Origin of the sequence: Nocardia sp. NPDC058705 (assembly GCF_042749305.1) — a bacterium.
Taxonomy (GTDB): domain Bacteria; phylum Actinomycetota; class Actinomycetes; order Mycobacteriales; family Mycobacteriaceae; genus Nocardia.
This window is the reverse complement of record NZ_JBHYRN010000016.1, coordinates 1-115,343: the sequence shown is the minus strand read 5'-3', so window position 1 is coordinate 115,343 and position 115,343 is coordinate 1. Positions and strand designations below refer to the sequence as shown.

At 67.4% G+C, this 115,343-nt stretch carries 103 protein-coding genes and 4 tRNA genes (1 of these 107 running past the window's edge); 86 read left to right on the top strand and 21 right to left on the bottom strand.

Translation table 11 applies throughout. The annotated features are described in order from the left end of the window. Positions 1–752, top strand: partial view of a LysR family transcriptional regulator gene (locus ACFW6D_RS19585; RefSeq protein WP_379330007.1) — the 3' portion only. Its footprint begins 193 nt before the window's first position; 752 of the gene's 945 nt are visible here — the last part of the coding sequence; its start codon lies off the left edge, out of view; the stop codon is at positions 750–752. Between the two features lie 86 nt (positions 753–838). Here the strand turns inward: ACFW6D_RS19585 and ACFW6D_RS19580 are convergent, their stop codons facing one another. Continuing rightward, on the bottom strand, positions 839–2,839 hold the full coding sequence (locus ACFW6D_RS19580) for a hypothetical protein (RefSeq protein WP_379330005.1): 2,001 nt from the start codon (positions 2,837–2,839) through the stop codon (positions 839–841). A gap of 375 nt (positions 2,840–3,214) precedes the next feature. Here ACFW6D_RS19580 and ACFW6D_RS19575 point away from each other — a divergent pair, with 375 nt between their 5' ends. After that, positions 3,215–4,168, top strand: a complete 954-nt coding sequence (locus ACFW6D_RS19575; RefSeq protein WP_379330003.1) for a hypothetical protein — start codon at positions 3,215–3,217, stop codon at positions 4,166–4,168. Here ACFW6D_RS19575 and ACFW6D_RS19570 read toward each other — a convergent pair. The 5 genes from ACFW6D_RS19570 to ACFW6D_RS19550 all read right to left on the bottom strand — a co-directional run bounded on the left by ACFW6D_RS19570 (position 4,134) and on the right by ACFW6D_RS19550 (position 6,897). Further along, positions 4,134–5,321 carry a hypothetical protein gene (locus ACFW6D_RS19570; protein WP_379330001.1) on the bottom strand — a complete coding sequence of 396 codons (1,188 nt, stop codon included), beginning with the start codon at positions 5,319–5,321 and terminating at the stop codon, positions 4,134–4,136. The genes ACFW6D_RS19575 and ACFW6D_RS19570 overlap by 35 nt on opposite strands. A gap of 64 nt (positions 5,322–5,385) precedes the next feature. After that, positions 5,386–6,459, bottom strand: a complete 1,074-nt coding sequence (gene mraY, locus ACFW6D_RS19565; protein ID WP_379329999.1) for a phospho-N-acetylmuramoyl-pentapeptide-transferase — start codon at positions 6,457–6,459, stop codon at positions 5,386–5,388. 179 nt (positions 6,460–6,638) lie between these two features. Further along, positions 6,639–6,713, bottom strand: a tRNA-Val gene (locus tag ACFW6D_RS19560). A 1-nt stretch (position 6,714) separates the two neighbouring features. Beyond that, positions 6,715–6,785, bottom strand: a tRNA-Cys gene (locus tag ACFW6D_RS19555). Positions 6,786–6,825: 40 nt separating this feature from the next. After that, a tRNA-Gly gene (locus tag ACFW6D_RS19550) sits at positions 6,826–6,897 on the bottom strand. 259 nt (positions 6,898–7,156) lie between these two features. Here ACFW6D_RS19550 and ACFW6D_RS19545 point away from each other — a divergent pair. Then, the gene (locus ACFW6D_RS19545; protein ID WP_379329998.1) at positions 7,157–8,707 is read left to right on the top strand and encodes an ArnT family glycosyltransferase; all 1,551 of its coding nucleotides are present in this window, start codon (positions 7,157–7,159) and stop codon (positions 8,705–8,707) included. A 120-nt stretch (positions 8,708–8,827) separates the two neighbouring features. Next, positions 8,828–8,899: transfer RNA gene (locus tag ACFW6D_RS19540), tRNA-Val, on the top strand. A 162-nt stretch (positions 8,900–9,061) separates the two neighbouring features. On the opposite strand, the gene ACFW6D_RS19535 is transcribed toward ACFW6D_RS19540, so the two are convergent. Beyond that, positions 9,062–9,454, bottom strand: coding sequence for a DoxX family protein (locus tag ACFW6D_RS19535; protein ID WP_379329996.1), 393 nt, complete (start codon positions 9,452–9,454; stop codon positions 9,062–9,064). Positions 9,455–9,827: 373 nt separating this feature from the next. Between ACFW6D_RS19535 and ACFW6D_RS19530 the strand changes: the two genes are divergently transcribed. Continuing rightward, a complete protein-coding gene (locus ACFW6D_RS19530; protein WP_379329994.1) occupies positions 9,828–10,904 on the top strand; it encodes an NADP-dependent oxidoreductase in 1,077 nt (358 codons plus the stop codon). Positions 10,905–10,983: 79 nt separating this feature from the next. Continuing rightward, positions 10,984–11,880, top strand: coding sequence for an RNA polymerase sigma-70 factor (locus ACFW6D_RS19525; RefSeq protein ID WP_379329992.1), 897 nt, complete (start codon positions 10,984–10,986; stop codon positions 11,878–11,880). 129 nt (positions 11,881–12,009) lie between these two features. Here the strand turns inward: ACFW6D_RS19525 and ACFW6D_RS19520 are convergent, their stop codons facing one another. Then, entirely contained in the window at positions 12,010–12,423 is a 414-nt protein-coding gene (locus ACFW6D_RS19520) for a MerR family transcriptional regulator (protein WP_379329990.1), read from the bottom strand. A gap of 195 nt (positions 12,424–12,618) precedes the next feature. On the opposite strand from ACFW6D_RS19520, the gene ACFW6D_RS19515 reads away from it, so the two are divergent. From ACFW6D_RS19515 to ACFW6D_RS19475, 9 genes are all read left to right on the top strand, one after another. Continuing rightward, positions 12,619–13,182, top strand: a complete 564-nt coding sequence (locus tag ACFW6D_RS19515; protein ID WP_379329988.1) for a class I SAM-dependent methyltransferase — start codon at positions 12,619–12,621, stop codon at positions 13,180–13,182. Positions 13,183–13,643: 461 nt separating this feature from the next. Further along, positions 13,644–16,373, top strand: a complete 2,730-nt coding sequence (locus ACFW6D_RS19510) for a phosphoenolpyruvate synthase (RefSeq protein ID WP_379329986.1) — start codon at positions 13,644–13,646, stop codon at positions 16,371–16,373. After that, positions 16,360–19,716: an AMP-binding protein gene (locus tag ACFW6D_RS19505; protein ID WP_379329984.1), complete on the top strand. Its 3,357-nt coding sequence runs from the start codon at positions 16,360–16,362 to the stop codon at positions 19,714–19,716. Before ACFW6D_RS19510 ends, ACFW6D_RS19505 begins: the two co-directional genes overlap by 14 nt. After that, positions 19,713–19,958: an acyl carrier protein gene (locus tag ACFW6D_RS19500; RefSeq protein ID WP_379329982.1), complete on the top strand. Its 246-nt coding sequence runs from the start codon at positions 19,713–19,715 to the stop codon at positions 19,956–19,958. The genes ACFW6D_RS19505 and ACFW6D_RS19500 overlap by 4 nt, the downstream gene beginning before the upstream one ends. Then, on the top strand, positions 19,955–21,043 hold the full coding sequence (locus tag ACFW6D_RS19495) for an SDR family oxidoreductase (protein WP_379329980.1): 1,089 nt from the start codon (positions 19,955–19,957) through the stop codon (positions 21,041–21,043). The genes ACFW6D_RS19500 and ACFW6D_RS19495 overlap by 4 nt, the downstream gene beginning before the upstream one ends. Beyond that, positions 21,040–21,939, top strand: coding sequence for a nucleoside-diphosphate kinase (locus ACFW6D_RS19490; RefSeq protein ID WP_379329978.1), 900 nt, complete (start codon positions 21,040–21,042; stop codon positions 21,937–21,939). The genes ACFW6D_RS19495 and ACFW6D_RS19490 overlap by 4 nt, the downstream gene beginning before the upstream one ends. Then, on the top strand, positions 21,936–22,907 hold the full coding sequence (locus ACFW6D_RS19485; protein WP_379329976.1) for a ScbA/BarX family gamma-butyrolactone biosynthesis protein: 972 nt from the start codon (positions 21,936–21,938) through the stop codon (positions 22,905–22,907). The genes ACFW6D_RS19490 and ACFW6D_RS19485 overlap by 4 nt, the downstream gene beginning before the upstream one ends. Next, complete coding sequence (locus tag ACFW6D_RS19480; protein ID WP_379329974.1) at positions 22,907–23,542, top strand: nitroreductase family protein; 636 nt, start codon at positions 22,907–22,909, stop codon at positions 23,540–23,542. Before ACFW6D_RS19485 ends, ACFW6D_RS19480 begins: the two co-directional genes overlap by 1 nt. Further along, the gene (locus ACFW6D_RS19475) at positions 23,539–24,474 is read left to right on the top strand and encodes a hypothetical protein (RefSeq protein WP_379329972.1); all 936 of its coding nucleotides are present in this window, start codon (positions 23,539–23,541) and stop codon (positions 24,472–24,474) included. Before ACFW6D_RS19480 ends, ACFW6D_RS19475 begins: the two co-directional genes overlap by 4 nt. Here ACFW6D_RS19475 and ACFW6D_RS19470 read toward each other — a convergent pair whose 3' ends face one another. Together ACFW6D_RS19470 and ACFW6D_RS19465 are read right to left on the bottom strand one after the other, a co-directional pair. Then, positions 24,475–25,236 (bottom strand): ABC transporter permease, encoded by a 762-nt coding sequence (locus ACFW6D_RS19470; protein WP_379329970.1) that lies wholly within the window; start codon positions 25,234–25,236, stop codon positions 24,475–24,477. Further along, positions 25,233–26,510, bottom strand: a complete 1,278-nt coding sequence (locus ACFW6D_RS19465) for a glycosyltransferase (protein WP_379329968.1) — start codon at positions 26,508–26,510, stop codon at positions 25,233–25,235. The genes ACFW6D_RS19470 and ACFW6D_RS19465 overlap by 4 nt, the downstream gene beginning before the upstream one ends. 118 nt (positions 26,511–26,628) lie before the next feature. Between ACFW6D_RS19465 and ACFW6D_RS19460 the strand changes: the two genes are divergently transcribed. The 28 genes from ACFW6D_RS19460 (at position 26,629) to ACFW6D_RS19325 (ending at position 61,726) form a co-directional block, all read left to right on the top strand. After that, positions 26,629–29,211, top strand: coding sequence for a cytochrome P450 (locus ACFW6D_RS19460; protein WP_379329966.1), 2,583 nt, complete (start codon positions 26,629–26,631; stop codon positions 29,209–29,211). 199 nt (positions 29,212–29,410) lie between these two features. Continuing rightward, a complete protein-coding gene (locus tag ACFW6D_RS19455) occupies positions 29,411–30,568 on the top strand; it encodes a ThiF family adenylyltransferase (protein WP_379329964.1) in 1,158 nt (385 codons plus the stop codon). Beyond that, positions 30,565–31,197, top strand: a complete 633-nt coding sequence (locus ACFW6D_RS19450; RefSeq protein WP_379329962.1) for a GNAT family N-acetyltransferase — start codon at positions 30,565–30,567, stop codon at positions 31,195–31,197. The genes ACFW6D_RS19455 and ACFW6D_RS19450 overlap by 4 nt, the downstream gene beginning before the upstream one ends. A gap of 147 nt (positions 31,198–31,344) precedes the next feature. After that, positions 31,345–32,310 carry a helix-turn-helix domain-containing protein gene (locus ACFW6D_RS19445; RefSeq protein ID WP_379329960.1) on the top strand — a complete coding sequence of 322 codons (966 nt, stop codon included), beginning with the start codon at positions 31,345–31,347 and terminating at the stop codon, positions 32,308–32,310. A gap of 186 nt (positions 32,311–32,496) precedes the next feature. After that, positions 32,497–32,712 carry a helix-turn-helix domain-containing protein gene (locus tag ACFW6D_RS19440; RefSeq protein WP_379329958.1) on the top strand — a complete coding sequence of 72 codons (216 nt, stop codon included), beginning with the start codon at positions 32,497–32,499 and terminating at the stop codon, positions 32,710–32,712. Between the two features lie 68 nt (positions 32,713–32,780). After that, a complete protein-coding gene (locus ACFW6D_RS19435) occupies positions 32,781–33,224 on the top strand; it encodes a DUF5990 family protein (RefSeq protein ID WP_379329956.1) in 444 nt (147 codons plus the stop codon). Positions 33,225–33,659: 435 nt separating this feature from the next. Then, positions 33,660–35,078 carry a glyceraldehyde-3-phosphate dehydrogenase gene (locus ACFW6D_RS19430; protein WP_379330078.1) on the top strand — a complete coding sequence of 473 codons (1,419 nt, stop codon included), beginning with the start codon at positions 33,660–33,662 and terminating at the stop codon, positions 35,076–35,078. Between the two features lie 515 nt (positions 35,079–35,593). Continuing rightward, entirely contained in the window at positions 35,594–37,012 is a 1,419-nt protein-coding gene (locus ACFW6D_RS19425) for a family 2B encapsulin nanocompartment shell protein (RefSeq protein WP_379329954.1), read from the top strand. A 5-nt stretch (positions 37,013–37,017) separates the two neighbouring features. Next, complete coding sequence (locus ACFW6D_RS19420; protein WP_379329952.1) at positions 37,018–39,273, top strand: germacradienol/geosmin synthase; 2,256 nt, start codon at positions 37,018–37,020, stop codon at positions 39,271–39,273. Continuing rightward, positions 39,270–40,643 (top strand): family 2B encapsulin nanocompartment shell protein, encoded by a 1,374-nt coding sequence (locus tag ACFW6D_RS19415; protein WP_379329950.1) that lies wholly within the window; start codon positions 39,270–39,272, stop codon positions 40,641–40,643. The genes ACFW6D_RS19420 and ACFW6D_RS19415 overlap by 4 nt, the downstream gene beginning before the upstream one ends. 29 nt (positions 40,644–40,672) lie before the next feature. Next, complete coding sequence (locus ACFW6D_RS19410) at positions 40,673–41,707, top strand: polyprenyl synthetase family protein (protein WP_379329948.1); 1,035 nt, start codon at positions 40,673–40,675, stop codon at positions 41,705–41,707. Positions 41,708–41,965: 258 nt separating this feature from the next. Further along, entirely contained in the window at positions 41,966–43,270 is a 1,305-nt protein-coding gene (locus ACFW6D_RS19405; RefSeq protein ID WP_379329946.1) for a hypothetical protein, read from the top strand. A gap of 294 nt (positions 43,271–43,564) precedes the next feature. Continuing rightward, positions 43,565–44,800: an AAA family ATPase gene (locus ACFW6D_RS19400; RefSeq protein ID WP_379329944.1), complete on the top strand. Its 1,236-nt coding sequence runs from the start codon at positions 43,565–43,567 to the stop codon at positions 44,798–44,800. Further along, a complete protein-coding gene (locus tag ACFW6D_RS19395; protein WP_379329942.1) occupies positions 44,797–46,020 on the top strand; it encodes a VWA-like domain-containing protein in 1,224 nt (407 codons plus the stop codon). Before ACFW6D_RS19400 ends, ACFW6D_RS19395 begins: the two co-directional genes overlap by 4 nt. 171 nt (positions 46,021–46,191) lie before the next feature. Then, positions 46,192–46,938 carry a tyrosine-protein phosphatase gene (locus tag ACFW6D_RS19390; RefSeq protein WP_379329940.1) on the top strand — a complete coding sequence of 249 codons (747 nt, stop codon included), beginning with the start codon at positions 46,192–46,194 and terminating at the stop codon, positions 46,936–46,938. A gap of 183 nt (positions 46,939–47,121) precedes the next feature. After that, on the top strand, positions 47,122–49,317 hold the full coding sequence (locus ACFW6D_RS19385; RefSeq protein ID WP_379329938.1) for a SulP family inorganic anion transporter: 2,196 nt from the start codon (positions 47,122–47,124) through the stop codon (positions 49,315–49,317). Positions 49,318–49,553: 236 nt separating this feature from the next. Then, positions 49,554–51,773 (top strand): SulP family inorganic anion transporter, encoded by a 2,220-nt coding sequence (locus ACFW6D_RS19380; protein WP_379329936.1) that lies wholly within the window; start codon positions 49,554–49,556, stop codon positions 51,771–51,773. Between the two features lie 42 nt (positions 51,774–51,815). After that, positions 51,816–52,304, top strand: coding sequence for a TIGR02611 family protein (locus ACFW6D_RS19375; RefSeq protein WP_379329934.1), 489 nt, complete (start codon positions 51,816–51,818; stop codon positions 52,302–52,304). Further along, positions 52,301–52,972, top strand: coding sequence for a (2Fe-2S)-binding protein (locus ACFW6D_RS19370; protein ID WP_379329932.1), 672 nt, complete (start codon positions 52,301–52,303; stop codon positions 52,970–52,972). The genes ACFW6D_RS19375 and ACFW6D_RS19370 overlap by 4 nt, the downstream gene beginning before the upstream one ends. Before the next feature lie 163 nt (positions 52,973–53,135). Next, complete coding sequence (gene thrS, locus ACFW6D_RS19365) at positions 53,136–55,193, top strand: threonine--tRNA ligase (RefSeq protein WP_379329930.1); 2,058 nt, start codon at positions 53,136–53,138, stop codon at positions 55,191–55,193. Continuing rightward, on the top strand, positions 55,190–55,744 hold the full coding sequence (locus tag ACFW6D_RS19360) for an HIT family protein (RefSeq protein WP_379329928.1): 555 nt from the start codon (positions 55,190–55,192) through the stop codon (positions 55,742–55,744). Before thrS ends, ACFW6D_RS19360 begins: the two co-directional genes overlap by 4 nt. Positions 55,745–55,749: 5 nt before the next feature. After that, positions 55,750–56,412 carry a phosphatidylinositol phosphate synthase gene (gene pgsA / locus ACFW6D_RS19355; RefSeq protein WP_379330076.1) on the top strand — a complete coding sequence of 221 codons (663 nt, stop codon included), beginning with the start codon at positions 55,750–55,752 and terminating at the stop codon, positions 56,410–56,412. Then, positions 56,409–57,326, top strand: a complete 918-nt coding sequence (locus ACFW6D_RS19350) for a phosphatidylinositol mannoside acyltransferase (RefSeq protein WP_379329926.1) — start codon at positions 56,409–56,411, stop codon at positions 57,324–57,326. The genes pgsA and ACFW6D_RS19350 overlap by 4 nt, the downstream gene beginning before the upstream one ends. Next, on the top strand, positions 57,323–58,447 hold the full coding sequence (locus ACFW6D_RS19345; protein WP_379329924.1) for a glycosyltransferase family 4 protein: 1,125 nt from the start codon (positions 57,323–57,325) through the stop codon (positions 58,445–58,447). Before ACFW6D_RS19350 ends, ACFW6D_RS19345 begins: the two co-directional genes overlap by 4 nt. Continuing rightward, entirely contained in the window at positions 58,447–59,493 is a 1,047-nt protein-coding gene (locus ACFW6D_RS19340) for an NUDIX domain-containing protein (protein WP_379330074.1), read from the top strand. The genes ACFW6D_RS19345 and ACFW6D_RS19340 overlap by 1 nt, the downstream gene beginning before the upstream one ends. Before the next feature lie 142 nt (positions 59,494–59,635). Further along, positions 59,636–60,556, top strand: coding sequence for a pyridoxal 5'-phosphate synthase lyase subunit PdxS (gene pdxS, locus ACFW6D_RS19335; protein WP_379329922.1), 921 nt, complete (start codon positions 59,636–59,638; stop codon positions 60,554–60,556). Between the two features lie 297 nt (positions 60,557–60,853). Continuing rightward, complete coding sequence (locus tag ACFW6D_RS19330) at positions 60,854–61,234, top strand: hypothetical protein (RefSeq protein WP_379329920.1); 381 nt, start codon at positions 60,854–60,856, stop codon at positions 61,232–61,234. Positions 61,235–61,384: 150 nt separating this feature from the next. After that, entirely contained in the window at positions 61,385–61,726 is a 342-nt protein-coding gene (locus ACFW6D_RS19325) for a hypothetical protein (RefSeq protein ID WP_379329918.1), read from the top strand. 286 nt (positions 61,727–62,012) lie between these two features. On the opposite strand, the gene ACFW6D_RS19320 is transcribed toward ACFW6D_RS19325, so the two are convergent. After that, positions 62,013–62,669 (bottom strand): response regulator, encoded by a 657-nt coding sequence (locus ACFW6D_RS19320; RefSeq protein WP_379329916.1) that lies wholly within the window; start codon positions 62,667–62,669, stop codon positions 62,013–62,015. After that, entirely contained in the window at positions 62,666–63,871 is a 1,206-nt protein-coding gene (locus ACFW6D_RS19315) for a sensor histidine kinase (protein ID WP_379329914.1), read from the bottom strand. Before ACFW6D_RS19315 ends, ACFW6D_RS19320 begins: the two co-directional genes overlap by 4 nt. 138 nt (positions 63,872–64,009) lie before the next feature. Between ACFW6D_RS19315 and ACFW6D_RS19310 the strand changes: the two genes are divergently transcribed. After that, entirely contained in the window at positions 64,010–64,618 is a 609-nt protein-coding gene (locus tag ACFW6D_RS19310; protein WP_379329912.1) for a hypothetical protein, read from the top strand. A gap of 60 nt (positions 64,619–64,678) precedes the next feature. Here the strand turns inward: ACFW6D_RS19310 and ACFW6D_RS19305 are convergent, their stop codons facing one another. After that, positions 64,679–65,464: a hypothetical protein gene (locus ACFW6D_RS19305; protein WP_379329910.1), complete on the bottom strand. Its 786-nt coding sequence runs from the start codon at positions 65,462–65,464 to the stop codon at positions 64,679–64,681. Between the two features lie 116 nt (positions 65,465–65,580). On the opposite strand from ACFW6D_RS19305, the gene ACFW6D_RS19300 reads away from it, so the two are divergent. The 3 genes from ACFW6D_RS19300 (at position 65,581) to ACFW6D_RS19290 (ending at position 67,851) form a co-directional block, all read left to right on the top strand. Beyond that, positions 65,581–66,315: a sulfite exporter TauE/SafE family protein gene (locus ACFW6D_RS19300; RefSeq protein WP_379329908.1), complete on the top strand. Its 735-nt coding sequence runs from the start codon at positions 65,581–65,583 to the stop codon at positions 66,313–66,315. A gap of 50 nt (positions 66,316–66,365) precedes the next feature. After that, complete coding sequence (locus tag ACFW6D_RS19295) at positions 66,366–67,160, top strand: inositol monophosphatase family protein (protein WP_379329906.1); 795 nt, start codon at positions 66,366–66,368, stop codon at positions 67,158–67,160. 190 nt (positions 67,161–67,350) lie between these two features. Further along, positions 67,351–67,851 carry a hypothetical protein gene (locus tag ACFW6D_RS19290; RefSeq protein ID WP_379329904.1) on the top strand — a complete coding sequence of 167 codons (501 nt, stop codon included), beginning with the start codon at positions 67,351–67,353 and terminating at the stop codon, positions 67,849–67,851. An 80-nt stretch (positions 67,852–67,931) separates the two neighbouring features. Here ACFW6D_RS19290 and ACFW6D_RS19285 read toward each other — a convergent pair whose 3' ends face one another. Continuing rightward, positions 67,932–68,540, bottom strand: a complete 609-nt coding sequence (locus ACFW6D_RS19285; protein WP_379329902.1) for a hypothetical protein — start codon at positions 68,538–68,540, stop codon at positions 67,932–67,934. Between the two features lie 80 nt (positions 68,541–68,620). Between ACFW6D_RS19285 and ACFW6D_RS19280 the strand changes: the two genes are divergently transcribed. The 3 genes from ACFW6D_RS19280 (at position 68,621) to ACFW6D_RS19270 (ending at position 70,998) form a co-directional block, all read left to right on the top strand. Beyond that, the gene (locus tag ACFW6D_RS19280) at positions 68,621–69,442 is read left to right on the top strand and encodes an acyl-CoA thioesterase (RefSeq protein WP_379329900.1); all 822 of its coding nucleotides are present in this window, start codon (positions 68,621–68,623) and stop codon (positions 69,440–69,442) included. 85 nt (positions 69,443–69,527) lie between these two features. Next, positions 69,528–70,148: a pyridoxal 5'-phosphate synthase glutaminase subunit PdxT gene (gene pdxT, locus ACFW6D_RS19275; protein WP_379329898.1), complete on the top strand. Its 621-nt coding sequence runs from the start codon at positions 69,528–69,530 to the stop codon at positions 70,146–70,148. A 94-nt stretch (positions 70,149–70,242) separates the two neighbouring features. Further along, a complete protein-coding gene (locus tag ACFW6D_RS19270) occupies positions 70,243–70,998 on the top strand; it encodes a YebC/PmpR family DNA-binding transcriptional regulator (RefSeq protein ID WP_379329896.1) in 756 nt (251 codons plus the stop codon). Between the two features lie 55 nt (positions 70,999–71,053). On the opposite strand, the gene ACFW6D_RS19265 is transcribed toward ACFW6D_RS19270, so the two are convergent. Beyond that, complete coding sequence (locus tag ACFW6D_RS19265; protein ID WP_379329894.1) at positions 71,054–71,554, bottom strand: SRPBCC domain-containing protein; 501 nt, start codon at positions 71,552–71,554, stop codon at positions 71,054–71,056. Between the two features lie 91 nt (positions 71,555–71,645). On the opposite strand from ACFW6D_RS19265, the gene ACFW6D_RS19260 reads away from it, so the two are divergent. From ACFW6D_RS19260 to ACFW6D_RS19235, 6 genes are all read left to right on the top strand, one after another. Continuing rightward, complete coding sequence (locus ACFW6D_RS19260; RefSeq protein ID WP_379329892.1) at positions 71,646–72,155, top strand: O-acetyl-ADP-ribose deacetylase; 510 nt, start codon at positions 71,646–71,648, stop codon at positions 72,153–72,155. 42 nt (positions 72,156–72,197) lie between these two features. Further along, the gene (locus ACFW6D_RS19255) at positions 72,198–72,644 is read left to right on the top strand and encodes an acyl-CoA thioesterase (RefSeq protein WP_379329890.1); all 447 of its coding nucleotides are present in this window, start codon (positions 72,198–72,200) and stop codon (positions 72,642–72,644) included. A gap of 78 nt (positions 72,645–72,722) precedes the next feature. After that, positions 72,723–73,292 carry a crossover junction endodeoxyribonuclease RuvC gene (ruvC, locus tag ACFW6D_RS19250; protein ID WP_379329888.1) on the top strand — a complete coding sequence of 190 codons (570 nt, stop codon included), beginning with the start codon at positions 72,723–72,725 and terminating at the stop codon, positions 73,290–73,292. Beyond that, the gene (gene ruvA, locus ACFW6D_RS19245) at positions 73,289–73,888 is read left to right on the top strand and encodes a Holliday junction branch migration protein RuvA (protein ID WP_379329886.1); all 600 of its coding nucleotides are present in this window, start codon (positions 73,289–73,291) and stop codon (positions 73,886–73,888) included. The genes ruvC and ruvA overlap by 4 nt, the downstream gene beginning before the upstream one ends. A 3-nt stretch (positions 73,889–73,891) precedes the next feature. Continuing rightward, positions 73,892–74,986, top strand: coding sequence for a Holliday junction branch migration DNA helicase RuvB (ruvB, locus tag ACFW6D_RS19240; protein WP_379232205.1), 1,095 nt, complete (start codon positions 73,892–73,894; stop codon positions 74,984–74,986). Between the two features lie 52 nt (positions 74,987–75,038). Further along, positions 75,039–75,551, top strand: a complete 513-nt coding sequence (locus ACFW6D_RS19235; RefSeq protein ID WP_379232206.1) for a GtrA family protein — start codon at positions 75,039–75,041, stop codon at positions 75,549–75,551. A gap of 30 nt (positions 75,552–75,581) precedes the next feature. Here the strand turns inward: ACFW6D_RS19235 and ACFW6D_RS19230 are convergent, their stop codons facing one another. Continuing rightward, positions 75,582–76,157 carry a DivIVA domain-containing protein gene (locus ACFW6D_RS19230; protein WP_379329884.1) on the bottom strand — a complete coding sequence of 192 codons (576 nt, stop codon included), beginning with the start codon at positions 76,155–76,157 and terminating at the stop codon, positions 75,582–75,584. 36 nt (positions 76,158–76,193) lie between these two features. After that, positions 76,194–76,823: a TetR/AcrR family transcriptional regulator gene (locus ACFW6D_RS19225; RefSeq protein WP_379232210.1), complete on the bottom strand. Its 630-nt coding sequence runs from the start codon at positions 76,821–76,823 to the stop codon at positions 76,194–76,196. Positions 76,824–76,906: 83 nt separating this feature from the next. On the opposite strand from ACFW6D_RS19225, the gene ACFW6D_RS19220 reads away from it, so the two are divergent. The 6 genes from ACFW6D_RS19220 (at position 76,907) to ACFW6D_RS19195 (ending at position 84,191) form a co-directional block, all read left to right on the top strand. Next, positions 76,907–78,397 carry a flavin-containing monooxygenase gene (locus ACFW6D_RS19220; protein ID WP_379329882.1) on the top strand — a complete coding sequence of 497 codons (1,491 nt, stop codon included), beginning with the start codon at positions 76,907–76,909 and terminating at the stop codon, positions 78,395–78,397. A 110-nt stretch (positions 78,398–78,507) separates the two neighbouring features. Continuing rightward, on the top strand, positions 78,508–78,867 hold the full coding sequence (gene yajC, locus ACFW6D_RS19215) for a preprotein translocase subunit YajC (RefSeq protein ID WP_379329880.1): 360 nt from the start codon (positions 78,508–78,510) through the stop codon (positions 78,865–78,867). A gap of 97 nt (positions 78,868–78,964) precedes the next feature. Continuing rightward, positions 78,965–80,695, top strand: a complete 1,731-nt coding sequence (gene secD, locus ACFW6D_RS19210) for a protein translocase subunit SecD (protein WP_379329878.1) — start codon at positions 78,965–78,967, stop codon at positions 80,693–80,695. Beyond that, positions 80,692–81,864 carry a protein translocase subunit SecF gene (gene secF / locus ACFW6D_RS19205; protein WP_379329876.1) on the top strand — a complete coding sequence of 391 codons (1,173 nt, stop codon included), beginning with the start codon at positions 80,692–80,694 and terminating at the stop codon, positions 81,862–81,864. Before secD ends, secF begins: the two co-directional genes overlap by 4 nt. A gap of 21 nt (positions 81,865–81,885) precedes the next feature. After that, positions 81,886–83,598 carry an ABC transporter substrate-binding protein gene (locus tag ACFW6D_RS19200; RefSeq protein ID WP_379329874.1) on the top strand — a complete coding sequence of 571 codons (1,713 nt, stop codon included), beginning with the start codon at positions 81,886–81,888 and terminating at the stop codon, positions 83,596–83,598. Positions 83,599–83,618: 20 nt separating this feature from the next. Then, entirely contained in the window at positions 83,619–84,191 is a 573-nt protein-coding gene (locus ACFW6D_RS19195; RefSeq protein WP_379329872.1) for an adenine phosphoribosyltransferase, read from the top strand. A gap of 1 nt (position 84,192) precedes the next feature. Here the strand turns inward: ACFW6D_RS19195 and ACFW6D_RS19190 are convergent, their stop codons facing one another. Then, positions 84,193–84,801 (bottom strand): GNAT family N-acetyltransferase, encoded by a 609-nt coding sequence (locus tag ACFW6D_RS19190; RefSeq protein WP_379329870.1) that lies wholly within the window; start codon positions 84,799–84,801, stop codon positions 84,193–84,195. Positions 84,802–85,026: 225 nt separating this feature from the next. Between ACFW6D_RS19190 and ACFW6D_RS19185 the strand changes: the two genes are divergently transcribed. Continuing rightward, positions 85,027–86,604: an ABC-F family ATP-binding cassette domain-containing protein gene (locus ACFW6D_RS19185; RefSeq protein WP_379329868.1), complete on the top strand. Its 1,578-nt coding sequence runs from the start codon at positions 85,027–85,029 to the stop codon at positions 86,602–86,604. Positions 86,605–86,623: 19 nt separating this feature from the next. Here ACFW6D_RS19185 and ACFW6D_RS19180 read toward each other — a convergent pair whose 3' ends face one another. After that, positions 86,624–87,067 carry a nuclear transport factor 2 family protein gene (locus tag ACFW6D_RS19180; protein WP_379329866.1) on the bottom strand — a complete coding sequence of 148 codons (444 nt, stop codon included), beginning with the start codon at positions 87,065–87,067 and terminating at the stop codon, positions 86,624–86,626. 92 nt (positions 87,068–87,159) lie between these two features. On the opposite strand from ACFW6D_RS19180, the gene ACFW6D_RS19175 reads away from it, so the two are divergent. The 22 genes from ACFW6D_RS19175 (at position 87,160) to ACFW6D_RS19070 (ending at position 111,855) form a co-directional block, all read left to right on the top strand. Continuing rightward, complete coding sequence (locus ACFW6D_RS19175) at positions 87,160–87,681, top strand: winged helix-turn-helix transcriptional regulator (protein ID WP_379329864.1); 522 nt, start codon at positions 87,160–87,162, stop codon at positions 87,679–87,681. 85 nt (positions 87,682–87,766) lie between these two features. Further along, positions 87,767–88,714 (top strand): hypothetical protein, encoded by a 948-nt coding sequence (locus tag ACFW6D_RS19170; RefSeq protein WP_379329862.1) that lies wholly within the window; start codon positions 87,767–87,769, stop codon positions 88,712–88,714. A gap of 25 nt (positions 88,715–88,739) precedes the next feature. Beyond that, the gene (locus ACFW6D_RS19165) at positions 88,740–90,053 is read left to right on the top strand and encodes an adenylosuccinate synthetase (protein WP_379329860.1); all 1,314 of its coding nucleotides are present in this window, start codon (positions 88,740–88,742) and stop codon (positions 90,051–90,053) included. A gap of 106 nt (positions 90,054–90,159) precedes the next feature. Beyond that, positions 90,160–90,789, top strand: coding sequence for an NUDIX hydrolase (locus tag ACFW6D_RS19160; RefSeq protein ID WP_379330072.1), 630 nt, complete (start codon positions 90,160–90,162; stop codon positions 90,787–90,789). 315 nt (positions 90,790–91,104) lie between these two features. Next, complete coding sequence (locus ACFW6D_RS19155) at positions 91,105–92,118, top strand: alkaline phosphatase family protein (RefSeq protein WP_379329858.1); 1,014 nt, start codon at positions 91,105–91,107, stop codon at positions 92,116–92,118. A gap of 308 nt (positions 92,119–92,426) precedes the next feature. Then, positions 92,427–94,802: a RelA/SpoT family protein gene (locus tag ACFW6D_RS19150; protein ID WP_379329856.1), complete on the top strand. Its 2,376-nt coding sequence runs from the start codon at positions 92,427–92,429 to the stop codon at positions 94,800–94,802. Positions 94,803–95,001: 199 nt separating this feature from the next. After that, the gene (locus ACFW6D_RS19145; protein ID WP_379329854.1) at positions 95,002–96,651 is read left to right on the top strand and encodes a cutinase family protein; all 1,650 of its coding nucleotides are present in this window, start codon (positions 95,002–95,004) and stop codon (positions 96,649–96,651) included. 52 nt (positions 96,652–96,703) lie between these two features. Further along, the gene (locus ACFW6D_RS19140; RefSeq protein ID WP_379329852.1) at positions 96,704–97,957 is read left to right on the top strand and encodes a hypothetical protein; all 1,254 of its coding nucleotides are present in this window, start codon (positions 96,704–96,706) and stop codon (positions 97,955–97,957) included. Between the two features lie 9 nt (positions 97,958–97,966). Continuing rightward, on the top strand, positions 97,967–98,821 hold the full coding sequence (locus ACFW6D_RS19135) for a MinD/ParA family protein (RefSeq protein WP_379329850.1): 855 nt from the start codon (positions 97,967–97,969) through the stop codon (positions 98,819–98,821). Further along, positions 98,818–99,459, top strand: coding sequence for a hypothetical protein (locus tag ACFW6D_RS19130; RefSeq protein WP_379329848.1), 642 nt, complete (start codon positions 98,818–98,820; stop codon positions 99,457–99,459). Before ACFW6D_RS19135 ends, ACFW6D_RS19130 begins: the two co-directional genes overlap by 4 nt. A 94-nt stretch (positions 99,460–99,553) precedes the next feature. Next, the gene (locus ACFW6D_RS19125) at positions 99,554–99,847 is read left to right on the top strand and encodes a hypothetical protein (RefSeq protein ID WP_056815437.1); all 294 of its coding nucleotides are present in this window, start codon (positions 99,554–99,556) and stop codon (positions 99,845–99,847) included. Continuing rightward, entirely contained in the window at positions 99,847–100,101 is a 255-nt protein-coding gene (locus ACFW6D_RS19120) for a hypothetical protein (RefSeq protein WP_056810720.1), read from the top strand. Before ACFW6D_RS19125 ends, ACFW6D_RS19120 begins: the two co-directional genes overlap by 1 nt. Next, positions 100,098–100,706, top strand: coding sequence for a hypothetical protein (locus ACFW6D_RS19115; RefSeq protein ID WP_379329846.1), 609 nt, complete (start codon positions 100,098–100,100; stop codon positions 100,704–100,706). Before ACFW6D_RS19120 ends, ACFW6D_RS19115 begins: the two co-directional genes overlap by 4 nt. Further along, positions 100,703–101,518 (top strand): hypothetical protein, encoded by an 816-nt coding sequence (locus ACFW6D_RS19110; RefSeq protein ID WP_379329844.1) that lies wholly within the window; start codon positions 100,703–100,705, stop codon positions 101,516–101,518. The genes ACFW6D_RS19115 and ACFW6D_RS19110 overlap by 4 nt, the downstream gene beginning before the upstream one ends. Continuing rightward, on the top strand, positions 101,512–103,029 hold the full coding sequence (locus ACFW6D_RS19105) for a hypothetical protein (RefSeq protein WP_379329842.1): 1,518 nt from the start codon (positions 101,512–101,514) through the stop codon (positions 103,027–103,029). Before ACFW6D_RS19110 ends, ACFW6D_RS19105 begins: the two co-directional genes overlap by 7 nt. Further along, a complete protein-coding gene (locus ACFW6D_RS19100) occupies positions 103,026–104,522 on the top strand; it encodes an SCO6880 family protein (protein ID WP_266290614.1) in 1,497 nt (498 codons plus the stop codon). Before ACFW6D_RS19105 ends, ACFW6D_RS19100 begins: the two co-directional genes overlap by 4 nt. A gap of 7 nt (positions 104,523–104,529) precedes the next feature. Further along, positions 104,530–106,980: a hypothetical protein gene (locus tag ACFW6D_RS19095; RefSeq protein ID WP_379329840.1), complete on the top strand. Its 2,451-nt coding sequence runs from the start codon at positions 104,530–104,532 to the stop codon at positions 106,978–106,980. 4 nt (positions 106,981–106,984) lie between these two features. After that, entirely contained in the window at positions 106,985–107,293 is a 309-nt protein-coding gene (locus ACFW6D_RS19090) for a transposase (RefSeq protein WP_062982964.1), read from the top strand. A 61-nt stretch (positions 107,294–107,354) separates the two neighbouring features. After that, positions 107,355–109,010, top strand: coding sequence for a peptidoglycan DD-metalloendopeptidase family protein (locus tag ACFW6D_RS19085; RefSeq protein WP_379329839.1), 1,656 nt, complete (start codon positions 107,355–107,357; stop codon positions 109,008–109,010). Then, on the top strand, positions 109,007–109,573 hold the full coding sequence (locus ACFW6D_RS19080) for a hypothetical protein (RefSeq protein WP_379329837.1): 567 nt from the start codon (positions 109,007–109,009) through the stop codon (positions 109,571–109,573). The genes ACFW6D_RS19085 and ACFW6D_RS19080 overlap by 4 nt, the downstream gene beginning before the upstream one ends. 27 nt (positions 109,574–109,600) lie before the next feature. After that, positions 109,601–111,433: a type IV secretory system conjugative DNA transfer family protein gene (locus tag ACFW6D_RS19075; RefSeq protein WP_379329835.1), complete on the top strand. Its 1,833-nt coding sequence runs from the start codon at positions 109,601–109,603 to the stop codon at positions 111,431–111,433. Then, positions 111,430–111,855, top strand: coding sequence for a DUF4913 domain-containing protein (locus ACFW6D_RS19070; protein ID WP_379329833.1), 426 nt, complete (start codon positions 111,430–111,432; stop codon positions 111,853–111,855). Before ACFW6D_RS19075 ends, ACFW6D_RS19070 begins: the two co-directional genes overlap by 4 nt. A gap of 53 nt (positions 111,856–111,908) precedes the next feature. Here the strand turns inward: ACFW6D_RS19070 and ACFW6D_RS19065 are convergent, their stop codons facing one another. Continuing rightward, a complete protein-coding gene (locus ACFW6D_RS19065; protein WP_379329831.1) occupies positions 111,909–112,484 on the bottom strand; it encodes a hypothetical protein in 576 nt (191 codons plus the stop codon). Between the two features lie 241 nt (positions 112,485–112,725). Beyond that, complete coding sequence (locus tag ACFW6D_RS19060; RefSeq protein ID WP_379329829.1) at positions 112,726–113,625, bottom strand: peptidylprolyl isomerase; 900 nt, start codon at positions 113,623–113,625, stop codon at positions 112,726–112,728. Positions 113,626–113,710: 85 nt separating this feature from the next. Here ACFW6D_RS19060 and hisS point away from each other — a divergent pair, with 85 nt between their 5' ends. Then, positions 113,711–114,985 (top strand): histidine--tRNA ligase, encoded by a 1,275-nt coding sequence (hisS, locus tag ACFW6D_RS19055; RefSeq protein ID WP_379329827.1) that lies wholly within the window; start codon positions 113,711–113,713, stop codon positions 114,983–114,985. Positions 114,986–115,343 lie beyond the last annotated feature (358 nt).

Genomic DNA, 115,343 nt, shown 5'->3' with positions numbered 1-115,343 from the left:
TCGAATTGCGCCACGACGTGGCGAGCCTGGTCGATCAGGCCCGAACGCTGCTCACCGCCCGCGACGGGCACGGGCCCGGCAGGCATCGCGATTTCGTTGTCCGCGTGGGTGATTCGGTGGGAGCGAGCCTGTCCGGTCCGCTGCTGGCCGCGGTACACGCACAGCTGCCAGGGGTGACGGTGCGGTTGCTGGCCGCCGATGCCGCCGACGGCGCGGTAGCCCTGCGCGACGGCCGCGTCGACGTCGAGGTCGGCATGATCGGGCACACCGACCCCGAAACGGTGGTCAAGCGCCTGTTCGCCGACCGCTGGATCGGCGTCGCCGCCCCCGACCACCCGTTCGCCGCCGACCGCCCCTCGGTCGCCGCCTACGCCTCGGCCCGGCATCTCGAGGTTTCCCCGACCGGGCGCACACACGGACCGATCGACGACCGCCTTGCCCTGCACGGCCGCACCCGCCGCGTGGTCGCCACCGTCCCCGACCTGCCCACCGCACTGCTCACCCTCGCGTCGACCGAATTGGTCTGTCCCGCACCGGAACTGCTGTCGCGCTCGGCACGCACCGCGCTCGGTTTGGCGATGTTCGAGATCCCGCTGCCGCTGCCCGCGCCCGTCGTCGCGATGGCATGGCATCCACGCAACACCGCCGACGCGGGCCACCGCGCCCTGCGCGACCTCATCGACGCCGTCCTGCACGAACCCCCGAAGCCGGAGGCGAACCCCGGCCTGGTCCCGCTGGCCACCCCGGCCTGACGGCGCAACCCTTCACGGTGGGTACGCCCGAGTTGTGTGGGCACAATGGCGTTCCCCAGGTGCGCATGGCCGGAGCGGAAGTACGCCTAACCGAGGTCAGGGGTCGGTGGGCCGAACACGTCGCGGCGGCCGGGCGGGAGGCCTGCCGAGCGCTTCAGCTCGTCGAGCATGGCCTGCAGCTTGTCCACGTGGGCGCGTTCGATGTCGAAGGCGCGGTAGGTGCCGGTGACGGTGATCCCGGCCGAGTCGGTGGCGGTGGGCGGAACCGGGTCGGCGACAGGGCGTTCGAGGGGATCGGGGGTGCTGGACGAGTTGTCCCGTCCGGTCGGCAAGCCGAGGGTCGGTGGATCGTAATCCATAGCCGGGCGCTCGTGATTCGTGAGCGGCGCTTGGCTGGGCAGGCTACCGGTGCTCGTCGGCCGATCGGTGCTCGGCAGGCTCGGGCGGGCAGTACCGGCACTCGAGCCGTTAACGGGCGATGAGCCGCCTGTGCGCGTCGAATCCACCGGGGCAGGATTCGGCTGGGTGGTGAGTTCTGCCGGCGGGGTGAGTCGCGCGGGCGGGGCGGAGACGGGCGGCGGCTCGGGAGTTTCGCCGGTGGACATGCGGTCGCGGGGGGTGAAGTCCTCGAACAGGGAATCGTTGCGGCGCGCGGAGTCGGTGGTGAAACCGTTGCGGGCGTGGCCGTTTCGATCCGGGGTCGGTGATGCGGGCGCTGGATCGTCCGAGAACGACCAGTGGATGCCGTTGGTTGTGGTTCCCGCGTGCGCATCGGGCCGGGGGGCTTCGGGGGTGTGCGGGTCGAATCCGTTGACCGGCTTACCGTTCGGGGCTGCGGCGGGCCGGTTGCCCGTCGTGAACCCCGAAGAGAGGTGGTCGTTCTCGGCGCGGGTGGGGCTCGCCGCGACACCGTTTCCCTTGCCGGACAGCTCATCCGGCGACGGAATGCCTAGTCTGTCCACTCCGGCGGCCGAACTCTCCGACGGCTTCTTGATCGGGCGCGCCCGCTCGACCACGGCATCGGGACTGATGCCCGTCGTCAGCGGATCGCCGACGGTCACCTCGGTCCGCGCCGACGGCGCGTCGACCGGAACGTGCTTCGCCGCGCCGGAACCGACCCCGTTGACGCCGTTGGTCCGCATGTCACCGTCGCGCACGACAGTGCTCGAGTCCGCACCCCGCGCCACGGTCGCACTGTCAGCCGCCGCCTTGCTCTCGAGACCGGACTCGGTCGCGTGATCCTCGGACGGTGCCGCTGTGGCGGTCTTCGTCATCGTCGACGCACTCGTTGTGGGCGCATCGCCCGTCACCACCGTCCCGATCACCGCGGGCACCGGCGTGCCGTTCCGTGACGACGCGATATCGCCGGCCACACCATGCGTGACGCCGCCGGTCCCGTTGGTCGACGTCGCATGGCCGACCGAGACCCGCTCACCGGACCCGGCGCCGCCGGTCGACGCGGCCCCGCCGAGCCGGGCGGGCGCGGGCCGTCGACTCGGAGCCGACGGTTCGGCGCCGTCGTCACCGACAGCGGCGAACATATCGGTATCGAGGGCGATCGGTTGTCCGAAAGGCGCCTCACTCGGCGCGGTGCGCGGGATCGGCGTCGCGGTCAAGGCGGTGGGGTCGCCGAGGTGATCGGTGCTCGGGCGGGCGGGGGAGTTGCGGCGTTCGAGCGGAGGACGGGCACCGTCCGGCTCGCGGTTCTGGTGCGGCGGTAAGGGATCGGCGACCGCTTGCTGGTCGTCGGGTCCGTCGGTGGCCCGTTCGGCGGCCTCCGCGGCTTCACGGACCTCGCGGCGACTGGGTGTGTTGCGCACCGGACGCCCCGGCTCGGGCTCACCGTCGTTGTCGAGGGCATCGAGCCGGGAACTCAGGCGTGAAATGTCCTGTGACGCACGGAAGGCCCAGGATTCGAGCCGCCTGATCCGGATGTGGTCGGGCACATCCTCGTCGACCGGGAAGGTCGGCACGTCGAGCTGAACCCGCGCGGCGACGATATCGAGCTTGTCGCTGACTTCACGCAGCGCCGTGGCGATGCTCGCCAGCATCGACCCGATGGATTCGTCGTGCTCAGCGTGGTTCATGCACACCCTACTTCCCGTGGTCGCCCGAGCGTGCCCGCCTCGGCCGCAGCGATCATATCCACCGGGGCAAGAGGAAGTGGTGTCGCGACCGGTTGCGCGACGCGCCGAACTGATTCGCAATCAGGATGAAACGGACATGCAACAGGCCGGGTCTGTGTATCGAAATGATCAAGATATACGCGTCATCGTGCGACGTTGGCACAATGAAATGGCTTGATATACAAGCAGAGTCGCGTTTGTGATCTCAATCACCGGTAGGTGACGCACCCGAACGCGGGTCAAGGGGGCTGGCGCCTTATCGGCGGCTGCGGGAACCTGTTGTCGGAGGACGTGCGCGTGAGCCTACGACGGGTCCCGAGGTGAGGGAGTGATGGTGTGAGGACGAAGCGGCTGAGCGAGACCCAGGTGGTGTGTGGACGTCGAGCGCTGCTCGATGAACTGGGGATTTCCGAGGGCAGCCGTCGCGCCGTCACCGAACGCTCCGGCTACGGCTGTGGCTGCCCCGAATGCAGTGCGACGCAATGGAACACGCAACGTCTCGAACACTGGATCTGCGGCAGGCTCACGGCGGCCGGCGCCGACGAAGCCGAGGTCGACGCGCGAATCGACGATATTCCCGTCGACATCTACTGGCGCCGCGGTGACCGGCGCTGCGTGGTCGAGGTGCACAGCGGCCCCCTCGACATCACCGCGGCCCGCGCCCACCGGAAACGCTTGCAGGCGGCCGGCATCGACGATGTGCTGTGGGTGTGCCCGCAGGGTTTCTGGGTGCCCCTGGTTCCCGCGGTCGGCATCGCCGATTTCGAGCCAGCGGGGGCCGACTACCGCATCGACCAGGGCATGCTCGCCGCGGGCGAGACCGGTTTCGCGGCTCCGGCGCGCGGCAGCACCGAATTGCGCGATTTTCTCGAAGGCTGGGTGTCCGGCGAAACCCATTGGGGGCACGCGGATCTCACGACAGGAGGGTGGGCCGACGTGGGCACCTGGGAACGACACACCGGGGCGCAGGCCGCGATGATCGAGCGCCAGCGCACCGAGCTGCGCGATCAGCGGGTGGAGCTGGCGGTCTCGCGCCAGACCGTGCGCGACAAGCAGCGCCTGGTCGGGCGCCTGCACAATCGGATCGAACGGGCGGGAGTGAACGCCGACGCCGAAGCCATCACCATGGCCGGGTTGCGCAGCGAACTCGTCGCCCAGCAGCGCGTCGCGGCGAGCCTGCGCGCGAGCATCGGGCGGATGGATCGCACCCTGAATCAGTACCAGTGGCTCACCTGCTGCGCGATGCTGTTGGTTCTCACGGTGATGGCCGGTGCGATGGTGATGCGCTGAGCCGCATCGGCATCCGGTCCCACTGCCAGTCGTTGCGCAGGACCAGACCGGCCAGATCGAGCAGATCCAGGCCGGTCTCCGCGCACACCCCGGCCAGCGCGGGCCGGTCGTAGGCGCCCTGTGCCAAATCGGTGACCAGACGCTCCTCGATCGTCGGGTCGATCGGGCGCGCGGTGAGCTGGTCGGGGCCGAGCGCACTGCCGGTCCACGCGAGCCAGCCCCAGCCGTGTTCGTGTGCGTAGGCGCGGCCGAGTCCGGTCTGGATCCGATTGTGGTGAAAGGCGACTCGGCCCAGCGGGACCACATCGACGAGCACTGTCCGTCCGTCGGTGAGCTGCGCGGCGACGGCCGGATAGTGCACCTGGCCCTCGCCGCCGAACCGGTAGGTCAGCGCGGTCGGTTCCTCCTGGAACGCCGCCACCGCCGGGTCGGCGTCGAGGGTCCGCAGCAGCCGGGCCACCATGGCCGAGTCGTAGGCGACATCGCGGCCGACCTTCGCCAAGTAGAACCGTCCGCGTCCGTCGTCGTCACCGTCGGCAACGCGCGCCGATTCGATGGGCAGCGGGGCGGCGGACCCGGTCGACCACTCGACGTCGTCGAGCAGCAGCTCGTCGGTGCCGTCCTCTGGCACATGCAACTTGGCCAGGATGCTGGCAGTCTTCTTCTGCCAGCCCAGGATTCGCTGCATCACATAGCCCGCCACCCGCTTGGCGTCGCCCGGTTCGTGGCCTGCCAGCCGCAGCTTCAGATACGACCACTCCATGGCCACCAGGTCGGTGTCGGTCGCGTAGGTCTCGGCCAGCAGCATGCGCACCAGGCGCAGGTCGCCCGTCTCGACCGGATAGCGGTGGGCGAACACCTGCGCCGACCGATGGCCCGAGCGGGCGGCTTCGCGCACGATCCGCCCGACCGCCTTGGTGTAGAGCTGGCGAACCCGGTCGCGGGCCAGGTCGTAGCGTGCGCCGATGCGGGTGAGGGTTTCCGGGCGAACTCCGCCGATCCCGAGGCGTAACGCGACGATCCGCGCGTCGCGGGCCGCGCGTTCGGCATGGTCGGTGAGGAGTTCGCCGACCAGCTCGTCGAGCTCCTCGAGCTCGAACGAGATGTCGGCGGCGATATCGTGACCCGGTGGCACGACGACCTCGGCACTCACAGCGACCTCCCTCGCTCGGTCGGGTCAGCGTAGCCGCAGGCTCCGACAACTAGAGCGAGGACAACTAGAGAGAGGTCATGTACTCGCCGTAGAACAGGCACAGCCCGGTCGCCGCCGCGATCCCGGCCAGCACCCAGAACCGGATGATCACCGCAGTCTCTGGCCAGTTGTTGAGTTCGAAGTGATGATGGAACGGCGCCATCCGGAACAGCCGCGTATGCGTCGTGCGGAACACCACGATCTGCAGCACCACCGACATGATCTCGGCGACGAACAGCGCCCCGATCACCACCGCGAGCAGTTCGGTGCGGCTGGTGATCGACAGCCCGGCCAGCAGGCCACCCAGCCCGAGCGAACCGGTATCGCCCATGAAGATCTTGGCCGGTGCCGCGTTCCACCACAGGAATCCGATGCACGCCGCCGCGCCCGCGGCACTGACCATCGCCAGATCGAGCGGATCACGCACCGTGTAGCAGCCTCGTCCCGGCGTGATCTCGCACGAGTTGTCGTACTGCCACAGCGTGATCACCACGTACGCGCCGAGGACCAGGCTCATCGACCCCGCCGCCAGCCCGTCGAGCCCGTCGGTGATGTTCACCGCGTTCGACCACGCCACCACCAGCAACACGATGAACGCGATGAAGAACAGCGACGCGAAGGTGATGGTGCTGATGTCACGGACATAGGACAGGTTGGGCCCGGCGGGGGTGAGCCCCGTGGCGCCGGGGAACCGCAGCGCCAGCACGGCGAACACCACCGCGGCCCCGATCTGCCCGATGTACTTGCCCGCCGCGGTCAACCCGAGATTGCGGTGCTTGCGCAGTTTGATCGAGTCGTCGAGGAATCCCACCATGCCCAGCGCCGACGCCAGCAACAGCACCAGCACGCCCGAGGCGCTCGGTCCCGGCGCATCCCACAGCAGCCCGATCAGATGCGACCCCAGATACCCGGCCCACACCCCGGCCCCGATCGCCAACCCGCCCATCGTCGGCGTCCCACGCTTGGCCTGATGACTGGCGGGCCCGTCGATCCGGATCTCCTGTCCGAACCCCCGTCGCGCGAATACCCGGATCAACCCCGGCGTGAGGGTGATGGTGACGACGAGGGCGATCCCCGCCGACAACAGGATCTGCCTCACTCGATTGCCCCTTCATACCGCCGGCCCCGCACCGGACCGCCCGGCGATGGGAGTGTGCCGATACTAGGGGAGCCCACCGGAAATCCGTGCTCGGAGTGATCCGGGTTACAAACTCCGCCCACCTGATGGGTAACGCAAACAAGTCAGGCCCCCTCGAAAGGGGGCCTGACTCGGTACGGTGGTGCGCGATACTGGGATTGAACCAGTGACCTCTTCCGTGTCAGGGAAGCGCTCTCCCGCTGAGCTAATCGCGCGAGGTGGAGACGGGAATCGAACCCGTGTGCACGGCTTTGCAGGCCGTTGCCTCACCACTCGGCCACTCCACCGTACAAAGGAGGATGGGGCTAGTGCCTTACCTACCTCTCGAGCGGATGACGAGATTCGAACTCGCGACCCTCACCTTGGCAAGGTGATGCGCTACCACTGCGCCACATCCGCATTTACTTCACACTTAGGGGAGCGGCTCGGCCTCTCGGCTTTGCTGCTCTCTGCGGTGCGAAGAGAACATTAGCCGACGTTCGACACAGACTACAAATCGCCTGGTAAACGACCCTAAATGTGAATCACACGTATGTCGTCCACCGGACCCTGCGGCACATCCCTATGGCTCCCGTTCGCTGCATCCTGCAACGTAGATATGCGCATCAGTCGCAGTTCGGTACCCGGTTCCGGCCATGCACGACGGCAGAGAAGTTTCTTGACCCCCACCTACGCAACCACTTCCGAGACGACGGCCACGCAGGAGCCCTTCGCCTGGCGAGGTGTCCTGCTCGTGTCCGGCCTGGCGGCGCTCGTCTTGTCTGTCTCGGCGTCGCGGCTGCATATCGCCGGCGACGAGCTGTACTACCTCGCGTGTGGTCGGCGACTGGCGGTCAGCTTTGTCGACAACGGACCGATGGTGCCGCTGATCGCACGACTGGGTGAGCTGATCGCGCCCGGCTCGCTGATCCCGCTGCGCATCCCCGGATTGCTCCTACTGATCGCTGTCTCGATTCTCGCGGCCGCAGTGGCCTACGAGTGCGGCGCTCGTCCGCGCTACCAAATACTCGCCGCCGCGGCCTTCCCCACGTCCCCGATGGTCCTCGGCTTCACCGTGCTGACCAGTGTCTCCTTCGATGTGACCGGTCAAGCGTTGATCATCTGGCTGTTGGTTCGGTGGGTGCGCACTCGCCGAGACCGCCTGCTCGTGGCGCTCGGGGCGGTCGCGGCGATCGACGTGCAGAACAAATGGCTGGTGCTGATGGTCGCGGCCGCCCTCGGTATCGGCATCCTCGTCATCGGTCCCCGCGAGATACTGCGCCGCCCCGCACTATGGGTCGGTCTGCTGATTTTCGCGGTCGCCATGATGCCCGCACTGCTGTGGCAGGCATCCCACGATTGGCCGCAGTTGGCGACCAGCGAGGCCATCGCCCACGAAACCGCGCAGACCATGGGCGGGCAGTGGGGGACCGTCGGGGCGATCATCATCAGTCCCGGATTCATCGGTGGTGGGTTGGCGCTGCTGGGTATGTACGGCTTGGCTCGTGCACCGCATCTACGGCAATACCGGTTCCTGCTGGTCGCAGCGGTGCTGATGGTGATCATGGTGATCGCCGGGCACGGCCGGTCCTATTACGTCGTCGGGGTCTTTCCCATGCTCTTCGGGTTCGGCGCTTCGATGCTGTCCACGCTGTTCGAAGCCGCCGATCCGCGAAACGCGTTGCGCCGGGTATGCACCGGTGCGGTCGTCTGTTCCGCGGCACTGTTGGCCTTCTTCGCGTCCCTGCCCTACCCGAGCAACTGGATCGTCGACCCGAAAAGTCCCTGGTTGCCCCTCCAGCATTACGGCAACGACACCTGGCAGACGCTCGCCGACGCCGTGCACCAGGTGGCGATCGCCCTGCCGCCCGCCGAACAAGCCGAGGCGGTGGTCGTCGCCGCCGCGTACAACCAGGCAGGCGCACTCGACCACTACGGGCGATCCGCATGGATCCCGCCGGTCTACAGTCCCCACCGCGGCTTCGCCGCCTTCGGCGCCCCACCGGACACAGCCGACACCATCTTGTACGTCGGCTTCGATCACGGCACCGAACAGCGCGACTTCCTGGCAGGGTTCGCCCACACCACGGTCGCGCGGCAACTCAACGACCCCCTCGGCCTCGGCGGCCAGAATCTCGGCATCACCATCTGGATCTGCCGCGACCCCCTGACCCCCATGTCCGCAGCGTGGCCGAACCTGAAGTACCAGGTCGCCCCGCCGACCCCGTGAACCAGCCCCCTCCAGCGACTCCGAACTACCCGCTCACAAGGCGATTTGGTGTCATCCCGGTCCTCCATGCTAATGTTCCATCTCGTTCGAGCGGCTCGAAACCCGCCCGACACACTGTTCGGTCCCATAGCTCAGCGGGAGAGCGTCCGCCTCACACGCGGAAGGTCGCTGGTTCGAAACCAGCTGGGACCACCTCAAAACGGCAGGTCAGAGCCTTAACGGCGATGGCTTGCCGTTTTTCGTTTGGGCCGCCAGCCCGCTCGGCCGGATTTCGGTGGGTACGAACACGACGTGATGACTGTGATGCTCGTCATGGATTGCCGGGCTAGTTTATCCGCTGACGACTTGTCCGGCTCAGCCGGTGAACGACTCCGGGCCGAAGCGGCCCCAAGCCACGAAGGCGGCCGCAGCGAGGTAGACGAAGTTCAGCGCGACGTATTTGTACTGGCTGTAGCGGGCGTGGGTGATCATCGCGCCGATCATCAACAGGATCCAGCAGACGGCGGTCACCGGAACCATCACCGGTGCGATGTCGAGCACGGCGGGCAGGATCAGACCTGCCGCGGCCAGTATCTCGAGGCCGCCGAGGGTTCTGACGAAGCCAGTGCCGGCGTGCTCGGTCCATCCCCCACCGGATTTTCTGCCCAGTTCGTCCAGCTTGTCTTTGGGCATGAAGGCTTTGGTGGCGCCGCCGAACAGGGACAGGGCGGCAAGCAGTCCGGCGACGATCCATAGGGCGAGGTTCATGAGTTTCTCCTTCAGATGGGGGCGACCCTGGCTCGCCCTTGAACTGGCCGAGCCGTTCGTCCCCGACGGGCTGCCGGACGATGCCATTCGTGGGGCATCCTTTTCGGCGTCCCGACGGTGTAACTGGTCGGTCATCAGACACCGCCGGCCTGGGGTCTGTGACACCACCTCGGCGTGACGTGCGCCACCGCACGCGCTGTACTCGCGGCGACGTCGGCCGAACGCGAACACCGTTCCTTGCCGGGGGAGGGTGTGGCGAGCATCGACGTGCCAGAGGTCTCATCACCGGTGGAGTGATCTGCCTCACCTCCTGTCACCGTGAACGATCACGCGGTGTCTGGTGTGCGAGCCCTGGGAACCGAAGGAGAATTCGATGACCGAAGCACGTAGGAAAGAAGAGTCCATGAAGGCAGTGCGGTACCACTCCTACGGCGGAAGTGATGTTCTGGTCTACGAGGAAGCTGACCGTCCGATCCCGGATGTGGGTCAGGTGGTGGTGCAGGTGGCCGGCACCTCGTACAACGACGCGGACGCCGGGCTCCGCGCGGGTTTTCGACAAGACATTGTCCCGGTGGCCCTCCCGCATATTCCGAACGTCGACATGGCCGGTGTCATCACTGAGGTCGGCGAGGGGGTGACCGGCTGGAGCGTCGGGGACGCGGTCATCGCCGTCTTGCCGGTAACCGCGCCCGGTGCGGCCGCCGAGTACGTTGCCGCGCCCGCCGAGATACTGGCTTCCGCGCCCCGCACCGTCGAGCTCGCGGACGCCGCAGCCCTTCCTTTGGTTGGGCTCACGGCGTGGCAATCATTGTTCGAACACGCCGGTCTCGAGCCCGGGCAGGATGTCCTGATCAACGGTGCGGGCAGCGCAGTGGGCGGGTACGCCGTCCAGCTCGCCGTGCAAGCCGGTGCCACGGTGACCGCGACTGCCAGCCCGCGCAGCCGTGATCGCATTCGCGCATACGGCGCGCAGCGGATCATCGACTACACCGAAACCTCCGTCGTGCAGGCGGTGGCCGGACAGCAGTTCGGCGTGGTGCTGAACCTGGCGCCCAACAGCCCGGAGGAGAACATGGAGTTGGCGAACCTGGTCGCCGACGGTGGGGCGTACGTCAGCACGACCCCTCCTGTCCCGCAGGATGTCGGGCGCGGGGTGCGGGCAGTTCGGCCCTTCGCATACAGCGACGCCGCTCAGCTCGCCGCGCTGGTCGCGCGCGTAGACGCCGGAGATTTGGAGATCGCGGTGACCGAACGGCTGCCTTTGTCCGAACTGCCCACTGTCCATGCTCGTGCCACCGAACGGATCGCTCATGTGGCCGAGCTGGCCGCCCGCGTCGAGGGCCGAGAGCTGGGTTTCGAAGTGGCCGCACAGTTGCGGGCAGAGGCGGACACTGTAGACGTTCGCGCCGCCGGCGGAGAGATAGTCGGCAAGGTGATTCTGACCCCGTGACCCGGACCTTGCAGTGAACACATCACCGAGTGAAGGCCACCAGCTACCAGAGCCGCCCGCGAAGGAGAGAGGCCGGGATGTGAGCGACCACGCCACCGACCCAGCGACCGAGGCATTCCTCACCCATCGCAATCTGCTGTTCACCGTCGCCTACGAAATGCTCGGATCGGCAGCCGACTCCGAAGACGTCCTGCAGGAGACGTGGCTGAGGTGGAGCAGGGTCGGTCTGGCACAGGTCAGCGATGAGCGCGCCTACCTGGTTCGGATCACAACCCGGCAGGCGCTCAACCGGTTGCGCACCATGAAGCGCCGCAAGGAGTCCTATGTCGGCTCCTGGCTGCCCGAGCCGCTGGTCACCGCGCCGGATGTGGCCGAGAATGTCGAGCTCGCGGAGAGTATGTCGATCGCGCTGATGCTCGTGCTCGAGACGCTGTCACCGACCGAGCGTGTCGTATTCGTGCTGCGTGAGGTCTTCGATATCTGCTATGACGAGATCGCGGCGGCCCTCGGCAAGACTCCGACGGCCGTTCGCCAAATCGCGCACCGCGCCCGCCGGCATGTCGATGCCCGCCGCCCCCGCGCGTCGGTCTCCGCGAGTCAGACCCGCGCGGCGCTGGAGTCGTTCCAGCGTGCGCTGCGAACCGGGGACCCGCAGGGTCTGCTCGATGTGCTCGCCCCGGAGGTCGTCCTGATCGGCGATGGTGGCGGCATCAAGCAGGCCGTGCCGCAGCCGATCACCGGTTCTGACAAGGTGACTCGCTTCATGCTCGGCGGTATCCGCAAGCATCAGGTCGCGTTCACCACGGAACCCACCATGGTCAACGGCAGTCCGGCGCTGATTTTCCGGATCGACGGCGAGATCGACGGCATCATGGCGGTCCGGCTCGAGGACACGCGAATTACCGGCCTCTACTTCGTCCGCAATCCCGAAAAACTGACCCGCGTCGAATCCGAGACCCCACTGAGCCTGCGCTGAATGTCGGTGGAGGACTAGTTGTTGCTGGCCAGGAGATCGTTGACGGGAGCCTGAGACGGTCGACGCAGCGAGCGCGGTCCCACCGGAGCCATCCCGAGCGGTGGCCCCTGGTCGTGGCGGGACTGAGTGTCAGTGTGCTCGCGCGTGGCTTTCCTGGACCGAGAATCCGTGCTGGTGTCCCTCGATGATCGACCGGAGCCGGGGACACTTCATCTGGTCATCAGCCGGACACACCCGACCGTGCTCGAGCGCGTCGAGGGCAACCTGGATCCGGTGTTGCTGCGCGACCAACTCCTTCAGCTTGCGGTCGACCAACTCGCGACGGGATTGCCTTGCGCCTGAGACGAAATGCTTGATCTCAGCCAACGTAAACCCCACATCGCGGAAGTACACGATCAAGCCGATGTCTGTGACCGACGAGATGGTGTAGCGACGCTGTCCGGCAACCCGGGCCGCTGGTAAAACCAATCCGAGGTCGTCGTAGTAGCGCAACGTGCTCGCGGGAACGCCCGTCCGGTCCGACAGCTCGCCGATGGACAACATCTGTGGCACCTGCGGCGGGGTCCGCGCATGTTCTCCGGCAGTCATTGACTTCGAGTGTACTTTAAGTGATGTCCTCGTCTCATGGATATCAAAGAGCGTGCATTGAGGCGCATCACCGAATGGTGGGGTCCCCGCGGCGGCATTACGCAGTTTCATCATCCGAGCGGAGCCGGTGGGCACGTCGCAGGGTGGATCATGAGCTCACGGCCCTCGAACGTCGCGCGGAGCCGTCGGGCGGTGGAGCTTCTCGACGTCCAACCGACCGATCGCGTCATCGAACTGGGCTGCGGGCCTGGTGTCGCAATTGCCGCGCTCGCCGCCCGAGCAGCCCAGGGTTTCGTGGTCGGCGTCGACCATTCAGCAGTCATGGTCGAACATGCCCGCCGCCGCAACAAGGCCGCAGTCAAGACCCACCGGGTGCGCTTGGTCCAGGGGCCTGTTGAGACTCTGTCCATCGACGGGGGGCCGTTCGACGCGGCAATCGCTATCAACACGATCGGCATGTGGCCCGACCCGCCCGCCAGACTCCGCGATATCGCCCGGCTGCTACGACCTGGCGGGCGCATCGCACTTGTCGGGCAGCCGCGCCGTCCCGGTGCGACCGCCGCAGACTCCGAGACCGTTGGACGTGATCTCGTGGGCCTGCTGTCCGAGGCCGGAATCGAGCACGTCCGAACCGAGATGCTCGACCTCAACCCGCCGGCTGCCTGGGTCCTCGGACGGACCCCTCGTGCCGCGCTTGACGACCAGCGCGACTGAATTGAGCTCAGAACTCTCTTCACCCATGGCCAGAGGAAGGACTCATCACAACAGCCCGCGGATACCCGCCTCGGCGACACCGCCCGGGTCAACAACCTTCTGGCCGCGTGCAACTAATCACCCGGGGACGAGAGGAAGGCGGCCTCTACTGCGAAAGGTTCCGTTAGCCGATCGATTAACGGAACAACGAGCAGGCCAACTACCTTTTTGGTGATGACCTGCCCTTTTTGTGCCATTTCGTGACAAACGATCACGGGATGGTCGACGATGTCACTGACTCGCAGGTCGGGCCGCGTTCCGCTGCCGAACACGATGGCTGAATCGGCGCAAACCCAAGAACTGTGGGCTGGCGCACCTCTGAAATATGCGCTATCCAGAGAGGGTCCTTTGATCTTGTTCGGCTCCCGGTTGAACCCTCGCGGCGTGCGTGGTCGATGCCCGGGGGTGATGGGAGAGCCATAGTGCAGGTGTTGGGTCCGTGGTCCGATGCGGAAGTGATCGATGAGCTCGCGGGCGGGAAGGCACGCGGGCTTTTCGGGTTACACAGCAGCGGGGTGCGGGTGCCGCCGTGGGTGGCGCTCGGTAGTGACGCGTTCGCTGCCTTTGTCGACGCGGCAGGGTTGGGCGGTGCGATAGCGAAGTTCGCCGGGATCACCGAGCTGGAGCAGGCGGTGGTCATCGGGGCCGAGCTGCGTGCCGCGCTGGTGGCCGCGCCGCTGCCCGACGCGGTGCGGGAGCTGGTCGGGCAGGCGAGCGAGCGGCTCGGCACCGGCCCGATCGCGGTGCGGTCGTCGGTGCTGGCCGAGGACGGTGCGGACAATTCGTATGCGGGACAGTTCGACACCTTCCTGAATGTGCGCGGGGTCGAGGCGATCGCCGCGCGCGTGCGGGATTGCTGGGCATCGGCCTTCTCCGAGCGGGCGATTCGCTATGCCTTCGCGCGTGAGCTGCCCCGCGCCGGCGCGCCCGCGGTGGTGTTGCAGCAATTGATCACCGCGCGGGCGAGCGGGGTGGTGTTCACCGCGAACCCCACCACGGGCGCACGGGACGAAGTGGTGATCAGTGCGGTGTACGGGCTGGGGGAGGGCCTGGTGTCGGGTGCGGTGGACGCCGATTCGGTGACCGTCGACAAGGTCGACGGTGCGATGCTCGACAGTGTGCTGGGGGACAAGGACCGCCGCTTCGAACCCGGGGGCGAACAGGGCTGCGAGATTGTCGAGGTGGACGCCGAACAACGCGGTGTCGCCGTACTCGACGACGCCGAGGTCGCCGAACTGACCGAGGTCGGCCGCAAGCTCGAAACCCACTGGGGTGCACCGCAAGACATCGAATGGGCCATCGACGATACCGGCATCTGGGTCCTGCAGTCCCGTCCGATCACCACCCTCGCGGCGCCGCCCGCTCCGGGGCGCACGGTGGAACTGCGTGGTGCGGGCGAGACGATTCCGGCCGGTGAGCTGCGAATCTGGGACAACTCCAACATTATCGAGAGTTTCAACGGCGTCACTTCACCGCTCACCTACACCACCGCGGCCGATATCTACGGCCGCGTGTACCGGGGTTACGCGCAATCGCTGGGGGTGCCCGAAGAACAATTGCGTCAGACCGATGCGTGGACTTCGGTGCTGCTGGGCACTTTTCACGGCCACGTCTACTACAACCTGCTGCACTGGTACCGCATGGTCGGCATCGCACCCGGCTATCCGCTCAACCGCAAGGTCCTCGAAGCCGCACTCGGCGTGGACGAGCCACTCGAAGACGACATCGCGAAAACGCTGCGCCCGTTCGTATTCCGCACTACCATCGGCCGGTTGCGCTCGCGCGCGCTGACCACGGTGACCTACGTTCGGCGGCTCTTCGGCATCGATGACATGGTCGAACAGTTCAGCGCCGAGTTCTACCGCGTCTACGACGAATACGACGCCCTGGACTACACCACCCTGACCGGCCCGCAGGCGTACGAGGCCTACCGCAAGGTCGACAAGGACCTGGTCGAGCGCTGGGGCCCGCTCATGGTCCTGGACGCGATTCTGCTCACCCTCACCGGCTTCACCTATCTGCTCACCAAGCTGTTCCTGCCCAAGGCGCCGGAGTGGTTCCTCTACGCCGTGGTCGGCCCGGGAGCCGATGTCGAATCGGCCGAGCCCGCCCGCGCCATGACCGAGCTGGCACGGCTGGTGCGCGCGGACGCGGATCTGACCGAACTCGTCAATTCCACTGCGCCGGAAGATATTTACGCCGAGCTGCAACAGTCCGGTCGCGAAGGCTTCCTCGCTCAGGTGGACAGCTATATCGAGCGCTACGGCTACCGCAGCCTCGATGAGCTGAAGCTGGAGACCCCGGATCTGCGCGAGGATCCGGCGAGCCTGTTCGTCATGCTGCGCAGCGCCTCGGGTCGCGTCGGTGATGCCGCCACCGCGAGCCGCTCGGTGGAGGCCGATGCCTACCTGGACGCGAACCTGCGCGGGCTGCGCCGCCGCGTCTATGAGCGCCTGCGTACCAAGGCTTCTCGCTGCGCCGCGCACCGCGAACGGCTGCGCTTCTGCCGTACCCGCGCCTTCGGCATGATCAAGCGGATGATCCGCGTCATGGGCCGGGACCTGGTTGCGCGCGGGGTGCTCGACGAATTCGCCGACGTGTTCTACCTGACCAACGAGGAACTGCGCGGCTCCTACGAGGGCCAGGACACCACGGGCCTTCGCGAACTGGTGGCTGGCCGAAAAGCGCTGCGGGCGAGGGACTCCGCGCTTGTGGCCCCCGCTCGATTCCGCACCGTGGGACCGCGACTGGGCCGTGCGGAGCTGGCGGGACAGGGCTGGGTGCCCATCACCACCACCGCTGCCGCGACAGTGGGTACGGTGCTCGCCGGAACGCCCTCTGCCGCAGGCGTAGTCGAGGGTCTGGCGGTGGTCGTGGACGAACCGCGCGATGTGGCGGGTGGCATTCTGGTCGCCTATCGCACCGATCCGGGCTGGGTGGCGGCTCTGCCGTCGGCCACCGCGCTGGTCATCGAGCGGGGCAGCCCGCTGACCCATGTGGCTATTGTGGCGCGTGAACTGGGCGTGCCGACCGTGGTCCAGGTCAAGGACGCTGCCACGCGATTGCGTACGGGTATGCGCATTCGCGTGGATGGGGTCAATGGCACGGTCACGGTACTCGCCGAAGGAGTTCAGCTCGATGAAGCTCTCTGAAGATTGTGCGGCCGTACGGGATTGGCTCGCCCACCCGTCGGAGACCGCCGGTATCCACCTGGCTGACGAGGACGACGGCTGGGAGTACCGCAGCTACCGCGAACTAGCCGATCAAACGTGGTCGATCGCCGCGCTCATGCGTGTGCACGGACTCGGCGACGGCGACGGCGCCTGCGTCATCATGCCGACCGGATTCCCCTGTGTCGCCGCCTTTTACGCGGTGTGGGCGTGCGGTGGCGTGTTCACGCCGGTGGCCCCGCCCATGTTCGGCGACCTCGAACAGATCATCGCCCATATCGCGGCCATTCTGGAGCAGGCCACTCCACGCCTGGTGGTGACCTCGCCGGAGTTCGAAACCTTCGTGCGTCAGGCCGCCGAACGCGCGGGCTACGGCGAGGCCGTGCTGGTGATCGATACCGCGACCCTCGAACCTGCTGGTGAGGCACGGGAATTCGGTGCGCCAGACGAAGTAGCGCTGCTGCAGTTCACCTCCGGTTCGACCGGGACGCCCCGTGGCGTGCAGGTGAGCTGGCCGAACCTGACGAACAATATCGCCATGATCACCCGACTGTTGGAATGGCAGCCGGGTGAAGTGATGGTGTCGTGGCTGCCGCTCTACCACGATATGGGTCTGGTCGGCGCGCTCCTCGCCACGGTGACCAACCAGGGCGGGCTCTACCTCATGCGCCCCGACCAGTTCGTGCGCGAGCCTGCCCGCTGGCTGCGGACCATGACGCACGCCCAACACTCACTCTCGCCGTCGTTCGCGCTCGGCTATGTGGCGCACCGGGTTCGGCCCGAGGAGATCGCGGACCTGGACCTGTCCGGCTGGCGGACCCTGGCGATCGGTTCCGAACCGGTCGAGGTATCGGACCTGATGTCGTTCGCGAATCTCACCGGGCCGCAAGGCTTTTCCATGGGCTCTTACACGCTGGCCTACGGCCTCGCCGAGGCGACGCTCATGGTGACCTCCTCACCCACCCGTCGGCCGATCACCGCTTTGCGCATCGACAACCCGAATCTGCGTTTCGGACAGCGGGTTCCGGTGCTGGAGGAGGCGCTCATCGATGACGCCCGCCGGGTCGAGGGCGCGGGCTGGATCACCGGCCTCGGCTACTCCACCCCCGAATCGACGGTGACCGTTGTCGACGACGAGGGCCACGAACTCCCCGACGGCGTACTCGGTGAGATGGTGGTGACCGGCGGTTCGGTGGCACTCGGCTACGCCGGTTCCGCCGGTGCGGGCTCGTCGACGCATATCAGCGACGGCAAGCTGTACTCGGGCGACGCCGGATTCCGCTATCGCGATGAGGTTTTCGTACTCGGCCGGATGGGTTCGAGCCTGAAGGTGCGCGGACGCCCGGTGTTCATGGAGGACATCGAATCCCGGATCGCACAGGACACCGGCATCACCAAGGGAAAACTCGCCGCCGTCGGCATCACCGACGCGGGGGAGCGGGGTATCGCCCTGTTCGCCGAGACCACCGCCGGTGACTGGATCACCGAGGCGCGCAAGATCATTCGTGGTCATCTCGGACCCGCGCACACCATCAGCATCGTCACAGGCCCGCGCGGGCTCATCAGGCGCACGTCCAGCGGCAAGCCGCGTCGCCGCCACATGTGGCAGCTGCTGCGCGACGGCGCGCTCGACGGGGCGGTGGTGCACGATGCCGAGACTGCCCAGCCGGGTCTGCCCGAGCAGCGGGTCCGGCGGTTGCTCGACGCCGCGCTGGAAGCCGTCGCGGTGCCCGCCGATGCGGCCGTGCTCTTCGAAGGCTCACTGGCCGAGGGGTTCGGCAACGAGGGCTCTGATGTCGACTTCCTCGTCGTCGCCGAGGGCTCCGAAGAGCTGCCCACCCTGCCGACCGTGCTGTTCCTCGACGGCAGGCGGGTAGAAGTGCGCACCCGATCAGTGGCGCAACTGCGACGCCAGCTCGAGCAGGTCGCGGCCGCACCGAGCGAGGATCTGCTCAATCGCTGCCAGCGCTTCCTGCGGGCCACGGTGCTGCGCGCGGGGACGGTCGATCTCGACGCATTGCGCTCGATCATCACCTACCCCGACTTCAGTGCGGTGACAGCCGACTGGTGGGCCGCACGCGCCACCCAGGCCCTGCGTTTCGCTGTCGCCCTGCGCGCCTTCGGTGCTCGAGCCGAGGCCGACGAATGGGCCGCCGACGGTCTGCTCCAAGCTGTGAAGAGCTGGGCAGCCCGCCGCGGTGAGACCTATGTCGAAACCAAATGGCTGCCCACGCAGCTCGATCGCCTCGGTTCGCACGCGCTGATCGACCGGTATCGGGCACTGACCGATCCGGCGGCCGATCGTGGCGAGCGAACTCACTGGGAACAGCTGCTGACTCTGGCAACCGAACTCGGCATCACCGACATCGCCGACGACCCGCACCGCATCATCTTCGCGCGCAGACCGCAGGTCACGACCTGGTCCATCGGCTCCCGCGTGCACGTGCTGCGCGCGGACAACGAGGTCTTCGCCCTCGCCGATGACGCCGCGATCGCCTGGCGTTCGGTGGTGTTCCGGCATTCGGTGCGCGATGTACTGGCCCGTGCACGCCATGACATCGGCGGGTCACTGGCCGAGTTCGTCCGGCTGGGTCTGGTCGGATTGCAGTGGCGCGGAGGTGACGTCATCGAACCCGCGCTGGCGATGTGTAAACCGGTGCAGCCCTATACCCCGGTGCCGAGTACGGCCGCGCCCGCGTTGGGGTTGTCCGGAGCCGCATCCGCGAGCGAAATCGCTTCCCTCGTACCGCTTTCCGCCGCCAAGTTCACCGAATGTGGACTGAACCTGGTGTTCTCCAATGTGGTGCTGGAAAATGCCCGTGAAGACCTCGTCGGAGCCATCAAGAGCGCGCAGGGTGCGGTCGCCGACATCTCGGGACATCGACTCACCGCCATGGGTGTGCGGGTGATGCTGTCCGCGTTCGGAATCCAGCCTCTGCCCGCCGATGTCGCCCCCGTCGACACCGTGCGCCGATTGGTTCCTCCGCACGCACCACAGCGCGAGGAGTTGCTCGCCAAGCTGGAAGCGGCACGGCAGGTGCGGTTCTCGACAATCATCGCGACCGGCGGTGACCCCCTCGAAGGCCTCGCGGTCCTCGACGACTTCGTCTCCCTGGCGCGTCGCGTCGCCGGAGAACCCGACTCCGTTAACGGTTTCCCTGCCTCGTTCGATTCTCGCGAGCAATGGCAGCGCACCCTCGCCATCGGATACGACTGGTTGCGGATAGCGGGTTACCTGAAGACCGAACTGCCCCTGGACGAAATGCGCGACCTCCTCGCCAGCGGCGGGCAGCAGCCGCACCTGCGTGAAAGCGAGCACTCATGAGCACCGATCCCGCCGCCCGCGTTCGCGACATCGTCGGCGCCATGGCGCCGCAGCCGCCCGTGGAACTGGCCGACACCCACAGGCTCATAGAGGATCTCGGCTACGACTCCCTGCGTCTTATGGAGCTCACGCTGGTGCTGGAACGCACCTTCGGGCTGCCTCGATACCGCCCTGAGGACCTCATCGGCGTGTTGCGGGTGGATCAGGTCATCGAGCTGGTGGCCCGAACGGTGGCCGCATGAGTGCGCGGGACCTGGTGCTGGTCACCGGCGCCAGCGGCCTGGTCGGTGCCGAGGTGGTGGCGCGATTCAATGCCGCCGGTCTGCCGGTAGCCGCTGTGCTGCACAGCAATTCGTCGATCATCCGCAATGACGGCTCAACCGCCGAGGCTCAGCTTCGGGTCGCGGGTGATATCCGCACGCCGGGGTTCGGGTTCCTGCCGAAGGACAAAGCCGAACTCGCCGGACGCGTGGGCATGATCGTGCACTCCGCGGCGACCACCGCCTTCGACGCCACCGACGTCGCCTACGAAGAACTGAATGTGCGCGGCACGGCCAACGCGATCGAATTGGCTCTCGAATGGGGCGTGCCGCTCGTGCACGTGAGCACCGCCTACGTCTGTGGCATGCGCGGCGGCACTGTTCCCGAGGAGGAACTGCCCGCCGGGCACGCCTTCGGAAATGGCTACGAGGAGAGCAAGTTCCGCGCCGAAGCACTGGTCCGCGCGGCGGGCGAGCGCGGCCTGCGCTGGGCCATCGTGCGGCCGGGCATCGTCACCGGTGACAGCACGACGGGGGTGATTCGCGAGTACAAGAACCTCTACACCGTCGTCAAGCTCATGGTCGAAGGCAAGCTGCGCACCCTGCCTGGCCGCTACGACGCGACGCTGTCCCTCGCGCCGGTCGATCACGTGGCCGATGTGATCGCCGCCGCTGCACTGGAGTTCGACGCCGCCGAAGGGCGCACCCTGCACGCACTCGGTCGCGACACACTGTCCCTTCGCGAGGTCTCCGACGTACTCGCGGAGTACCCGTCCTTCGAGGTGGCCACTTTCGTCCCCGAAACCACCTTCCGCGCCGACGATCTCGATGCCATCGAACGCGAGTACTACCTGCGCATCGGCTCGCTCTACACCAGCTATTTCAAACGCCGCATGGTGTTCGACACCGCCGCGGCCGATGCGGTTCTCGGCCGGTCCGCACCGGCCACCGGAAAGGACTATCTACGTATGCTCCTGGACTACTGCTTGGAGTCGGGCTACCTGGGCACGCCGCTGGTGTCTGTCGCGGAGATGCTGGCGCGCATCGAGATCGGCGGTCGAGCATGACTGTGGAACCCCTCCGCGAACTCCTCGCGGAACTGACACCGTCCGAGCCGAAAGTCGACGCCTACGTCGGAGACACCTATGTGCTCGAGACCGTCGAGCAACTCGAGCGAATGGGGATCGATGCGGCGACCTTCGCCAGGGAGCATTCGCTGCTGCTGCTCAAACCCGACGCGATAGTCGCGCGTGCCGTCGAGCCCACCCTGCAATGGTTGGGCGAGAACGGTTTTCGCGTGGTCGGCGCGCAGCGCGTAGCGGTGGACCGGAATCTGGCGCGCGCCCTGTGGTACTTCGCCTGGAATATCGCCTCACCGCAACGCCGCCGTCTGGCCGATCTGCTGGTGGGCATTTCCGATGTGCTGCTGCTGGTCATCCAGGGCCCGGATACCGAGCCTCCGGTTTCGGTCCGCCTCACCGCGGCCAAGGGGGCGACCGATCCACGCAAGCGGCAACCGGGCGAGCTGCGGTACCTGCTCGGCAGGCACAGCTATCTGCTCAATCTCGTGCATTCGCCGGATGATCCCGCCGATGTCCTGCGCGAACTCGCCATCTACTTCGATGAGCGGACCAGATCCAGGGTGCTCACCCAAGCGCTCACGGGCACAGACCAGACGGCGACGGCGACGGCGCTCGCACACGAGCTCTATGCCGAAGCCCCAGCCCGCAGTTTCGACCGCGCGGAGGCGCTCACCCGGGTGTGCGCTGAGCTCGAGCGGCCGGAGCCGGAGTCCGAGGCGGACTGCGCCGAGCTGCTGGAGGCGGCGTGGGCCGCAGGCCGGGACCTGGATCCCTGGTCGGTCATCGTGCTCGGGTCCTACGTTCTTCCCATGCGCGTCGGGTCGCAGCCCCAAACCTTGCTGCCGGTCAGCGTCGACGATTGGCTGGAGGCACGACCGTGACCCATACCCGAGCCGTGACGGCCGCCCATATCCGCACCGTGCCCCGGGCGCTCGCACACCGGCAAGCTGTCGCCGAAGTGTTCGTGACCTCCCTGGACGCGGTCGCACCCGACACCTTCGTGGTCGGCGCCCAATTGCCGCGTATGCACGCCCATTACGGCGATCACGTCGGTGCGCTGAGCCTGCGCCATGATCTGGTAATGGTCATGGAGGCGGCCCGACAGGCCTCCATCGCGGTGACCCACGAGTTCTACGACATCCCCACCGATCGGGCGTTCCTGGTCCGCACTTTCAACGGCACCGGGCCCGACACCACCGCCTGGGATATCGGCACCGCACCGGCGGATCTGGTCATGCAGGTGCGGGCATTGCGCACGCACTATCGGGGCGATGACCTCGAGGGCTTGGACCTGGTGCTCGACATCAGCTGCGCGGGTGTGCCCATGACGACCGTGGACGGATCGTTCTCCTGGGTTTCGCCGAGCCGATGGGCGGGAATTCGGTCGGGCTTCCGGAAACAGCTGGGGCTCGGTGTGTTTCAGAGCGCCGCACCGGTGGGTGAGCGCGCGCCCGCGGCCCTCGTCGGCCGGGAGAACTCGCGCAATGTGGTGATCGGACCGCCGACGTCGAGTGACGGCATCACCCGCGCGGCACTGGTCGCCGATACCTCGCATCCGATTCTGTTCGACCACGAGCTCGACCACGTTCCCGGCAATCTGCTCATCGAAGCGTGCAGGCAGATCGCACTGGCCGCGCTGCAACCCGAACTGCGCAGATTGATCAGTGTGACAAGCACTTTCAGCTCGTTCGTCGAGCTGGATCTGCCTGCGGAATGTGTCGCCGAAATCGTCGACGTCGGCGTCGACTCCACGGTGGTGCGCTGTGAGATCAAACAGCAGGGCGCGGTGGCGGCTCGCATCGATCTCGAATTCGCCGGGGGCGCGGACGTGTCAGGGGCCGACCGTTGATGGGCGTGGAGCTGCTGACCACCACGCGAGCGTTCCGGCGCCGATTGGATCTGCACCGCGAGGTCACCCGAGAGGATCTGCTGGCCTGCCTCGACATCGCGGTGCACGCCCCCAGCGGCACCAATCGGCAGCCGTGGCGCTTCGTGGTGGTGCAGGATCCGGAGCTGAAACGACAGGTAGCCGAGTACTACCGAAAAGGCTTCGCCGCCTATCTGTCGGCGCGCACGCCGCGACCGGATCAGCTCGCCGACCTGGCTTCCGGCAGATATCTGGCCGAGCATCTGCACGAGGTCCCCGCGCTGGTGGTGGTCTGTGCCCTCGGTCGCCCGCCCGCAGAGCCCTCCGCGCTGCGGTTGGCCAGCTTCTACGGGTCGATCTATCCAGCGGTGTGGAACTTCATGCTGGCCCTGCGCGAACGCGGTCTCGGATCCACCATGACCACCGCGCATCTGGTCTATGAGCGTGAAGTCGCCGAGCTGCTCGGCATTCCCGATGACGTCACCCAGGTGTCGCTGCTGCCGGTGGCGCACCTGCTGCCAGGCACGGACAAACCCGCGCCGCGTCGCACGCCAGCGGTCGAGGTCACCGGGTGGGATGGCTGGGACGGGCCGATGCCGGGAGAGCGGCGGACGTGACCGCCGAAACCTCGGCCCGCCCGAACGTTGTCGTATCCATCGGGCGGATCGTGCGATTCACCCGGGTGATGTACAAACCGCACTACCTGCTCTACGGGGTGCTGTGGGTACTCGCACTGGAGGGCACGGCGGCCCTTGTCTCACAACCGGATAAGGCGTGGAACCCGACCGGTGCGACAGCGGCGCGCATTGCGATAGTGGCCGTCGTACTGCTCTATCTCCGCATGGTCGACGAACAGAAGGACCTGGAGTACGACCGCATTCACAATCCCGATCGTCCCTTGGTCACCGGGGCGGTCAGCGCGGTCGAATTACGCTGCGCCATGGGCGTTATCGCGTTCGTTTCGATCGTCGGCAGCCTGGCGCTGTCGGTGACCTCAGCGGTCATGATCGCCGCCGTGCTCGTGTACGGGCTGCTGCTGTGGGGGTTGGAGCGGCTGTCGGAGACCGTACGCACGAACATTCTGCTGAATCTCGTTGTGACGTACCCGGTGCAGCTGATCGTGACCGGGTACGTGGTGCTGTCGGCCGTGGACACCGGGGAGGTCGGGTCGAGTGGGCACGTAGCGGTCATCGCGGTCGTATTCGCGGGTGCGTTCTTGCAGTTCGAGTTCGCCCGTAAGACCTCACGGATCAACAGGCCAGGGGAACTGCTGTACTCGAACGCGTTGGGCACATCCGGCAGCGTGGTGCTCTCGCTGCTGCTCGCACTGGTGGCGGTGGTGTGCGAAATCGCGGTAGTGCGGCCTTGGGACCACAGGGGTCCCGCCGTCCTGATCGGCTGGATCCCCGTGGCGCTACTGCTGATTCCCGCCGCCGGAGCCTGGAAATTCCATCGATCGGACGAGCCGGACTACCCGGCGGTGCCCGCGGTCCTTTTCATCCTGGCCCTGTACCTCACGCTCATCGTCCAAGCGTTCGTCCTGACCTGATCAGCGGTGCGCCAGCCGCCCGTAAACGGTTGCGGCACCGGCGAATCCCATCCCCGCGAGCACCACGCACCACACCACCGCCACACCCCACTGCCCAGCACCTGTCGCGTCCAACTGCCCACGCACCGTGTCCACGATCGGCGTCGCGGGCTGGTGTTCGGCGAAGCCCTGCATCCAGCTCGGCATGGTGGTGGTTCGCACGAACGCGCTGCTGACATAAGGAATGAAGGTGATCGCGTAGGTGAGCCCGCCCGCCGCCTCCGGGTTGTCCACGGCCATCCCGAGTGCGACGGCAATCCAGGTAACGGCCACCACGAACAGCGTGATGAGCGCGAGTGCCCCGAGCCAGCCGAGTGGACCCGCGGCCGGGCGATACCCGAGCGCCACCGCCACACCGACCGCGATACCGATGGCCGCCACGGTCCGAACCACGCCCTCGACGACATGTCCGGCGATCAGGGCATGCCGGAACATGGGCAGGGTCCGGAAGCGATCGATACTGCCCTTCGTCATGTCGGCGCACACCGCGGTGGCGGTGATCGACGCGCCGAATCCGGTGCAGAGCAGCATGATTCCCGGCACCACGTAATCCAGATACGGCCCACCTACATCGATGGCACCGCCGAACACGTAGGTGAACAACAGCATGACCAGAATCGGCATGGTCAGCGAGATGATCAGCGTGTCCGTGCTGCGCAGCGTCCGTCGCGCACAGCGCCGGAACATGACGAACGTATCGGCGAGGACCACAGGCGTCGTCACTTCGCGGCAGCCTCGACGAGGTCGGCGGCATACTCGGTCGTGCCCTCGGTGCGCAGCGTGCGCGCGAATTCCGCCACCCGAGCGCGCCGCTCGGCGGTGAGCAGCGGGGCCAGCTTCTGCTCCAGCCGCGCCGCCGTGAGTTTCGTGAACGGTAGATGCGCGCCGAGCCCGAGCCGTTCGACCTGCCCGCCCCACAGGGGCTGCTCGAACGATACCGAGCACACCAGCGTCGGCAATCCGGCGCGCAGGCTCTCGAACAGGGTGCCGATACCGCCGTGATGTACCGCGGCGGCGCAGCGCGGGAACACGGCGTCGTGGGCGAACTCGCCGACGATCTTGACCTGTGCGCCGTGGCGAGCCGCCCCGGTGTCCAGATCACTCCAGCCCGCACTCACCAGCGCGCGCACGCCCAGCCGGGCGGAGACCTCGTCGACCATGGCCAGCACGGCGCCCGCATCGCGAATCGGCATGCTGCCGAAGCCGAAGAAGACCGGCGGATCACCCTCGTCGATCCAGGAGAGAATGCCGTCGTGATCGCCCGCCAGATCGCCGACCGCCACCCGGGTGTCGTGATCGAGGGTCAGAAAGCCCGTGAAGGGCCTGCGCTCGTCCCACTGCTCGGGCAGGCCCGGCACCAAGGCGGGATCGTAGATCTGGATTTCGGTGACATCGGCGCGAGCAAGGGTGGCGGCCGGGCCCGCGAACGACTTCTTCAGGCCCAGCATGTCCCGCAGATCATTGAGGTAGCGCGCGAACACCACGCGGCGCAGGTTCTCCGCGAGCGTCCACGTGGCCCGATTGATCGCGGCCGGTGGATTCCACTGCGGAGGCAGTGCGCCGGGGAACGGGTAGGCGCTGTTGGCTCTGATCGGGAAGTAGTGCACGACGACCAACGGCACACCCATGGCCTCGGCCACCGAACTCGCGCGATCCTCGGTCACCGTGCTCGCGACGATCAGGTCGGCGCCCGCGCACACGTCGATGACCTCGCGATTCATCTGCTGGGCGTACCCCGACATCTGTTTCGCGACCAACTGCATCAACCGCAGGGTGTTGCCCGCCGCCAGCGCTCGCTGACCCTCGTCGGAGCTGTAGAGCTGCTGAACATCGGGCCCGCACGCGCGGGCCTCGAGCCCGGCAGCGGTGACGAACTCGACCAGGTTCGGCGGGGCTCCGATCAGCACATCATGACCACGCCGTCGCAGCTCCACTCCCAGCGCCACAATGGGGTGCACGTCGCCACGGGTTCCGGTGAGCGGTATCGCTATGCGCAAGGTGCTTCTTTCGGCGTCGGAGTGGGGCCCATCGACAGTGTGTGCTGCTCGGTACACCGTCCAGACCAAGGAAATATGGGCATTTCAGACAGCGTCCGACATCCGTACAATGGCATCGGTGCATATCGCGATGTTCGTGGATTATCACCCGGCCACCCTCGGTGGTGTCCAGACCGCGGTCGACGCCCTGCGTCGCGGGCTCGAGCGGGCCGGTCACCGCGTCACGCTGTTCGTCGCGCCATCGCCCGGGCTGACGTCCGACGACCCGAATGTCGTGGAGTTGCAGCCACTTTCGGGCCTGGCGATGAACGGCTTCGCGGTGGTGGCGCCCACCGGGCGTAACGACACGCTGATCGACTCGGTGTTCGCCGCGCGCGGACCGGTCGATGTCGTGCACACCCACACAACATACGGCGTTTCGATCGCGGGCATGAAAGCCGCCCGGCGGCACCGGATTCCGCTGGTCCACTCCGCACAGAGCCGCGACGACGCGTTCATCGAGCACAATTCGCCCGCTCCGTATCCGGCGGCATTGGTCCTGCGCGCGCTGCACGGGCGTTTCGTACCGCACAGCCATCACATGCCCCGACGGTCGGAGAGCCGGGCCGCCCGCCACGCGTGGTGGACCATCGTGGCACAGGGCCAAGCGGCCGATCAGGTGATAACCCCGACCCGCCACTTCGCCGACCTCCTGGTCGAGCACGGGCTCACCCGGCCGATTCGAGTGATCTCCAATGGTGTCGACGACACACTGCTCGACAGCATTTCCGTGCCGGAGCCCGCGACGGACGGTCCGCTGCGACTGGTCTGGTGCGGGCGGCTCTCCGCCGAGAAACGCCTCCTCGAATCGATCGAGGCGGTGCGCCACACCAGCAACTGCACGCTCGACATCTACGGGGAGGGCGATCTGCGCGGCCCTGCGGAGCGCCTCATCGCAACGTATCGCCTGGCAGATCGAATCCGACTGCACGGAAGAGCGACTCAGGGCCGATGCCTGGAGGCGATGGCCGCGGCCGACGCACTGCTGTTTCCGTCCCATGGTTTCGACACCCAGGGCATGGTGTTGCTCGAAGCACTGGCGGTTGGCCTGCCGATCGTCTACTGCGATCCCGCACTGGACGAGACGGTTCCCGAGGGCGGCGGCGTTCGTTCGGCGAACCCGTCCCGCGAAGCGCTCACCGAGACCCTGGTGAAGCTGGCCGCCGATCGATCGGTGCTCGCGGAGATGCGAAAGATCGTGGGGGAGCTGACCGATTCGGTGCGCCAGTCCCGCCAGATCGAATCGGTTCTCGAGATCTACCGCCGCGCCGGCGAAACACATGCCGAGCACGCGGAACAGCCACTGCCGCGCACCCTCGCCGAGGTCCCCACCGCTCCTGGCGAGCTGCCGGTGCTGGGACACAGTCTGCGCGCCCTCACCGACGCCCCCGGCTTCGTGACCTCACTCTCCACCCTGGGCCCCATCGTCCGAATCCGCTTCGGCAACAAGACCGGCTACCTCCTCACCACTGCGGAACTGGTCCGCGAAGTAGCCCTGAGCACAACCGAATTCGACCGAGAAGACCTCCGTGAGGCCATCGAGGACGTAGCAGGCGGCTCGGTCAATGTCCTGCGCGGTGAAGAGCACAAACTCCGCCGCAGAATGATCTCGCCCGCGCTGCGACAAACGCGCCTGGCCGAATACGCCCACACCGCGGCCGATATCGCCAACACCTGGGCCGCCGGACTCCCCGCGGGCACACGCGTGAACCTCATGGACGAAGCCCACGGCCTCGTCCTCGACACCGTCTCGGCCACCTTGTTCACTGCGGACTTCGGCGCCACCGCCCGCCGCGAAATCCGCGACAATGTCCCCTGGCTGCTGAGCCAGGTGATCATGCGCACCGCCCTGCCCCCGCAGCTGCGCCGCCTGCGCGTCATCGCCAACTACCGCTGGCGAACCAAGGCCCGCCACCTGCGCACCGCCGTCGGCGCGATCATCACCGAATACCGCCGCCGCGACGAAGATTTCAACGACGTGGTCTCCGCGCTCATCCGCCACACCGACAGCGAAACCGGCGCGACCCTGTCCGACGACCACATCATCGACGAGGCGATCCTCATGCTCGCCGGTGGCGTGGGTTCGATGGCCTCCCTGGCGGGCTGGCTCTGGCACGAGGTCATGCGTCATCCCGACGTAGCCGACCGCCTCTACGCCGAACTCGACACGGTGATCGGTTCCGACCCGGTGACTCCCGAACACCTTCCCGACCTGCCCTACCTCAAACAGGTGGTAGCGGAAACCATCCGCTTCTGGGGCCCGTGGATCAGCGCCGCCAACGCCACCGAAGACATCCACCTGGGCACCCTGACGATCCCTGCGGGTTCCCCGATCATGTTCAGCCCCTACATGGTTCAGCACGACCCCCGCTACTTCCCGAACCCGGAATCCTTCGATCCCGCACGCTGGGACCCCGACCGCTCCGATGACGCCGCCAAGGTGGCCAGCCTCTCCTTCGGCGTAGGCCGTCGGCGCTGTCTGGGCGATCACTTCGCCATGCTCGAAATCGCCCTGGCCACCGCGGCCCTCCTGACTCGCTGGCGGCCTACCCCCACTCCCAAGCCCGGAGTCCGAGCATCGAACCGGGACTTCGTCCTCTCACCCTCCGCCCTGCCGGTGGTCCTGCATCCTCGAAAGCTTGCGGGATCATTGCGAGGCTGAGACATGGCGATCGAATAGGTCACGTTTCGTACACGATCGATTGCTAACAGCCCCAGTTGGATTGGGGAATTGCCGCGCCATGCCGGTGGACCGAAGGTCGGTTAGCTGAAGGTGTGCTGAGTGTATTCTTTGCGCGTCCTGGTCGACAGAGACGAGCGGATGTCCGTTCGCCTCATGAGCGTCGGAGGTTTGCGCACACATGGTTCGGCATCGCTCGGATCCGCGTCCGGCGGTACTCACGCCCGACGCGGCAACATCGCATTTCCGCCCAGTGCTGCTCGATGCATCGAGTCCGGACGGATTGCGTGACCTGGAGGCGCTGGCAGCGTCGAGTTCTGTGACTGCAGTGCACGACACGATCGACGATCAGCTCGACGAATTGATCCGCTGCGAAGACCCTGCTGTCGAGCATTCGGCGGACTCGCTGGCGGCGTCGCGTCGTCGGATCTGTGGTGAGACACCGCTGTGGCGGTGGGGAACATGGGTGTTCTATCCGTGGAACGGCCGGTTGGTACATGTGTTGGGGCGCAACGATTTTCAGCGGTTGCGCACCGATCGCAATCGCAGCAAGATCGACCGGGCGCAGCAGCGCGACCTGCGTGCGCGGCGGATCGGTGTGGTCGGGCTGTCGGTGGGCAACAGTGCGGCGGTGACGCTGGCGATGGAAGGGGTCGGCGGATCGTTCCGATTGGCCGACTTCGACACCCTCGGGCTGTCGAACCTGAACCGGCTGCGGGCCGGGCTGGGTGATCTCGGGGTTTCCAAGGCGGTGCTGGCGGCGCGTCAGATGTTCGAGATCGACCCCTACCTCGACATCGAGGTGTTCACCGACGGGCTGACCGAGGAGTCGATCGGGGAGTTCTTCGATGGATCCGGCGGCGCGCTGGATTTGCTGGTGGAGGAATGCGACACCGTCTGGGCGAAAGTCGCTGCCCGTGAGTACGCGCGGCGCCGCGGGATCCCGGTCCTGATGGACGCCAACGATCGCGGCCTCCTGGATGTGGAGCGTTTCGATCTCGAACCCCATCGCCCGCTGTTCCACGGCCGCACCGGCGAGGCGACCTCGTCCGATGTCGCGAGGATGAACCGGGACGAACTGCTGTCGTTCCTGCTGACGGTGGTCGATGAGTCGCGGCTCAGTCCGGCGATGCGTGGGGCTGTCGGAGAGATCGGCCGGAGCCTGTCCAGTTGGCCGCAACTCGCCTCCGGGGTGATGCTCGGCGGCGCCCTGGTGGCGGACACGGCCCGCCGGATCCTGCTCGGCGAGCTGATCGAGTCGGGGCGAACCTATATCGACCTCGACGAACTCATCCCCGCTGTCGACGAATTCGCGCGGGTACTGGAGGAAGTCCGTTGACGATCGACCTGGGCAACGTGGAACTGGTCGGCGCGCGGCTGCGGTTGCGTGAGCTGCGCGCCGGTGATCTGGGCGTCTACCAGCGGATCTTCACCGACCCGCAGTTGACCCGATACATGGGCACCGACAGCCTGGGCGTCCAGGCGGCCGCGTCGTCGTTCGAAGCCGCCGTGGGCTCCCGCGCTGAGAGTCCGCGGCGCAAGTACACGCTGGCGATCACGGCCTCGGATGCCGACACCATGGTCGGGACCATCGGCCTGCTGGTCGAGGATTTCGGCAGCAACGCGATGATCGGCGGTCTGGTCGTGGTTCCGGAAGGAACGCTGCGCGCGGGTGGTATCGAGGCGGGGCGACTCATCGCGGCATTCGCCTTCGGGCCGCTCGGGATTCACCGGGTATGGGCGGGGCACCGGCAGGATCATCCGGTGATGGACACGGTGATGTCGGGAGTGGGCTTGACGCCGGAGGCACGGTTGCGGCAGCTGTACCGAACCCAGGGCCGGTGGCGCGATGTGTGCACCTACGCGGCTGTGCGACCGGAATGGGCTGCGACGGCGACACCGGCCGAACGTCGAATCCTGGCGATGCGGCCCAGCGCGGCAAAGGAACACGCCACCGCGGGTCGGTGAAGTCGGTACGCGAACCCTGCCGAATCGGGCTCAGGACGTCCCCCAGCGCGATAACATCGCCGACTACAGGCCGATGCAGTCACCTTTGCCCGGCGATGGGGGACTCCACCGCCGCGAGAATCCGAAGTAGAGATCACAATGGCAGTGTTGATCGACTCCGATTACTTCACACCGGCGGACCGGCCCGAGGCGGTCACCGCGATCCTGCAGGAAGCCGATATCGGGGCGAACCTGCGGATGTGGGATTCGCCGGCCGAAGTGGTCAGCCGACACCAGGCCTGGATGCTTGGCCCGATCGCGCTCACCCGCTCGGAGGTATCCGGTCACCAGGTCTGCCGAACCAGTCGGCACGAGCGATCGACGCCGAGCGACACCCTGACGGTCACCGTGCAGACCGGACAGGTACGCAGGCACGAACAGTTCGGCGCGCAAACGCTGATCGAACCCGGCTCCTGCGAAGTGATCGACTTGGCCCCCACCTTCGCTTCCGGCTGGCACGGTCTCGGCGGAACGCTGTGCCTGCAGTTGTCGAGGGAGCGTCTCGGCATCTCCGCCGAAACAGTCGTCGCAGCGCACGGGCACCTGGCGGCCTCGCCGCTGTACCCGATGGTCACGGCGCAGATCCAGCATCTCGTCGCGATCGCCGACCAGCTCGAAGCCGATCCGGCCTCCGCCTCGGTGGGTGAGTCGTGCCTGGAAATGGTTCGGGCGCTCCTGATTTCGGCGGCCGGTCGCGGACCGGGTGACGGCGGCGCGATTCCGGATCAGCTGCTGATCGAGCAGATCCTCGGGTATGTGCGCACACACCTGTCCGATTCGACCTTGAAGATCCCGAAAATCGCCGCCGCCAACAACATCTCCATTCGGCACCTGTACAAGGTATGCGCGCAGTCGGGTATCAGCCTCGAGCAGTGGATCATCGAACAACGCCTGGTCAGGGCCCGTGACATGCTGATCGACATCGGCTACGCGCACCGGTCCATCGCGTCGGTGGCCGGTGCCGTGGGTTTCCGCGACGCCGCCCACTTCGCCCGCCGGTTCCGCGAAGCATTCGGCATGACACCACGTGACTGGCGCCGCAGCAACACTGATGCGGACAGCACACCGAAGTAGCGATGAGTGCACGCACGTTTGTGCGTGCACAGTCAGTTGCCGTGCAGTCACAGCCTCCATCGCGGGCCGATTCACCGATATCTTTCGAATGTGGCTGCGCGAGACCGCATCACGAGTACGAGTGTTCGCCGATGGGCACCCGCACTGATGCAGTCCGCGCCGAGGCGTCGAGAGAGAGGGGAGACCATGTCCACGAGGATCGGCAAAGCTATTCGTGCGGCGAGGATGGCCTCCGGATTCACCCAGGCGGAGTTGGCCGACTGGATCGGAATCGCGGACGGAAACCAGATCAGCCGTTGGGAACGCGATGTGGTGAGACCCAGCGCCGACAGTGTCGGCGAGTTGTCGAGAGTCCTGGGGGTGCGTCTCGACAACTCGGTAGGAGACGCGGTGTCGTGCTGATCTGAATGTCGTGGCGTCGGCTCGATCCAGTGCGAGCCGGCGTCACCCAGGTGCCGCAGAATGGACGGATGTTCATCCGAATCGTGGGGACGCAGCTGCCCGGGTCGTCGTGTCGGCCGGCGGGGATCGACATGGCGTATCCGAACATCCACGTCGGTGTGCAGCGGAGGAGTCGTCCGCAAGAATTGCTCGACCTTCAGCGCGGCGACGCGGAAACCGTCACGTGGACGGTGGAGTGCACTGTTGTCGACGCGGATGTTCGTGGGCCTTATATCCAGGGTCGTCCGGGAGAGCGGTTCCTCTACCTCAGTTGGGTCGCCGTGGATGATGCCGGAACGGCCACCATGTTTCGACGGGCCAAACTGATGCTCGCCGACGTCTCCACCGAGACCCTGGCCGCCGCGGCGGAATCAGGTGTACTGGAAGCTCGACTCGGCCTGACCGATGCAACCGGAAACCCGTTGTGCGCCAGGGTGAAACCACCCATGATCCGCTGGACTGCCACCAGCTGACCGCGTGCCGGCCTCGGCCGAGACCAGTGCTCGTCGATCGAATCCGGCGAGGGCGCGGCCACCTGTAGCTCCTGTGCCACGTCGAGCCCGATCGTCACCTGGCAATGGTGCGACGATCTCGCCCTCGGCGCCCTCGCCTTCGACTTCTGGGGCTGGCCGCCACTCGCCGACGAATTCGTCGCCCAGTTCACCGCCGAACTGGGCCACCGAACCGAGCACCTCACCGGCAAGTTCTGAATCGGCGGGAGTCCGTCAGGGGAGATGTCGGGGCGGGTGTCGGTGCGACGCCGATCTCACCGGTGGGGAGTGGCCCACGGTGAAAAATTCCGTGCTCACTAGCATCGATGCAGCGGAAATATCGTTGAAACCAGAGGACGTGTGTTGACTACCGAACAACTTGATCGCTGGAACGCTCAGGAAGCTGCGGCGGAGGCGATGATTCCGATCATCGGGACGTTGTATCGCAGCAAGGGTGTGACGATTCTGCTGCACAGCCGGTCGCTGGTGAACAAGTCGGTGATCAGCATTCTGCGCACGCACCGGTTCGCGCGCCAGATCGGCGGCGAAGAGCTGTCGGTGGACGAGACCCTGCCGTTTCTGCAGGTGATCAGCCGGTTGGATCTGGGGCCGTGCAAGATCGATCTGGGTCAGCTCGTGATGGCCTATCACGCCGACGCGCGTGGGCTGTCGGTCGAGGAATACACCTCCTCGGTGCTGGCCGAGGTGAGCGACGGCAACAAAGCGGTGTCGCAGGGGCCGCGTGATGTGGTGCTCTACGGGTTCGGGCGGATCGGGCGGCTGGTCACCCGGCTGCTGATCGAGAAGGCCGGGTCGGGCAACGGGCTGAGCCTGCGCGCGGTGGTCGTGCGCCGGGGTGGCGACGACGATCTGGCGAAGCGGGCCTCGCTGCTGCGCCGGGATTCGGTGCATGGGCACTTCAACGGCACGATCAAGGTCGACGTCGAGAACGAGACGATCACCGCGAACGGCAACGTCATCAAGTTCATCTACAGCGATGACCCGACGACGATCGACTACACCGCCTACGGCATCGACAACGCGATCCTGATCGACAACACCGGCCGCTGGCGTGACCGCGAGGGCCTGGAGCAGCACCTGCGCCCCGGCATCGCCAAGGTCGTGCTCACCGCGCCGGGCAAGGGCGACGTGCCCAACATCGTGCACGGCGTCAACCACCGCGACCTCGACCTGTCGCAGCAGATCTTCTCCTGCGCCTCCTGCACCACCAACGCGATCGTGCCGCCGCTCAAGGCCATCGACGACGAATTCGGCATCGTGCGTGGACATGTCGAGACGGTGCACTCGTTCACCAACGACCAGAACCTCCTGGACAACTACCACAAGGCCGACCGTCGCGGCCGCTCCGCGCCGTTCAACCTGGTGCTCACCGAAACCGGTGCGGCGGAGGCCGTCGCGAAGGCGATGCCGGACTTCAAGGCCAAGATCACCGGCAACTCGATCCGCGTGCCAACCCCGGACGTCTCCGTCGCGATCCTGAACCTGCAGCTGACGCAGGACACGACCAAGGAAGACGTGCTCGCCTACCTGCGTCAGGTCTCCCTCGCGGGCCCGCTGAGCCGCAACCTCGACTACACCGCCGCCACCGACGCGGTGTCGAGCGACTTCATCGGCTCGCGCGCGGCCTCGATCATCGACGCCAACGCCACCATCGTCGAGGGCGACACCGCGATTCTCTACGTCTGGTACGACAACGAGTTCGGCTACTCGTGCCAGGTGGTGCGGACCGTGCAGTACATCTCGGGCATCGAGTACCCGACGTATCCGCAGTTGGGTGCGCAGGCCGACACGCGCGAACTGACCGACGCTCGGTAGCTCGCCCGCCTCGTGTGCGCGAAGGTCCTCTGCCCCGACGGGTAGGGGACCTTCGTCGTATCGACCGGGAAACATCGCGTGTGGGCGGTGGCTGCAAATCTGGACGACTGACTGAGATGTGTTGTCGGACAGTGAGTTCCCGTCGGCGCCGACGATGGTAGATCGCCGGATCGCTCGCGCGCAACGTATTCGTTTTCGCGCATGGGACCGGCATGTCGGCATGCCGGAAGGGATTGCCAGACAGTCGCTCTCGTGGTTTCCTTGTAGGGGGAGAGCGGCGTTCGTGGCTCGAGTCTGATGAGCCCGAAGTGGTTGTGTCACAGTTCAATCCACCCCTCTCCCTTCTGTCGATGACGACAACCCGTGCTGAAATATCCGTTTGTCATGTCATCGACAATCTGAAATAGCTTGTGCTACCAGGCGATTGCTTCGAATCGCCGCCGCTTCGCTGCTCGTGATCTTCACCCCGTATGGCTCGTGCTCGTCCACATGCACTGCGACAAAAGGGATTTCACATGACAGAGTTGGCCGAACCCTTCGCCCCCGCTGCGTCCACACAGCAAAGTCTCAGCACCGCCGCCGCGCGCAATCTGGCCACCACCACCAAGTCGGTGCCCCAGATGCAGGGCAAGACCTCGCGCTGGCTGCTGAAACTGCTGCCGTGGGTGCAGGCCGACGGCGGCGTCTACCGCGTCAACCGGCGACTGACCTACACCGTCGGCGACGGCCGGATCACCTTCGTCACCACCGGTGCGAACGTGCGGGTGATCCCCGCGGAGCTGCGCGAGTTGGGCTATCTGCGCGATTACCCCGACGACGGCGCACTGGACACCCTCGCCGGCCGCTTCGTGCAGCGTGAGTACGCCGCCGGGGAAAACCTCGTGACTCTCGGCAGCCCGGCCGAGGAGCTGGTGTTGATCGCGCACGGCAAGACGAACAAGGTCGGCGCCGGCGAATACGGGGAGAGCACTGTCCTCGCCACCCTGGCCGACGGCGCGTTCTTCGGCGAAGAGGCGCTCACCGGCCAGGATTCGACCTGGGGCTACAGCGTCAAAGCCCTCACCCCGGTGACCGCGCTCGTCCTGGACCGGACGGCGCTGGACGAACTCGACCGCACGATCCCCTCGTTGCGCGCCCATCTCGACGCGGTCGCCGCCGATGCCGAACGGCTCGCCCAGCAAGCCAACGATCACGGCGAGGCGCGCATCGAACTGGCCTCCGGCCATGTCGGCGAACCGGTGCTGCCCGGCACCTTCGTCGACTACGAAACCTCCCCGCGCGAATACGAATTGAGCATCGCCCAGGCCGTGCTGCGCGTGCACAGCCGCGTCGCCGATCTCTACAACAAGCCGATGGACCAGACCGAGCAGCAGTTGCGGCTCACCATCGAAGCCCTGCGCGAGCGCCAGGAAGACGAACTGGTCAACAACCCCGACTTCGGTCTGCTGCACAACGCCGACCTCGACCAGCGCATCTCCACCCAGTCCGGCCCGCCGACGCCCGACGACCTGGACAACCTGCTGGCGCTGGTCTGGAAGGACCCGTCGTTCTTCCTGGCGCACCCGCGCGCGATCGCCGCGTTCGGCGCCGAATGCAACCGCCGCGGCCTCTACCCGACCAGCATCGACTTCGGCGGCCACAAGGTGCCTGCCTGGCGCGGCATTCCGATCCTGCCGTGCAACAAGATCGGCGTCTCGGCCACCAACACCACCGCGATCATGCTGATGCGCACCGGCGAGGAAGACCAGGGCGTGATCGGCCTGCGTCAGACCGGCATCCCCGACGAATACGAGCCCGGCCTGAACGTGCGATTCATGAACATCGACGAGAAGGCCATCATCTCCTACCTGGTCAGCGCGTACTACTCGGCGGCGGTGCTCGTGCCCGACGCACTGGCGATCCTGGAGAACGTCGAAATCGGTCGCGAAGGCTGACGGCGGTGCAGCCCTTCCAACTGCCCGAGTTCTACATCGCCCATCCACCGAGACTCAACCCGAACGTCGAAACCGCTCGCGCGCATACGAAGTCGTGGGCTCACGACATGGGCATGCTCGGACCGACGGTCGGTGGTGACGTGGTCTGGGACGAGCCGACCTTCGACGGGATGGACTACGCGGGCCTGTGCGCCTACACCCATCCCGACGCCGACGCCGAGGTCCTCAACACCGTCACCGACTGGTACACCTGGGTCTTCTACTTCGACGATCACTTCCTCGACGCCTTCAAGCGCACCGGCGATCTCGACGGCGCGCGCGAATACCTCGACCGCCTGGCCACTTTCATGCCGGTCGACCCGGCCGCGATGCCGGAACCGACCAATCCCGACGAGGCCGGGCTGGGGGATCTGTGGGCGCGCACCGTACCGGTGATGTCGTCGGCCTGGCGGGAGCGGTTCGCCGAGAGCACCCGCAATCTGCTGCTGGACTGCGTGTGGGAGATCCGCAACATCAACGGCGCGCGCGTGCCGAATCCGATCGACTACATCGAGATGCGGCGCAAGGTCGGCGGCGCGCCCTGGTCGGCGGACCTGGTCGAATACGCGCGCGGGATCGAAGTGCCGGAGGCGCTGGTCGGATCGCGACCGCTGCGGGTGCTGAAGGACACCTTCTCCGACGCGGTGCACCTGCGCAACGACATCTTCTCGTATCAGCGCGAAACCGAACAGGAGGGTGAGGTCAACAACGGCGTGCTGGTGGTCGAGCACTTTCTCGGCTGCTCGCCGCAGGAGGCGGCGGATCGGGTCAACGATCAGCTCACCTCGCGCATGCATCAATTCGAGAACACCGTGCTCACCGAGCTGGGACCGCTGTTCGACGAGCACGCGATCGACCCGGCCGGGCGGGCGTCGACGTTGTCGTATGTGCAGGGCCTGCAGGATTGGCAGTCCGGTGGGCACGAATGGCATCTGCGGTCCAACCGATACATGAACGAGTCGGCCGGGGCGCGTCAGGTGCCGGTGCTCGGTGGACCGAAAGGTCTTGGAACATCGGGGCTTTCCGGGTTGGCTCGTGGGTTGGCGGCCCCCGGTGGGTTGCGTAATCACAGTCGGGGCCTGAGCGCACCGGTCGGCCAGTTGCCGTTGCCCGAGTTCGACTTACCTTTCGAGGTGAGTGTGTGCGCGCACCTGCCGACGGCCCGCCGCGAGAGCCTCGACTGGTCCGACCGGGTCGGTTTTCACGATCCGGTGCCCGAACTGGGCGGGCGTCAGCTGTGGACCAGACAGGACAACGCGGGATTCGACTTCGCTTTGTGCTCAGCGGGTTTGGATCCTGACGCCACCGCGGAGGCGCTCACCCTGTCGGCCTGCTGGCTGACCTGGGGCACCTGGGCCGACGACTACTACCCGGCCCTGTTCAACCCGACCGGTGCGATGGCCGCGGCCAAAGCGGCCAACGCGCGCCTGTCGATGTTCATGCCGGTGGACCTCGGTGCGGTACCGGAACCACTGAATCCGCTCGAGCGCGGCCTGGCCGATCTGTGGCCGCGCACCGTCGCCACGATGGCGCCGGGCGCGCGGGAGACGTTCAAGTCCTCGGTCGAGCGGATGGTCGAGAGCTGGCTGTGGGAACTGGCCAACCACATCCAGCACCGGGTGCCCGATCCGGTGGACTACCTCGAAATGCGCAGGCTCACTTTCGGTTCCGACCTCACCATCGGTCTGTCCAAGATCGGCCGCGGTGGCCTCGTGCCCGACGCGGTGTTCCAGACCAGCACCATGCGGGGCATCGAACAGTCCGCGATGGACTACGCCGCCCTGATCAACGACCTGTTCTCGTATCAGAAGGAAATCGACTACGAGGGCGAGCTGCACAACATGGTGCTCGTGGTCGAGACCTTCCTCGCCTGCGATCGGGACCGTGCCGTCGCGATCGTGGCCGATCTCATGCGGGCCAGGATGCGGCAGTTCCAGCGACTCGTGCTCGAAGAGCTGCCGGTGCTGTTCGAACACCACCGGCTCGACACCGCCGCGCGCCGAGCGCTGACCGACTACGTGGGCGAACTGCAGGACTGGATCGCGGGCGTGCTGCTCTGGCACCGCGACACCAGCCGGTACGTGCCCGAAAACCTACGCTACCCACCGGCACTCGGTGTCGTCACGGCGGTGCCGAGGTTCGCTCCGCACGGGCTCGGTACCTCGGCCGCTCGACACTTTGTGCGCACCCCTTCCCCTCGAACGGTCAGGAGTAGCTCGTGACTTCAGCAGAACTCACCGCCCTCGGCGTCCCCGCGGCGCGGGCGCTGTCCACCACCACGAAATCCGTTCCACAGAACCAAGAACGCACCCCGCTGTGGTTGCTGCGCGAACTGCCATGGGTGGAGGTCGACGGCGGCACCTATCGGGTCAACCGGCGGCTCACCTACACCGTCGGCGACGGCTACATCACCTGCACACTGTCGGGCGGGAACTACCAGGTCATCGCGCCGGAACTGCGGGAACTGCGCGCCTTGAGCGGTGTCGACGACGAGGACGTCCTGCGCGAACTCGCCTCGGCGTTCGTCCAGGAGGAGTTCGGCCCGGGGGAGACCCTGTGCGAATTCGGCAGCCCGATCGATCGGCTCTTCGTGATCGCGCACGGGCAGGCGGTCACCAATCGCACGGGCGAGTACGGGGACCGGGTGGTGCTCGATGTCGTCGGCGACGGCGGCGAACTGGGCAGCGAGGTGCTCCTCGACGAGTCGGCCATCTGGGAATTCACCGCCACCGCCGAGACCAGCTGCACGGTGCTCAGCCTGGCCAGGAACGACCTCGAGCGCATCCTCGACCGCAGTCCCGCACTGGCGCAGCATCTTTCGGCCGTCCGCGAGGCCGACCGGCAGGCCAGGGGCAAATACAACAAGCGCGGCGAGGCGTCGATCGACCTGGCGTCGGGGCACGTCGGTGAGCCGGTGTTGCCGGGCACGTTCGTCGACTACGACGCGAGCCCGCGCGAATACGAACTGAGTGTGGCGCAGACCGTGCTGCGGGTCCACACCCGCGTCACCGACCTGTACAACAAGCCGATGAATCAGCTCGACCAGCAGGTGCGGTTGGCGGTCGAGGCCCTGCGGGAGCGCCAGGAATCCGACCTGCTCACCAATCCCGACTACGGGCTGCTCAACAATGTCGACCCGACGCAGCGGTTGCGTTCGGTGAGCGGCAAGCCCACCCCGGACGATCTGGATCGGCTGCTCGCCCGCCGCCGCAAAACCGCGTTCTTCCTGGCCCACCCGCGCACGATCGCGCGCTTCGGGCACGAATGCAGTGCGCGCGGTATCTATCCGAGCACGACCGAACTGCACGGCAAGCCGGTGCGGGCCTGGCGGGACGTGCCCCTGCTGCCGTCGAACAAGATCCCGATCAGTGACTCGGGGGCCAGCACCATCCTCGCGATGCGTGTCGGTGCCGACGACGAAGGGGTGGTCGGGCTGCGCAGCACCGACCTGCCTGACGAGTACGCGCCGGGAATCACCGTGCGGTTCAACGGAATCGACGATCAGGCGGTCGCTTCCTATCTGATCAGCGCCTACCACAGTGCGGCTGTGCTCGTCCCGGATGCGCTCGGGGCGCTGACCACCGCTGTGTAGGCGATCGGCTCCATGGAAAGGAACTGCGCATGACGATCAGTACCACTGGCATCGCGGTAGAGCAGGCCCCTGCTGTCGACGGTCGCGAGCCGTTCCGGACGGCGCTGCGAACCGCGGTCGAATCGCTGCCCGAATCGATCCGCCACATTGCCGGTTACCACTTCGGCTGGTGGGATCCCGACGGCAACCCCGAACACGCCGACGGCGGAAAGTCGTTGCGGCCCAATCTCGTTCTGCTGGCCGGTAGAGCGGTCGGGGCCGACCTCTCGCAGGCGATGCCCGCGGCGCTCGCGGTCGAGCTCGTCCACAATTTCTCCTTGCTGCACGACGACGTGATGGACCGCGACACCACCCGCAGACACCGCGCGACCGCCTGGCACGTCTTCGGGATCGGGCCCGCCATCCTCGCCGGCGACGCACTGGTCACCCTGGCCTTCGACGGACTGGCCCGCACCGGCGCGCGCACTGCCGAGTCGGCGACCCGGGTGCTCAGCGCGGCGGTGCTGAACCTGGTGGAAGGTCAGACCGCCGACATGGCTTTCGAGCGACGGTCCGACGTGAGCGTGCCCGAATGCGTCGCCATGGTCGACCGCAAAACCGGGGCCCTGTTCGGGTGTTCCGGTGCGCTGGGTGCGCTGGCGGGTGACGCCGGACCCGGCGCCATCGCCGGCTTGCAGGGATTCGGCAACGCGCTGGGCCGCGCGTTCCAGCATGCCGACGACCTGCTCGGCATCTGGGGAGACCCCGCTGTCACGGGCAAGCCCGCGCACTCGGACCTGCGCAATCGCAAGAAGTCGCTGCCGGTGGTGTGGGCGCTGAACTCGGCGACACCGGAGGCGCGGGCGCTGGCGGAGCTGTACGGCCGCGATGCCGAACTCGACGACGACGATCTGGTGCGCGCGGCCGAGTTGGTCGAGTCGGCGGGTGGGCGGGACTGGAGCCGCAGCCAGATCGACCAGCTCTTCTCCAGCGCCATGCTGGCCCTGTCGGGCGTGCGGGGTGAGGAAGGCGCGGTCGCCGAGCTGCGGAATCTGGCTGCGTCGGCGGCCCGACGCGACAGCTGATCACAGCGGGCGGGCACCCGGCCGGTGCCCGCCCGCGCTTGTCGGGTCGTGGGTTGTTGTGCATACTGGGCTCATGACATCCAGTCGAAAGGGCGTCCTGCGCCCGGGCCGTTGAGCCCCTCGCCGGTCATCGCACCGGCTCCACTCCCGCTCGATCGCGGGGTAATCACCGAAAATCCGCCGGGCTTCCGTGCGTCCTATGACGATGCGCGCCTTGGTCTTTGGGTTCGGGTTCGCGAACTCGCCGTGCCGCCCGCGATGATCGAGGTCACCACTGCCCGGCGGCTCGTCGGCGACTGGTCCGGGGCATGCGCCGCGGCACATGTCGATGTCGAGGTGGATCTGCGGGCGTTGGCACGGACACACGGGCGGGGACTCGCCGCCCGCGTGCGGGCCGACCTGCGATACCTGGCGCCGGATCTGCTGCGCTGGCATCTACCCAGAATCGCGCCGGACGGATTGGTGCGGCCCGGGTTGACGATGGTGCTGGCTCGCTACGACACCGAGGACATCGGAATACGTTGGCCCAGTGCAGGTTCCGTGCATCTGGTGGTGCGGACGCCGCCCGCCTGGGCGGCCGCCGGTCAGCGGTTCAGCCTCGCGCTGTGGGACTCGGACAGTCCGGCAACCGCCGCGCGCCTGCACCCACACCCCCGCCCCAACAGCCGCTACCGGCTCGACCTGCACCGCCACCTCTGGGATTCGCGCCGAGCCGCAGAACTGGGAACCCGCGCTGGAGCAAGCCCGATCACGCAGGTCGACCGGGACTATGCCGGGCGGACCGGATCGGTGCCGCAAGGTTGTGCTGTCGATCGTTGGGCGGACGAAGCGGGAGTTCTGCTGAGAGCCGAGGGGCTTCGGTCCGGGCTCGTGCTGGTGCGGTGTGGTGCGCGAAAACGAGTAGTGCTGGATGTGGACGCGAATAACCCGGCAGCCATGCGGATTTCGGGGGAATGCCCCCGTGGCGGAATCTCCGCCCTTCCGGTCCTGCCGGACGCGGCCACCTGGGTGCTTCCGGATCTGGAATTGCTCGGTGCCGGCGTGATCTCCGTCGATCGACTGCATCCGCTCGTCGCGTCGGCACTCGGCTACGACGGCGCGCAGACCGATGCCTCCGGGGTCAGTGCTGGTCATCGGATCGTGGAGTGTCGAGGCGAACGCCACCGGATCGGACTGGTGGACGGGGTGCTCGCCGCCCTGGACCATGATCCCGCCGAAATCCGCCGCGAAGAACTCCTCGCAGCCCTGACCGGCACCCCGATGCCCTGTCTGCAAGCCATCGATCGGTCACTGCGCCAACCGGATTGGCTCATCGGCGTCTGCGATCGCCTGGACCATGGCGATATCGACGGTGCCCTCACCATCGTCGAAGCCCGGATCGGTGCAGACGCGGTGCTCCGCGACGGACCACTCCGCGACGCATTGGAAATGGCTGTGCGGCAACGGATTACCTACGGCCTGTTCCGAGCCGGTCTGCCTGCGCCAGGTCGCGGCAACGCACCTCCCTGCCGGAAAGACCGCAAGGGGCGTCGCGCGCGTCCGAGGCACGCCGTCTTGTACTGAGTCGCCGACAGGGTCACGCCCTGTCGCATCGACCTCGTGTGTTGGTCGCCCGGCCCAGCGCCAGTCGACTGATCGGTGCCTGGCCGCAATGGACCGGTAGAGGCCCGCGCCGTAGGCCTCGGCGACGGCGGCCTGATCGGTGCCTGGCCGCAATGGTCGGCCGATCTGCGTGTCGCGGAACCTCGCATCAACCGGCCGACTCGTGCGTTCGCGCCGGGTGCCACTCACAATCCTCGGCCGCGCCCGACCCTTACTGATCCATCCAATTCTTCTGAACCCAAAGGTGATTCACACATGACTGTGCACACTCTCTGCCCGCCTCCCGCCGACACCCAGCTCGACGTCGCAGGCGAACTGCTTTCCTTGCTCGGCGAGGTGAAGACAGAGCCGCGTCGCAATACCCAACTCGAAGCGCTGACCTTGGCGGTGGCCGCCGACCTGCCGGTGCTCCTGTGGGGTGAGCCGGGTATCGGCAAGACCGCTGCTCTGACCCAGCTCGCGGAATCGCTGGACCTGCCGCTGACCACGGTGATCGCGAGTGTCCATGAACCATCGGACTTCTCGGGCCTGCCCATCGTGGGCGACGACCCCGCGACCCAGGGTGTGCCGATGGCGCCGCCGGATTGGGCCGTGCGGCTCGTGCGCGCCGGTCGCGGCTTGCTGTTCCTCGACGAACTGTCCACCGCACCGCCCGCCGTACAGGCCGCGCTGTTGCGGGTCGTTCTCGAAAGACGCGTCGGCGCACTGGAACTGCCGCCGGGTGTGCGCATCGTCGCCGCCGCCAATCCTCGCTCGTCGGCCGCCGACGGCTGGGAGCTGAGCCCGCCGCTGGCGAACCGTTTCGTGCACCTGCAGTGGACCCACGAGCACGACGTGGTCGTCCGCGGCCTCGGCGGAACATGGCCGCGCGCGACCCTGCCTCGGCTCGCGCCCGAAAGATTCGCGGAGGCTGTGGGTTTCGCTCGTCGCGCGGTGTGCACGCTGCTCGCGGCAAGGCCGAAACTCGTGCATCAGATGCCGACCACCGAAACCCGGCGGGGCGGTCCGTGGCCGTCACCGCGCAGCTGGGAGATGACCCTGCGGCTGATCGCCTTCGCGACCGCGGCCGATGCGAGTCGCGATGTGCTGTCGCAGTTGATCCGCGGCACGGTCGGCGACGGCGCCGGTTTCGAATTGCTGACCAGCATCGATCGGATGGATCTCCCGGACCCGGAGATGCTCCTGGCCGACCCGGACGCGGCCGAGCTGCCGACGCGGGGCGACCTGCGCCAGGCCGCCCTCGACGGCGTCGTGGCCGCGGTCCGCAAACGACCGGAGCAGGCGCGCTGGGACGCGGCATGGGCACTGCTGGTCAAGGCCGTGGAAACCGGGGCACCCGACCTGGTGGTTGTTCCGGCGACCACCCTCGCCACGCTGCGCCGCGACAACTGGGAGGTGCCCGCGGCCATCGAACAGCTCACCGCGGTGGTGTCGGTGTCGCAGAGTGCCGCGCGCGCCGCGGATCGCGTGGCTGTCAAGGCGGGCCGATGAGGGTGGATATCGCCGGGCTGGATTTCGACAAGCTGTATGCCGCACGGCTGCACGCGGTTTCGGCCTGTCCCTATCTGGCGACCGCGCTGTACGCACTGCACATCGTCGAGTCGCCGACCGCGCCGACAATGGCTGTGGACAAATACTGGCGGTGTTATGTGTCGCCCAGGTTTGTCGACTGCACGCCCGTGGAAGACCTGGCTTCGATCCTGGTGCACGAGGTGTCGCACCTGCTGCGCGAACACCACGCGCGCAGCGACCGCTACGCCCACGTCCACGACCTGACGGGCCCGGGGGAACGATTGCGCATGAACATCGCCGCGGATGCCGAGATCAACGACGACGCGTTCGGTGACGGCTTGGTCCAGCCCGAGGGCGCCGTGCTGCCCAGCACACTGGGGCTCGATCCAGGCCAACTCATGGAGGACTACCTGGGCCGATTCCGCCTCGGACGCCTGACCGAAGACATGGCGTGGCTCGACTGCGGTAGCGGCGCGGACGGATCGGACCGCGAGTGGGAGTGGGGCCCCGACGGTGCGGACGGCCTCAGTGAACAGCAGCGCGCCGGCGTCCGATTCCTCGTGGCGCAGGGCATCGTCGGCCGCCCCGGCGACGCACCACAGGGCTGGCGACGCTGGGCCAACGAGGCCTTGCACCCGTCACAACCCTGGCGCGACCTGCTCGGCGCGGCCCTGCGCGCGGCCGCCTCGGCCCCCGGCGTCGGTGAGGACTACACCTACCGACGCCCGGCCAGACGCTCGACAGCTCTCCCGGGGATCGTGCTGCCCAGCCTGCGCCGCACCCCACCCAAGGTCAGCGTGGTCATCGACACCTCGGGCTCGGTCAGCGACGACGAACTCGGCAGCGCCCTCCTCGAAGTCGCCGCCATCACCCGCGCCGTCGGCGGCCGCCGCGACCTGGTCACCGTCTTCTCCTGCGACGCCGCCGCCCGCATCGCCCACCCCCTGTGCCAGGCCGAGGGCATGACACTCGTCGGCGGTGGCGGCACCGACCTGCGAACCGGCTTCACCAAGGCCCTGCGCACCCGCCCCGACGTACTCGTGGCCCTGACCGACGGCCAAACACCGTGGCCCTCCCGACAACCCGCCTGCCGAACCGTCGTCGGCCTGTTCCACCGCGACCGCCAATGGCGACACGACGACCCGGACTACATCCCCGACAGACCACCCGAGTGGGCGCGCGTGGTCGAGATCGGCTGATGCCGACCTACCGGCTACGCCGCGCCCCGCACCAGCCGCGCGGGATTTCGGCCCGCTGCTGCGATGCCTACCGCATCGTACGAACGGATCCGTCGATCGCAGTTGCTGATCGGCGACGTCGTGCGCGCTCGAAGGGAGGAGTATCGACCCAACTGACGAGATCGGATTGCGATGACCAACGGTGAGACTTCCTCGGTGGAACGGAAATTGCCGCTGCGCGGTGCGGTGAACGCGCGGGATCTGGGTGGGTTGCGCACCCTGGACGGGCGGCAGGTGCGCCGGTTGCGGGTGTTGCGGTCGGATCTGCTCACCGGGCTCGATGCCGGCGATGTGTCGTTCCTGCTGGGCGAGTGTGGCCTTCGCACCATCGTCGACCTGCGTGCACCGGGCGAAACCGTCACGGACGGAACGGGTTCCGTCGTCGAGGCGGTCGCGACCTACCGGAACCTGCACGTCTACGGCGCGAGCCGGGTGCGGCTCGACCTCACCGAAGTCGCACCCGACGGCAGCATGTTCGATCGGTACTGCGAATACCTCGAGCACAGCAGCGAGAACATCGCCGCCGTGCTGCGCCTGCTCGCCACCCCGGGGCAGATGCCCGCGCTGATCCACTGCGCCGCGGGCAAGGATCGCACCGGCGTGGTGATCGCCCTGCTGCTCGCGGTCGCCGGGGTGCGCGCGGACGACATCATCGCCGACTACGCCGCCACCACCCCGAACCTCGCGGCGCTGCGGGCCCGCGGTCCGCGGCCGGATGACCGGGTCCCCGCCTGGGTTTTCGCCGCCGACGCGGCCACCATGCGCCAGTTCCTGACTTACCTGGATATCGAGCACGGCGGCCCCGCGGCCTGGGCGATGAGCGCCGGTCTCGACCAGGCGATGCAACGGCAGCTGGCGGAGAACCTGCTATGTGACTGATGTCACAAATCGGCCGCGATTGATCACAATCTCGCCGAAAGGCTTTCCTAGCGCTTGAGGAGTTCTTTACTATTGTCGCGGTCTTCGCGTTTTGAGTCCGAGCTCCACGAAGCCGTTCGCCTCTCTTGCCAGTGCATGTTCGACCGATGAACCGCCGAGCCCCGCTCGCGGCGAAGGAGAATGATGGCTACCGACAACGATCAGGGCCCCAGATGGAAAGCTGTTCTGCGACACGATCTTCCCGCGTCCGTGGTGGTGTTCCTGGTGGCGCTACCGCTCTCGATCGGTATTGCCGTGGCCTCGGGCGCGCCGGTGGCCGCCGGGCTGATCGCCGCGGTCGTCGGTGGTGTGGTGGCCGGGTTGCTCGGCGGATCCCCGCTGCAGGTGAGCGGGCCCGCGGCGGGGCTGACCGTGGTGGTCGCCGAGACCATCGCGCAGTTCGGTTGGCGAGCAACCTGTTTCATCGTCGCCGCGGCGGGCGTATTGCAGATCCTGTTCGGGCTGAGCAGGATCGCCCGCGCGGCGCTGGCCGTGGCGCCGGTGGTGGTGCACGCGATGCTCGCCGGTATCGGCATCACCATTGCGCTACAACAACTTCTGGTCCTGCTCGGTGGCGTATCGGGTAGTTCGAGCCTGGCCAACCTGAGCGCGCTGCCCGCCCAGCTGCGTGCCGCGCGCTGGGGTGATGTGGTCGTCGGCACCGCGGTCATGGCGATCCTGCTCGGCTGGAAGTACCTACCGACCAAGGTCCGCCTGGTCCCCGCGCCGCTGGTCGCGATCCTCGCCGGTGCCGGGCTGGCGATGGTGTTGCCCACCGAGATCGAGCGAATCATGTTGAACGCCTCACTGTTCGACTCGATGACGCTGCCGCAGGTTCCGACGGGGGAGTGGTGGCATGTGGCGTTCACAGTGCTCACCATCGCGCTCATCGCCAGCGTCGAGAGCCTGCTCTCGGCGGTGGCGGTCGGCCGGATGCGCGACGGGCAGCGCGCCGACTTCGATCGCGAGTTGCTCGGCCAGGGCTCGGCCAATCTGCTGTCGGGCCTGATCGGCGGGCTGCCGGTCACCGGCGTGATCGTACGCAGCGCCACCAACGTTCGGGCCGGGGCGCGTAGCCGGGCTTCGGCTGTGCTGCACGGCATCTGGATCCTGGTGTTCTCGGTGGCGCTGGTCGGGGTGGTGGAACAGATCCCGAAGGCCGCGCTGGCCGGGCTGCTCATCGTGATCGGGATGCAGCTGGTGAAACTCGCGCACATCAAACGGGCGCTGCGCACCGGCGATCTGCTGGTCTATGTCGTCACCGTCGCCGGGGTCGTCTTCGCGAATCTCCTCGAGGGCGTCGTGATGGGGCTCGCGCTGGCCTTCATGGTCTTGCTGTGGCGGGTGGTCAAGGTGACGATCACCGCCGCCCCGGTGTCGGGATCGCCACGCTGGCTGGTCACCATCGACGGTTCCTGCACCTTCCTCGCGCTTCCGAAGCTCTCGGCGAAACTGTCCGAGGTGCCCGCCGGGGTCGACGTGACGGTGGAGATGACCGTCGATTTTCTCGACCACGCGGCCAGCGAGGCCATCGCCGAATGGGCTGATCAGCGTGAATTCGCCGGTGACACTGTCGATTTCGTCGAGATGGGCACCGCGCGGATGGCGCGCGCCGACGCCGCACCACCCGAACGCGGGCAATCACGCAAGGTGATCGACGAGGCGATCGGACCCTGGCGCCGCACCGGCGGCTCGGGCGACGCCATCACCGCGGGCATCGCCGCCTACCACCGCGGCCCCGCGCACCTGCTGCGCCCACACCTGCACGGCCTGCGTGACCGCCCCGACGCCGACACCTTCTTCCTCACCTGCGCCGACGCCAGGATCGTGCCCAACGTCATCACCAACAGCGGCCCCGGCGACCTGTTCACCGTCCGCAATGTCGGCAATCTGGTCCCGGTGGGCGGCAGTGATGTCTCGGTCGAGGCCGCGCTGATCTACGCGCTCGACAAGCTCGACGTGCGCTCGGTGGTGGTCTGCGGGCACAGCGGCTGCGGTGCGATGGAGGCCCTCTACGGGCAGGTCCAGGCCGGGCCGGGTCTCGACGACTGGCTCGCGCACGCCCAACCGACCCTGGCCGCGTTCCACGCAGGTCATCCCGTCGCGGCGGCGGCCGCCCTCGCGGGCTTCGGCCCGGTCGACCAACTCGGCATGGTCAATGTCGCCCGCCAGGTGCAGACCCTCGTCGACTACCCGGCGATCCGCGCCGGGATGGCCGAACGCGGTGTCGCGGTGACCGGGTTGTTCTTCGACCTGGCGACCGCGCGGGTGATCGAGATCAACGCCGACGGGATCTCGGGGTTCGACGAGGCACGCAGGATCGCCGCCGAACCGGTGTAAACCCAAGTCGTTGTGGGTCACACCACATGCTGCCTGCTGTTATGGCGAGACCCACTGTTTCTGCGGCACACTGGCTTTGCCAATTCTTTACCAATAGGTTGGATCCATCAGCAGCCGGTTCGCCGTCGCACCGGCCTCTTTGCTCGAGCTCCCTTTGCTTCACCACCGTCCTCGTGATGATCGGCCTCGGTCCTGGATTTCTCGAAACCAGTGCCGGGAGTCGGCGAAGGAGATTCATGTCTGTCGAAAACGACCTCGCTCCGCCGTGCGCGGACAACCCGTCGAACACTCCGCCGCGCACCGCGTGGCGACAGACGCTGCTGCGTCACGACCTTCCCGCCTCCATCGTGGTTTTCCTGGTGGCACTGCCCCTGTCGCTCGGGATCGCGGTCGCCTCCGGTGCGCCGATCGCCGCGGGCCTGATCGCCGCCGTGATCGGTGGTGTGGTCGCGGGCCTGCTCGGCGGGTCGGTCCTGCAGGTCAGCGGTCCCGCCGCCGGTCTGACCGTGGTCGTCGCCGAGTCCATCGCCCAATTCGGTTGGCGTGTCACATGTTTCATCGTGGTCGCCGCCGGTGTGCTGCAGATCCTGTTCGGCCTCAGCCGGATCGCCCGGGCAGCACTGGCCGTCGCGCCCGTGGTGGTCCACGCCATGCTCGCCGGAATCGGCATCACCATCGCCCTGCAGCAGATCCACGTGCTGCTCGGCGGTTCCTCGCACAGCACCGCGCTGCGCAATCTGATCGAACTGCCCGGACAGCTGCTGTCGCTGCACGGTGACGACGCGCTCGTCGGGGCCGTGGTGATCGCGGTGATGCTCGGCTGGAAGTACGTCCCACCGAAGCTGCGCGCGGTGCCGGGCCCGCTGGTCGCGGTGCTCGTGGGCACCGTACTCTCGCTCGGCCTGTCCGATGTCGAGCGAATCGCGTTGAGCGGGTCGGTCTTCGACGCGATCGGCCTGCCCGCACTGCCGTCGGGCAACTGGACCGCCGTCGCCATGATGGTGCTGACCATCGCGTTGATCGCCAGCGTGGAGAGCCTGCTCTCGGCCGTGGCCGTCGACAAGATGCACACCGGTCCACGCACCGGTTTCGATCGGGAACTGATCGGCCAGGGCACGGCGAACGTGGTGTCCGGCCTGGTCGGTGGGCTGCCGATCACCGGCGTGATCGTGCGCAGCGCCACCAATGTGCAAGCGGGCGCGCGGACGCGGGCATCGACTGTCCTGCACGGACTCTGGATTCTGTTGTTCTCGGTGGCGCTGGTCGGGCTGGTCGAACAGATTCCCAAGGCCGCGCTGGCGGGCCTGCTGATCGTGATCGGCACGCAGCTGGTGAAACTGGCCCACATCCGGCTCGCGCGACGCACCGGCGACCTGCTGGTCTACGTGGTGACCGTGCTCGGCGTGGTGTTCACCAATCTCCTGGAAGGCGTGGTCATCGGGTTGGCGCTGGCGTTCGGTCTGCTGCTGTGGCGGGTTGTGCGCGTGCGGGTGGAGGCGGCACCGCTGCCCGACGGCAACTGGCAGGTCCACATCGACGGCTCGTGCACCTTCCTCGCACTGCCGAAACTGTCGGGCGAACTGGCGAAGGTGCCCTCGGGTGTCGATGTGCGGGTCGAGATGACCGTCGACTTCCTCGACCATGCCGCGTTCGAGGCGATCGAGGATTGGCAACGTCAGCACGAAAGTACCGGCGGCCACATCGATTTCGTCGAAATCGGGCACGCCAAGATGGCAGGCACCCCGGCCGCGCCACCCACCCGTGGGTTCGCTCGCGCCGCCATCGACGACACGCTCCGCCCGTGGCGGCACCAGAAATCCGGTGGCGCGGCGGTGACCGCGGGCATCGCGGCCTTCCATCGCGGCCACGCCCACGTGGTGCGCCCGCACCTGGACGGGATGCACCAGGATCCGGATTCGTTCTTCCTCACCTGCTCGGATTCGCGGATCGTGCCCAACGTGATCACCAACAGCGGCCCCGGCGACCTGTTCACCGTCCGCAATGTCGGCAATCTGGTGCCCGTCAGCGGTGACGATTCGGTCGAAGCGGCGCTGACGTTCGCGTTGGACTCCCTAGCTGTCCGTTCGGTGGTGGTGTGCGGGCACTCCTCGTGTGGCGCCATGAAAGCGGTTCACTCCGCTGCCGACGCCGACGGTGGGCTGGGTTCCTGGCTGCGCCACGCCGAACCGACGCTGCAGCGATTCCGCGCGGGCCACCCGGTGGCCGCCGCGGCAAGGGCGGCCGGATACAGCGAGGTGGATCAGCTGAGCATGGTCAATGTCGCCGTGCAGCTCGAGACGTTGGGCCGCAATCCCGCAGTGCGGCGTGCCGTCGCCGAGCGCGGGCTGGAGCTGTCGGGGCTGTTCTTCGATATCGCGGGTGCGCGGGTTCTGGCGGTCACCGTCGACGGGGTCGCGGCCATCGACGATCATGCCGCGCTGGCCGTCACCGGATAGCAGCATCGCGCCTGTCGGCGGCCGAACTCGTAGGCTGGAACGATGACCAGCGATCCCACCGCCGCCGACAGCGTCACCGACCGCCCCGATTCCGCGGACTCCGATACCGCCGGATCGGGGCGGTTCGACGCTTTCAAGGAGCGCTGGCGCGCCTTCCGGGAAGGCATCGCGCATCGCCCTACTCTCAACCTCGGCTACCGCATCGCCGTCGGCGTGGTCGGTGGGCTGGTGCTGATCATCGGGATCGTCACGATCCCGTACCCGGGACCCGGCTGGGCGTTGGTGTTCGCGGGATTCGGCATCCTGGCCACCGAGTTCGTCTGGGCGCATCACGCCTTGACCTGGGTGCGCGGCAAATACCGGATCGTCATGGACTGGTACACCTCGCGCGGCTGGTTCATCAAGATACTCGGCGCGGTGGGCACCTTCGCCCTCGTCATGGTGACGTTGTGGCTGCTCGGTACGTTTTCGATGGTCGCAGGGTGGATCGGAGTCGATTGGTCATGGTTACACAGTCCCCTGATGTCGTGAGCACCGCTCCCGGCCACCTACTCTCCGACCCGGACTGGGTCGCCGCCAAGATCGACGCGATGAGCCACACCTGGGGCACCGATGTGCCCCGGGTCGCGGGCACCCTGTGGTGGTGCATGGTCGCCTCGACGTTGGTCGAGCAGATCGCCGTCGCCTACGCGGCGGGCACCCCGGCGCCGGTCGCCGCGCTCGGCGAATTCGACTGTGTGGTCCGCCCGGACGGTGGCGTCGAGCACGCCCGGTTCCACAGGGTGCCGGTCGACGCCAACGGGCGATCGGTGCGCTCGGACGTGGGCGGCGAGACCGGCGCGGCAGCGGCCGAAGAGGTCGCGACCGCCCTGCGTGACACCTTGACCACCGTGATCTCCCAGGTCGCGGCGGTTTCCGGGGCCGGAGCTCCCTCGTTGTGGGCGGTCGTCGCCGACGCCATCGGCAACCGAGCCTTGGACGCGGGCTCCCAGGAAGCGGCGACCCGGCTGGTGGCGGATGTGGGCTCACGCCTGCCGACCCCGCGATTCGTCACCGTCGATGGCCGCACCTTCGTTCGTCGCGCTTCGTGTTGCCTGGTCTACGAGGCGCCCGGTCGGGAGATGTGCACGAGCTGCCCGAAGCGCGCGCCCGCCGATCGCGCCGAACGGCTGGCCGCCGCAGCGCGTTCCCAGCGCTGACGCCGTCCGGTTGATCGACATGCGGGCGTAGGTCCATCGACACGGCCTGTCGGCGCTCCCGATAGCATGGGCGACGCAGGGCAGACCCTGCGCGGATCGGCGGTGCGGGACGAACCCTGCGCCGTGAGCCCGGACGGACCCGGACAACAAGGAGAACAATTCCGTGACCACCTCTGCACCCATCAGTCCAGTCGCTCTCGTTCGGGTGCAGGCGGGGACTACCGCGGGCGCAGCGGTGCGGGAAGCGGGCCTGCCCACCAAGGGTCCCGACACGATCGTGGTCGTGCGCGATGTCGACGGTGCGCTCAAGGATCTGTCCTGGACCCCGGAAGAAGACGTCGACGTCGAACCGGTCGCCGCGAACACCGAGGACGGGCGAAGCGTGATCCGGCACTCGGCCGCACACGTGCTGGCCCAGGCCGTGCAGCAGGAGTTCCCCGACGCGAAGCTGGGCATCGGCCCGCCGATCAAGGACGGCTTCTACTACGACTTCCAGGTCGACAAGCCCTTCACCCCCGAGGATCTGGCCAAGCTGGAATCCCGGATGAAGAAGATCGTCAAAGGCGCGCAACGTTTTTCGCGTCGCGTGGTCGAGGTCGACGACGCCCGCGTCGAACTGGCGAACGAGCCGTTCAAGCTGGAGCTGATCAGCGACAAGTCCGGCATCGACGATCCCGAGATCATGGAGGTCGGCGGCAACGAGCTGACCATCTACGACAACCTCGACCCGCGCACCGGTGAGAAGCTGTGGGGCGACCTGTGCCGCGGTCCGCACATCCCCACCACCAAGTTCATCCCCGCGTTCAAGCTGACCCGCTCCTCGGCCGCCTACTGGCGTGGCGACCAGGACCGCGAGGACCTGCAGCGCGTGTACGGCACCGCGTGGGAATCCACCGAGGCGATGGACGCCTACCTGGAGCTGCTGGCCGAGGCCGAGCGCCGCGACCACCGCAAGCTCGGCCTCGAACTGGACCTGTTCTCCTTCCCTGACGAGCTCGGTTCGGGCCTGCCGGTGTTCCATCCCAAGGGCGGCATCATCCGCAAGGAGATGGAGGAGTACTCGCGCCAGCGCCACATCGAGGCGGGCTACGAGTTCGTCAACACCCCGCACATCACCAAGGGTGCGCTGTTCGAGACCTCCGGGCACCTCGATTGGTACAAGGACGGCATGTTCCCGGCCATGCACCTCGATGCCGAGCTCAACGAAGACGGCACCGTGCGCAAGCCCGGCCAGGACTACTACGTCAAGCCGATGAACTGCCCGATGCACAACCTGATCTTCCGGGCGCGCGGCCGCTCCTACCGCGAATTGCCGTTGCGGATGTTCGAATTCGGTTCGGTGTACCGCTACGAGAAGTCCGGCGTGGTGCACGGCCTGACCCGCGTGCGTGGCATGACCCAGGACGACGCGCACATCTACTGCACCAAAGAGCAGATGCACGCCGAGCTCACCAGCACCCTGCAGTTCGTCCTCGGGCTGCTCAAGGACTACGGCCTCGACGACTTCTACCTCGAGCTGTCCACCAAGGACCCGAAGAAGTACGTGGGTTCGGACGAGCTGTGGGCCGAGGCCACCGAAACCCTCGAAAAGGTCGCCGAGGCTTCAGGTCTGGATCTGGTGCCCGACCCAGGCGGCGCCGCGTTCTACGGCCCGAAGATCTCCGTGCAGGTCAAGGACGCGCTCGGCCGCACCTGGCAGATGTCGACCGTGCAGCTCGACTTCAACCTGCCCGAGCGGTTCGACCTGGAGTACACCTCCTCCGACGGCACCAAGCAGCGTCCGGTGATGATCCACCGCGCCCTGTTCGGCTCGATCGAACGCTTCTTCGGCGTGCTCACCGAGCACTACGCCGGTGCCTTCCCCGCCTGGCTCTCGCCGGTGCAGGTCGTCGGCATCCCGGTCGCGGAAAACTTTGCCCCGCACCTGGATTCGGTGATCGAGCAGCTGCGTGACGCCGGCGTGCGGGCCCAAGTGGACCGCAGCGACGACCGTATGCAGAAGAAGATCTTCAACCAGACCGCCCAGAAGGTGCCGTTCATGCTCCTGGCAGGCGCGCGCGACGTCGAAGCCGACGCGGTGAGCTTCCGGTTCTGCGACGGCACCCAGGTCAACACGGTGCCGGTCGCCGACGCGATCGCCACCATCACCGCCTGGGTCCGCAACCGGGAGAACGCCTCGCCCACCGCGGAGGGGTTCGAGATCGTCAAGGCGTCGGCATGAGCGAGCCCATCGCCCCCGGCGCCGGTGAGATCGTCGACGCCGGCGCGGGGCAGCCCGATCGCCTGCAGCGGCTGTGGACGCCGTACCGGATGTCCTACATCACCGGTGAGGTCAAACCCAAGGACGCGACCGGGCATCCGTTCACCGATATCCCCAAGATGTCGGACGAAGACGGCCTGATCATCGCCCGCGGCGAGAATGTTTACGCCGTGCTCAACTTGTACCCGTACAACCCAGGGCACATGATGGTGGTGCCGTACCGCCGGGTAGCCGACCTGGAGGACCTCACGCCCGCCGAGAGCGCGGAACTGATGGCCTTCACGCAGCGGGCCATTCGGGTGATGAAGCAGGTCTCGCGGCCTGCCGGATTCAACGTGGGTCTCAATCTCGGTGGGGTGGCCGGTGGGTCGCTGGCCGACCACCTGCACCAGCACATCGTGCCGCGCTGGGGCGGGGATGCGAACTTCATCACCGTGGTCGGCGGGGTGAAGGTGATGCCTCAGTTGTTGCGCGAAACGCGGCAGCTGCTGGCGGAGGCGTGGGAGGAATAAAGACCGTGCTCAGCTTCTTCGGCCGCCAGACGTTTGCGAAAGCGACTGCGCCGCTGGGCAAAGCGCTCGTCGGGACGGGGCTCACCCCGGACGCGATGACACTGATCGGCACCACCGCGACGATCGCCGCCGCGGTGACCCTGTTCCCCTCCGGGCACCTGTTCTGGGGAACGCTGGTCATCTGGCTGTTCGTCATGTTCGACATGCTCGACGGGGCGATGGCGCGCGCCCGCGGCGGCGGCACCAAGTACGGCGCGGTCCTCGACGCCACCTGCGACCGGGTGGCCGACGGCGCGATCTTCGGTGGACTCGCCTGGTGGGCGGTCTATCACGAGCACAGCAGGGAACTGTTCGCGGTCACCCTGGTCGTGCTGGTGACCTCGCAGGTGATCTCGTATGCCAAGGCTCGCGCCGAGGCGAGCGGACTGTCAGCGGACGGCGGGCTGATCGAACGCCCGGATCGCCTGGTTCTCGTGCTGCTCGGCACCGGGCTCACCGGTATCGGCGGGCACTGGGGGATCGAGTGGCTGACCTGGGCCGTGTACGTGGCGATGTGGGTGCTGGCGGTGCTGAGCATCGTGACGGTGTTCCAGCGAGTCCTGGCAGTGCGTAATTCGCCGGGTGCGCGGGTTGTCATTCCGCCCGCACCGCAGCAGGAGGCATCATGAGTCTCAAAGATCAGCTGAGCGACTGGGCCTATGCTGCGGGCTGGCGCCTGGTGCGGGCGGCGCCGGAAGGGTTGGCGCGCAAGGCATTCGACCTCGGCGCCGATCGTGCGGTGAAGGACGGCGGACCACAACAGTTGCGCCGCAACCTCTCGCGAGTCCTCGGCGTGCCCGCCGATCAGGTGCCCGACGAGCTGATGCGAGCGAGCATGCGCTCCTATGCTCGGTACTGGCGTGAAGCGTTCCGGCTGCCGTCGATGGACCCCACCCAGATCGACTACTACGTCGGCGGTCTGGAGAATGTCGACGCCGCGCTGGAGGCAGGACGCGGGCTGATTCTGGTGCTCCCGCATTCGGGCAACTGGGATATGGCCGGTGTCTGGCTGGTGCAGCACTACGACAACTTCACCACCGTTCAGGAACGATTGAAACCCGAATCGCTGTTCGAGCGGTTCGTCGCCTATCGCGAGAGCCTCGGTTTCGAGGTCTTTCCGCTGACCGGTGGTGAGCAACCGCCGTTCGCCGCGCTCACCGAACGCCTGCGCCAGAACCGGATCGTCTGCCTGCTGGGCGAACGTGACCTCACCGGAAAAGGTGTGCCCGTCGACTTCCTCGGTGAACGCACGTGGATGCCAGCAGGCCCCGCCAAATTGGCGATCGAGACCGGTGCGGCGCTGGTGCCCGTACACGGCTGGTTCACCGTCGACGACGACGACGGCACCGAAGGTTGGGGGCTGAAAGCCGAACCGGCGCTGGATGTTTCGGGTGGGATCGAGGGGGCCACGCAGTTGCTGGCCGACCGCTTCGCCGCCAATATCACCGAGCACCCGGCCGACTGGCACATGCTGCAGCCGATGTGGGAAGGCGATTTGTCGCCCGCACGGCTGTCGCGGATCGCCGCTGGGGGCCAGCGGTGAAGATCGGGATGATCTGCCCGTATTCGTTCGATGTCCCCGGCGGCGTGCAGGCGCATGTGGTCGAGCTGGCCCGGGTGTTCATCGAACGCGGGCACAAGGTGAGCGTGCTCGCCCCGGCCTCCGACGACACACCGCTGCCGGACTTCGTCGTCTCGGCGGGTCGCGCGGTCGCGATTCCCTACAACGGGTCGGTGGCGCGACTGTCGTTCGGCCCGATGGCCTACACGCGGATTCGCCGCTGGATCGACAGCAACGACTTCGACGTGCTCCACATCCACGAACCCAACGCCCCCAGTCTGTCGATGCTGGCGCTCAAGATCGCCGAAGGTCCGATCGTGGCCACCTTCCATACTTCGACCACGAAGTCGTTGGTGCTCAGCACCTTTCAAGGTGTGCTCCGCCCATATCACGAGAAGATCAGCGGGCGGATCGCAGTGTCCGAGCTGGCCAGGCGCTGGCAGGTCGAAGCGCTCGGCTCCGACGCGGTGGAGATCCCCAACGGTGTCGACGTGTCGGCGTTCGCGCGCGGTGAGCCACTGGACGGATATCCGCGCGCGGGCCGTACGGTGCTGTTCCTCGGCCGCTACGACGAACCGCGCAAGGGCATGGACGTGCTGCTCGGCGCGCTGCCCGCGCTCATCGAACACCACCCCGACGTGGAGATCCTCATCGTCGGGCGCGGTGACGAGGAGCGGCTGCGACGCGAGGCAGGCGAGCACGCGGGGCACCTGCGGTTCCTCGGACAGGTCTCCGACGAAGAGAAAGCTGCCGCGCTGCGCAGTGCCGATGTGTACGTCGCGCCGAATCTGGGTGGCGAGAGTTTCGGCATCATCCTGATCGAGGCGATGGCGGCGGGCACTCCCGTGGTCGCGAGCGAACTCGATGCGTTCCGGCGCGTGTTGCGCGACGGGACAGCGGGCATGCTCACCCCGATCGGCGACTCCGACGCGCTGGCCACTGCGATCGACACGCTGTTGACCGACGACGAGACGCGGATGCGTCTCGTGAGCACCGCTACCCAGGTGGTCGCGGGCTACGACTGGCCGGTCGTGGCCGAGCAGATCCTGCGGGTGTACGAGACCGTTACCGTCGGCGACAACCGGGTGCGGGCCGCCGGATGATCACCTTCTCCGCGACCACGGTCCTCGTTCTCGGGCTGATCGCCCTGCTCGTCCTCGCCCTCGGCGTGTGGGCCTACTCCACCGCCAACCGCCTCGACCGGCTGCACGTGCGCTCCGACCAGTCATGGCAGGCACTCGACGCGGCGCTGGCCCGACGTGCGGTGGTGGCACGCGCAGTGGCCATGTCGGAGGCGGGCCCGGTGAGTGCTGATCCGCGTCGCGCCGAACGGGCCGCGCAGCTCGCCGCACTGGCCGACCGTGCCGAGCGCGTCGACCGCAGCGACCGGGAAACGGTCGAAAACCAGCTCTCGGCCGCGCTGTCACTCGTCGACATCGACCACCTGCGACCCCAGTTGGTCGCCGAACTCGCCGACGCCGAGGCCCGCGTGCTGATCGCGCGCCGCTTCCACAACGACGCCGTCCGCGACACCCTCGCCCTGCGCACCCGCAGACCCGTGCGCATCCTGCACCTCGGCGGCACCGCCCCGCTGCCGCACTACTTCGAGATCACCGAACGCGCGACCCCCGCCGCCGCCACCGGCCTCGTCGTCCACACCACCCGCACCTCCGCGCGGGTGGTCCTGCTCGATGAGCAGGACCGCGTGCTGCTGCTGCGCGGCCACGACCCGATGATCCCCGAGGTCGCCTTCTGGTTCACCGTCGGCGGCGGCGTCGAACCGGGGGAGAACCTGCGTGATGCGGCCGTCCGCGAAACCTACGAGGAAACCGGCCAGCGCGTCGACCCCTCGTCATTGCGCGGCCCGCTGTGGCGTCGCGTCGCGGTGTTCCCGTTCAATGGCGAACTCATTCGCTCCGAAGAACTGTTCTTCACCCTGCGCTCCCCGGGTTTCGAATGGCGCCCCGCCGACCTCGACGCTCTGGAACGCCGCACGATCACCGACCACCGCTGGTGCACCGCCGACGACATCCGCGCGCTCGACGCCAAGGGTGAGGCCGTGTACCCCTACCACCTCGACGAGTTGCTCGCCGAAGCCGTGACCGCCGCGGAGGACGACACCGAACACGTGGTCCGCTCGATCCGCTGAGCGGGCAAGGCCAGCTGGCAGCGGGTTCCGCATCGCCGCTGGTCGCAAGAAGGCCAGTGGTGCTCAACTGGCTATGAAGCCCGAATTCGGGCAGCTCTAGAATCGACGGTGAACCCGTACCCGAGCGACTTGATTGGCGCCCATGACACAGGAGACATTCGTGACTACGCCTGAGACCACCAACACCGTCGGCACCGCCCGCGTCAAGCGCGGCATGGCCGAGATGCTCAAGGGTGGCGTGATCATGGATGTGGTCAACGCCGAGCAGGCCAAGATCGCCGAAGACGCTGGCGCGGTGGCCGTGATGGCGCTCGAGCGGGTGCCCGCCGACATCCGTGCCCAGGGCGGCGTGTCCCGGATGAGCGACCCGGACATGATCGACGGCATCATCGCCGCGGTCTCCATCCCCGTGATGGCCAAGGCCCGCATCGGCCACTTCGTCGAGGCGCAGATCCTGCAGAGCCTTGGCGTGGACTACATCGACGAGTCCGAGGTCCTCACCCCCGCCGACTACGCCAACCACATCGACAAGTGGAACTTCACCATCCCCTTCGTCTGTGGTGCCACCAACCTGGGCGAGGCTCTGCGCCGCATCACCGAAGGCGCGGCCATGATCCGCTCCAAGGGTGAAGCCGGCACCGGCGACGTCTCCAACGCCACCACCCACATGCGCACCATCCGCGGCGAGATCCGCCGCCTGACCTCGCTGTCCGAGGACGAACTGTTCGTGGCCGCCAAGGAACTGCAGGCCCCCTACGAACTCGTCCGCGAGGTCGCCCAGACCGGCAAGCTCCCCGTCGTGATGTTCACCGCGGGCGGCATCGCCACCCCCGCCGACGCCGCCATGATGATGCAGCTCGGCGCCGAAGGCGTCTTCGTCGGCTCCGGCATCTTCAAGTCCGGCAACCCCGAACAGCGCGCCGCCGCCATCGTCAAGGCCACCACCTTCTACGACGACCCGGACGTCCTCGCCAAGGTCTCGCGCGGCCTGGGCGAAGCCATGGTCGGCATCAACGTCGAAGAAATCCCCCAGCCCCACCGCCTCGCCGAGCGCGGCTGGTGATTTGTCGCCCGAAGTTGTTCGGGCACTGAGTGATTCGACCGTGGGCTCGTCCGTTTTCGGACGGGCCCACGGTCGTCTACGCCCGCACCTGGCCTGGCGTCTCGGTCGCGCTGCGCGTTCCTGCTCAGGGCAGTCCGCCCGAGGAGGAACGAGAATAGGTTCGTGGTGGAGCGCTGCCGACAGCTGACCTCATTGTGCGAAATCAGCGACCTATCGTGTGCAAAACAGCGACTTGCTCTCGGTGAATCAGCGGGTTTGTGCTTGCAGAACAGCGACTTGTGGGGTTTTCATAGTGCCGTGACCTCGAACGATATCCTCTCGCGCCACGCCCTCCCCTGGGCGAAGGAGCTCGTCGACGCCTTCCCTGTTGTCGTCATCGAGGGCGTTCCTCTCACTGAGTCGGCTGATCTGCTACGGCTCGAACGGACGCCCGACTCGCTCGCGGGCCGAGCCGTCAAACTGCCATCGGGGACCTTGAGCCAGGGCGAGATCAACGGTCGCCTCGATGACTTCGTGACTCGCCTCCTCGCCGGTGTGGATCCCTTCGACGTCCGTTCGTCGGTCTCGCGGGAGGACTACGCGAACCTTCTCGCAGCAGTCGGGGTATCCGGAGGTCTTTCGGCGGTCGCCGCGACTGCGGGCGGCCTGGTTCGACGGATACGTGGACCACATCGTTGAGTGCGATGTCCGCGATATCCGACGTCTGGTCGACGGCAACCGCTTGGCGACCGTCCTGCGTCTGGTCGCGGCCTACCAAGCCGGTGAGGTGGTTCGCGCGCGCCTCTCGCGAGACGCCGACGGCCGCCCGGGCTGCCGCACTTGTCGGCGGTGGCGAGTGTTTTCCACTACCGAGAGTCGTCGGGCATCGAGGTGGACGTTGTCATCGAGCTGGATGACGGTCGGTTTCTCGGCCTTGAAGTGAAGGCAAAGCAGACCTACAAGCCCGAGCATTTCCGTGGCCTGCAGCGGCTAGCGGAGCGTGTGGGTGACAGGTTTCTTGGTGGGGTCGTGCTCGGTACGTCGGACCAGGGCGTGCGGTTCGGCGAGAACCTCGTCGGTTACCCATCGCCTCCTTGTGGGAGCTCTGACTGGATTCCTGAAGCTCAGGAGTTCAGTGGTGAGGGTGTCGAGGAGCTGGGCGGTCGGCGGGGGCGCGCTGCGGGTGGCTAAGCTGATATCAACACGACAAGCTCGCTTCTCGAGATGAGACGCGGGCTTGTTCTCTGTCTCGCCCCTCCTACACAGCGCTCGTCTCAGCGCCGAGGCTCACTTGTCGTTGAATCGACGTCCGTCCTGTCGGTGCCGCGCAGGCTCGTTACGTGCTGGGCCTCTTCGTAGTTCGGTGTGGTGGGATCGTTCGTCGGCGTCGTGGACAGGGGCGTCGCGTGTGGAAGTCCCGCGGTTCTGTCAGGGGACAGCTGTCCGCATCGTGTGCAATCAGCGACCGAGGGCGTCTTCAGAGGATTCCCTGTTCGTGGGCGTAGATGGCGGCTTGGGTGCGGTCTCGGACGCCTAGGCGGTGGAGGATGCTCGAGATGTGGTTCTTGACGGTGCCTTCGCTGAGGTAAAGGGAGCGGGCTATTTCGCGGTTGGCAGCGCCAGTGGCGAGGAGTCGTAGGACGTCGGTTTCGCGGTCGGTGAGGTCGATGGTGGGGCGGGGGATGCGGGAGCGGACCATGGCGGCTAGGCGGGTGGTGACGGCGGCGGAGTACTGGTCGACGCCCGCGTGCGCGAGGCGGATCGCCTGGGCTAGTTCGGTGGCGGGGAGGTCTTTGAGCAGGTAGCCGGATGCGCCCGCGTGCAGGGCCGCGATGATGTAGCCGTCGTGGTCGAAGGTGGTGAGCATCAACACTATTGCCCGGCCGCGCAGTCGGGTGGCCGCCTCGACCCCGTCCATTCCTGGCATGCGCACATCCATCAGGACCACGTCCGGTGTCAATATGGTAGCCAGTTCGACTGCGTCGGAGCCACTTTCGGCCGTGCCCACGACTTCGATGCCGGGTTGTAAAGCGAGCAGCGCGGCGATCCCTTCTCGAACGAGGCGCTCGTCGTCGGTGATCAGCACGCGCACCTTTGGCGCGGCGCGCGGTGCGCCGGGGTCGCGTTGGGTCATCGCGCCGCCGCCGGGATCGTCGCGAGGAGTCGAGTTCCTTTGGGGCTGGTAGTGATTCGGACCTCGCCGCCGAGAATGTCGAGACGTTGGCGCATTCCTGACAACCCCTGACCTTCCACGGTTCCCGGCGCGAAACCCGTTCCATTGTCGGCGATATCGAGTTCGCCGGAGTTGTCGGTGAGGTTGACGCGGACCGCGACGATGGTGGCACCGGAATGGCGGCGTGCGTTGGTGAGACCCTCTTGCGCGGCGAGATAGAGGGCCAGTCGCACGGGTTCTCCGAGGGTGTCCTCAGTGCCGGTGAGGACGAGGAGCACGGCGAAGTCGGGGTCGTCGAGTCGGGCCGCGAGGGCTTTCAGGGAGGTGGCGAGGGTGAACTGGGTGTCGTCGGCGCGCAGGGCACCGACCGCGCGGCGGACCTCGTCGAGCGCCAGGCGCGCGGAATTGCGGCCTTCGGCCAAGGCCCGGTCGGCGGTGTCAGTGTCCAGGGATCGGTAGGCGGCGGATTTCTCCAGCTGGATCGCGGTGACTACGAGATGGTGGCCGACGCTGTCGTGGATATCGCGGGCCACCCGGGTCCGCTCAGCGACGGTGGCCAGGAATATCGCCTGGTCGGCGTACTCGCGCAGGCGGGCGTGGGCGTCGGTCAGTTCGGTGAGCAGTACTTCGGCGCGGTGCCGTCCGGTTTCCTCGCGTTCGGCGATCACCGCGATGGCGAGGGCGAAGACCACGCCGATCGTGAGCATCAGCAGATCCGAGAGGGCTTCGGGGTCCTGACGCGAAGTCGGTTGCCCGATCACGAGAATCCCGGCTGTGATCAGGCCGGTCGCGGCGATCGCGTACGCGACACGATGTCCGACGGTGAAATACGCGGTGAGCGGGAGCAGGACGAACAGGACTTTCGCGTTGCCGCTGGTGTCGAGCACGGTGATCAGCGTGTAGAGGGCGGCGCGGGCGATGAGCCCGGTGATCGCGACGGCTCGCGTGTGCGATGTCGAGTTGGTCGCCGCGACCGGTTGAGAGCTGACCTGTATGAACCGCCATTCGGCGATCTCCAACACCCCGGCGACAACGAGCGCTCCGGCGAAAGCGGTCAACCGGACTGGGTCGACGGGAGCGGTCGAGGCAACGGCGAGCCCGGCGATCAGCACCGAGACGTAGAGAAAGCACGCTACCCAGGTCAGTGCGCGCGGCCGATGCATTTCCCGAGCTTATGGGCGGATTCGTCGCACGACCAGGCTCGATGGCGAATGTAGCCGAAAGTCATGGGTCGCCCGGCACTTACCGCCGTGACCACCGGATTCCTATCGTCGATCTCGACATCGAGAAGGGAATTCGACATGGACACCCGAGCACTACTTCGCCTCGGCAGCATCTCCGGCCTCATCGGCGGCACCACCATCGCACTCGCCGGCACCATCGAACTGATCGCCGACGGGAAAACGCCCCTCACCCAAATCTTCAACGGTGCCGCCGTCCCCTTCGGCATCGGGCTGCTGGTAGCCCTGTACTCCCTCCTGCACCGGCGCCTCGGCCGCTTCGGAGCCCTCGCGTTCTCCGTCCAATTCCTCGGCTTCGGCTATTTCGCCGGCGTCGCCTTCGCCAAGAATTTCGTCCTGGTCTACCTCGACAAACCGGTAGTAGACGAATTACTCACCACCCCAGCCAAATCCGCCTTCCTTGCCACCGCGATCCTCGCCCTGACCGGAACGCTGCTGTTCGGCGCAGCCCTACTCCGCAGCGCGGCAGTCCCACGATTAGCCGCGATCCTCTACACAGCTGGCCTGTCGGTCCTGTGTCTGACATTCCTGCTCCCGGCCCCACTGGTTCGGGTCGGCCATATCGCGGCCGGGGTAGGCATGGTGTGGCTGGCCTGGACCGTGTGGTCAACGGTGACATCGAACCTGACGGCTACCGCGTTCGATCGGGAGCAGTCGGTTCCTGCGTGATAGCGACGCCGAGCACGGCCGTTGAACGGCGGGTCGCTCGGAACTGCGGGAGCCCGCTGTCTAGGGCTGGCCCGCCGCGCCCTCAGTGTCGGTGGTGAGGGCGTCGGCGTAGTTTTCGGCGTAGCCGAGGATGAGGTGGCGTTGGGTGGGGAGTTGGACGGCCAGTTCGTGCCAGGCGATGGCGGTGGGGGAGCCGTAGAGGTGGGTGAGGTCGGTGACCAGGGTGGCGGCTTGTTCGGGGGTGGGGGGTGTGGGGCGGGCGAAGGCGAGCAGGGAGGCGCCGATGGCGAGGTGGCGGTAGCCGTGGGTGGCCATGCGGCGGATGACGGTGTGGTTGTCGTAGGTGGACCAGTCGTCGGCGAAGTAGCCGTTGGGGATGCCTGCGATGGCGAGGTCGTCGCGGTCGACGGGGACGCGCTGGATCAGGACCACATCGTCGACGACACGGTCGGGGGAGCGGTTGGCGGTGACGAGGGCGGTGAGTTCGTCCTCGGACGCGTTGCGGGTGTCGCGCAGGGTTTCCCAGGGGACGCGGGCCGCCGGGTTGTCGAGCAGGGCGGCGATGCGGGTGACCGCGGCGTTGTCGAAGTTGTGCGAGGCGACGGGGTCGTCGTGGTCGGTGTCGTCGTCGTCGACCAAACCGAGGGTGGCGTGCATGCTCGTGTACGCGCACTGGCCGAGGTCGTCGAGCGTGCACAGGATCCTGGCATCGGGATGATCCATGCGGACCAGCTCTGCCGCGTCGAGCAGTTGGGCGAAGGTGGTGACGTCGTCGAGGCGGGCAACGGTGTTGGAGTCCAGCCGGTTACGTCGAACGGGTGGTTCGCCCGGCTCGAAAGTCGTCATCTGCACCCCGCCATCCTGGCACGGCCTTCGGCGCGTCGGAGTGATCCCGGCGCGGGTGGTCCGGTCGGGTCTTGCCCGGAAATTGCTGCCAACTGGGCATACCGTACAGTCGGTCTGTGACCGCGCTCGACTTGTCCTTGCTGGTCGTCGCGGGATTCTTCACCGGCTTGATCGGTTTCGTCACCGGGATGGCCTCGATCGTCTCCTATCCGGCGCTGCTCGCCGCCGGTCTGCCGCCTGTCGCGGCCAATGTCACCAACACCGTCGCCATGGTCGCTGTCGGTGTCGGTGCGACCGCGAATTCCGGACGTGAACTCACAGGGCGCGGGCCCACGCTGGTGCGCTGGGCGATTTTGGCGGCTGTGGGCGGGCTCCTCGGTGCGCTGGCGCTGCTGGTCGCTCCGGATGGGGCATTCGAGGTGGTCGTGCCGTTCCTGGTCGCCATGGCTTCGATCGCGCTACTGGTGCAACCACTGGTTCGACGGCATATCGGCGAACTGAGCGCGCCCTGGATCGTGCCGGTCGGCATCCTGCTCACGTCGGTATACGGCGGCTATTTCGGTGCGGGCGCGGGCGTGATCTACCTGTCGATGATGCTGCTGTGCACCTCCGAATCCCTGTGGAGCGCTTCGGTTCTCAAGAGCTTCCTGCTCGGCATCGCGAACCTGGTCGCCGCGGTCGGGTTCGCGGCCTTCGGGCCGGTGCACTGGGGCGCTGCACTGGCGTTGGGCGCGGGTGCGCTGGCGGGTGGCTGGTGTGGTCCGCCGGTGGTGAAGGTGATCCCGCCGAACGTGTTGCGGGTGGGGGTCGGGATCGGCGGGCTCGGCCTCGCCGTGTACTTGGCCACGTAAGTCCGCGAGTTCTGCTGCCGGTGGGCGACGCGGTCCGTAGCCTGGAGACGGTGCACCACTCGGATAGTGAAATCGCAATCCACGCAACAGAACTCGCTTCGCAAGCGATTCGCTCGGCGTTCGGCGCTCCACTCACTCACTACATCAAACAAGGCGACGATTTCGCCACGCAGGCCGATATCGCGGCGGAAAAAGTCATCCTCGATGTGCTCGCGGCGGCCTGCCCGGGCGACCGATTCGTCGCTGAGGAATCCGGCATCACCGGATCGGCCCGCAGCGAGAGGACCTGGTTCATCGACCCACTCTGCGGCACAAGGAATTTCGCGGTCGAAACCCCGTTGGTCGCGGTCAACGTCGCCCTGCGCGCGGGCGGCACTGTCAAGGCAGCAGCCACCGCCGATCCGTTCGCCGACGAGGTGTTCTGGACGGCCGGCCACGGCGCGTTCCGGCGCACCCACGGCCACGACGAACCCCTGCGCCCACAAGCCTCCAGCCACCTCGTCGACGTCGACCTCGACAACCCGTTCCCCTGGTCCACCCCGGCCCGACTCCTCGACGCCGAAGCCTTCGCGGCCGAATTCCACCCACGAGTCCTCTCCACCTCCCTGGCCCTGGCCTGGGTCGCGGCAGGCCGCCGCGCCGCCTACATCACCGGCGGCGACCTCCGCGACAGCGTCCACTTCACCAGCGCGATCGCGATCTGCCAGGCCGCGGGCTGCGTCGTCACCGGCCTCGCCGGACAACCCCTACACACCGCACCCCACGGCCTGATCGCCGCAGCAGACGCGCACACCCACGCCCGACTCGTCGACGCGATCGCCGGTCTGCGCTCTGACGTGGCGTAGCGATGGGGAGTCATGCTGGGATGCACCACAATCCGATGCATCTCACAGACCCACGTTGTCTGTGTCTCAGGGTTTCCTCAAAATTGCTGGGTAGCGTCCGGGCCGTGGCATCGAGGCCTGCGCTGTGTGGCGTGGTTCCGGGCCGTCGCCCGACAGGGCGAGATTGTCGACCCGACGTAAGGACGAGTGGATGAAGTTTCGTAGGACCGGACGAGTCGCGATCGCAGGACTGGCTGTGGTCGCTGCCCTCGGGCTGAGCGCGTGCAGTGACGACAAGGGCGGCACCACGTCCAAGACCACTACGAGCGCCAAGACCGCGGCGAACGGCGCGCCCACCGCGGAACTGCCTGCCGTGCCGACCGTCGAGCAGCTCAACGAGCAGCTCACCATGGCGCTGGACCCGTCTATCCCCAACGACCAGAAGCTGGATTTCGTGCAGGGCATCGAAGCCGATCCCGAGCTGCCGAACCGCTTGGCGCAGGCCGTGCAGGACAACAGTGTCCAGATTCAGGTCACCGAGGTGACGTCCTTCGGTGAGAGCGTCAACGCCAAGGCCAACTTCACGCTCAACGGCCAGGTCAATGTCGTCGATGTGCCGTTCGTGGCCGATCAGGGCAAGTGGAAGGTTCAGAAGTCGTGGGCCTGCGGCATGCTGACCAACCTGGGTCAGACCTCGGTCGCCTGCGCCTGATCGTCTGCTCGCTCGAGCCCCGTTCGAAAATTCCGGACGGGGCTTTCGCGTATCCGGAGTATGCCGGGCCGCAACGTTTTTCAGCCGCGCAGTGCTGCTCGATCGGGATGGTCCCAGCGCACGGTCCACGTGGCTTCCTCGGGACTGTCCACCGTGTGATCGCGCACAGCGGGCAACGTCCACTGCTGATCGGCGGGCGTGAGCCGCAGCGCCGCTTGCTCACTCAGCTCCAGACGGACGGTGAGGTCGAAGTCGAGACCGCGCCCCAGCAGCATCGGCCCCGCCAGCACCAATACCAGATCGGCCTGCGCGGTGCGAATCGCCGCCCGCGCCGACCGATCCCGCTGTTCGTCCCACAGCGCGGGCAACCAGCGCCCGTTCTCGGGCATCGCGTCGAGAATCTCGCGCCGCAACGCGTCGTAATCGAACCATGCTGTGCGATAAGACCATTCGTCATCGCGTCCGTATTCCATGCGCAACGACGCGGGCCGCACGAAATCGTGCACCGACACCACCGCGGCCGATCGACCCTGCTCCGTCAGCGTCTCCACGATCCGGCGGCCGAGCTCGACGGGCGCGGCGGCATCGGCACCGTCGATCGCGAGTACCCGCCGTCCCGGCAGCTCGACGAGCCGGTCGGCGACGAGTCGGGCCAGGGCCGTGGGCGAGGTGGGCGTGAACGTCGGCACCCGACCATCACAGCAAATTCCGGACCGTCGTGGGAGAGCCGGACATACCGCCCGGTCGGTGAGGCGATAATCTCGAGCGCATGGCGACAATCGAAGAGGCGCTCGCGATCGAGCGGCTGGAGCGCGACATCTTCCGCGGCGCGTCCACGGAGTCTCAGCTACCGCGCACCTTCGGCGGTCAGGTGGCCGGGCAGGCGCTGGTCTCGGCGGTGCGCACCGTCGACCCCACCTTCCAGGTGCATTCCCTGCACGGCTACTTCCTGCGGCCGGGCAACCCGGAAGAACCCACCGTCTACCTGGTCGAACGCATTCGCGACGGCAGGTCGTTCTGCACCAGGCGCGTCACCGGCGTGCAGGACGGGCAGGCGATCTTCATGATGTCGGCCTCGTTCCATCACGGTGACGAAGGGCCGGAGCACCAGGACGTGATGCCCGCGGTCGAAGGTCCCGACGACCTGCCCGACGCCAGCGTGACCATGACCCCCGAACGACTGTGGGCGATGCGCGAATGGGAGCACTGGGACATCCGCACCGTCCCGCAGGACCAGGTCGTCGCCCGTGACGGTGCCGTTTCCCCGCAGCAGGTGTGGTTCCGGTACCGCCATCCGCTGCCCGACGACCCGATGTTCCACGTCTGCACGCTCGCCTACATGAGCGATATGACGCTGCTCGGTTCGTCGAAGGTGATCCACCCCGACGAACCCACCCAGAACGCCTCGCTCGACCACGCCATGTGGTTCCTTCGCCCGTTCCGCGCCGACGAATGGCTGCTCTACGACCAGTCCTCGCCCTCGGCCGGGTTCGGTCGCGCGCTGACCGGCGGCAAGATCTGGGACCGCGAGGGAAATCTCGTCGCCGCCGTCGTGCAGGAGGGCTTGATCCGCACCCCGCGCCACAAGTAGCCAGGGGAGTCGCGACCGCACCGTGGGAACGCGACGGCACGGCGTGAGCGGGCACACATCGCGCGGGCTCGTAAGCTCGACGGCTGTGAACGCTTCCTCGACTGCTGCCCGCCCGACCATTGGCGTCCTCGCGCTGCAGGGTGACGTGCGCGAACACGTTGCCGCGCTGGAACACTGCGGGGCGAACCCGGTGCTGGTGCGGCGCGAGTCGGAACTGGCGGCCGTCGACGGACTCGTGCTGCCCGGTGGTGAGTCGACCGCGATCTCGAAGCTGCTGCAGGCCTTCGACCTGCTGGAACCGTTGCGGGCGCGGCTGCGCGACGGGCTGCCCGCGTTCGGATCGTGTGCGGGCATGATCCTGCTCGCCTCGGAAGTCCTCGATACTCGCGCCGACGCGCAGCACCTGTCCGGGATCGATATGACGGTGCGGCGCAATGCCTTCGGTCGTCAGGTCGACTCCTTCGAGACCGACCTGGACTTCACCGGCCTCGACACGTCCGTGCGCGCGGTGTTCATTCGCGCCCCGTGGGTGGAGCGGGTCGGTGACGACGTCGAGGTGCTGGCGCGCGTTCCGCACGGGCCCGCGCAGGGGCGCATCGTGGCAGCCAGGCAGGGCAATGTGGTGGCGACCTCGTTCCACCCCGAGGTCACCGGCGATCTGCGGGTGCACGAACTGTTCGTCGACATGGTCCGTCTCGCGCGGTGAAACCCCGCGTCGGCGGGCGCGACGGGGGAGTGAGTAGGCTGGATCGAGCTTGTCCGCCCGGGCAGACGCGCAACCGACTTGAAGGAAGTAGGGCATGAGCGGCCACTCCAAATGGGCCACCACCAAGCACAAGAAGGCGGGAATCGACGCCAAGCGCGGCAAACTCTTCGCCAAGCTGATCAAGAACATCGAGGTGGCGGCCCGCACTGGTGGTAGTGACCCTGCGGGCAATCCGACGCTGTTCGACGCCATCCAGAAGGCGAAGAAGACCTCGGTCCCCATCGACAACATCGAGCGCGCCCGCAAGCGCGGCGGTGGCGAGGAAGTCGGCGGCGCCGACTGGCAGACGATCATGTACGAGGGCTACGGGCCCAACGGCGTGGCCGTGCTGATCGAGTGCCTCACCGACAACCGCAACCGCGCCGCGGGCGAGGTCCGGCTGGCGATGACCCGCAACGGCGGCAACATGGCCGATCCGGGTTCGGTGTCGTACCTGTTCGCGCGCAAGGGTGTGGTGACGCTCGAGAAGAACGGCCTGTCCGAGGACGATGTTCTCGAGACGGTTCTCGACGCGGGCGCCGAAGACGTCAACGATCACGGCGATGTCTTCGAGATCATCACCGAGCCCGGCGATCTGGTCGCGGTGCGGTCGGCCCTGCAGGCCGCCAACATCGACTACGACTCCGCCGAGTCCGGTTTCCAGGCGTCGGTGTCGGTCGCGGTCGACGCCGACGGTGCGCGCAAGGTGTTCAAGCTGGTCGACGCGCTCGAAGACAGCGACGATGTGCAGAACGTGTACACCAATGTCGATATCTCCGACGAGGTCGCCGCGGAACTCGACGACGAGTAGTCAGTTTCTTCCTTGAACCGCCCCGGCCGTGAATTCGGCTGGGGCGGTTCACGTTTCAGGAGGTCTGTTGCTCGTAGTAGCCCGACATCGACGGGTAGTAGTCGGCGAAATCCGGTAGTTCGGTGTGCGTGCACGCGGCGACGAACATGTCGGCGTAGTACTCCCAGCCCGGCCCGATCTGCGGGATCTCCGCCAGCTGGTATTCCGATGTCAGATGGTGGACCAGGCGCAATTCGGTGGCCGCGCCGGTATCGAGCAGGGTCACCTCGAGTCGCCACAGCCCGATCTGGTCGGTCGAGGAGGTCCCCAGGTGCAGCGGCGGCGTGCAGTCATCGATGCGCATATCCGTCCACGGCTCACCCTCCTCGAACCGCATCTGCACCCGAATCGTGTTCCCGGTCCCCGCCTGTCCCTCCCAGGTTCCGTACCACCCCGCCGTCAGGTGTGGGTCGGTCAACCGTGCCCACACCTCCTCGATCGGCAACCCCAACGACCGCGTGATCACCAGATCCCGCCCCTCTGCGGTCGGCACGATGTCACCGGTGGGTATGGCCATGTGTGGTTCTCCTCGCCTCGGACGGACCGACCATGCCGGCTCCCTCGACGGTACCCGTGCTCGCCCTCGTCACCCCGGCACAATGAGGATCATGACGCGAATCGAGACGGTCCGGGGCGACATCACCGAACAGCAGGTGGACGCCGTGGTCAACGCCGCCAACTCCTCCCTGCTCGGCGGCGGTGGCGTCGACGGCGCCATCCACCGCAAAGGCGGCCCCCAGATCCTGTCCGAATGCCGCGACCTACGCGCCTCGCACTACGGCAAAGGCCTGCGCACCGGCCAGGCGGTCGCGACCACCGCGGGCCGTCTGCCCGCACGCTGGGTGATCCACACCGTCGGCCCCGTCTGGTCGGCCACCGAGGACCGCTCCGAACTCCTCGCTTCGTGCTATCGCGAATCCCTGCGCGTAGCAGACGAATTGGGAGCATCGACGGTCGCGTTCCCGGCGATCTCCACCGGCATCTTCGGCTGGCCGATAGACGACGGCGCGCGCATCGCGATCGAGACAGTACGCGCGACCGATACCAACGTGACCCTGGTGCGATTCGTACTGTTCGACGATCGCGCCCGCGAGGTATTCACCGCTGCACTCGGATAAGGCGCGGCGAATGTGTCGTACCCCGGTGGCACACTCGCGGGCATGACGGAAACTGGTGTGCCGTTTCGGGTTCGGATCCCGGTTCGGGTGTCCGATCTCGATGCTCAATTGCACGTCACCGGCGCGGCCTACCAGCAGTACGCCGACCATGCGCGGTTCGCGTGTGTGGGGGCCGCGGGGGTTTCGGTGCCGGAATTGCTGGCGGCGGGGTTCGGGCCGGTGAATCTCGAGTTGAATGTGCGGTATCTGCGCGAGCTGCGGGCCGATGACACGGTCGAGATCGACTGCCGGTGGGAATGGGGCCACGGCAAGACGTATCGGGTGGAGCACACGTTGACCAGAGGCGATGGGGAGGTCGCCGCGACGGTGTCGTATGTGGCCGGGATGCTCGATCTGCGGGCTCGCAAGCTCGCTGCGGATCCGGCGGGGATCTGGGCTCGGCATGCGCGAGATCCCGCCCTGCTCGGACTGTTGCCGCGACCCGCGTGAGGTCGTGTCGTTGGTCGGCGCGGAGTTCGGAATGCTCTAGACTTTCGAACAACTGTTCGTGTCTTCGAAGGGGTGCCGGTGCGGGTGATGGGCGTCGATCCCGGGCTCACCCGGTGCGGGCTCAGCATGGTCGACAGTGGGCCCGGCCGGAAGGTGGTCGCCCTCGATGTGGGGGTGGTGCGGACGCCGCCGGATGCCGAGTTGGCCTTGCGATTGATGGCTGTGGCGGATGCCGCCGAGGAGTGGATGGATACCCACAAGCCGGAGGCGGTCGCGATCGAGCGGGTGTTCGCGCAGCACAATGTGCGGACCGCGATGGGGACCGCGCAGGCCGGGGGGGTGATCGCGTTGGCGGCGGCTCGGCGGGGGATTCGGGTGGCGTTTCATACGCCCAGTGAGGTGAAAGCTGCTGTCACCGGGAACGGTACGGCGGACAAAGCGCAGGTCACCGCGATGGTGACGCGGATTCTCGGACTGCAGGTTGCCCCGAAACCGGCCGATGCCGCCGACGCGCTCGCACTGGCGATCTGTCATTGTTGGCGGGCGCCGCTGATGGACAGGATGGCGGCCGCGCAGGCGCAGGCCGACGAGGTCCGCCGCCGCTACGAACAAAAGCTCGCCGAACAACGGAAGGTGGTGCGCGGGTGATCGCGTCGGTACGCGGAGAGGTACTCGAGATCGCGCTCGATCATGTCGTGATCGAAGCGGCGGGCATCGGCTACCGGCTCAATGCCACCCCGGCCACCCTCGCCGGGCTCACTCGCGGCGAACAGACCCGCCTCTACACGACCATGATCGTGCGCGAGGACTCGATGACCCTGTTCGGCTTCACCGACACCGAAGCCCGCGAACTGTTCGCACTGCTGCAGACCGTCACCGGAGTCGGCCCGCGCCTGGCGATGGCGGTGCTGGCCGTACTCGAGCCCGAAGCACTGCGAAAAGCGCTGGCCGAGAGCAACGTTGCCGCGCTGACCCGGGTCCCCGGGATCGGCAAACGCGGTGCCGAGCGGATGGTCGTCGAACTGCGCGACAAGGTGAACCAGGTGGCGGTGCCGACCGGCCCGCCCGGCTCTCAAACGCCGAGTACCCCTGTGCGCGAACAGGTTTCCGAGGCGCTCATCGGTCTCGGCTTCCCCGCGAAGCAGGCCGAACAGGCCGTCGACGCCGTCCTCGCTGACCAACCGGCCGCCACCACCTCGGTGGCCTTGCGCGCGGCGCTCGGCCTGCTCGGTAAGAACAGGTAGACCGTGGACGACGACTTCGACAGCTTCGACGAATCCGACGAATCCGACCTCACCGCCCGCTATCTCAGCACCGACGGCGAAGCCGAAACCGGGCTGCGCCCCACCTCGCTCGACACCTTCATCGGCCAGCCCCGCGTGCGCGAACAACTCGCACTGGTCCTGCGTGGTGCTCGCCAGCGCGGCGCCACCCCCGACCACGTGCTGCTGTCGGGACCGCCCGGCCTCGGCAAGACCAGCATGGCGATGATCATCGCGGGCGAACTCGGCACCGCCCTGCGCATCACCTCCGGCCCTGCCCTGGAACGCGCGGGCGACCTAGCCGCCATGCTGTCGAACCTGGTCGAGGGCGATGTCCTGTTCATCGACGAGATCCACCGCATGGCCCGCCCGGCCGAGGAAATGCTGTACCTGGCGATGGAGGACTTCCGCGTCGACGTGGTGGTCGGTAAGGGTCCCGGCGCGACCTCGATTCCCCTCGACATCGCCCCGTTCACCCTGGTCGGGGCCACCACCCGCTCGGGTGCGCTCACCGGCCCGCTGCGCGACCGCTTCGGCTTCACCGGGCACATGGACTTCTACGACCCGGCCGAACTGCTGCAGATCCTCACCCGCTCGGCCCGCATCCTCGGTGTGCAGATCGACCCCGATGCCGCCGCCGAAGTGGCCGGACGCTCGCGTGGCACCCCGCGTATCGCCAACCGGCTGCTGCGCCGGGTTCGCGACTACGCCGAGGTCAGGGCGGACGGGTTCATCACCCATCCCATCGCGATGGCGGCGCTCGAGGTCTACGACGTCGACGCGCTCGGCCTCGACCGACTCGACCGCGCGGTACTCGGCGCGCTCGTGCGTGGTTTCGGTGGGGGACCGGTGGGCGTCTCCACCCTGGCGGTCGCCGTCGGCGAGGAAGCGGCCACCGTGGAAGAGGTCTGCGAACCGTTCCTGGTGCGCGCCGGACTCGTCGCCCGCACACCGCGCGGCCGGGTCGCGACCGCGGGCGCCTGGGAACATCTGGGGTTGGTGCCGCCCCCCGATCTGGTCATCGGCGCCATCGAAGTGCGTGGGCGCGAACCACAGCCGATCACCGACCGCTACGAGTAACAGCCCCGCTCCGGGCGGGCGTGGCACCGCAACGTCGTCTACTGTCGATTCAGTGGCAGTCCTAGAGGTGGTGCAGCGGTTCCCTGAGCCGTTGCGTTCCCTGCTCCTGAAGCATCGGGAACTACTGAAATTCGCCGTCGTCGGCGCGATGACCTGGTTCATCGACACGGGTGTGGTGTACGCGGTGAAACTGACGGTGCTCGGCGACAAGCCGCTGACCGCGCGCCTGCTCGGCGCGCTGATCGCGACCATCGCCTCCTACATCCTCAACCGCGAGTGGTCCTTCCGCGCCCGCGGCGGCAGGCAGCGCAGTCACGAGGCCGCCCTGTTCTTCGCGGTCAGCGCACTGGGCATCGCGGTCACAATGATCCCGCAGGCGATCTCGCTCTACGCGCTGAATCTGCGTGTGCCGCACGTGGATCCGACCGTGCAGATGGTCGCCAACTTCATCTCGGGCCAGATCCTCGGCGTCCTGCTGGCCATGGCCTTCCGCTTCTGGGCCTTCCGCCGCTACGTCTTCCCTGACGACCTCCGCGAAGCCGAACTCCACAGCATTCAAGGATAGGGGCAGATTGCTGGTTTTCGGCCGCCGAAATTACCGCCGTTCGGCGTTCTCGAGGGCGGTGATCACCAGGTCGATGAAGGCGTCTACTTCTTCACGGGCGTAGCCGCGGGTGCCGAGGCGGGTGTCGGTGAAGCGGACGCCACGCACATCGGAGGTGGTGAGGCTGCCGGGGCCGTTGTGGGCCAGGGTGGCCGCGACCAGGTCGAGAAAGGCGTCGACCTCTTCCTCGTGGTAGCCGCGCCTGCCGACCGCGGACTGGGTGAAGCGCATGCGGTGCACGTCGTCGGGGGTGAGCATCTCGGCGACATCGTCGCCCAGCCGCGCCGCCGGAACGGGAGCCCCGCCCTTCTGCCGGTGTTCGAGCTCGGTCCGGACCCGGTCGAGGAAGTCGTCGACCTGGTCGGCCTGATACCCGCGGCCGCCGAAACGCGGTGCGCCGAAATGCACGTGGCGGATGTCGTCGGCGGTGAGTCCACCCTGCCCGTCGAGCGTGGCCGAGACCTTCTCCATGAAGGCATCGACCTCGTCTGCGTGGTAGCCGCGATGCCCCAGATTCGGCATGGCGAAGTGGGTGCGGCTCACATCGTCGGGCGTCACAGCGGTCATTGTCTCAGGATTGCCCTTCTATCCCACGGCTTTTCATTATCGGGCAGCGGCGCGCACGCCATCGATGAACAGCCGCCGCACGGCGTGACTGTACACCGACATCGCGGCCGGATCAGGGGTTCGGATGCCCGCGACGAGCCCGGCGACGATCATGCCCAGCGCTGCCTTGGCGGTGTTGGCGGTGTCGATATCGGCGCGCAGGTACCCGACGCGAACACCGTGGTCGAGGTAGCGGGTCATGAGGACCTCGGTGGCGTCGACCAGGCCGTACACCCGTTCGGTGAGTTCGTCGTCGATGCCGGTGGCGTGGAACAGCAGCAGGTGCGCCGGGCGCGGATCGTCGAGCAGGACGTGGGTGAGCGAGTCGCCGATCCGGTCGAGCAGTTCGGCGTACTCGTCGATGGTGGCGGCGCTTTCGGGTTCCGAGTCGTTGTCGAGCGCGCCGAAGATGCGCCCGCTCACCTCATCGATGACATGGTCGATGATGTCGCGCTTGTTCGCGAAGTACCGGTAGAAGGTGCCGTGACCGATGCGAAGGCGCGTGGCGATGTCGGCGATTCCGGTGGCGTGATAGCCCTTTTCGGCGAAGCAGTCGAACGCGGTATCGATGATGTCCCTGCGCAATTCGGCTTTGCGTAGGTCGATGCGCGAGGGTGGCTTCGTCACATTGACGATGTTACATTCGATGTAATCAGAATGACATGTCATTCTGGAGGTTCAGCATTCGGCAGCGGTGTGGAGGTTCGCCCGTGGTACCTCAATTGGACGCGGTCGTGGTCGGGGCGGGTTTCGGTGGCATCGGCGCCGGTATCGAACTCGACCGGCTCGGATTGCGCGATTTCGTCATCCTGGAACGGGAGGACGATCTGGGCGGCACCTGGCATGTGAACAGGTATCCGGGTCTGGCCGTCGACATCGCGTCGGTGACCTACTCCTATTCCTTCGAGCCGAACCCGTATTGGACCAGGCTGTTCGCGCCCGGCGCCGAGCTGAAGAAATACGCCGAGCACGTCGCCGACAAATACGATCTGCGCGGGCGGATGCGTTTCGGGACCGTCGTCGACGGTGCGCGCTGGGACGCGGAGAACCAACAGTGGGTGGTGACGATCGCCGGGGGTGAGACGCTCACCGCGCGCTATCTGCTCGCGGCGACGGGCTTCCTGTCCCAGCCCTACACGCCGCCGTTCCCCGGCATCGAGTCCTTCGCGGGCAAGATCATCCACACCACCGACTGGGACGCCGACTACGACCTGACCGGTCGCAAGGCAGCCGTCATCGGTACCGGCGCCACGGCCGTGCAGTTGGTGCCAGAGGTCGCGAAGCTGGTCGACGAACTGACCGTGTTCCAGCGGACCCCGATCTGGGTGGTGCCCAAGGTCGACGCCCCGATTCCGGGGATGGTGCAGGGTCTGTTCGACAAGGTTCCGCTCACCCAGAAGGCGGCACGGCTGGTCAATACCGGCATGCTCGAGGCGCTGATGGTCGTGGGCGTGCTGCACTACAAGCAGGCGAAACCGTTGAATCAGGCGGCCGCGCTGCTGGCCAAGGCGCACCTGTTCGCGCAGGTGCGTGATCCGGAGACCAGGGCGAAGCTCACCCCGCACTACGACTTCGGCTGCAAGCGGCCGACGTTCTCCAACGACTACTTCAAGACCTTCAACCAACCGCACGTGCGACTGGAAACGAACTCGATCGACCATGTGGAACCCGACGGCATCGTCACCGCCGACGGCCACAAAACCGAGATCGACACCCTGTTGCTCGCCACCGGATTCAACCTGTGGGACGTGAACTTCCCGGCCATCGAGATCGTCGGCCGCGACGGGGTGAACCTCGGAAAGTTCTGGCGCGACAACCGTTTTCAGGCCTACGAGGGCATCACCGTGCCCAAGTTCCCCAACTTCCTGAGCCTCAACAGCCCCTACTCCTACAGCGGGCTGTCGTACTTCACCACCATCGAAGCCCAGATGAAGCACATGGGCCGGTTGTTCACCGAACTGTTCCGGCGCGGGGAGCAGACCTTCGAGGTCACCGAAGCGGCCAATGCGCAGTTCCTCGACCGGATGACCGAGAAGCTGGGTTCGTCGGTGTTCTACGGCGGCGACTGCGCCACCGCGCGCAGTTATTACTTCAACCAGCATGGTGAAGCGGCGCTGCTGCGCCCGACCAGCACCGCCGCCGCGCACCGCGAAGCGGTCACCTTCCCGCTCGACGATTACACCTACGGTCGGGCCGTCTGAGTAGCCGGAATCACACGCGCGTCGGTGTCCGGTGTGTCGCCGCGGTGGGGAACTGGCAGACTGTCAGGCGTACTTGCACGTCCACCACTGACTAGGGACTGACTTCGACGATGGACTTCCTCTTTCCGCTGCTGATCCTGGCCCTGCTCGTGCCGATGTTCTTCGGTATCCGCAAACAGAAGCGGGAGGCCGAGAAGGTCTCGAACCTGCAGGAGAGCCTGAAGGTCGGTGACCGGGTGATCACCACCTCGGGTCTGTACGGCACCATCGTCGACACCGACGAGACCACCGTCGACCTGGAGATCGCCGAAGAGGTCGTGACCACCTGGCTGCGTCAGGCGATCCGCGAGGTGCGCGTCGAAGAGGCCACGGCCGAGGAGACCGCCGTCGACGGGGCTCACGAAGCCATCGACGCCCCTGTTGCCGAGGAAGCCGTGGAACAGACCGAGACCCGGCTGACCAAGGACTGACCAGTCCCTTTTCCCGCCCGTGCGCACTGGCGTCGCGGGCCGGGCACCGTTGTGCCCACCGATCCAGCCTCGACTTCCGCCTAGGAGATGACCTGCTGTGCCACCTTCCCAAGGATCGGCGCATCCGTTCCGGTTGCTCGGCGTCTACGCCGCGCTACTGGCCGTGATCTACGCGCTGGTGTTCTTCACCGGTGACCATTCCCCGTCGGCCAAGCTCGGCATCGACCTGCAAGGTGGTACCCGCGTCACGTTGACCGCGCGGACCCCCGATGGCAACAAGCCGAGCCAGGACAGCCTGAAGAAGGCCCAGGAGATCATCGACGCCCGCGTCAACGGTCTTGGCGTCGCCGGCTCCGAGGTGGTCATCGACGGTGACAACCTGGTCATCACGGTGCCCGGTGACGACAGCCAGCAGGCACGCGCGCTGGCCACCACCGCCAAGCTCTACATCCGCCCGGTGCTCTTCGCCACCCAGCCGCAGGCAGGCGGGGCTGCTCCGCCCGCGACCGGCACCGCACCGCCGGGTGGCACCGCACCGCCGGGTGGCACCGCACCTCCCGCGACCGACGCACCGGTGCCCGCGCCGGGTGAAGAGAGCCAGCCGGGTGGGGCGACGCCGCCCGCCGACGCGCCGACCACCCCGGCACCGCAGTCACGGGTGTTCCCCGCCCAGGCACCGCCGACGCCGACACCGCCGCCCGGTGGACTCACCACCGCGCAGCAGCAGGCCAAGGAGATCGCCCAGGCCAAGGAACTGCGTCAGAGCACCGATCAGACGATGCAGCAGCTCGCCATGACGAGCATGGACTGCACCAAGCCCGACCCGCTGACCGGTAACGACGACCCGGCCCTGCCGCTGGTCACCTGCTCGCAGGACGGCACCGAGGTGTTCCTGCTCGGCCCCAGCCGCATCGACGGCCAGGAGATCGCCGACGCGACCTCCCAGCTGAACTCGCAGCAGGCCCGCCACGAGGTGAACCTCGAGTTCAAGTCGGCCGGCGCCGATGCGTGGTCCGCGCTGACCGGTGAGTACGTCAACAAGCGGGTCGCGTTCGTGCTCGACACGAAGGTCGTCAGCGCGCCGCAGGTGCAGCAGGGTCCGCAGCTGGGTGGTCGCACCTCCATCTCGGGCAGCTTCAACGCCGACAGCGCGAGCGAGCTGGCCAACACCCTGAAGTACGGTTCGCTGCCGCTGTCGTTCCAGACCTCGGAAGCCGAAACCGTCTCGGCGACGCTGGGTCTGTCCTCGCTGAAGGCGGGTCTGCTCGCCGGTCTCGTCGGCCTGATCGCGGTGCTGCTGTACTGCCTGCTCGTGTACCGGATGCTCGGCCTGCTGGCCGGGTTCTCGCTGATCGCGGCCGGTGTCGCGGTCTACGGCATCATCGTGCTGCTCGGGCGCTGGATCGGCTTCACCCTCGACCTCGCGGGTATCGCCGGTCTGATCATCGGTATCGGTTTGACGGCCGACTCGTTCGTGGTGTTCTTCGAACGCATCAAGGACGAGATGCGCGAAGGCCGCAGCTTCCGCTCGGCGGTGCCGCGCGGTTGGCAGCGCGCCCAGCGCACCAACCTGTCCGGTAAGACGGTCAGCTTGATCGCCTCGGTCGTGCTGTATCTGCTCGCCGCCGGTCAGGTGAAGGGCTTCGCCTTCACCCTCGGTGTCACCACCGTGCTCGACGTGATCGTGCTGTACCTGGTCACCGCACCGCTGCTGATGCTCGCCTCGCGCTCGCCGTTCTGGGCCAAGCCCTCGGTGAACGGCCTCGGCTCGGTTCAGCAGATCGCCAGGGAACGCGGCCAGGCCAGGTCGAAGGAGATGTCACGATGAGCAACGACAAACCCACCGAGGAATCGGTGAACCTGGACAAGTACGAGCCCACACAGGGCCCGAAGCACGGATTCTTCGAACGGCTCTACACCGGCACCGGCGGCTTCCCCATCGTCAGCCGGCGCAAGTTCTTCTACACGATGTCGGCGGTGCTGCTGCTGATCTCGCTGCTGAGCATCGCGGTGCGCGGCTTCACCCTCGGTATCGACTTCGAGGGTGGCTCGCGCATCCAGATCCCCGCGGCGGATATCAGTACCCAGCAGGTGGAAGACGTCTACGCCCAGGCGCTCGGTCATGGACCGGTCGCGGTACAGCGGGTCGGTTCCGGTGACTCGGCCACCATCCAGGTGCGCTCGGAAACCCTCGACCTGGCTCAGACCGAACAGGTCCAGTCGGCGCTGTTCGACGAGTTCCAGCCCAAGGACTCCGCCGGGCAGGTGAGTCGCAACGCCATCAGCATCGCCGAGATCAGCGAGACCTGGGGCGGCGAGATCACCAAGAAGGCGCTGATCGCGCTGGCGGTGTTCGTGGCGTTGACGATGATCTACATCGCCATCCGCTTCGAACGGGACATGTCGATCGCGGCGATCGTTTCGCTGTTCTTCAACCTGTTCGTGACGGCGGGTGTCTACTCGCTGGTCGGGTTCGAGGTGACACCGGCCGCGGTGATCGGTCTGCTCACGATTCTGGGTTACGTGCTCTACGACAACGTGGTGGTCTTCGACAAGGTCGAGGAGAACACCCGTGGCGTGCTGCATCTGAACAAACGCACCTACGCCGAACAGGCCAACCTGGCCGCCAACCAGACCCTGATGCGCTCGATCAGCACCACCGTCATCGGCATCCTGCCGATCATCGGCATGCTGGTGATCGCGGTGTGGCTGCTCGGTGTCGGCACGCTCAAGGACCTCGCGCTGGTGCAGTTGGTCGGCATGATCGTCGGCGCCTACTCCTCGATCTTCCTCGCCGTGCCGGTGCTGGTCTCGATCAAGGAACGCTGGGGTCCGGTGGCCGCGCACACCAAGAAGGTCCTGGACAAGCGTGCCGGTGTCGGCGCGGCCCCTCGGGTTCCGGTGGGTGCCGGTTCGCGTGGTTCGCGTCCGGTCGGTACCGGGGCGCCGCGCCCTGGTTCGCGTCCGACCGGGAAGCGTCAACAGAGAAGGCACTGACAACCAGGAGGGGGTCTCATCATGCGACGCAGCACGATTCGACTGATCACCGTGCTCGCTACGGCGGGTGTGACCACCTCCGTGGTGGCCGGGTGCTCGACCAAGAACCAGGTGCCTTCCATCGGTTACGCGGTCGACGCCGCGGTGGCCAGCTACAACGGCGCGAGCACGCTCGGCGCCAGTAGTGGCGCCGCCGCGGTGTTCGGCCGCGTGCTGACCGGGTTCTTCTACACCGGACCCGATGGTCAGCAGGTGGCCGACACCGACTTCGGGACGGCCAAGGAAGTACCGGGCGAAACGCAGACGGTGCAGTACCGGCTCAACCCCGACGGGGTGTACTCCGACGGGGTGAAGACCTCCTGCGACGACCTGGTGCTGGCATGGTCGGCGCGTTCGGGCAAGTTCACCCGCCCGGGCGACCGCGGGCCCGTCTCGCTGTTCGACGCGGCGAGCACCGTGGGCTACGACGAGATCGAACGCATCGACTGCCAGCCCGGATCCAAGGACGCCACCGTGGTGTTCCGGCCGGGCAAGCACTACCTGCCGTGGCGGACGCTGTTCACCGCGGCCGAGGTGATGCCCGCGCATGTGGTGGCACAGGCGGTCGGCGTGCCGAACGTGGTGAACGCCCTGCAGACCGGCGACGGTGCGGTGATCGGCCGGATCGCCGATTTCTGGAACAGCGGCTGGACGGTGAAGTCCGGGTCGCTGGACCTGACCAAGTTCCCCTCGTCGGGTCCGTACCGGATCGAATCCTTCAGTGCGAAGGACGGTTTGGTGCTGGTCGCCAACGAGAAATGGTGGGGCGACGCACCCGAGACGAAGCGAATCGTGGTGTGGCCCAAGGGCACCGACTACGCCGCCAAAGCGAAGGAGAACGCGCTCGGGGTCGTCGACCTCGGGGCAGGGTCGGTCGCGGATCTGAAGCTCGACGGATTCGACGAGCAGACCATGGCCAGTCGCAGTGCCGAACAGTTGGTGCTCGCCACCGGCGGGGTGTTCTCGCGGCTGGAGGTGCGCCGGGCGTTCGCGCAGTGTGTGCCGCGGCAGGCGCTGTTCGACACCCTGGGTAAGGCGGGGGAGTCTGCCGAGCGCGGTCTCGGTGCGGGTGTGCTGAATGCCCATGTGGTGCAGCAGGATTCGCTGTACTATCCGGCGGTGGTCGGCGGAGCCGAGCGGTATCTCGGCGCGGATATTCCGGCAGCCACCGCGACGCTGGCGTCCTCCGGCACGAAGCAGCCGACCGTGCGAATCGGTTATCAGGGTCCGGATGCGCGTCGTGCGCAGACCGTGGCGATGATCGCCGAATCCTGTCGGGGAGCGGGCATTACGGTGGTCGACGCGGGTGCGCCCGACTTCACGCCGGTGAAACTACCGGAAGGCGCGGTCGACGCGGTGCTCGGCGGAACCGGCGCGGTGCCGGGGCCTGCCGGGTCGAGTGCGGGTGTGGTTGCGTTCGCCGCGTTGCGGGCCGGTAGCGGACTCGATTTCGGTGGCTTTGCTAACGGTCGCTACGATGCGATCACCGATCAGCTTGCGGGCGAGACGAATTCGACCGCGACGCTGAACCTGCTGACCGAAGCCGAGAACCTGCTGTGGGCGCAGCTACCGAGCATTCCGTTGTTCGCGACGCCGCGCACCATCGCGTTCGGCACCGGCATGCAGAACGGTATCGCCGGGCCGACACAGGCCGGTACCGGGTGGAACATGGATCGCTGGGTGTTGCAGCGATGAATGGTGACGAAAGAGGGTTGATGAGCAAGCACGCGGTGGTCGAGTCCGACGACCTGGCCAGTGAGCGGACCGCCGAGGCGGCCTCTGCGGTCGAACGACTGACCCGCTGGCACGACGACTTCCCCACGCCCGGTGTGCGTTTCGCCGATCTCACCCCCGTCTTCGCCGACGCCGTCGGCTTCCGTGCGGTCATCGACTGCTTCGCCGCTATCGCCCCCGAGGCCGACCTCGTCGCCGGTGTCGACGCGCGTGGCTTCCTGCTCGGTGCGGGTGTCGCCGCGACGCTGGGTACCGGCGTGCTCGCCATCCGCAAGGGCGGCAAGCTCCCGCCGCCGGTCGTCTCGCGCGAGTACAAGCTCGAATACGGTTCCGCCGCACTGGAAATCCCGGCCGACGGCGTCGAACTCGAGGGCAAGCGGATTCTGCTGCTCGACGACGTCCTTGCCACCGGCGGCACCCTCGCCGCCGCGGCCGCCCTGTTCAAGGAGGTCGGCGCCGAGGTGGTCGCCGCCGCCGTGGTGCTCGAACTCGAATTCCTGAAGGGGCGCGAGCACCAGGGTGATTACCCGGTGACCTCGATCGTCAAGCTCTGAGTCAGCGCGGCGCCCGCTGCATCAGCCAGATCGGCGGGCCGCCGGGGAGTTGCAGTTCGCGCGTCACCGCGAAGCCGAAGCGTTCGTAGTACGGCACGTTGACCGGGTTGCTGGATTCGAGATAGGCGAGGCCGCCCTCGGCATCGATGTGCGCGAGCCGCGAGCTCAACAGTGCGCTGCCGTAGCCTGCCCCTCTCGCGGCGGTGGCGGTGCCGATCATGCCGAGGTACCAGTGCGGTTCGGCGGGGTGGTTCTTCTTCAGCAGGTCACCGAGCTTTTTGCCCACCAGGATGCGGCGGCCGAACGCACGCCAGATGCCGGGCATCATGCGAAGTTCGGCGATCGTCGAGGCGTGCGCATTCGGCGGGGTCCAGAGGGCGGCGCCGCCCACGGAGCCGTCCGGGCCGAGCGCCAGGTCCGACACGCCGTCCGGCACGAAGACGTGGCGCGCGACGGCGGCGAAGAAGCGGGGCAGACCGACCGCTCGTCGCTGGGGGTCCGGCAGGATCCAGCTCATCACCGGGTCGTCCTGGAAGGCTTCGCCCAGTGTTCGCGCGGCCGCCTCGACATCGTCTTGACCGGCCGTTCGAACCAGAATCGTCTTCTTCATCGCGCTCCTTCGCTGGCGGGCGGTGCTCGTCCCCAACCCAGGTTAGCGTCAGCATGAGTGGGCTCACAGGTCGAAAAATGGGGTGGCGCGGTAGGGCCTCGGGGTGTTATCAATAGAGGGTCTTGTTCCCGGCGATCGGAGCCACGCGTTGATTTCTTGAGGTAGCGCTCTCGGACGGTCCGCATTCTGCGCACCGTGTTTCTGTCGCACCTCAAGGGGATCCGCATGGCCTCTCTTTCTTTTTCCGATCTCACTTTTCACTGGCCGGATGGCACCGCTGTCTTCGACGGGCTCGATGCTGTCGTCGGGCCCGGGCAGATCGGCCTCGTCGGTGCCAACGGCGCCGGAAAATCCACCTTGTTGCGGCTGGTTGCCGGTGAGTTGAAGCCTGTGCGCGGGTCGATCTCGGTGCCGGGCAGCCTCGGGTACCTGCGCCAGGACCTCGGTATGCAGACCGGCCAGCGGGTCGACGCCGTGCTCGGCATCGATGTGGTGCGTCGCGCGCTGCACCGCATCGAAAGCGGCACCGGCGAGCCCGCCGACTTCGACACCGTCGGCACGGCTTGGCAAGTCGAGGACGAGGCTGTCGCACTGCTCGGCAAGCTCGGGCTCGACTACGTGGCGGGCTCGGTCGACGACCTCGACCGCCCCCTGGACACCCTTTCCGGCGGCGAAACCGTGCTGCTCGGCCTGGTCGCCGAACTGCTGCGCGAACCCGATGTCCTGCTGCTCGACGAACCGACCAACAACCTCGACGCGGTCGCTCGCGGGCGGCTCTACGAGGTGATCCGGCAGTTCGCGGGCACGGTGATCGTGGTCAGCCACGACCGCGAACTGCTCGACCGGATGGACGGCATCGCCGAACTGCGAGTCGGCGAAATCCGTTCCTTCGGTGGTGGATTCAGCGAATACGAGCGGATCATCGAGGCCGAGCAGGACGCTGCCCGCGCCGCCGTGCGTGATGCGCGCAGTGATGTGCGCAAGCAGGCACGCGAACTCGTTGACGCGCGCACGAAACTGGACCGGCGGGCCCGCTTCGCCCAGAAGATGCAGGACAACAAGCGCGTTCCGAAAATCATTGCGGGACTGCGCAAGAACGCCGCTGAGGTGTCTGCGGGCAAACTGCGCAACGCCCATATCGACAAACTCGACACCGCTCGCGAAACCCTCGACCACGCCGAGGAATTGGTGCGCGCCGATCGCGAGATCAGGATCGAACTCCCCGGCACCCGGCTGTATCCGGGTCAGGACGTGCTCGACCTGCAGAAGGTCGAACTCGCCAACGGACCGGTGGTCGACCTGCGCGTGAGCGGGCCGGAACGGATCGCGCTGACCGGGCGTAACGGGGCAGGAAAGACAACGCTGCTACGCAGGATCGTCGCCGAGGAACCGAAGGTCGCCTGGCGACTCTTGCCGCAACGCCTCGACGTATTCGATGAAACGCGAACAGTTTTCGAGAACGTCGCCGACGCCGCACCCCACGCATCGGCCGAACGGATCCGAGGACAGCTGGCCCGCTTCCTGTTCCGCGGCACCGACGCCGACATCCCCGCCTCGGCCCTCTCCGGCGGCGAACGCCTCCGAGCAGCCCTCGCCACCCTGCTCCTGGCCGACCCCGCCCCGAAACTGCTGATGCTCGACGAGCCCACCAACAACCTCGACCTCCCCAGCCTGGCCCACCTCACCCAAGCCCTGGCAAGCTTCGAAGGTGCTTTGATCGTGGTCAGCCACGACGACCGCTTCCTCGCCGACATCGGCATCACCCGCAGACTCGAACTCACCCCCGACGGACTGGTCGAGTAGCGCGTGGTCGGGCTCGGCGCTAGCGGTGCGGTCCTGCCGCTCGGCGGATGGCTCCGGGGTAGCGGAGGAGGTTGGGGCCGAGGTAGATGGCTACTGCGGTGAGGGCCAGCCAGGGGCGGAGGTGAGGGCTGAGGCGGTGGATTCGGCCGTTGGGGGTGAGGGTGAGGACCATGGCTTCGGTCAGGGGGAAGGGGCCGGCTTTGGCTTCGCCCAACAGGACTCGGGTGTTGCCGGTGCCCAGCGTGTCGGTCCAGCGTAGGTGGCTGCGGGGGCGGTAGATGAGGGTGAGCAGGGGTGTGAGGTCGGCGTGGCCTCGGAAGACGAGGCGTCCTGACAGGGGGGAGACGAGTTCGGCGTCTTCGGTCAAGGTGTCGAGGATGGCGGGGATGTCGCTGGCGGTGGTGGCGCGGCGGAATCGGGCGACGGTGTCGGTGGCTACCTGATCTGCGAGTGTGTCGGACATGGGCCGTACACCTTCCTTCGTGACTGATCGTTCACGGATATTTCGACCGTAACCAGCTAGCTTGCAAAAAGCAATGGACTACGCTTGCCGCTATGGTCAAAACGGATCTCGCTGATATCGTGTGCTCGATCGCGCGCACCGTGGGCATCGTGGGGGAGCGGTGGACGCCGCTGATCCTGCGTGACCTGTTCCTCGGCATCACCCGCTTCGAGGATCTGCGTCGTGATCTCGGCATCGCCTCCAATGTGCTGGCCGAGCGCCTGCGCACCCTGGTCGAGCACGAGATCGTGGAAACCCGTGTGTATCAAGAGAATCCGACTCGCACCGAGTATGTGCTCACCGAGCGTGGTCGTGATCTCTATCCGGTGCTGACGATGCTGCTGGCCTGGGGTGACCGGTGGCTGGCCGGCGACGACGGGCCGCCGCTGTCGGTGGTTCACCGCGATTGCGGTCGGGTGACCGAAGGTGTTGTCGTCTGCGGGGAGTGCGCCGCCCCGGTCACTGCGGACAATGTCACGTGGCATCCCGGGCCTGGCGGCAGGTCGGGGCCCGGGGTTGCGCTCGTCGGCACCCGTCTGACCCGGCTGCCGGAGGGTCTACCTCCGGCCGAGTGAACTCCCGGGAATCAGCCGTTCCCTCTTGACGATCGTTGTTTTGGTTGCATAGACTAAAACAACGATTCGAGAGGGAGTGGTTCGGATGGGATATGGAAATTGGGATGACACCGCCTACCGTGCGGGCAAGACGTACCGGGCTCGGCAGGGGCTGGACGACTTCGGGTACACCGCTGAGATGCGGGCGAAGCCGTATGACACCTGGAGCGCGCACCCGTTGCTCGATCCGTTCGGGGTCGACAAGCGTGAGTGCCGGGATTCGGCCGAGCACGGCAACTCGCTGCCGGTGGCGGTGCTGTTCGACGTGACCGGGTCGATGGGCCGAGTACCGCGGATCATGCAGGACAAGCTCGGGAAACTGCACGGGCTGCTGAAGAACAAGGGGTACGCGCAGGATCCGCAGGTCCTGTTCGGCGCGATCGGCGACGCCGACACCGACCGGGTGCCGTTGCAGGTCGGGCAGTTCGAATCCGACAACCGGATGGACGAGCAGCTGCGGGCGATCCTCCTGGAGGGCGGCGGTGGCGGACAGAAGTCCGAAAGCTATGAACTAGCCGCCTATTTCATGGCCGAGCATGTCGCGACCGACGCGTGGGACAAACGCGGTAAGAAGGGCTACCTGTTCCTGATCGGCGACGAGTTGAACAAGTCGCGCCTGGCCGCCCGCCACATTCGCGCGGTGGTCGGTGATCACGTGCGCCGCGATGTGTCGGTCGAGTCGATCTATCGCGAACTCGAGCAGCGCTGGCACGTGTACTACATACTGCCGAATCAGTCCTCGTATTACCGGGATCCGGAGATCGCCGAACACTGGCGGACGCTGCTCGGGCAGAACTTCCTGAAGCTCGACGACCCCGGCGCGGTCTGCGAATTGATCGCGCTCACCATCGGATTGGGCGAGGACCGGGTCGACCTCGACACCGGGCTGGCCGATCTGCGCGATGTCGGGTCGGGCGACGAAGCCGACGCGGTCGGACGGGCGCTGGGCTCCAAGCCCGGACGGACCATGCGCGCACTGCCGCCCGGTCGCTGAGATCGAAAAAGAAAGGGGCACTGCGATGTTCGGTGCGGATCACCTCGTCGTCGTCGTCGATCTGGGATTCGGCGACGCGGGCAAGGGCGCGACGGTCGACTGGCTGTGCGCGGCCGAGGTTGATCTCGGGGTGGCGGCCGTGGTGCGGTTCAACGGCGGTGCGCAGGCCGCGCACAACGTCGTGGCCGACGGTCGCCACCACACGTTCGCGCAGTTCGGGTCCGGAACGTTCTCGGGCGTCCCGACGTGGCTGTCGCGGCACATGCTGGTCGAGCCGATCGCGCTCGCCGCCGAATCCGAACAGCTGGCCGCGCTCGGTATCCGCGACCCGCTCGGCCTGCTCGCCGTCGACGAGCGCGCCCTGCTGACCACACCGATCCACATCGCCGCGAACCGTGCGCGCGAGGACGCGAGGGGTTCCTCGCGGCACGGTTCCTGCGGGCGCGGAATCGGCGAAACGGCCTGGTACGCACTGGAACACGACGCGCCGACCGTGGCCGACTGTCGGACGCCGACTGTGTTGCGCGCCAAGCTGGATCGGCTGGCCGCGCACTACGAGCGACTCATCGGGCCCAGCGTGCACGGTTACGAATCGATCGACGCGATGGTGGCGATGTACGGCGACTTCGCGCGCGCCGTCCGCATCACCGGCGGCGAGGAACTAGCGCGAGTCGCACAAGTCGGACGATTGGTGTTCGAAGGTGCACAAGGCGTGCTGCTCGACGAGTGGCGTGGCCTGCATCCACACACCACCTGGTCAACGGTCGAACCTCGCAACGCGCGCGCCATGATCCGTGAAATCGGGGGCACCGCCACGGTTCTCGGCGTCACCCGTACCTATATGACCCGCCACGGCGCGGGTCCGCTGCCGACCGAGGCGCCGCTGCGAATTCCCGAGCCGCACAACGACACCGGGCATTACCAGGGCGCGTTCCGTCAGGGTCACCTCGATCCGATCCTGTTGCGCTACGCCGTCGACGTGTGCGGCGGAATCGACGGGTTGGTCGTCAACCACCTCGACGTGCCCGGAACACTCTGTGCTGCAAAGGCTTACGACACACTCTCGGGCAGGTTGACCGAGCTCACCCCCGGTCGTTGGCGTGATCTTGATCACCAGCAGCAGCTCACCGACCAACTTGCCTGTGCGACACCGGTTCTCACCCCGATAGACGGCGACCCGGCGACGTGGCTGGCCGAATGCCTGCAGGTGCCGGTGGCGATAACCGGTCACGGTCCGGATCGTCGCGACCGCACAGCCGAGACCGAGTCGTGGGCGAACGGAGGGGGCGGCCCGCTGGACTCGTCGAGGAGGGCACAATCGGGGGCGCACGTATCGTGAACTGCGGTTGCGGTCAGCAACAACGCACTGTGGTCCGGTCGCCGTGTTCGAGGACAGCGCAATGTCCTCGAACCGGCGCGAGGCGCTCGAGGCAGGATGGGATGACGTGGAGCAATCCGTTGTGTCGATCGATGTGGTGACCCTGCGGTGCTGGGACGCCGACAGTGGCGTTCGCATCGGCATCGCCCCGCGCGAATTCGAGCCGTTCACCGGCGAACTCGCGCTGCCCGGCGTCCTGCTGGGCCGTGGCGAACGCCTCGCCGAAGCCGCCCGCCGCGCTGTCCACACCAAACTCGGCGTTCCCACCGAGGCGATCGGCGCCGTCGGCCAGCTCGTCACCTTCGACGAACCCCACCGCGACCCCCGCGGCCCGACCCTGGCCATCGCCATGTGGGCGGTCGTCGCCGAACACGAAGGCCCCGCCGAGTGGGTGGATTTCGACAACGTCCCCCCACTGGCCTTCGACCACAACCTCATCGTCGACACGAGCCGCGCGCTGCTGGCCGGCCTGCTCTGGAAGGACGCCGCCCTCACCCGAGCCCTGGCAGGCACCGAATTCCCCGCCACCCGCGCGGTCGACCTCAGCACGTCCCTCCACGGCGCCCGCCCCGACCCGGCCAACCTCAACCGCACCCTCGCCGCGATTCCCGGACTGGAACGCACCGGCGAACGTCGGCGGGTCAAGGCGACGGGCAGGCCTGCGGTCGTGTGGGCGTTCGACGCCGGCGACAACTGACCGGGTGCGTCGAGGGGGTCGCCGTGCGTTGGGGCGACCGGGGCTTCGCTTTCCGAGGCCAGGCGCGGCCACGAGGCCAGGCGATGTGAGGCCCGGTCAAGTCAGGTGAGGCCAAGTCAGGTGAGGTCAGTCAGGTGGGGTGAGGCCAGGTGGGGTGAGGCCCGGTCGGGTGAGGCGAGCGCGGCACGGGCGCCGGCAAGGTGTGGTTCGCGCGGTGTTCAGCGGGGCGTCCAGGGTGTGCGTTGTCGATGAAACGTCGATGAATTGCGTGGTGGCGGGCTCGCCGAGGGGGATGCGGTCCCTCATCGTGGGGGTATGCGCGAGATGTCGGCTCCGGCGAAAGTGCTTGTTGCGCTGGTCACCTCGTTGGTGACGATTCCGCTCGTGGGGTCGGCGGCCGGGTCGGTGGCGGCGTTCGACGATACGGGGGCGACGGTCGATGCGGCGGCCGCGTTCGGGGCTCCGCGACGCGGGGTGGGGGAAGCGGTGAACAAGGTCGTCGTCATCGGGATCGATGGGTTGATGTTCGACAAGGCCGATGCGGTCCAGGCGCCGCGGTTGCGGCATCTCGCCGCGCAGGGAGTGTTGTCGCAGGGAAACATCGCCGGGCACATCACGATTTCCGGGCCGTCGTGGGCGAGCGTGCTGACGGGGGTGTGGGATACCGAGCACGGGATCACCGACAACGAATTCGACGGGAGTCCGTTCCTGGCGCATCCGAGCGTGTTCACCCGGATCGAACGGGCGAACCCCGCGCGGCACACAGTATCGATCGGCACCTGGCACCAGATCGCGACGATCGCTGCCACGGGTGACCGGCGCGCCGACCTCGCCCTCACCACCACACCGGTCGCCGACGATCCCGACGAGTCGGCCACCGATGCCGCCACCGCGACCGAGGTGGTGTCGTCGATCGAGCGTTCCGGGCCCGATTTGGTCTTCACCCACCTCGACCAGATCGACCTCGCGGGCCACCAGCACGGCGGTGCCTCCCGTGCCTACCTGTCCGCGATCCGCCGAGTCGACGCGCTGGTCGGCGACATCGTCGCGGCAGTCGACCGCCGCGCGGAAGCCAACCCGCGTGAACAGTGGACCGTCCTGGTCACCACCGACCACGGCCACCTCCCGACCGGCGGCCACGGCGGCCAGACCCCCGTCGAAACCGCCAACTTCGTCATCGCCCGTGGCCCCGACTTCACCCCGAGCACCACCACCGCCCACACCCTGATCGACATCACCCCCACGATCCTCGACCTGCTCGCCGCCCCACCGGGACGCCTCGACGGCCACAGCATCCGCACCCGACGACCCGCGGCTGACGGGCGTTGACGTCCGAAAGCCCGCCGCACCGGCGAAACCTGTCTGTTCGCTGTGAAACGCCGCCTCGCCCGAGCCTGATCGGGGACCGGGCCGCGATCGCGGGCACTCGGCATCTGCCCACGTCGACCCGCCCTTTTCGGCGCGAAACTGTGGTCGATCTATAGCGAAAGAGTGCCGCATTGATCTCGAAGTACTACCGTCGCAGGCCTGTGACCCCGGTGACTCGAACACCAGGTCGGTGCGGGGACTAAAGTTGGTGGTCTTGGCGGTTGCAGCACTCGGCCGACAGGTCCGAATGCAGCGTGAGAGGTGGTGGCATGACTCGACATCTGGGCGAGGCGAAGGTCGGGCAGGAATCCACCGGTGCCACGTCAGGTCAGGGCACGCCCGCGAAGACCCCGGAACCACCGGCCAAGCAGTCTCCGACAGCCTCGGTGCCCAGTTCGGCGTCGCGGCGGGTGCGGGCGCGGTTGGCTCGGCGGATGACCGGGCAGCGTGGGATCGCGGCGGTCAAGCCGGTTCTCGAACCCTTGGCTACTGTCCATCGTGAGCTGTATCCGAAGGCGAATCTGGCGCTGCTTCAGCGCGCTTTCGATGTCGCCGACGAACGCCACGCCAAGCAGTTCCGCAAGTCCGGCGACCCCTACATCACCCACCCCCTCGCCGTCGCCAACATCCTCGCCGAACTCGGCATGGACACCACGACGCTGGTTGCGGCGCTGCTGCACGACACCGTCGAGGACACCGGCTACTCCCTCGAGCAGCTCAAGGAAGAGTTCGGGCAGGAAGTCGCCCATCTCGTCGACGGCGTCACCAAACTCGACAAGGTCAACCTGGGCGCGGCCGCCGAAGCCGAGACCATCCGCAAGATGATCATCGCCATGGCGCGCGACCCCCGGGTGCTGGTGATCAAGGTCGCCGACCGGTTGCACAACATGCGCACCATGCGTTTCCTCCCGCCGGAGAAGCAGGCCAAGAAGGCCAAGGAAACCCTCGAGGTGATCGCGCCGCTCGCGCATCGCCTCGGCATGGCCACCGTCAAATGGGAGCTCGAGGACCTCGCGTTCGCGATCCTGCACCCCAAGAAATACGACGAGATCGTGCGCCTGGTCGCCGACCGCGCACCTTCGCGTGACACCTATCTGGCGAAGGTGCGCGCCGAGATCACCAACACCCTCGCCGCCTCGCGGATCAACGCGATCGTCGAAGGCAGGCCCAAGCACTACTGGTCGATCTATCAGAAGATGATCGTCAAGGGCAAAGACTTCGACGACATCCATGACCTGGTCGGCATGCGCATCCTGTGCGAGGAAGTGCGTGACTGCTACGCCGCGGTCGGTGTGGTGCACTCGCTGTGGCAGCCGATGGCGGGCCGGTTCAAGGACTACATCGCCCAGCCGCGTTACGGCGTCTACCAGTCGCTGCACACCACTGTGGTCGGCCCCGATGGCAAGCCACTGGAAGTGCAGATCCGCACCCAGGACATGCACCGGACCGCCGAGTTCGGCATCGCCGCGCACTGGCGGTACAAGGAGACCAAGGGCAAGCACTCCGGTGACGCCGCCGAAGTCGACGACATGGCGTGGATGCGTCAGCTGCTCGACTGGCAGCGAGAAGCCGCCGACCCCGCGGAATTCCTCGAATCGCTGCGCTTCGACCTGAAGTCGCCGGAGATCTTCGTGTTCACGCCCAAGGGCGACGTGATCACGCTGCCGCAGAAGTCCACCCCGGTCGACTTCGCCTACGCGGTGCACACCGAGGTCGGGCACAAGTGCATCGGCGCGCGCGTGAACGGTCGCCTGGTGGCGCTGGAACGGCAGCTGGAAAACGGCGAAGTCATCGAGGTGTTCACCTCCAAGGCGCAGAACGCCGGACCCAGCCGCGACTGGCAGAAGTTCGTGGTCTCCCCGCGCGCGAAAGCCAAGATTCGCCAGTGGTTTGCCAAGGAGCGGCGCGAGGAAGCCCTCGAGAGCGGCAAGGAGCAGATCTCCAAGGAAGTCCGCCGGGTCGGGCTGCCGCTGCAGCGGTTGATGAGCGTCGAGGCGATGACCGCGGTCGCCCACGAACTGCACTACAGCGACATCTCCACGCTCTACACCGCCGTCGGCGAACACCAGGTGTCGGCGCACCACGTGGTGCAACGGCTCATGGCCCAGCTCGGCGGCATCGGCGATGTCGAGAACGAGCTGGCCGAGCGGTCGACACCGTCGACCACGCCTGCCCGTCAGCGCGTCACCGGTGACGCGGGCGTGCTCATCCCCGGTGCGCCGGGCACGGTCGCGAAGCTGGCCAAGTGCTGCACGCCGGTGCCGGGCGACGAGATCATGGGCTTCGTGACCCGCGGTGGCGCGGTGAGCGTGCACCGCACCGACTGCACCAATGCCGATTCGTTGCAGACACAGTCGGAACGGATCATCGACGTCGAATGGGCGCCGTCGCCCTCGTCGGTGTTCCTGGTCGCCATCCAGATCGAGGCACTCGACCGCACCCGGCTGCTCTCCGACGTGACCAAGGTGCTGGCCGACGAGAAGGTCAACATCCTGTCCGCCTCGGTCGCCACGCACGGCGACCGCGTCGCGATCAGCAAGTTCACCTTCGAGATGGGCGACCCCAAGCACCTGGGCCACCTGCTCAATGTGGTGCGCAACGTCGAAGGCGTCTACGACGTGTACCGGGTGACCTCCGCCGCCTGACCCACGACCACGGCCCGGGCACTCTCCTCGCGAGGGTGCCCGGGCCGCTGTCTGCGCAGGTGATCGCCGAAAGGTTGCTGTCCGCATCGGGTTTGCCGGTGGCAGTGAAAGGGCCGATTAGGGCAGGGGTTCGGATACCCGGAATCTGTTACGGTTTAGTGCGTTTCAACGCTCCACTGGTCAGCGGAAACGGACTGTGATGCGGATCGAATTTGCTCGGTACACGACACAACTCGCGGGGACGCTCATGGCGTTCACCGTTGCTTCGCTATCGGTTACGGCGGGGGTGGCGGGTGCGCAAGACGGTACACCCACCGCGCCGTCCACGCAGGTAACCATCGCCGCGTGTCCTGCGTTGTATGCCTTGGGGATTCAGGGGACGGGCGAGTCGTCACCCGACGCGGCGCCGAGTACGGACACCGGAATGCTCTCGACGGTGTTCCGTCCGATGATGGCCCGCGCGTCGGAGCCCGGACTGGTCGATCGTGCGTACGTCGCGTATGAGGCGGCGTTCGGCGGTGCGGTGCCGGGTGGCGCGGTGCCGTACACGGAATCCGTCGTCGGCGGTTTGGAGCGACTTCGCTCGATGGCGACCCAAGTGACACAGCGTTGCCCGAATACCCGGATCGCAGTGGTCGGGTATTCCCAAGGCGCCCATGTGGCCTCGCTGTTCGCGCAGGAAGTCGGCGCGGGCACTGGTGTGCTGTCCGCGGACAAGGTCGCCGCGGTCGCGTTGTTCGCCGACCCGACCCGCGCCGAGAACGCGCCACTGTTCCCCGGCGCACCCGACCGGACCGCGCCGCTGGCAGCACCGGGAACCGCTGGCGTTGCCCTGGCGGCGATCGGTGAGGTGCGCCAAGGCATCGCCCCCGGGGGTGGACTCGCACCGCAGAGCGACCAAGCCGACGCCTTCGGCAAACTCACCGGCCGCGTCGCAAGCTTCTGTGCCACAGGCGATCTCGCGTGCGACGCACCACAGGGCGCACCGATCGTGCGTGCCGTCACCAACCTTATGAGCCAGTCGAAACTCTCCGGCGGCGACCCGATCGGATCCCTGACCTCGATCGCCGAGGCGCTGGCGTTCACCTCCATCAAGACCGCCACCGCCCTGGTCGAGGAGGACATCTCCGGGAGCACCCTCGCCGATGTTTCGCTCGCGCCGAATAAGTCGATCTCGCAGCGCATCTCCGACGCCTCGGACCCGAACAACACGCTCGACGTGAACGCCGCGTACCGAGCGCTGCTGAAGGTCGGCATGATCGGTCTCAATGCCGTTGCCACCGTGGTGAAAACGGTGATCAGCCCGGCCGCCATCAGCGAATTGGCAACGGCCACACTGTCGAATCCACTGGCCGGGCTGACATTGCTCGGAACGAAACTGGCAGGCGCGGTCCCGCAACTCGTGCCACCGACCACCGGGGTGCGCCTGGTCAACGAAGCGTTCACGGCGGTCCAGCAGAACGTGACCGACAACGCCGAACTCCTCGACGTGACCACCTGGGTGCGCTACTGGAACACGACGCAGCGCCATGACGCCTACTCGCGCATGGGCGTCGGCGCGAACGGGTCGACGCCGACGCAGTACGTCGGCGAGTGGTTCGCCGCGCTAGCCCGTGATGCGGCCGGTGTTTCGGGGAAGGGAACCGTACCGGTCGGCGGGTCCGACTCGCGCGGTATGGGAATTTTCCCGAGCCCGACCGGCGCGTCTACGACATCCAAACCCTCCGGTGGGGGACAATTTCCCTTCGGGACAGGAGCCGATGGCGCCTCATCCGGCGGCGCGACGACTCCGCCTGCCGCGACACCCGTAACCACCGCACCCACCACCCGTCCGTTCTCTGTGAACTGATCACCGAGAGGTCTTCGATGCGAACTGTGCCCGGCGCCGTGGAAAGGGGGAAATGTTGAAGTCGTACAACGAATTGTCGCGCTGGTACTCGGCGCTGGAACCCGAGACCGATGCCGGTGCCCCCGCACGCCCGGACACCACCGAACCGGTGGCGGGCGACGACGACAGCATCGACCGATATTCGAAGAGTCCCGACCCTGCGCCGATGCCGGACACCGGCACGGCAGGGGAGCGTCCCCCTGAACCGTTCAGCCTCGACCTCGACGATCGGCCGACCGTCACCGACGACTCGCACGCCATACGCATCGATCCCGCGAAAGTTGTCGGCGACCGACATGGCTGGAATGTCGACACCGATCCGAAGGTCGGCGGCCGAAACGACTGGGACATCGGGTCTCAGGCGGACCCTGTCGGCGGACAGGACGGCAGGGACGTCTGGTCTCAGCCGAACGTCGTCGGCGACCCGGGCCTTCGACCCATCGAGCACCCGTCGAGCGCGAAGGTCGATCCGTTCGTTCGGTCCGCCGAGTTCGATGACGCGACAACTGAATCCGTCGACGTGCCCGAGCCCGCTCCGACGCCCCTCGCGCAATTGGCTGGACGCCGCAGCGACTTCACCGGCGGCTGGTCGGACTGGGTCGCCGATCCGGCACCCGGCCCCGACGACGACTTCGACGCCGAACTCGTCCAGTTCCCCTGGCCCGATGCCGCCGCCGACGAATACGACGACGCCCGCGTGCTCGAACCCTCCGGCGCCCTGCGCGCGAACCGGAAACGCCAGCGCGCCTGGGTGGTCCTCGCGGTCTCGGTGCTCGTTCTGGTGATCGCCGCGACCGGAGTGTTCTTCCTGCTGTTCGGTCGCGGCGGCGACAACACTGCCCGCCAAGCCGCCTCGCCCCTGCACTTCACCGCGGGTAACCTGACCGCCGACACCGCGGGCTCGTGCCCGACCGAACGCACCGACATCGTGGTGCGCAGCGCCGAAGCAGGCGGCACAGGGTCGGGCCCCGACGCCATCCTCGCCTTCCAATACGCCTACTACGTGAGCCGATCGGGGGAGCAGGCCAGAGCGGTGGTCGCCCCGGGCGCGGAGATCTCACCGGCCGCCGTGATCCAGCGCGGTATCGACACCATCCCGGTGGGGACCACCCACTGCGTGCGGATCACCACTGTCGCGGCCGACCGGTTCACGGTGGAGGTCACCGAGTTCCGGCCCGCGGGGGCACCGGCCACCTACACCAAGCAATCGGTGCGCACAGAGCTGGTCGGCGATCGCACGCTCATCACGGGCATCGCGGCAGGGTAAGGAGAAGCGATGACAGACGACTGGAGCCGTTGGCTCGACGAGGCGCCCGAGGGTGACCCGTCCGATGACCTGGCGCGTGATCCGGCTCCGGTGGTGCGGTTGCGGCGTCGCAACGGCGAGCGCGGCGACGGTACCCGCAGGCCGATCCTGGTGGTCGGCGGCTGCGGCGGTGCGGGCACGACGACCACCGCGCTCGGCCTGGCGGCGGAACTGGTCACCGCGGGTGCGACGACCGTGGCGGTCGACGCGACCGCGGCGGGCAGCGATATCGCCCTGCGCGGCGCCGACAAACACCTGCACCCGGTGAACCTGCAGTCCTGGGTCTACGGCCGCGGCGACGACGAACCGGCGCCGCTGGAAGACTGCCTTTCCCGCTCCACCTCCGGTTTCGGCCTGCTCTGGCGCGACGCGACCCCGCTGCGGCGGCGCGCGACATTCCTCACTGTCGCGCGTGCGCTCGACACCGGTGGGTACACCGCGGTCTACGACGGCGGCAACCCGATTGCCGGACGGCAACTGCGACCCCTGCTCGACGACGCCGATATCGCCCTGGTGCTTGCCATTCCGGCCCGGGTCGACGCGGCCAACCGGCTGCGGGTGACCCTGGAATGGCTCGACGACCACTACGGTGACGACGGGGCCGGCGTGGTCGCCGACACCACCATCGTTGTCTCGCACCAGTATTCGCACGACGACTCACGCGTAGCGGAGCATTTGCGTGAACACCTGTCGGGCTGGGTGCGTGAGGTCGTCGAGATCCCCTACGACCCGCATCTGGCGCGCGGGGAACTCGTCCGTCACGCCGAGCTGGCCGAGGCCACGCGTTCGGCGTATGCGAGCTTGCTCGCCGGGGTGGCATCATGACGGCAGCCATGAATCTTCGTCGTCGTCGTGAACCGGACGCCCCCGCCGGTGTAGTCGCGCCGCCAGAGTCGCTGCGCGCCAAGATCTGGGAGCGTCCGGTGCCGGGGGTCGGCCGGGCGCCACTGGTGTGGTTGCTCGGCGTCCACGGTGGCGCGGGCGCGACCACGCTCTCCCATGTGCTCGCACCCGCCGCCGACGCGCGCGGGCGCTGGCCCGGTGTGTTCGACCGCGAATCCCCCTATGTCGTGCTGGTCGCCAGGGAAACCATCTCCGGACTCACCCGCGCGCACGATCTGCTGCGCCAGCACCACGCGGGGCTCGCGGGCCCGGCGCTGGTGCTCGGCCTGATCACGGTCGCCGCGCGCCCTGGCCGGATGGCACCGGAGATCCGGCGCTACCGGGAGGTGGTCGGCTCGCTGGCCGGGCACGTCTGGCAGGTGCCGTGGTTCGAGGAATGGACTCTGGTGGAGTCCGACGCGCTTCCGGTGTGGTCGCCGGGCGACGAGGTGACGGTCAAGAAACGCCGTCCCGACCCGCTCGACGAAGTACCGGTGGAGATCGGTGACCTCGGTACCGACGTGGTCGCGGCCATCCGGGCGAGCCTCGGCGCGCCCAGCTGGAACGAGGGCCGATCATGAACGCCGGGCGGGTCGCCGGTCGGTGGTGTACAAACGTGTGTCGTCGTCGAAGTGTTTGTCGCACAACACCTTTACAGTGGGAGAAAGGCACCCGATGAGCATGCTCCTCCTCGCCGTGCAGGACACGTACGGCACCGTGCTGGCCCAGGTCGGTAATCCGACCCCGGAGGCTCCTCCCGGCTCGGAGAAGATCCTGCAGCTCGTGCGTTACCTCACCTGGTTCGTGCTGCTGTCGGGCATCTGCGGCATCACCTACGCGGGCGGCAAGTTCGCGTGGGAGCGCTGGACCGGTGGTGGGCTCGAATCGCCGAAGATGGTGGCGGGCGCGATGATCGGCGGCGTCGTGGCGACCAGCGCCGGCACGATCATGAGTGCGGTCATCGGTTAGTGATCACTGTGCTCGCCTATAAGCAGATCCCGGCCGACGTGTTGGCGCCGATGATGCAGTTGCTCAACTGGCTGCTCTGGTTCGTCCTGCTGTCGTGCCTGGCCTGGATGATCCTGTCGGCGGGTCGATTGTGGATCGCGTTCCGCAGCGACCTGGCGGTCAACGACGCCTCGCACGGTGTCCTGATGAGCTTGATCGGTGCCTCGGTCGCCAGTACGGCGTCCGCGATCGCGCTGGCTTTCCTGCCGGCATGACGTCCACCAAGACACGACCGGTCGCGGTCGGTATCGCCTTGCTCGCGGCAGCCGTCGGCTGCGGCGGTGGCGGCGATGCCGGACTCGATCTCACCGCCGCCCCGACCGGGGTGGGTTGGCAGGACTACCAGGGCATCGCCATGCCGCACACCGACCAGGGCCCGAAAACGGTGGACCAGGGCGCCGCGACGGGTTTCGAGCACTCCCCGCGCGGGGCCGGGCTGGCGGCACTGACTCACACCATCCGGTTGTCGGTGGCGCCCGACAGTCAATGGGCCCAGGTGGTGAACGCCGAACTCGTGCCGGGACCGGCGCGCGACGAGTGGTCGATCAACCGGGTCCAGCTGTCGATCACCGGGCCTGCCACGGCGGAGTACGCGCCGAAATTGTTGGGTTACAAAATTACCGAATATCGTGATGAGGCAACGGCCGTCGACGTCTACACCGAATACTCCGACCGGTCACGGGCGGTGAACCACACCACGGTCAGCTGGTACGGCGGAGACTGGCGACTGCAGTTACCCGATCCGGGCTCGACCGACCGACCGGTCGACCCGATCGACGAATTACCGCAAGACATCGTGACATTGGAGGCACCGCAGTGAGCGAGAAGGAGCCGGGCACGCGCGACCGCGCGTCCTTCGGCATGATCGCCTCCGGTGCCCTGCTCGCCCTGATCATGGTCGTCGGCGCCGTCGTGTACTTCACCCGCGACGGCGACAGCGTCGCCGACAACGCGCCACCGCCCGCCCAGGCCGCGGGCGGAACGGGTTTCGCCGAACCCGATGTCGACCTGCTGGGCAGACGGGTCGACATTCCGAACAACCCGGCGGGCCAGCCGCTGGCGCAGGAACCGGGTACGCAACGTACCCCCGCGGACCCGGATTGGCTGACCGCCGCGCCGGAGGGCACCACGAAACCGCACGGCTGGCAGCGTGTCTACGGTGCGTCGGTGCCGTTCTCCACTTCCGACGGGCCCTCGCGGATCGAGGACGGACTCGCCGTCGGCTACGCGCGCACCCCGCAGGGCGCCGCGCTGGCCGCCGCGCAGATCACCTACCGGCTCAACGCCCGCCCGGCCGACCGCGACCTGTACGTGACGCAATTGCGGGTCAGCACAGCACAGTTGGCCGCTTACGACTCCGCGCTGTCGGGGGACAGGCTGCCGAAACAGCAGCCGGAGCGGGTGACCAAATTCTTCGTGGCCTCCGATGCGTTCAAGATCGACGACTTCGCCGAGGACCTGGCGATCGTGCGACTGGCCTCGCGCGGCCCGGTGATCGACGGCAAGCAGTTATACGCGGCCATGCGGCTGATCCTGGTGTGGGACGCCGGGGACTGGCGGCTCAAGCCGTCGACGAGCGCAAATGCCCAAACCGAGTACGTGGAATCGCTGGCGGGGTGGACGACATGGTGACGATCGAGGACAAGCACAGCCCGGATCGATTCCGCGCCGACCATCGAGGGGTGCCAACAATGCTGAGGCGGATCGTCACCATCTTCGCGGTGATCTTCACCGTCATGCTCGCGACACCGACGGTGGCGATGGGCCAGACCTACGGCTTCGACGAGGCGTGCAACGAACTGCACGACACCCTCGACAGCGTCGCGATCCCCGGCGTCTCGCTCGGTGACGCGGCGTCGGCGGTCTGCAAGGCGGGCAACGCCGGCTCCCATCCCGACCAGGCGGCCAGTGCGATCAAGGACAAGGCCTGGGATTCGACCTTCGGCAAGGTGGTCGACTCGCTGATGAAGGGTCTCGGTGAGGCGCTGATCCTGGCGTTGACCTTCTGGATGAAGGTGCCCAACGAGGCGGTGAGCGACTCGGGGGCACTGTTCACCAAGATCAACGACTACACCTATCAAATTCAGATATTGCTGTTGATCGCCTCGGTGATCATCACCGGCGGCCGATTGGCCGAGGCCAGACGCGGGGCGGCCGTGAGCGAGGCCGCCGAATCGTTCCGGCTGTTCGCCAGGGTGGTGTTCAGTTCGTGGATGCTGGGGGCGGTGATCGTCGCGGGCACACGAGCCTCGGACAAGTTCTCCGAGTGGATCATCACCGACGCCACCGGCGGCAATGCCAAGAACATGGCCGAGCTGATGGTGAAAACCTCGAAACTGCAGGCCTTTTCGCCGGGTCTGGTGTTGATCATCGCCATCGTCGGTCTGCTCGGCGCGCTCGCGCAGATCGTGCTGGCCATCGTGCGACAGGGTCTGCTGGTGGTCGCCGCGGGCGTGCTGCCACTGGCCGCCGCGGCCTCGGCGACCGGGACGGGCAAGCAGTCGTATCAGAAACTGGTCGGCTGGATCATCGCGTTCATGCTGTTCAAACCGGTGGCCGCGATCGTGTACATGATCGCGTTCACCACCGCGGGCCATGTCGACGAGACCACCACGTCGAGCGGATTGCCCAGTGGGGAGGAAGCGCAGCGGATGCTGGTCGCGCTGGTGCTGCTGTGCAGCGTGGCGTTCGTGCTGCCTGCGCTGATGCGGCTGGTCGCGCCCGCGGTCGCCACGGTCGGCACCGGCGGTTCGGGTCTGATGATGGCCGGTGGTGCGGCCGTCGGCGCGATGGCGCTCGGCGCGATCGGTACCAAGGCCGTGGCCACCCGGGCTCCGGCGGCGCCCGGCGCGGCAGGCTACTTCGGTAGTGGCGGCGCGGGCCAGCGACCACCGGGGCCCGGCGGTAACGGCGGCGGTGGTGGGGGCGCGGCGCGGCCGACGCCACCTCCGCGTGGCGGTGGGTCGGCACCACCGCCGACGACGACCAGCTCGGGCTCGGTGCCCGCGGGGGCACGCAATGTGGCGGCCGCGCGACAGGCGGCCAACACCACCGCGCGCGCGGACCAATCAATGGGCGACGTCGCCGGTGACCGCTGGGCGAATCGTTCACCCGACCTCGGCAGGAGCACGATTCCGCGATGACGACCTCGGCGACCGACACCTACGAACGCCGCTCGTACGGACTGTGGCAGAAACCGCGCAGCGCGGGCCTTTTCGGCCTGCGCTGGGAAGAGACCGTGATCGGTTTCGTCGTGGTGATCACGGCACTGATCTGTGCGATGGTCGGTGGATTCAAATGGGGTTTCATCGTCGGCGGGCTCGGCGCGCTGGTGATGGTGCCCCTGGTGTGGCGGACGGGGGGCCGTTCGGGCTATGAGACGGGACTGATGATGTTCAACTGGAGGCGCTCGCGCAACAACGGCGAGCACGTGTACCGCGGTGGCCGGTTCTCCCGGATTCCCGGCGGTGTCACGAAATTGCCGGGGCTGCTCGCCCCGTCGAAGCTCTATGAGGGCATCGACGCCGGTGGCTACCACTTCGGGATGATCCATCTGCCCGCGTTCGCGCAGTACACGGTGGTGTTGCGGGCCTGGCCACAGGGACACGAGGCCGTCGACCAGCCGGTGATCGACCGCTGGGTCGCGGCCTGGGGCACGTTCCTCGCCTCGGTCGGCCAGACCAGTGACATCGTCGCGGTGGTGCCGGTGATCGACACGGTGCCAGAGACCGGAAACCGGTTGCTCAACGAGGTTTCCACGATCACCCGCCCCGAAGCCCCCGACCTGGCCCAGCAGGTGATGTACGAGCTGGCGACCGAATTGCCGCAGGAGCGTGTGCAATTGCTGCCGCGCGTGGCGATCACGTTCAAGGCCACCACCGCCGAGCGGCGCAAGAACCCGGCCGAGGAAGCAGTCGAGATCGGGCGCAGGCTGCCCGGTATCTGCGCGGCGCTGGCCGAGGCGGGCGTGCGCGCACAGCCGATGTCGGCCGAGGAGGTCATCTCCTTCATCCGCCGCAGCTACGACCCGGCCTCGCAGGCCGATCTCGAGGTGGCCGCGGCCGACCCCGGTGGGCACGGCCTCGGCTGGGACGACGCGGGTCCGGTGTCCTACGACGAGAAGTGGGATCACCTGATCCACGACGGCGGCCGCTCGGTGACCTGGGAGATGGACGCAGCGCCCGAGGGCGCGGTGGACGAGCGGGTGCTGCAGCGACTGCTCGCACCCAATCCCGAAGTGCCACGCAAGCGCATCGCGATCGTCTACCGGCCGCACTCGGCCGCCGACGCCGCCGAGATCGTCGACGACGACTTCAAGAACGCCCTCGTAGCGCAGCAGAGCGAACGCGGTGTGGTCTCGGCGGCGGCGACGCTGCGCGTCGGCGCCACCCAGCAGGCCCGTGAGGAACAGGCCCGCGGACACGGCGTGACCCGCTTCGGCGCACTGGTCACCATCACCGAACCGCTGCGCGGCGACCTGCCACGCATCGAAGCCATCACCCGAGACCTGTCCACCCAAGCCCGGCTCAAGATCCGGCGCTGTTACCGCTACCAGTCCGCGGCGTTCGCGGCATCTCTCGGTTGCGGCGTGATCCTGCCCGAACACGCAACCATTCCGAAGGCATTGGCGGGGTGAGGCGATCATGGGACGCGACTACGAACCCCCGGTGCGCGACCGCGACGACGTCGCGTTGCGCCCGGTCCACCGGCCGCCGCGCATCCGCGGCGAACGCGAGCCACGGCCCGCGGGGAGCGCGCCGCGCGTGAGCGATGACGTGCTCGGCCTCGACGAGCGCACCGAACGCGACGAGCGCGAACGCGCGGCGCGGGGCTCACGCACGTCCGAGGAACGTCCGCAGGGCGAGCGTCGGTCGCGTGAGGAACCGGGTTCGGACCGAGGTCGGCCGACGCGACCCCGCGGTGAGGATCCGCGCAGACGAGAGGGCGAGACGCGTCGGCCGCGTGCGGAGGACACGCGCCGCTCGGCCGAGGAAGACCGGCGGTGGTCAGCTGAAGAAGGCGCCCGCGGGCTACCCGACACCGGCCCTGACCGGCCACGCGCTGACGAAATCCGTGGCCGGGGTCCGGAATCGGGGCGCTCGCGAGCGGGTAGCCGCGAAGACGTGGGGGAGCGGCGCACTCGACGGCCGCGTCCCGATGCCGAGCGGGCCGCGAGGGCTCGCGCCGACCGCGGGCTACGCGACGAAGATCATGGGCCACGTCTGGAACACGAACGCCCCCAGGGAGATCCGCGTCGGCGGCCGAAGCAGGCCGAACCGAAGCTGACGAAAAAGAAGAAGCCGCGACCCGCGAAGGCGGTGCGTGCGGTCCGGTCCGACGATGCCGCCGATCGGGCGATGGGTTCGGGGCGGTCCGCGAAATCGACCAAGCCGGAACGACGTTCGCAGGGTCCCAAACTTCTGGACGACGCCACCCGCGCCCGCTACGAGATGATCGCCCGCGAGCAGTCGGGTCTGCGCGCGGCCTGGGCGACGTTCCGTATCCACACCGACGACCTGCGCCGCAACAACGCCCAGGCGCGCACCGAGGCCGTCGTCAAGGACGGATTCGACCGCACCACCGCCGAACTGACCGATCGCGGTTACTCGGGCGCGGGCGGGGGCAAGATGAACGTGGTCGGCCGCCCGGTCGAGTACCGGGCCACCACCGCCCAGGTCGCGGGACTGTGGCCGTGGTCGGTCGGTGCCGGTGCGCCGCTGATCGGCACCCCGCTCGGCTCGCATCTGCACACCGGCGCCCCGGTCTGCTTCGATCCGATGAACTGGTTCATGCGCGGCAGCTTCATCACCGCGCCCAGCCTTTTCGTGTTGGGTCTCAACGGTTTCGGTAAGTCCTCGCTGGTGCGCCGGATCGTGCTCGGCGGCATCGCCCAGGGCATCACCCCGCTGATCCTGGCCGACGTGAAACCCGACTACCGCAAGATGGTCGAACTCGTCGGCGGCCAGGTGATCGACCTCGGCTACGGGCACGGCAAGCTCAATCCCCTCGCAGCGGGCGTGCTCGGCTCGGTGGTGCCGCGCCTGGAGGACAAACCCGCACTGCAACGTCAGGTGCTGCAGGACCTGCGTGCCCGGCAGGTGACGTTGATCGCGGGCTTGGTGGAACTGGTCCGCGGCGCGCGCGTGGCCGACTTCGAGGAAACACTGATCGCCACCGCGCTGCGCATCCTCTACCAGCCCGGCGGCTTCACCCCCGACAAACCGCCGATCATGGAGAACCTGCTCGAGGTGATCGTCAGCGGCGGTGCCGAGATGATGCTCGACGCGGGCGCCGACAACACCGACGAATACCAGAACGCCATCAAGGGCCTGCGCCGCTCACTGCGCGCGCTCACCCAGGGCCCGTTCGGCGCGATCTTCAACGGCCAGACCAGCGTTCCCATCGACACCGGCGCCGTCGCGGTGTGCATCGACGTCTCGCACATCCCCAGCGGCGACAAGAAACTCAAGGCCGCGGTCATGCTGGCCTGCTGGGCCGACGGTTTCGCCTCCGTCGAGGCCGCGCACGTCCTGGCCGACGCCGACCTCGGCCCGCAGCGCTACTTCCAGGTCGTGATGGACGAGCTGTGGCAGGTGCTCGGCCTCGGCGACTTCATGGTCGACCGGGTCGACGAACTGACCCGACTGCAGCGTGGCCTGGCCACCGCCCTGATCATGATCAGCCACACCATCAAGGACCTGCAGGCGCTCGGCTCGGACGCCGCGATCGCCAAGGCCATCGGCTTCCTGGAACGCGCGCGCGCCAAGATCTTCGGCGCACTGCCAGCCGAGGAGATCAGCAGGCTCGACTCCACGGTGCCGTTCACCTCCGCCGAACAGGAGATGGTGACCAGTTGGTCGGCGCCGCAAGCACTGACAGGTGAGGCGCTCAAGCCCGGCCAGCAGCGGCCCTCACCTCCCGGCACCGGCAAGTTCCTGTTGAAGGTCGGCGAGGATCGTCGGCCAGGTATTCCTTTCCACATGGAGTTCACGGTGTCGGAACGAGAAAGCGGAATCCACGACACGAACCAACGCTTCAGCGAGTTCGGCGACAACCCACGTGGCACGCCGGACTATTCGAACGGGAGTGAGTAGGGTAATGATGCCGCACCGGTCCTACCGCCGGGTCTCGCCGGAGGTCCGCAACGCCGCCGTCGCCCAGGTGGTGGCGCTGACCGACAAGTTACGCAGCGAATCCGAGGCGTGCCGGATGGTCGCCGAACAGATCGGCGTGCACGCCAATTCGGTGCGCAACTGGGTCCGCGCGACCCAGGACCCGAGCCTGGACCGGCTCGACGCCACCGCGTTACGCCGCAAAGTGGCGCTGCTGCAACAACAGCTGGCCGCCGCCGCGGAGATGAACCGCACGCTCGCCGACACGCTCAACGAGTCGCGGCGCCGCACATGAACTCCGCCGCGGCGGACGTTGCGCGAATCGGCGCCCGGCGCGGAACGCGGGGAGGCGGCCGGTGAACGTCCGCACGATCATGATGACGGTGATCGGCTCGGTCATCGGGTTGGTGGCACTGGTGCTGGTGATCGTGCTGCCGTCCTCGGACGAGACCTGCGAAACCGGCGATATCCTGGACGGGTCGGCGGTGCCGACGCTGCCGGCACTCGGCGGTGACAATCGCGCGGGGGCGACGAGTTCGGCTGTGCCGTCGGTGAATCCGTCGGTGACCGCGACACCGGTGCTGGCGGCGGGTGTCGGCCCGCTACGGCGCACGCTGCCCCTGGAAACCGGAACCTTCACCATCTCCGACGTCTTCGGTTCGCGCGGCGGCGATCACAAGGGCATCGACATGGCTGCCACCGACGGGACCACGATCTACTCGGTGTCCGACGGCCGGGTCGTCGCCGCCGGTCCCGCCTCGGGTTTCGGCAACTGGATCGTCGTCGATTCCGTCGACACCAACGGTCGCGCCTACTCCGCGGTCTACGGCCACATGTGGGACGCGGGGGTGAAGGTGCGCACCGGTCAGACGGTGACCGCGGGCCAGCCGATCGGGATGGTCGGTTCGGCGGGCGAATCCAGCGGCCCGCACCTGCATTTCGAGATCGTGCCCGGTGGTCGCTTCACCGGTGGCCGCCAGATCGACCCGATGCCGTGGCTCGACGGCGCGCCGACCCCCGATGTCGGTGGCGCACGGGCGTTTTCGAGCGACCCCAACTGTGTGCGCGGATTCGGTAGCGCCGGTGGGGCATTGGCCGACGGGAAGGTGCCCGCCGAACTCGAGATCTGGTACCGCCGCGCGGGGACGGTCTGCCCGGAGATCTCGTCGTCGCTGCTGGCCGCACAGGCCAAGCAGGAGTCGGGATTCCGGCGCGGACTCACCTCGCCCGCGGGCGCCCAGGGCCTTGCCCAGTTCCTGCCGGGTACGGCGGCAGGCATCAATCCCGAGGACGGTCAGCCCTACGTCATCGATGCCGACGGCAACGGGACAGCCAGCGTGTGGGACGACGGCGACGCGATCATCGGCCAAGCCCGCTACATGTGCTCGATCGCCCACAAGATCGCGGGGTGGATGGCGGCGGGCCGCGTTTCGGGCGATCTGACCGCGCTCACCCTGGCCGGCTACAACGCCGGTGAAGGCGCGGTGCTGACCTCGGGGGGCATGCCGAATCAGTACGCGGCGCACTTCTCCGAGACCCGGCCCTACGTCACCAACATCTTGTCGATGGAACCGCAGTACCGTGCGCCGGGCGCGCAGGGACGGTTCACGCCGGGGGAGGGCAGCGACGGTGACCAGATCGTCGAGGCCGCCCACGACTGGCTCGGCACCCCGTACGTGTGGGGTGGCGGTGGCGCGCAGGGACCGAGCAACGGTGGCTTCGACGGTCCGGGATTGACCGCGGCGGCGCTGTTCGCCGCGTCGTCGGGCGCGGTGACGTTGCCGCGCACCGCCGAACAGCAGTGGGAAGCCGGGGTGGAAGTCCCGATCGCCAAGGCAGTGGCGGGTGATCTGGTGTTCAGTGAATTCGGCAGGCGCGGGCCCACCGAGGTGGGGATCTACACCGGCAACGGCCAGATGATCCAGGCGGTTCCACCGACGAGCAACCGCGGTGGCGGGGGCGTCGCCGAGGTGGCGGTGCCCGGCGACGCACGGGCGAGGAGGGTGTTGTGAGCGCACGACCAGCGATAACCTGGTGGGAGAGAACACGAATCCGCACAACCCCGGCGGTGATGCTCGTGGCAGTCCTGCTCTCGGTCCCCGCCTGCGGTGGTGACGCCGAACCGACCCGCCCCGAAACCACTTCCACCACCCGGCTGATCGAAGCCGCCGTCGACCCGACCACACCCGACGGGGTGGCGGTGGTGGCCCTGCGTGAGGTCTACACCTGGAACCCGGCGACCGAACAACCGGGATCTTCGGTCCAGCGCGCGCGGAAATGGCTGGGGCCCAGCATGATACGTATGCTCGACAGTTCCATCGGGGTCACCGACACACCGAAACCGTCGCTGCAGTGGGCGGACTGGGCGAAGGCCGACGCGCACGTCGAAGCCTTCACGTTCGCCTCCGGTGAACCCGCGCCACCCAGCGCGGATCCCACTGTCGCGCAATACAAGATCGGCATCGAACAAACGGTCGTCTACCCCAACGGACGCACCGAAGCACTACCGCCGAGCACGGTCATCGCGACCGTGGTGCAGACGCCGCAAGGCTGGCGTCTCGACGCGTTCCGCTGACCACCACGTCCACACAAGGAGGCACCCGTGGCGAAGAAGAAGGTGACGGATCCGGCCGCGGTCGGACCCGACACGACACTGATCATGATCGTGTTCGGCTTCGCGGCGCTGATCACCCTCGCCGTCGCCCTGCACCTGGGCAACGCGCTGGCGGTGGTGCCGCAGAACATTCCGGCCAACCCGATCGCGGTGGTCGCCGATCTGGCGCGTGGCAAATTGCAGTGGCCGCGGGCGTCGACGGTGATCGTGCTGTTGGTGATCGCTGCGGCCATCGCGTATGTGGTGATCCGTAAGCAGTTGCGCAAGCGCGCGGGTGCGGGGCGGTTGGCGGTGGACGACAAGGCCGACTACATGGGTAGTGGCAGTGCGATCGCGTCGATCACCGAGGCCGGGGTGCGGGAGAAGGCGAAGGATCTCGGTGTGCGGCTCGGCACGGGCGACGCTCCCGGAGTGCCGATCGGCGTTGCAGTCGCCGACGGCACGCCGCTCTACGGCTCCTATGAGGACCTGCACCTCGACATCTGGGGGCCTCGTCAGGGCAAGTCGACCTCGAGGGTGATCCCGGCGATCCTGTCCGCGATCGGGCCGGTGCTGACCACCTCGAACAAGCGTGACGTCGTCGACGCGACGCGCAATGTCCGAGAAGCCAAGGGCAGTGCGACTTTCGTGTTCGACCCGCAGGGCGTCGCCGGTGAACGACCCACGTGGTTCTGGGATCCGCTGGCATGGGTCGACTTCCGCAGGGAAGGCTGCGAGATGCGGGCGGCTCGGTTGGCCGGTCACTTCGCCGACAGCGAATCCGGCGGCGCCGACAACGGCGACAGCTTCTTCGACCCCGAGGCCGAAGACCTCCTCGCCGGTCTCTTCCTGGCCGCCGCCATCGCGGGCAAACCGATCACCCAGGTGTGGGAATGGGTGACCGACTCGCAGAACAGCGAGCCGATCGAGCACCTGCGTCAGTCGGGCCACGACTTCACCGCCGCTGGTCTGGCGATGCAGTACAACGCCGAAGGGCGAACCAAGAGCGGCATTTTCGGCACCGCGAAGAAGATGATCCGGTGCCTACAGTTGTCGAATGTGCACCCATGGATCACCCGTGGCAGCAGCGAACGGCTCCAGTTCGACGAGCTCGAATTCCTCGAACGCAACGGCACGCTCTACTGCTTGTCGCTCGAAGGCCGAGGTTCGGCGGCCCCCCTGGTCAGTGCGCTGACCGAGGCCGTCATCGATGTGGCGATGCGCAAAGCGTCGCAGTCCTCGGGCGGCCGCTTGCCGATCCCGCTGCTCGCGGTCCTCGACGAGGCCGCCAACGTGGTCCGGTGGAAGGATCTGCCCAAGCAGTACAGCCACTTCGGTTCGCGTGGCATCGTCGTGATGACGGTGCTGCAGTCGTGGGCGCAGGGCGCGCGCTGCTGGGGCGACGCCGGGATGAGCGCGCTCTGGTCGGCCGCCAATATCAAGGTGCTCGGCAGCGGTGTCGATGACATGGCGTTCCTGCGTGACCGGTCCGAGGCGATCGGCGAGTACGACTCCATCTCGGCGTCGATGTCGCAGTCGGGCAACAGCAAGAGCTACTCGCGTTCGCTCAGTTCCTCGGTGACCTTCACCGCCCAGGGCCTGGCGACACTGCCCCGTGGCCGGGCCGTGGTGTTCACCTCCGGGCAGCCTGCGGTGCTGGTGCGTACGGTGCCGTGGTGGGAATCCGAGTACGCGGACGCGGTCAAGCGCTCGATCGACGACAACGACCCCACCCGCAAGACTCGCATCGACGATTTGATCACGTCGCCTTCGACGACTCTGTCGAAATCCATTCCGCCGCCGGACGACATCGGTGAAATCGAGGAGGTCAAGCCGCTGTGACTGAAGAAATGCGCGTCGCAAGCCAGGTAGCGAACGGGTACACAGACGTATTCGATTTCGTCGCAAAGTATTTGAGCCGGGTGTACAGCCGACAGGTCACCGATATCAGCGACACCGTCTGGTGCCCGGAGTGGTGGCGTCATCCCGAGGCCATGATCAGGCTCGATGCGGTGTGGCAGACCTGGGAGCATTTCCGCCTCGAGGGCGGTCCAGGCATCAGCGTGTGGTTCCTCGATCACGCCGACAAGCACATGGCTGCCCTGTTCGACCCGAAAGGGCCGTTCAAATACTGCAGTGTGCGCAACGGCCACAAGCCGATGCTCGAGTCGTTGAAGGTCGACGTGCCGACCGGGAACGATCGGCACATGCTCGACGACCCGGAAGATCCGTGGCAGAAGACCGTGGAAACGCGCGATTTGTAGGGTCGCTACGGTGTCGGCCGATCATCCCTTCGGGTGAGCGGTCGACACCGCGGTCAGCGGCCGCGGTCCAGGCCGCGCGGATTGAGGCCGCGGGCTTCGATGCCGCGCTCCAGGCCGGTACTGGCGCGACGTGTGCCCGCGTTCGCCCGGCGAATGGCTTCGTCGGGCGAGATGCCCTGGCCCATCTCGACAAGCATCCGGACCTCGGCCAATTCCGGTGCCACGCCGGCGCGTTGCAGATGCGCTGCGATGGCGGAACGGCGCTCGGCGGAGTCGTAACCCACCTGCGGTGCGTTGACACCCGTCGTCGTCGAGGCGACGGCAGCGCTCGTGGAGAACGGGGAGGACGGGTCTTTCTCCAGCGTGAGCCCGCGCTGCGGGGTTTTCGCCGCACCCATCGACATCATCTGCACCAGTTCGATGTTGCGCGGATCCTTGGCCTTGAGATCGCGCGCCTCACGGATCTGCAGTTCGCGCGCTTCCTTCATCTTGGCCTCGATCGCCTTCGCGCGGGATTCGGCCTCTTTCTGGCCGTGTTCGCGCGACTTGAGGGCGACCAGGGTGGCCATCTGCAGCATTGTGCGCATCATGGACGCCGTTTCGCTGCCGATGTCGTCGAGTTCCGCCATGACTGCTCCCCGATGCTGCTGTGGAAGTGGACATCTGAGCCTACCGCGCGAAGGATACGGTGCGATGACAGGTGGGGCGGGTCGGCGGGAAAGAAATCGCCGGTGAGCGGGTTGTCGGCCGGACGAATCGTAGGGTTGCCTAGCCTCTGATGATCTTCTTCGCACGTCGGGGCCCGAAAACCGGAAACGGACCGGACACGCGAGGGTGTCCGGTCCGTTTTTCCACGCTGAAAAGGCGGTGTCAGCCCACCTTGACAGTGTTGAACGAAATCGGGATGGCCGGGCCGCCGTCTTCCGCGCCGCCCTTGACGCCGCCACCCGCGACCTTGTCCAGGGTGGCGAGGCCGGCCTCGTCGATCGTGCCGAAGATGGTGTAGTTCGGCGGCAGCTGGGTGTCACCGAAGACCAGGAAGAACTGGCTTCCGTTGGTGCCCTTGCCTTCCGGTGAGGTGCCCGCGTTGGCCATGGCGATCACGCCGCGCTTGTAGTTCACCGGCTGCGACTGCAACGCCGGATCGTCGGGCGCGAACAGGTCGGTCGGGTACTCGTTGTCGAAGCTGTAGCCGGGGCCGCCCTTGCCGGTGGCCGTCGGGTCGCCGCACTGCAGGATGCCGAAGCCGGGGGTGGCCACGATGCGGTGGCAGCTGGTCTTGTCGAAGTAGCCCTGCTGGGCCAGGCTCACGAAGGAGTTGACCGTGCAGGGGGCCTGGGCGCTGTTGAGCGACAAGCCGATCGGGCCCTGGGTGGAGTCGATCGCCACCTTCGTCTCGGGGGTACCGGTGGCGACCGAGGTCGTCGCGGGCGCCGTGACGGGTTTCGCGGGCGGCTCCTGGCCTGCGGGGTAGCTGCAGTCGACCGTCGCGGGCTTGGCCGCGGGGGGCGGCGGGCCGGGGATGTCGAGGGGGGTGTTGACGAACTGGGTCGTCGGCACGGCCGAGGACGTCTCGGCGTTCGCCGAGGACTCGTCCTCGCCCTTGGTGAGGAAATACACGCCGGTCGCGGCGGCCGCGACGACTATCACACCCAGTACCGAGCCCGCGATCGTCAAGCGCTTGCGCTTCTTCTCCTGCTCGGCCCGTCGTGCCAGCTGGCGCTCCAGCTTGCGCTTGGCCGCCGCCCGTCGCTGTTCGTTACTCGGCACTACCGCGTTCCTCCCGTGTCGTCAGGTTCGTCTAGAGGGTAACCGGTTGGACGCGGAGGGCGCCCGTGGGGAAAACTGGACCATCGTGACCAAGACCAGCAGCTTCACCGCCCCGAAGGGTGTCCCCGACTACCTGCCACCCGGTTCGGCCGAGTTCGTCGCCGTGCGCGACGGGCTGATCCACGCCGCCCGACTCGCCGGGTACGGGCATGTCGAGCTGCCGGTATTCGAACAGACCGCCCTGTTCGCACGGGGTGTCGGCGAGTCGACCGACGTGGTCAGCAAGGAGATGTGGACCTTCGCCGACCGCAACGGCGAGAGCTTCACCCTGCGCCCCGAAGGCACCGCGGGCGTGATGCGCGCGGTGATCCAGCACGGTCTGGACAAGAGCGGTCAGTTGCCGGTGAAGCTCGTCTACGCCGGTCCGTTCTTCCGCTACGAGCGCCCGCAGGCCGGTCGCTACCGGCAGCTGCAGCAGGTCGGCATCGAGGCGATCGGCATCGACGACCCGGCCCTGGACGCCGAGGTCATCGCGATCGCCGACGCCGGGTTCCGTTCGCTCGGCCTGGACGGATTCCGCCTCGAGATCACCTCGCTCGGTGACGAGACGTGCCGCCCGCAGTACCGCGAATTGCTCCAGGAGTTCCTGCGTGGGCTGCCGCTGGACGAGGAAACCCAGCGCCGCGCCGAGCTCAACCCGCTGCGCGTGCTCGACGACAAGCGTCCCGAAGTGCGCGAGCTGACCGCGAACGCGCCGCTGATGATCGACCACCTCTCGGAGTCGGCGAAAGCCCACTTCGAGCAGGTGCTCGCCCACCTCGACGCGCTCGGCGTGCCGTACGTGGTGAACCCGCGCATGGTGCGCGGCCTGGACTACTACACTAAGACCACGTTCGAATTCGTGCACGACCAGCTCGGCGCGCAGTCGGGTATCGGCGGCGGTGGGCGCTACGACGGGCTGATGGCCGAGCTCGGCGGACAGCCGCTGTCGGGCATCGGGTTCGGCATCGGTGTCGACCGGACCGTGCTGGCGCTGGCGGCCGAGGGCAAGTCGGCGGCCGATCCGGCGCGTTGCCAGGTGTACGGCGTGGCGCTCGGCGCCGAGGCCAAGGCGAAAATGGTCGCGCTGGCCGGTGAACTGCGCGCCGCCGACATCAGCGTCGACCTGGCCTACGGCGACCGTGGGATGAAGGGCGCGATGAAGGGCGCCGACCGGTCGGGGGCGAAATACACCCTGGTACTCGGCGATCGCGATCTCGCCGAGAACACGATCGGGGTCAAGGAGATGGCGACCGGCGTGCAGCGGTCCGTCCCGCTCGACGGCGTCGTGGCGGTATTGCGCGAGGAACTCGGCCGCTGAGACTCGCGGCTGGTTCGGAGGTCGGTCACGGAGCAGTCCGGTCGCCGAACCGCCTCGGGTCGCTGGGCCGGCGGTCGCTCGCCGAAGTGTTCGGATCGACAGCTCGGCGCTGAGTCGTTCGCGTCTATGTGGTCGGCGACCAGTGCCGAGTGGGGATGTCCCGCTCAGTACGCGCCAGGCTGCCGGGGTCGGGGGGGGGGGGGGGGAATTCCCCGCCCCCCCCCCGGCGGGGCGGGGGGGGGGGGGGGGGTTTTGTGGGGTGGGGGGGGGGGGTGGGGGGGGCCGGGGCTGGGGCGGGGGCGGGCGGAGATCGCAGCGGCGGTGAAGGGGACTGCTCGGGCGTTGGCGGGGAGTGCGC

Coding starts and splice junctions, on each gene's coding strand:
- ACFW6D_RS19290 (WP_379329904.1), top strand. CDS start 67,351: ATGAAGTTTCGTAGGACCGGACGAGTCGCGATCGCAGGACTGGCTGTG.
- ACFW6D_RS19190 (WP_379329870.1), bottom strand. CDS start 84,801: ATGAAGAAGACGATTCTGGTTCGAACGGCCGGTCAAGACGATGTCGAG.
- ACFW6D_RS19310 (WP_379329912.1), top strand. CDS start 64,010: ATGGACACCCGAGCACTACTTCGCCTCGGCAGCATCTCCGGCCTCATC.
- ACFW6D_RS19265 (WP_379329894.1), bottom strand. CDS start 71,554: ATGGCCATACCCACCGGTGACATCGTGCCGACCGCAGAGGGGCGGGAT.
- ACFW6D_RS19150 (WP_379329856.1), top strand. CDS start 92,427: ATGACTCGACATCTGGGCGAGGCGAAGGTCGGGCAGGAATCCACCGGT.
- ACFW6D_RS19400 (WP_379329944.1), top strand. CDS start 43,565: ATGACTGTGCACACTCTCTGCCCGCCTCCCGCCGACACCCAGCTCGAC.
- ACFW6D_RS19145 (WP_379329854.1), top strand. CDS start 95,002: ATGCGGATCGAATTTGCTCGGTACACGACACAACTCGCGGGGACGCTC.
- ACFW6D_RS19155 (WP_379329858.1), top strand. CDS start 91,105: ATGCGCGAGATGTCGGCTCCGGCGAAAGTGCTTGTTGCGCTGGTCACC.
- ACFW6D_RS19260 (WP_379329892.1), top strand. CDS start 71,646: ATGACGCGAATCGAGACGGTCCGGGGCGACATCACCGAACAGCAGGTG.
- ACFW6D_RS19175 (WP_379329864.1), top strand. CDS start 87,160: ATGGTCAAAACGGATCTCGCTGATATCGTGTGCTCGATCGCGCGCACC.
- ACFW6D_RS19305 (WP_379329910.1), bottom strand. CDS start 65,464: ATGACGACTTTCGAGCCGGGCGAACCACCCGTTCGACGTAACCGGCTG.
- ACFW6D_RS19165 (WP_379329860.1), top strand. CDS start 88,740: ATGTTCGGTGCGGATCACCTCGTCGTCGTCGTCGATCTGGGATTCGGC.
- ACFW6D_RS19100 (WP_266290614.1), top strand. CDS start 103,026: ATGACGACCTCGGCGACCGACACCTACGAACGCCGCTCGTACGGACTG.
- ACFW6D_RS19375 (WP_379329934.1), top strand. CDS start 51,816: ATGACCAGCGATCCCACCGCCGCCGACAGCGTCACCGACCGCCCCGAT.
- secF (WP_379329876.1), top strand. CDS start 80,692: ATGAGCAACGACAAACCCACCGAGGAATCGGTGAACCTGGACAAGTAC.
- ACFW6D_RS19180 (WP_379329866.1), bottom strand. CDS start 87,067: ATGTCCGACACACTCGCAGATCAGGTAGCCACCGACACCGTCGCCCGA.
- ACFW6D_RS19320 (WP_379329916.1), bottom strand. CDS start 62,669: ATGACCCAACGCGACCCCGGCGCACCGCGCGCCGCGCCAAAGGTGCGC.
- ACFW6D_RS19500 (WP_379329982.1), top strand. CDS start 19,713: ATGAGCACCGATCCCGCCGCCCGCGTTCGCGACATCGTCGGCGCCATG.
- ACFW6D_RS19280 (WP_379329900.1), top strand. CDS start 68,621: ATGGCGACAATCGAAGAGGCGCTCGCGATCGAGCGGCTGGAGCGCGAC.
- ACFW6D_RS19200 (WP_379329874.1), top strand. CDS start 81,886: ATGCGACGCAGCACGATTCGACTGATCACCGTGCTCGCTACGGCGGGT.
- ACFW6D_RS19105 (WP_379329842.1), top strand. CDS start 101,512: ATGGTGACGATCGAGGACAAGCACAGCCCGGATCGATTCCGCGCCGAC.
- pdxS (WP_379329922.1), top strand. CDS start 59,636: ATGACACAGGAGACATTCGTGACTACGCCTGAGACCACCAACACCGTC.
- ACFW6D_RS19410 (WP_379329948.1), top strand. CDS start 40,673: ATGACGATCAGTACCACTGGCATCGCGGTAGAGCAGGCCCCTGCTGTC.
- ACFW6D_RS19390 (WP_379329940.1), top strand. CDS start 46,192: ATGACCAACGGTGAGACTTCCTCGGTGGAACGGAAATTGCCGCTGCGC.
- ACFW6D_RS19230 (WP_379329884.1), bottom strand. CDS start 76,157: ATGACCGCTGTGACGCCCGACGATGTGAGCCGCACCCACTTCGCCATG.
- ACFW6D_RS19315 (WP_379329914.1), bottom strand. CDS start 63,871: ATGCATCGGCCGCGCGCACTGACCTGGGTAGCGTGCTTTCTCTACGTC.
- ACFW6D_RS19490 (WP_379329978.1), top strand. CDS start 21,040: ATGACTGTGGAACCCCTCCGCGAACTCCTCGCGGAACTGACACCGTCC.
- ACFW6D_RS19405 (WP_379329946.1), top strand. CDS start 41,966: ATGATCGAGGTCACCACTGCCCGGCGGCTCGTCGGCGACTGGTCCGGG.
- ACFW6D_RS19170 (WP_379329862.1), top strand. CDS start 87,767: ATGGGATATGGAAATTGGGATGACACCGCCTACCGTGCGGGCAAGACG.
- ACFW6D_RS19395 (WP_379329942.1), top strand. CDS start 44,797: ATGAGGGTGGATATCGCCGGGCTGGATTTCGACAAGCTGTATGCCGCA.
- ACFW6D_RS19140 (WP_379329852.1), top strand. CDS start 96,704: ATGTTGAAGTCGTACAACGAATTGTCGCGCTGGTACTCGGCGCTGGAA.
- ACFW6D_RS19495 (WP_379329980.1), top strand. CDS start 19,955: ATGAGTGCGCGGGACCTGGTGCTGGTCACCGGCGCCAGCGGCCTGGTC.
- ACFW6D_RS19195 (WP_379329872.1), top strand. CDS start 83,619: ATGAGCAAGCACGCGGTGGTCGAGTCCGACGACCTGGCCAGTGAGCGG.
- ACFW6D_RS19380 (WP_379329936.1), top strand. CDS start 49,554: ATGTCTGTCGAAAACGACCTCGCTCCGCCGTGCGCGGACAACCCGTCG.
- ACFW6D_RS19440 (WP_379329958.1), top strand. CDS start 32,497: ATGTCCACGAGGATCGGCAAAGCTATTCGTGCGGCGAGGATGGCCTCC.
- ACFW6D_RS19115 (WP_379329846.1), top strand. CDS start 100,098: ATGACGTCCACCAAGACACGACCGGTCGCGGTCGGTATCGCCTTGCTC.
- ACFW6D_RS19515 (WP_379329988.1), top strand. CDS start 12,619: ATGAGCTCACGGCCCTCGAACGTCGCGCGGAGCCGTCGGGCGGTGGAG.
- ACFW6D_RS19530 (WP_379329994.1), top strand. CDS start 9,828: ATGACCGAAGCACGTAGGAAAGAAGAGTCCATGAAGGCAGTGCGGTAC.
- ACFW6D_RS19360 (WP_379329928.1), top strand. CDS start 55,190: ATGAGCGAGCCCATCGCCCCCGGCGCCGGTGAGATCGTCGACGCCGGC.
- ACFW6D_RS19480 (WP_379329974.1), top strand. CDS start 22,907: ATGGGCGTGGAGCTGCTGACCACCACGCGAGCGTTCCGGCGCCGATTG.
- ACFW6D_RS19125 (WP_056815437.1), top strand. CDS start 99,554: ATGAGCATGCTCCTCCTCGCCGTGCAGGACACGTACGGCACCGTGCTG.
- ACFW6D_RS19580 (WP_379330005.1), bottom strand. CDS start 2,839: ATGAACCACGCTGAGCACGACGAATCCATCGGGTCGATGCTGGCGAGC.
- ACFW6D_RS19095 (WP_379329840.1), top strand. CDS start 104,530: ATGGGACGCGACTACGAACCCCCGGTGCGCGACCGCGACGACGTCGCG.
- ACFW6D_RS19255 (WP_379329890.1), top strand. CDS start 72,198: ATGACGGAAACTGGTGTGCCGTTTCGGGTTCGGATCCCGGTTCGGGTG.
- ACFW6D_RS19090 (WP_062982964.1), top strand. CDS start 106,985: ATGATGCCGCACCGGTCCTACCGCCGGGTCTCGCCGGAGGTCCGCAAC.
- ACFW6D_RS19425 (WP_379329954.1), top strand. CDS start 35,594: ATGACAGAGTTGGCCGAACCCTTCGCCCCCGCTGCGTCCACACAGCAA.
- ACFW6D_RS19185 (WP_379329868.1), top strand. CDS start 85,027: ATGGCCTCTCTTTCTTTTTCCGATCTCACTTTTCACTGGCCGGATGGC.
- ACFW6D_RS19535 (WP_379329996.1), bottom strand. CDS start 9,454: ATGAACCTCGCCCTATGGATCGTCGCCGGACTGCTTGCCGCCCTGTCC.
- ACFW6D_RS19270 (WP_379329896.1), top strand. CDS start 70,243: ATGAGCGGCCACTCCAAATGGGCCACCACCAAGCACAAGAAGGCGGGA.
- ACFW6D_RS19455 (WP_379329964.1), top strand. CDS start 29,411: ATGGTTCGGCATCGCTCGGATCCGCGTCCGGCGGTACTCACGCCCGAC.
- ACFW6D_RS19505 (WP_379329984.1), top strand. CDS start 16,360: ATGAAGCTCTCTGAAGATTGTGCGGCCGTACGGGATTGGCTCGCCCAC.
- ACFW6D_RS19350 (WP_379329926.1), top strand. CDS start 56,409: ATGAGTCTCAAAGATCAGCTGAGCGACTGGGCCTATGCTGCGGGCTGG.
- ACFW6D_RS19430 (WP_379330078.1), top strand. CDS start 33,660: ATGATTCCGATCATCGGGACGTTGTATCGCAGCAAGGGTGTGACGATT.
- ACFW6D_RS19130 (WP_379329848.1), top strand. CDS start 98,818: ATGACGGCAGCCATGAATCTTCGTCGTCGTCGTGAACCGGACGCCCCC.
- yajC (WP_379329880.1), top strand. CDS start 78,508: ATGGACTTCCTCTTTCCGCTGCTGATCCTGGCCCTGCTCGTGCCGATG.
- ACFW6D_RS19135 (WP_379329850.1), top strand. CDS start 97,967: ATGACAGACGACTGGAGCCGTTGGCTCGACGAGGCGCCCGAGGGTGAC.
- ACFW6D_RS19520 (WP_379329990.1), bottom strand. CDS start 12,423: ATGTTGTCCATCGGCGAGCTGTCGGACCGGACGGGCGTTCCCGCGAGC.
- ACFW6D_RS19385 (WP_379329938.1), top strand. CDS start 47,122: ATGGCTACCGACAACGATCAGGGCCCCAGATGGAAAGCTGTTCTGCGA.
- ACFW6D_RS19435 (WP_379329956.1), top strand. CDS start 32,781: ATGTTCATCCGAATCGTGGGGACGCAGCTGCCCGGGTCGTCGTGTCGG.
- ACFW6D_RS19065 (WP_379329831.1), bottom strand. CDS start 112,484: ATGGCGGAACTCGACGACATCGGCAGCGAAACGGCGTCCATGATGCGC.